The 115,343-nt window shown below is 39.5% G+C and carries 103 protein-coding genes, 3 rRNA genes, 1 pseudogene and 3 riboswitches (2 of these 110 cut by a window edge); of the genes and pseudogenes, 18 read left to right on the top strand and 89 right to left on the bottom strand.

Annotated features, from left to right (window positions below; genetic code table 11):
- From nirB to RCG22_RS13890, 14 genes are all read right to left on the bottom strand, one after another.
- Nucleotides 1-1,384: the 5' portion of a nitrite reductase large subunit NirB gene (gene nirB, locus RCG22_RS13825; protein ID WP_308103459.1), read on the bottom strand. Its footprint begins 1,040 nt before the window's first position; 1,384 of the gene's 2,424 nt are visible here — the first part of the coding sequence; it begins with the start codon at nt 1,382-1,384; its stop codon lies off the left edge, out of view.
- A gap of 282 nt (nt 1,385-1,666) precedes the next feature.
- Entirely contained in the window at nt 1,667-2,941 is a 1,275-nt protein-coding gene (gene ltrA / locus RCG22_RS13830; RefSeq protein ID WP_308103460.1) for a group II intron reverse transcriptase/maturase, read from the bottom strand.
- Nucleotides 2,942-3,467: 526 nt separating this feature from the next.
- Entirely contained in the window at nt 3,468-4,454 is a 987-nt protein-coding gene (locus tag RCG22_RS13835) for a hypothetical protein (protein ID WP_308103462.1), read from the bottom strand.
- A gap of 23 nt (nt 4,455-4,477) precedes the next feature.
- Nucleotides 4,478-4,735 (bottom strand): hypothetical protein, encoded by a 258-nt coding sequence (locus RCG22_RS13840; protein ID WP_141525567.1) that lies wholly within the window; start codon nt 4,733-4,735, stop codon nt 4,478-4,480.
- Nucleotides 4,736-5,220: 485 nt separating this feature from the next.
- Nucleotides 5,221-6,372 carry an SLC13 family permease gene (locus RCG22_RS13845; RefSeq protein ID WP_308107160.1) on the bottom strand — a complete coding sequence of 384 codons (1,152 nt, stop codon included), beginning with the start codon at nt 6,370-6,372 and terminating at the stop codon, nt 5,221-5,223.
- 270 nt (nt 6,373-6,642) lie between these two features.
- Nucleotides 6,643-8,190 (bottom strand): L-glutamate gamma-semialdehyde dehydrogenase, encoded by a 1,548-nt coding sequence (gene pruA, locus RCG22_RS13850; RefSeq protein ID WP_308103463.1) that lies wholly within the window; start codon nt 8,188-8,190, stop codon nt 6,643-6,645.
- 378 nt (nt 8,191-8,568) lie between these two features.
- Nucleotides 8,569-9,741, bottom strand: a complete 1,173-nt coding sequence (locus RCG22_RS13855) for a CamS family sex pheromone protein (RefSeq protein WP_308103464.1) — start codon at nt 9,739-9,741, stop codon at nt 8,569-8,571.
- Nucleotides 9,742-9,753: 12 nt separating this feature from the next.
- The gene (ligA, locus tag RCG22_RS13860; protein WP_308107161.1) at nt 9,754-11,763 is read right to left on the bottom strand and encodes an NAD-dependent DNA ligase LigA; all 2,010 of its coding nucleotides are present in this window, start codon (nt 11,761-11,763) and stop codon (nt 9,754-9,756) included.
- 65 nt (nt 11,764-11,828) lie between these two features.
- On the bottom strand, nt 11,829-14,099 hold the full coding sequence (gene pcrA, locus RCG22_RS13865; RefSeq protein ID WP_308103465.1) for a DNA helicase PcrA: 2,271 nt from the start codon (nt 14,097-14,099) through the stop codon (nt 11,829-11,831).
- Between the two features lie 47 nt (nt 14,100-14,146).
- Entirely contained in the window at nt 14,147-14,851 is a 705-nt protein-coding gene (pcrB, locus tag RCG22_RS13870; protein WP_308103466.1) for a heptaprenylglyceryl phosphate synthase, read from the bottom strand.
- 303 nt (nt 14,852-15,154) lie between these two features.
- Entirely contained in the window at nt 15,155-15,469 is a 315-nt protein-coding gene (locus RCG22_RS13875) for a YerC/YecD family TrpR-related protein (protein ID WP_166255809.1), read from the bottom strand.
- A 22-nt stretch (nt 15,470-15,491) separates the two neighbouring features.
- Entirely contained in the window at nt 15,492-16,541 is a 1,050-nt protein-coding gene (locus RCG22_RS13880; protein WP_489685534.1) for a DUF3048 domain-containing protein, read from the bottom strand.
- A gap of 26 nt (nt 16,542-16,567) precedes the next feature.
- Complete coding sequence (locus RCG22_RS13885; protein WP_308103469.1) at nt 16,568-16,780, bottom strand: hypothetical protein; 213 nt, start codon at nt 16,778-16,780, stop codon at nt 16,568-16,570.
- Nucleotides 16,781-16,806: 26 nt separating this feature from the next.
- Complete coding sequence (locus RCG22_RS13890; RefSeq protein WP_308103470.1) at nt 16,807-18,552, bottom strand: adenine deaminase C-terminal domain-containing protein; 1,746 nt, start codon at nt 18,550-18,552, stop codon at nt 16,807-16,809.
- Nucleotides 18,553-18,722: 170 nt separating this feature from the next.
- Between RCG22_RS13890 and RCG22_RS13895 the strand changes: the two genes are divergently transcribed.
- Nucleotides 18,723-19,028, top strand: coding sequence for a YgaP family membrane protein (locus tag RCG22_RS13895; protein WP_308103471.1), 306 nt, complete (start codon nt 18,723-18,725; stop codon nt 19,026-19,028).
- A gap of 236 nt (nt 19,029-19,264) precedes the next feature.
- Here the strand turns inward: RCG22_RS13895 and purD are convergent, their stop codons facing one another.
- From purD to RCG22_RS14115, 44 genes and pseudogenes are all read right to left on the bottom strand, one after another.
- Nucleotides 19,265-20,536 carry a phosphoribosylamine--glycine ligase gene (gene purD, locus RCG22_RS13900; protein WP_308103472.1) on the bottom strand — a complete coding sequence of 424 codons (1,272 nt, stop codon included), beginning with the start codon at nt 20,534-20,536 and terminating at the stop codon, nt 19,265-19,267.
- A gap of 19 nt (nt 20,537-20,555) precedes the next feature.
- Entirely contained in the window at nt 20,556-22,094 is a 1,539-nt protein-coding gene (gene purH / locus RCG22_RS13905) for a bifunctional phosphoribosylaminoimidazolecarboxamide formyltransferase/IMP cyclohydrolase (RefSeq protein ID WP_098263959.1), read from the bottom strand.
- Nucleotides 22,069-22,671 carry a phosphoribosylglycinamide formyltransferase gene (purN, locus tag RCG22_RS13910; RefSeq protein ID WP_308103473.1) on the bottom strand — a complete coding sequence of 201 codons (603 nt, stop codon included), beginning with the start codon at nt 22,669-22,671 and terminating at the stop codon, nt 22,069-22,071. Before purN ends, purH begins: the two co-directional genes overlap by 26 nt.
- Entirely contained in the window at nt 22,668-23,702 is a 1,035-nt protein-coding gene (gene purM / locus RCG22_RS13915; protein WP_098263961.1) for a phosphoribosylformylglycinamidine cyclo-ligase, read from the bottom strand. The genes purN and purM overlap by 4 nt, the downstream gene beginning before the upstream one ends.
- A gap of 15 nt (nt 23,703-23,717) precedes the next feature.
- Nucleotides 23,718-25,130: an amidophosphoribosyltransferase gene (gene purF, locus RCG22_RS13920; RefSeq protein WP_098263962.1), complete on the bottom strand. Its 1,413-nt coding sequence runs from the start codon at nt 25,128-25,130 to the stop codon at nt 23,718-23,720.
- Nucleotides 25,106-27,331 (bottom strand): phosphoribosylformylglycinamidine synthase subunit PurL, encoded by a 2,226-nt coding sequence (gene purL, locus RCG22_RS13925; RefSeq protein WP_308103475.1) that lies wholly within the window; start codon nt 27,329-27,331, stop codon nt 25,106-25,108. Before purL ends, purF begins: the two co-directional genes overlap by 25 nt.
- The gene (purQ, locus tag RCG22_RS13930; protein ID WP_308103476.1) at nt 27,315-27,998 is read right to left on the bottom strand and encodes a phosphoribosylformylglycinamidine synthase subunit PurQ; all 684 of its coding nucleotides are present in this window, start codon (nt 27,996-27,998) and stop codon (nt 27,315-27,317) included. Before purQ ends, purL begins: the two co-directional genes overlap by 17 nt.
- On the bottom strand, nt 27,995-28,249 hold the full coding sequence (gene purS, locus RCG22_RS13935) for a phosphoribosylformylglycinamidine synthase subunit PurS (RefSeq protein ID WP_098263965.1): 255 nt from the start codon (nt 28,247-28,249) through the stop codon (nt 27,995-27,997). Before purS ends, purQ begins: the two co-directional genes overlap by 4 nt.
- Complete coding sequence (gene purC, locus RCG22_RS13940) at nt 28,242-28,955, bottom strand: phosphoribosylaminoimidazolesuccinocarboxamide synthase (RefSeq protein WP_308103477.1); 714 nt, start codon at nt 28,953-28,955, stop codon at nt 28,242-28,244. Before purC ends, purS begins: the two co-directional genes overlap by 8 nt.
- Before the next feature lie 81 nt (nt 28,956-29,036).
- Nucleotides 29,037-30,335, bottom strand: coding sequence for an adenylosuccinate lyase (gene purB / locus RCG22_RS13945; RefSeq protein ID WP_098263967.1), 1,299 nt, complete (start codon nt 30,333-30,335; stop codon nt 29,037-29,039).
- Nucleotides 30,336-30,338: 3 nt separating this feature from the next.
- A complete protein-coding gene (gene purK / locus RCG22_RS13950; protein ID WP_308103479.1) occupies nt 30,339-31,487 on the bottom strand; it encodes a 5-(carboxyamino)imidazole ribonucleotide synthase in 1,149 nt (382 codons plus the stop codon).
- On the bottom strand, nt 31,480-31,968 hold the full coding sequence (purE, locus tag RCG22_RS13955; protein WP_308103480.1) for a 5-(carboxyamino)imidazole ribonucleotide mutase: 489 nt from the start codon (nt 31,966-31,968) through the stop codon (nt 31,480-31,482). Before purE ends, purK begins: the two co-directional genes overlap by 8 nt.
- 128 nt (nt 31,969-32,096) lie before the next feature.
- Nucleotides 32,097-32,198: riboswitch (purine riboswitch) on the bottom strand.
- 88 nt (nt 32,199-32,286) lie between these two features.
- Nucleotides 32,287-32,484 carry an NETI motif-containing protein gene (locus tag RCG22_RS13960; RefSeq protein WP_308103481.1) on the bottom strand — a complete coding sequence of 66 codons (198 nt, stop codon included), beginning with the start codon at nt 32,482-32,484 and terminating at the stop codon, nt 32,287-32,289.
- A gap of 27 nt (nt 32,485-32,511) precedes the next feature.
- Complete coding sequence (locus tag RCG22_RS13965; RefSeq protein ID WP_308107162.1) at nt 32,512-33,372, bottom strand: mechanosensitive ion channel family protein; 861 nt, start codon at nt 33,370-33,372, stop codon at nt 32,512-32,514.
- 151 nt (nt 33,373-33,523) lie between these two features.
- A 5S ribosomal RNA gene (gene rrf, locus RCG22_RS13970) occupies nt 33,524-33,640 on the bottom strand.
- A 219-nt stretch (nt 33,641-33,859) separates the two neighbouring features.
- Nucleotides 33,860-36,796: ribosomal RNA gene (locus tag RCG22_RS13975) — 23S ribosomal RNA — on the bottom strand.
- A 200-nt stretch (nt 36,797-36,996) separates the two neighbouring features.
- Nucleotides 36,997-38,534: ribosomal RNA gene (locus RCG22_RS13980) — 16S ribosomal RNA — on the bottom strand.
- The 16S, 23S and 5S rRNA genes sit together here, the layout of an rRNA operon.
- A gap of 449 nt (nt 38,535-38,983) precedes the next feature.
- A complete protein-coding gene (gene ptsG / locus RCG22_RS13985) occupies nt 38,984-41,062 on the bottom strand; it encodes a glucose-specific PTS transporter subunit IIBC (protein ID WP_098262551.1) in 2,079 nt (692 codons plus the stop codon).
- Between the two features lie 187 nt (nt 41,063-41,249).
- The gene (gene glcT / locus RCG22_RS13990) at nt 41,250-42,092 is read right to left on the bottom strand and encodes a glucose PTS transporter transcription antiterminator GlcT (RefSeq protein ID WP_308103482.1); all 843 of its coding nucleotides are present in this window, start codon (nt 42,090-42,092) and stop codon (nt 41,250-41,252) included.
- Nucleotides 42,093-42,201: 109 nt separating this feature from the next.
- The gene (locus RCG22_RS13995) at nt 42,202-43,329 is read right to left on the bottom strand and encodes an ABC transporter permease (RefSeq protein ID WP_308103483.1); all 1,128 of its coding nucleotides are present in this window, start codon (nt 43,327-43,329) and stop codon (nt 42,202-42,204) included.
- Nucleotides 43,322-44,521, bottom strand: a complete 1,200-nt coding sequence (locus tag RCG22_RS14000; protein WP_308103484.1) for an ABC transporter permease — start codon at nt 44,519-44,521, stop codon at nt 43,322-43,324. Before RCG22_RS14000 ends, RCG22_RS13995 begins: the two co-directional genes overlap by 8 nt.
- 15 nt (nt 44,522-44,536) lie before the next feature.
- Complete coding sequence (locus RCG22_RS14005; protein ID WP_308107163.1) at nt 44,537-45,475, bottom strand: ABC transporter ATP-binding protein; 939 nt, start codon at nt 45,473-45,475, stop codon at nt 44,537-44,539.
- 149 nt (nt 45,476-45,624) lie between these two features.
- Complete coding sequence (locus RCG22_RS14010) at nt 45,625-46,953, bottom strand: NCS2 family permease (RefSeq protein ID WP_308103485.1); 1,329 nt, start codon at nt 46,951-46,953, stop codon at nt 45,625-45,627.
- A gap of 108 nt (nt 46,954-47,061) precedes the next feature.
- A riboswitch (purine riboswitch) is annotated at nt 47,062-47,163 on the bottom strand.
- A 153-nt stretch (nt 47,164-47,316) separates the two neighbouring features.
- Entirely contained in the window at nt 47,317-48,837 is a 1,521-nt protein-coding gene (gene guaA, locus RCG22_RS14015) for a glutamine-hydrolyzing GMP synthase (protein ID WP_098262618.1), read from the bottom strand.
- A gap of 151 nt (nt 48,838-48,988) precedes the next feature.
- Nucleotides 48,989-49,091: riboswitch (purine riboswitch) on the bottom strand.
- 91 nt (nt 49,092-49,182) lie between these two features.
- Nucleotides 49,183-51,402, bottom strand: coding sequence for a DUF4129 domain-containing transglutaminase family protein (locus tag RCG22_RS14020; protein WP_308103486.1), 2,220 nt, complete (start codon nt 51,400-51,402; stop codon nt 49,183-49,185).
- Nucleotides 51,399-52,589 carry a DUF58 domain-containing protein gene (locus tag RCG22_RS14025; RefSeq protein WP_308103489.1) on the bottom strand — a complete coding sequence of 397 codons (1,191 nt, stop codon included), beginning with the start codon at nt 52,587-52,589 and terminating at the stop codon, nt 51,399-51,401. Before RCG22_RS14025 ends, RCG22_RS14020 begins: the two co-directional genes overlap by 4 nt.
- A gap of 26 nt (nt 52,590-52,615) precedes the next feature.
- The gene (locus tag RCG22_RS14030; RefSeq protein WP_308107164.1) at nt 52,616-53,560 is read right to left on the bottom strand and encodes an AAA family ATPase; all 945 of its coding nucleotides are present in this window, start codon (nt 53,558-53,560) and stop codon (nt 52,616-52,618) included.
- Nucleotides 53,561-53,948: 388 nt separating this feature from the next.
- Nucleotides 53,949-54,608, bottom strand: coding sequence for an SH3 domain-containing protein (locus RCG22_RS14035; RefSeq protein WP_308103490.1), 660 nt, complete (start codon nt 54,606-54,608; stop codon nt 53,949-53,951).
- Nucleotides 54,609-54,739: 131 nt separating this feature from the next.
- A complete protein-coding gene (locus tag RCG22_RS14040) occupies nt 54,740-55,243 on the bottom strand; it encodes a DUF6241 domain-containing protein (protein WP_308103491.1) in 504 nt (167 codons plus the stop codon).
- A gap of 356 nt (nt 55,244-55,599) precedes the next feature.
- A complete protein-coding gene (locus RCG22_RS14045) occupies nt 55,600-56,232 on the bottom strand; it encodes a fumarylacetoacetate hydrolase family protein (RefSeq protein WP_308107165.1) in 633 nt (210 codons plus the stop codon).
- Between the two features lie 1,066 nt (nt 56,233-57,298).
- Complete coding sequence (locus RCG22_RS14050) at nt 57,299-57,442, bottom strand: hypothetical protein (RefSeq protein WP_308103492.1); 144 nt, start codon at nt 57,440-57,442, stop codon at nt 57,299-57,301.
- Nucleotides 57,443-57,476: 34 nt separating this feature from the next.
- Nucleotides 57,477-57,734 carry a hypothetical protein gene (locus RCG22_RS14055; protein ID WP_308103493.1) on the bottom strand — a complete coding sequence of 86 codons (258 nt, stop codon included), beginning with the start codon at nt 57,732-57,734 and terminating at the stop codon, nt 57,477-57,479.
- A 206-nt stretch (nt 57,735-57,940) separates the two neighbouring features.
- Nucleotides 57,941-58,285, bottom strand: coding sequence for a type II toxin-antitoxin system PemK/MazF family toxin (locus RCG22_RS14060; RefSeq protein ID WP_308103495.1), 345 nt, complete (start codon nt 58,283-58,285; stop codon nt 57,941-57,943).
- Entirely contained in the window at nt 58,278-58,475 is a 198-nt protein-coding gene (locus RCG22_RS14065; protein WP_308103496.1) for a DUF2281 domain-containing protein, read from the bottom strand. Before RCG22_RS14065 ends, RCG22_RS14060 begins: the two co-directional genes overlap by 8 nt.
- Nucleotides 58,476-58,682: 207 nt before the next feature.
- Nucleotides 58,683-59,103, bottom strand: a pseudogene (locus RCG22_RS14070) (TCP-1/cpn60 chaperonin family protein); the annotation flags it as partial.
- 47 nt (nt 59,104-59,150) lie between these two features.
- Nucleotides 59,151-60,116 (bottom strand): carbohydrate kinase family protein, encoded by a 966-nt coding sequence (locus tag RCG22_RS14075; protein WP_308103497.1) that lies wholly within the window; start codon nt 60,114-60,116, stop codon nt 59,151-59,153.
- Between the two features lie 28 nt (nt 60,117-60,144).
- Entirely contained in the window at nt 60,145-61,620 is a 1,476-nt protein-coding gene (locus RCG22_RS14080) for a glycoside hydrolase family 32 protein (protein ID WP_308103498.1), read from the bottom strand.
- A 58-nt stretch (nt 61,621-61,678) separates the two neighbouring features.
- Entirely contained in the window at nt 61,679-63,127 is a 1,449-nt protein-coding gene (locus RCG22_RS14085; protein ID WP_308103499.1) for a sucrose-specific PTS transporter subunit IIBC, read from the bottom strand.
- A 188-nt stretch (nt 63,128-63,315) separates the two neighbouring features.
- Entirely contained in the window at nt 63,316-64,311 is a 996-nt protein-coding gene (locus RCG22_RS14090) for a LacI family DNA-binding transcriptional regulator (protein WP_374049361.1), read from the bottom strand.
- Nucleotides 64,312-64,499: 188 nt separating this feature from the next.
- Nucleotides 64,500-65,993, bottom strand: a complete 1,494-nt coding sequence (locus RCG22_RS14095; protein WP_308103500.1) for a family 1 glycosylhydrolase — start codon at nt 65,991-65,993, stop codon at nt 64,500-64,502.
- A gap of 136 nt (nt 65,994-66,129) precedes the next feature.
- On the bottom strand, nt 66,130-66,450 hold the full coding sequence (locus RCG22_RS14100) for a PTS sugar transporter subunit IIA (RefSeq protein ID WP_308103501.1): 321 nt from the start codon (nt 66,448-66,450) through the stop codon (nt 66,130-66,132).
- A gap of 90 nt (nt 66,451-66,540) precedes the next feature.
- Complete coding sequence (gene celB, locus RCG22_RS14105) at nt 66,541-67,881, bottom strand: PTS cellobiose transporter subunit IIC (RefSeq protein ID WP_098262569.1); 1,341 nt, start codon at nt 67,879-67,881, stop codon at nt 66,541-66,543.
- Between the two features lie 17 nt (nt 67,882-67,898).
- The gene (locus RCG22_RS14110) at nt 67,899-68,207 is read right to left on the bottom strand and encodes a PTS sugar transporter subunit IIB (RefSeq protein ID WP_098262570.1); all 309 of its coding nucleotides are present in this window, start codon (nt 68,205-68,207) and stop codon (nt 67,899-67,901) included.
- Nucleotides 68,208-68,495: 288 nt separating this feature from the next.
- Entirely contained in the window at nt 68,496-70,421 is a 1,926-nt protein-coding gene (locus tag RCG22_RS14115; RefSeq protein ID WP_308103502.1) for a BglG family transcription antiterminator, read from the bottom strand.
- Between the two features lie 265 nt (nt 70,422-70,686).
- On the opposite strand from RCG22_RS14115, the gene dsdA reads away from it, so the two are divergent.
- Nucleotides 70,687-72,012: a D-serine ammonia-lyase gene (gene dsdA / locus RCG22_RS14120; protein ID WP_308103503.1), complete on the top strand. Its 1,326-nt coding sequence runs from the start codon at nt 70,687-70,689 to the stop codon at nt 72,010-72,012.
- A gap of 153 nt (nt 72,013-72,165) precedes the next feature.
- Here the strand turns inward: dsdA and uvrC are convergent, their stop codons facing one another.
- A complete protein-coding gene (gene uvrC, locus RCG22_RS14125; protein WP_308103505.1) occupies nt 72,166-73,242 on the bottom strand; it encodes an excinuclease ABC subunit UvrC in 1,077 nt (358 codons plus the stop codon).
- A gap of 258 nt (nt 73,243-73,500) precedes the next feature.
- On the opposite strand from uvrC, the gene RCG22_RS14130 reads away from it, so the two are divergent.
- On the top strand, nt 73,501-74,793 hold the full coding sequence (locus tag RCG22_RS14130; protein ID WP_308103506.1) for a hydroxymethylglutaryl-CoA reductase, degradative: 1,293 nt from the start codon (nt 73,501-73,503) through the stop codon (nt 74,791-74,793).
- 105 nt (nt 74,794-74,898) lie between these two features.
- Here RCG22_RS14130 and RCG22_RS14135 read toward each other — a convergent pair whose 3' ends face one another.
- From RCG22_RS14135 to sdaAB, 4 genes are all read right to left on the bottom strand, one after another.
- Entirely contained in the window at nt 74,899-76,071 is a 1,173-nt protein-coding gene (locus tag RCG22_RS14135; protein ID WP_308103507.1) for a hydroxymethylglutaryl-CoA synthase, read from the bottom strand.
- 444 nt (nt 76,072-76,515) lie between these two features.
- The gene (locus tag RCG22_RS14140) at nt 76,516-77,829 is read right to left on the bottom strand and encodes an aromatic amino acid transport family protein (protein WP_308103508.1); all 1,314 of its coding nucleotides are present in this window, start codon (nt 77,827-77,829) and stop codon (nt 76,516-76,518) included.
- A 98-nt stretch (nt 77,830-77,927) separates the two neighbouring features.
- On the bottom strand, nt 77,928-78,818 hold the full coding sequence (sdaAA, locus tag RCG22_RS14145) for an L-serine ammonia-lyase, iron-sulfur-dependent, subunit alpha (RefSeq protein ID WP_308103509.1): 891 nt from the start codon (nt 78,816-78,818) through the stop codon (nt 77,928-77,930).
- A gap of 19 nt (nt 78,819-78,837) precedes the next feature.
- Nucleotides 78,838-79,539: an L-serine ammonia-lyase, iron-sulfur-dependent subunit beta gene (gene sdaAB, locus RCG22_RS14150; protein ID WP_308103510.1), complete on the bottom strand. Its 702-nt coding sequence runs from the start codon at nt 79,537-79,539 to the stop codon at nt 78,838-78,840.
- A 490-nt stretch (nt 79,540-80,029) separates the two neighbouring features.
- Between sdaAB and RCG22_RS14155 the strand changes: the two genes are divergently transcribed.
- A complete protein-coding gene (locus RCG22_RS14155) occupies nt 80,030-80,704 on the top strand; it encodes a helix-turn-helix transcriptional regulator (protein ID WP_166260547.1) in 675 nt (224 codons plus the stop codon).
- Nucleotides 80,705-81,517: 813 nt separating this feature from the next.
- Here the strand turns inward: RCG22_RS14155 and RCG22_RS14160 are convergent.
- Nucleotides 81,518-81,664 (bottom strand): hypothetical protein, encoded by a 147-nt coding sequence (locus RCG22_RS14160; RefSeq protein WP_308103511.1) that lies wholly within the window; start codon nt 81,662-81,664, stop codon nt 81,518-81,520.
- A gap of 90 nt (nt 81,665-81,754) precedes the next feature.
- A complete protein-coding gene (locus tag RCG22_RS14165; RefSeq protein ID WP_308103512.1) occupies nt 81,755-82,882 on the bottom strand; it encodes a 2-methylaconitate cis-trans isomerase PrpF family protein in 1,128 nt (375 codons plus the stop codon).
- Between the two features lie 154 nt (nt 82,883-83,036).
- Here RCG22_RS14165 and RCG22_RS14170 point away from each other — a divergent pair, with 154 nt between their 5' ends.
- Together RCG22_RS14170 and RCG22_RS14175 are read left to right on the top strand one after the other, a co-directional pair.
- Complete coding sequence (locus tag RCG22_RS14170) at nt 83,037-83,900, top strand: LysR family transcriptional regulator (protein WP_308103513.1); 864 nt, start codon at nt 83,037-83,039, stop codon at nt 83,898-83,900.
- A gap of 248 nt (nt 83,901-84,148) precedes the next feature.
- Complete coding sequence (locus RCG22_RS14175; protein ID WP_308107167.1) at nt 84,149-85,459, top strand: CitMHS family transporter; 1,311 nt, start codon at nt 84,149-84,151, stop codon at nt 85,457-85,459.
- Between the two features lie 110 nt (nt 85,460-85,569).
- Here RCG22_RS14175 and yyaC read toward each other — a convergent pair whose 3' ends face one another.
- Together yyaC and RCG22_RS14185 are read right to left on the bottom strand one after the other, a co-directional pair.
- On the bottom strand, nt 85,570-86,181 hold the full coding sequence (gene yyaC / locus RCG22_RS14180) for a spore protease YyaC (protein WP_308103514.1): 612 nt from the start codon (nt 86,179-86,181) through the stop codon (nt 85,570-85,572).
- Between the two features lie 92 nt (nt 86,182-86,273).
- Nucleotides 86,274-87,410, bottom strand: a complete 1,137-nt coding sequence (locus RCG22_RS14185; protein WP_308103515.1) for an AbrB family transcriptional regulator — start codon at nt 87,408-87,410, stop codon at nt 86,274-86,276.
- A gap of 154 nt (nt 87,411-87,564) precedes the next feature.
- On the opposite strand from RCG22_RS14185, the gene RCG22_RS14190 reads away from it, so the two are divergent.
- Nucleotides 87,565-88,428, top strand: a complete 864-nt coding sequence (locus tag RCG22_RS14190) for a LysR family transcriptional regulator (protein WP_308103516.1) — start codon at nt 87,565-87,567, stop codon at nt 88,426-88,428.
- A 156-nt stretch (nt 88,429-88,584) separates the two neighbouring features.
- Here RCG22_RS14190 and RCG22_RS14195 read toward each other — a convergent pair whose 3' ends face one another.
- From RCG22_RS14195 to RCG22_RS14225, 7 genes are all read right to left on the bottom strand, one after another.
- Complete coding sequence (locus RCG22_RS14195) at nt 88,585-89,649, bottom strand: GTP pyrophosphokinase (RefSeq protein ID WP_308103517.1); 1,065 nt, start codon at nt 89,647-89,649, stop codon at nt 88,585-88,587.
- Nucleotides 89,646-89,705, bottom strand: coding sequence for a hypothetical protein (locus tag RCG22_RS25445; protein WP_374049473.1), 60 nt, complete (start codon nt 89,703-89,705; stop codon nt 89,646-89,648). Before RCG22_RS25445 ends, RCG22_RS14195 begins: the two co-directional genes overlap by 4 nt.
- A 786-nt stretch (nt 89,706-90,491) precedes the next feature.
- Nucleotides 90,492-91,082, bottom strand: a complete 591-nt coding sequence (locus RCG22_RS14205) for a hypothetical protein (RefSeq protein WP_308103518.1) — start codon at nt 91,080-91,082, stop codon at nt 90,492-90,494.
- A 32-nt stretch (nt 91,083-91,114) separates the two neighbouring features.
- On the bottom strand, nt 91,115-91,633 hold the full coding sequence (locus RCG22_RS14210) for a hypothetical protein (protein ID WP_308103519.1): 519 nt from the start codon (nt 91,631-91,633) through the stop codon (nt 91,115-91,117).
- Nucleotides 91,626-92,468: a TIGR04255 family protein gene (locus tag RCG22_RS14215; RefSeq protein ID WP_308103521.1), complete on the bottom strand. Its 843-nt coding sequence runs from the start codon at nt 92,466-92,468 to the stop codon at nt 91,626-91,628. The genes RCG22_RS14210 and RCG22_RS14215 overlap by 8 nt, the downstream gene beginning before the upstream one ends.
- A 253-nt stretch (nt 92,469-92,721) precedes the next feature.
- Nucleotides 92,722-92,949 (bottom strand): hypothetical protein, encoded by a 228-nt coding sequence (locus tag RCG22_RS14220; RefSeq protein ID WP_308103522.1) that lies wholly within the window; start codon nt 92,947-92,949, stop codon nt 92,722-92,724.
- Nucleotides 92,950-93,072: 123 nt separating this feature from the next.
- Nucleotides 93,073-93,207 carry a hypothetical protein gene (locus RCG22_RS14225; RefSeq protein ID WP_308103523.1) on the bottom strand — a complete coding sequence of 45 codons (135 nt, stop codon included), beginning with the start codon at nt 93,205-93,207 and terminating at the stop codon, nt 93,073-93,075.
- An 83-nt stretch (nt 93,208-93,290) separates the two neighbouring features.
- Here RCG22_RS14225 and RCG22_RS14230 point away from each other — a divergent pair, with 83 nt between their 5' ends.
- On the top strand, nt 93,291-93,479 hold the full coding sequence (locus tag RCG22_RS14230; protein ID WP_308103524.1) for a hypothetical protein: 189 nt from the start codon (nt 93,291-93,293) through the stop codon (nt 93,477-93,479).
- Between the two features lie 106 nt (nt 93,480-93,585).
- Here RCG22_RS14230 and RCG22_RS14235 read toward each other — a convergent pair whose 3' ends face one another.
- The 6 genes from RCG22_RS14235 to RCG22_RS14260 all read right to left on the bottom strand — a co-directional run bounded on the left by RCG22_RS14235 (nt 93,586) and on the right by RCG22_RS14260 (nt 96,482).
- Entirely contained in the window at nt 93,586-93,825 is a 240-nt protein-coding gene (locus RCG22_RS14235; RefSeq protein ID WP_308103525.1) for a YolD-like family protein, read from the bottom strand.
- Nucleotides 93,803-93,925 (bottom strand): hypothetical protein, encoded by a 123-nt coding sequence (locus RCG22_RS14240; RefSeq protein WP_308103526.1) that lies wholly within the window; start codon nt 93,923-93,925, stop codon nt 93,803-93,805. Before RCG22_RS14240 ends, RCG22_RS14235 begins: the two co-directional genes overlap by 23 nt.
- A gap of 310 nt (nt 93,926-94,235) precedes the next feature.
- Entirely contained in the window at nt 94,236-94,886 is a 651-nt protein-coding gene (locus RCG22_RS14245; RefSeq protein WP_308103527.1) for a hypothetical protein, read from the bottom strand.
- Between the two features lie 210 nt (nt 94,887-95,096).
- On the bottom strand, nt 95,097-95,510 hold the full coding sequence (locus tag RCG22_RS14250) for a hypothetical protein (protein ID WP_308103528.1): 414 nt from the start codon (nt 95,508-95,510) through the stop codon (nt 95,097-95,099).
- Nucleotides 95,511-95,520: 10 nt separating this feature from the next.
- Nucleotides 95,521-96,078: a hypothetical protein gene (locus tag RCG22_RS14255; protein ID WP_308103529.1), complete on the bottom strand. Its 558-nt coding sequence runs from the start codon at nt 96,076-96,078 to the stop codon at nt 95,521-95,523.
- Nucleotides 96,079-96,239: 161 nt separating this feature from the next.
- Entirely contained in the window at nt 96,240-96,482 is a 243-nt protein-coding gene (locus RCG22_RS14260) for an NUDIX hydrolase (RefSeq protein WP_308103533.1), read from the bottom strand.
- A 186-nt stretch (nt 96,483-96,668) separates the two neighbouring features.
- On the opposite strand from RCG22_RS14260, the gene RCG22_RS14265 reads away from it, so the two are divergent.
- Nucleotides 96,669-97,088: a tyrosine-type recombinase/integrase gene (locus RCG22_RS14265; RefSeq protein ID WP_308103535.1), complete on the top strand. Its 420-nt coding sequence runs from the start codon at nt 96,669-96,671 to the stop codon at nt 97,086-97,088.
- Nucleotides 97,089-97,522: 434 nt separating this feature from the next.
- Here the strand turns inward: RCG22_RS14265 and RCG22_RS14270 are convergent, their stop codons facing one another.
- From RCG22_RS14270 to RCG22_RS14280, 3 genes are read right to left on the bottom strand one after another with little or no spacing between them, the layout of a single operon-like run.
- Entirely contained in the window at nt 97,523-97,684 is a 162-nt protein-coding gene (locus tag RCG22_RS14270; RefSeq protein WP_308103536.1) for a hypothetical protein, read from the bottom strand.
- 9 nt (nt 97,685-97,693) lie between these two features.
- Entirely contained in the window at nt 97,694-98,722 is a 1,029-nt protein-coding gene (locus RCG22_RS14275; RefSeq protein ID WP_308103537.1) for a hypothetical protein, read from the bottom strand.
- Nucleotides 98,723-98,761: 39 nt separating this feature from the next.
- On the bottom strand, nt 98,762-99,208 hold the full coding sequence (locus RCG22_RS14280; RefSeq protein ID WP_308103538.1) for a helix-turn-helix domain-containing protein: 447 nt from the start codon (nt 99,206-99,208) through the stop codon (nt 98,762-98,764).
- 375 nt (nt 99,209-99,583) lie between these two features.
- Here RCG22_RS14280 and RCG22_RS14285 point away from each other — a divergent pair, with 375 nt between their 5' ends.
- Nucleotides 99,584-99,781, top strand: a complete 198-nt coding sequence (locus RCG22_RS14285; RefSeq protein WP_308103539.1) for a hypothetical protein — start codon at nt 99,584-99,586, stop codon at nt 99,779-99,781.
- A 351-nt stretch (nt 99,782-100,132) separates the two neighbouring features.
- Here the strand turns inward: RCG22_RS14285 and RCG22_RS14290 are convergent, their stop codons facing one another.
- Genes RCG22_RS14290 through RCG22_RS14300 form a run of 3 tightly spaced genes read right to left on the bottom strand, consistent with a single transcriptional unit; the run spans nt 100,133 to nt 105,683 of the window.
- Entirely contained in the window at nt 100,133-101,620 is a 1,488-nt protein-coding gene (locus tag RCG22_RS14290) for a type I restriction-modification system subunit M (RefSeq protein WP_308103540.1), read from the bottom strand.
- The gene (locus tag RCG22_RS14295) at nt 101,617-102,891 is read right to left on the bottom strand and encodes a restriction endonuclease subunit S (RefSeq protein WP_308103542.1); all 1,275 of its coding nucleotides are present in this window, start codon (nt 102,889-102,891) and stop codon (nt 101,617-101,619) included. The genes RCG22_RS14290 and RCG22_RS14295 overlap by 4 nt, the downstream gene beginning before the upstream one ends.
- Nucleotides 102,888-105,683, bottom strand: a complete 2,796-nt coding sequence (locus tag RCG22_RS14300) for a type I restriction endonuclease subunit R (protein WP_308103544.1) — start codon at nt 105,681-105,683, stop codon at nt 102,888-102,890. Before RCG22_RS14300 ends, RCG22_RS14295 begins: the two co-directional genes overlap by 4 nt.
- 420 nt (nt 105,684-106,103) lie before the next feature.
- Here RCG22_RS14300 and RCG22_RS14305 point away from each other — a divergent pair, with 420 nt between their 5' ends.
- From RCG22_RS14305 to RCG22_RS14330, 6 genes are all read left to right on the top strand, one after another.
- Entirely contained in the window at nt 106,104-106,241 is a 138-nt protein-coding gene (locus RCG22_RS14305; RefSeq protein WP_308103546.1) for a hypothetical protein, read from the top strand.
- Nucleotides 106,242-106,296: 55 nt separating this feature from the next.
- A complete protein-coding gene (locus tag RCG22_RS14310; protein ID WP_308103547.1) occupies nt 106,297-106,464 on the top strand; it encodes a hypothetical protein in 168 nt (55 codons plus the stop codon).
- Between the two features lies 1 nt (nt 106,465).
- Nucleotides 106,466-107,866 carry a recombinase family protein gene (locus RCG22_RS14315; protein ID WP_308103548.1) on the top strand — a complete coding sequence of 467 codons (1,401 nt, stop codon included), beginning with the start codon at nt 106,466-106,468 and terminating at the stop codon, nt 107,864-107,866.
- Nucleotides 107,863-109,326, top strand: a complete 1,464-nt coding sequence (locus RCG22_RS14320) for a recombinase family protein (RefSeq protein ID WP_308103549.1) — start codon at nt 107,863-107,865, stop codon at nt 109,324-109,326. Before RCG22_RS14315 ends, RCG22_RS14320 begins: the two co-directional genes overlap by 4 nt.
- Nucleotides 109,327-109,557: 231 nt before the next feature.
- Nucleotides 109,558-109,797, top strand: a complete 240-nt coding sequence (locus RCG22_RS14325; RefSeq protein WP_308103550.1) for a helix-turn-helix domain-containing protein — start codon at nt 109,558-109,560, stop codon at nt 109,795-109,797.
- Nucleotides 109,798-109,904: 107 nt separating this feature from the next.
- Entirely contained in the window at nt 109,905-111,113 is a 1,209-nt protein-coding gene (locus RCG22_RS14330; RefSeq protein WP_308103551.1) for a site-specific integrase, read from the top strand.
- An 86-nt stretch (nt 111,114-111,199) separates the two neighbouring features.
- On the opposite strand, the gene groL is transcribed toward RCG22_RS14330, so the two are convergent.
- Together groL and groES are read right to left on the bottom strand one after the other, a co-directional pair.
- On the bottom strand, nt 111,200-112,834 hold the full coding sequence (gene groL / locus RCG22_RS14335) for a chaperonin GroEL (RefSeq protein WP_166260559.1): 1,635 nt from the start codon (nt 112,832-112,834) through the stop codon (nt 111,200-111,202).
- 55 nt (nt 112,835-112,889) lie between these two features.
- Nucleotides 112,890-113,177: a co-chaperone GroES gene (gene groES / locus RCG22_RS14340; protein ID WP_026565252.1), complete on the bottom strand. Its 288-nt coding sequence runs from the start codon at nt 113,175-113,177 to the stop codon at nt 112,890-112,892.
- Nucleotides 113,178-113,648: 471 nt separating this feature from the next.
- Here groES and RCG22_RS14345 point away from each other — a divergent pair, with 471 nt between their 5' ends.
- Together RCG22_RS14345 and RCG22_RS14350 are read left to right on the top strand one after the other, a co-directional pair.
- Nucleotides 113,649-114,371, top strand: a complete 723-nt coding sequence (locus RCG22_RS14345) for a CPBP family intramembrane glutamic endopeptidase (RefSeq protein WP_308103552.1) — start codon at nt 113,649-113,651, stop codon at nt 114,369-114,371.
- A complete protein-coding gene (locus tag RCG22_RS14350) occupies nt 114,368-114,571 on the top strand; it encodes a YdiK family protein (protein WP_098262613.1) in 204 nt (67 codons plus the stop codon). The genes RCG22_RS14345 and RCG22_RS14350 overlap by 4 nt, the downstream gene beginning before the upstream one ends.
- 62 nt (nt 114,572-114,633) lie before the next feature.
- Here the strand turns inward: RCG22_RS14350 and RCG22_RS14355 are convergent, their stop codons facing one another.
- Nucleotides 114,634-115,343, bottom strand: partial view of a cytoplasmic protein gene (locus RCG22_RS14355; protein WP_308103553.1) — the 3' portion only. Its footprint extends 1 nt past the window's final position; 710 of the gene's 711 nt are visible here — the last part of the coding sequence; the start codon is cut by the window's right edge — 2 of its three bases fall inside, at nt 115,342-115,343; it ends in the stop codon at nt 114,634-114,636.

Raw genomic sequence — 115,343 nt, forward strand, 5'->3', positions numbered from 1 at the left:
TACTGCTTACCATCGGCTTACACCGTCCACATGAACGGCCGGCGTTCGTGCAATGGCTCACCTGGTCTAACGTTGTTAACCCTTGCGTTTTGATGGCTTCGACGATAGCACCTTTTGTCACGCCATTACAGCCGCAGACTAATTCATCATTTGCCATTGAAGCGACATCGTCATTTCCGCCTTCTGCGCTGCATTCGGATTGCAGCACTGAAATGCTGGTCATTCCGCTGATATCTTCTTTTTTCGTCAGCATCCGGAATAACTTGGTGCTATCCTTGGTGTCACCATATAGCACAACACCAACAATCATGTTATTTCTTGTTAAGATTTTTTTATAAACACCATCATACTCGTTATAAACCATGATCGATTTGGTTGTACCATCTTCAAAAATCTCACCAGCAGAAAACAGGTCAACACCTGCTACCTTTAATTGTGTTCCCGTAACTGAGCCTTGATATGGTTCGCCAAGATTCCCACAAATACGGTTGGCAAGCACCTTTCCTTGTTCATACAATGGGGCCACCAAGCCATAGACAATCTCGCGGTGCTCTGCACATTCCCCAACAGCATAAATGTGAGGGACGCTTGTTTCCATAAAGTCATTGACCACGATCCCGCGATTTACATAGATTCCGCTGTTTCTTGCAACTTCTATATTAGATTTAATCCCGATTGCCATCACAACCAAGTCGGCTTCCACTTGGGCGCCATCTTTAAAACGAAGACCAGTCACACGTTCGTTGCCTAGAATCTCTACGGTTTCTTTTTCCATGAGGAAATTCATACCTTGCGCTTCTAGCTCTGCTTTAAGTAAAGAGGATGCAACGGGGTCCAGTTGACGCTCCATGAGATGCGGCATTAAATGAACCACGTCGACTTTCATCCCTAAGTTTAATAGTCCTCTTGCCGCTTCGAGTCCGAGGAGTCCGCCACCAATGACGACCGCCCTTTTATACTGCTGCGCTGACTTGATCATCATTTCACAATCATTTATATCACGAAATCCGGTCACACCGATTTTGTCTGCACCTGGAATGGGCAGGATGAAAGAATTCGAGCCTGTGGCAATAATCAATTCATCATACTCGACTTCCCTGCCTAGATTACTTACTACACGCTGTTCCTCAACGTTAATGTTAACAATCGCTTCGCCAGTAAATAATTGAATATTATTTTCTTTATACCAATCTAATGGATTGATAATAATATCTTCGAAGTTTGTATCGCCCTGCAGGATATTGGATAATTTAATCCGGTTATAGTTTGGATATGGTTCTTGGCCAAAAATAGTAATTTCAAATGGTTCAGTTGCTACTTTGAGAATTTCTTCAATCGTTCTTACGCCTGCCATACCATTACCAATCATCACTAATTTTTTCATTTATGATCGCTCCTTATAGGTTACATCATTAATTTTGTACGTTAACAAGGTTTTCTTTATAGCTAAATTGTAAATGCTAGCGATGATAAAAATTGTGAAGTTCGTCACATTCTAACCAATATGTGAAAAATTTCACAAAATAGCCATAAACCAATTCTGATAGTGACTGATAGAAAAACACTATTAATATTATGCAAAAATCGAGTAGAGGGAAAATAACTTAATTTATTTTCGCCCCTCTCACAACACCGTACGTACGGTTCGCGTATACGGCGTTTCAATTTATATTACAGTGTGTACTTTTAGATAGTGCTCTAAGGCAGAGGGTATTCCCCTCTGCTTTAGTCTTTTGTTTGAAATTGCTCTTTGAACAACTTTTGATAATCCTATATACCGATAACCTTTTCGACAGAAGGATAATCCTTTCGCTTCTTCCTTCGGAATACCTAGTTGAATCAGTGATTTGATTTGTTTCCCAGGTACCTTCCATTGCTTCCAGATAATTACCCTAATCCTCGAACGTAGCTTCGAATCTATTCGTTTCGTCGCTTCTTTCATGTTAGCGATTTTGAAGTAATTTACCCATCCGAATATGACTTGTTTTAGTTTCAATATTCGGTAGTCTAGCGGAACACTCCAGTTTCGCTTTGTCAATTTCCGAAGCTTTCTTTGAAATTTCTGTAATGATTTTGGGTGTGGTTTCACTTGGTATCTCTCAGTTTTAAAATCATAGTAAAATCCAAATCCTAAGAATTTCAACTCTTTTGGGAGAGAGATTTTACTCTTTTCTGCATTAACTATTAACCCTAATTTTCCTTCTATAAATCTCACGATTGTCTTCATTACTCTGTTCGCTGCTTTCTCGCTCTTCACAAAGATTAGGGAGTCATCTGCGTATCTAACGAAACGCAATCCTCTACTTTCTAATTCCTTATCTAGTTCGTTTAACATAATATTACTCAATAATGGACTGAGGTTTCCTCCTTGCGGAGTCCCAACGGGAGTCTCTTCATAATTCCCATTTACCATAACTCCACTTACTAAGTATTTTCTGATTAACGAGATGACATTACCATCATCAATTGTGTTGGCAATAATTCGCATGAGTTTATCATGATGAACTGTATCGAAGAATCTTTCTAGGTCAATGTCTACTACCCAATCGTGTCCATCATTCAGAAATTCCAAGCTTTTTATAATAGCCATCTCACAGCTTCTTTTTGGTCTAAAGCCGTAACTGAATTCGCTGAATTGCTTTTCAAATATCGGACTGAGAACTTGATGAATGGCTTGTTGAACTACTCTATCCACTACTGTTGGTATTCCCAACTTGCGCATCTTGCCATTTTCTTTTGGGATTTCCACTCTTAAGGCAGCTTGTGGTTGGTATTTTCTTGTTCTGATGCGCTGGCGAAGCTCATCCTTGTTCTCTTTTAGATATTGTTTTAGTTCACCGACTGTTACTCCATCGACTCCACTCGCACCTTTATTTCTAAAGACACGCAAGTAAGCTTCATTCATATTTTGGTTACTTAGAATCTGTTCTAAAAGTTCCACACTCGTTTCTCCTTTCCTCTCACGTAGTAAGTGATAGCTCCCATTTTGGTTATCCTTTGAGGTACGCTCATACTTTCCCATTAACACATTCGGAGTACGTCACTTACGCATTCGTGGTGTTGAAACACTATAAATTGTTCAGCCCTTCATGATTTTAATTTCACTATTATGGCTTCTGCTGACTTCTTGCGATTAACCGTTTTCGACTGTACTATTGTACATCCGCAAGACCTCCCAGGGTAAGACAACTATCTTTCCTCTTTTACTCGCCTGATTTACTCTATAAAGTTACGCACATCTTTTGGACTTTAACTTGTTATGGAGTCTCGTCCCTTTATAAAGCCTTAGTATCAGATTTCTGTTCGTCGAGCCAAGATTTTATTCCACGCTTCCTCCAGCCCTTACCTCACAGTAAGTACCTTGCGCTTCCTTAGTGGTTGGTCGATGTGTACCCCCACAGTGGACTTTCACCACCTAGATAGTTGCCATGCCTGGCACACATAAAAAAGGGTGTCAGGCACCCTTTTCATGCATGTTGTTTATCTCTTTTACAGAAGGTAAATAATTTTACATATGAATTCACCACTGGGACTAGAATCCCTATAATGGCAACGGGTCCGAGCTCCCATAGGTCCAAAGGCGGTGTAACGAGAATATTCGTTTGATGGATTACAAACAAGGTAAGAAAATAGGCTATACTACCCGTTAAACCAGCAATCCAGTGGACCTTTTTAAACAATAAATACAGTAAGGGAATCAATAATAGCGTAATTGGTACATACGAGGTTGGATAACCCACTGCTGCAAATGTCGCTTTACCAACGAACCTTAACAGGATATACAGGGCTGTTGCCATCACAGGGATGGTATAATCTCGACAATATCGAATGATTAGAATCGTAAAAAGCGCAACCATTAAGATGGAATAAATGGGATATACCCATTCTGGAATCCCTCCAAAGATCTGCGAGGCAGGGTTTGAAATTAAATCTAGAATTTCCTGTGAGGCAATTGATTTTCCTTGAATGTACTGATGGTAAGAAATCGCTCCGTTTTCCTGCTGCATATTTGGAAACATCAAGCATTCGAGGAGAAACATCGCAAACAAAGTATGAAGTGACTTCCATGACGGTGGAATCTCTCTCGTATACAGAAAGTAACCGCGCCAAACCCCAAAAATCATCATTGCGGTACCAATATAATAAATAAAATGGGTAGGACTCCAGGTGGTTAAATCAATTCCATAGGCAATATGGTAGGTAAAATCCAGGGGAATTCCAATTAGGAATATGACGTAGCCGATCGTTATCAAATTTCTAGAAAATCGCTCCATATGATGTGAGCGACGCCACTCTTGTAGTAACAAAACCGCCCCTAAGACAAAACCGAGCGTATTAACAATATGGGGAATTGAGTATTCCTCAAATAAATATTTAAAATGATATGAAGCATCCCAGGCAGACCCAATAAATTTTAATAGAAAGGCAAGGACCCACAAAAGGTAATATTTCAACGATCTCATCTCCCCATTTTGGTTTATCCCAGTAAGTCAAATATATCGCCAAAGATTGCGATAAGGATATAATTGACGGCTAGAGCAATCGCAAAAGTTATTCCCGCTACCCGAACGTTTTTCTGACGGAATAATTTATAGGTAAAAACAATACCGGCGCTGACAACAAAGACGTTGCAGATCAAAAATGTCCAAAGTAAATTTTCACTATGTTCAACTGTTGTAACGTGCATGAAATAAAATGGAATCAACTTTACTCCTCCATACTTATACTTCCTCAATTCCCTTTTCTCTATATTATCATTTTTTTCAAGTTAGATAACTATGTTGATGGCATATAATTCTACTATTGGTTAATTATGGACATATTGAGGGTCATATAAATTTTAAATCGTCCTAAAGTGATCTTATGACTATTTTTTCCGAATAAGTCATTTTATATGATTTGGGGTAATTTCACATGCCCATCAAGCTAAACATTAACGAATGCACAGAATAGAACCGTTTCTAAATTGCAATGTCTATGTTACTGAAAAAAGGCCACATAAAAAAACACATCCTTACCATGATATTACAGAAAGAATAGCGTTTTTGTCGTTTGGGAGATAATGATTTGCCTTAGCTAGATAGGCATGGGATGGTACCCCTATAGGCATATGTTAAGGCAAATCCAATATAAAAAACCCAATTTCTCAGTATTAAAATTTGAGAAATTGGGTTTTTTATATTGGTAGGACCCAAAGTTATTTAAACCTATTACTTTGTATTAAAAGAAATTTTGATATTTCATCGTAAAATAATAAACAAGAGTTAAAAGAGCTAAAATCGAAAAGTTATAAAAGCTAAACCTTATAAGGTACATTTTACTTTTTTGTGGATCTCTCTTAATAAAAAGTTTAAATGAAATTACACTTGCGAGGGAAGCAACAATCGTACCAAGTCCACCTAAATTCACACCTATTAATAAAGGCTGCCAATTCACGGAGAATTTTGATAAAAAGATCGCAGCTGGTACATTGCTTATCAGTTGGCTTAAAATTATGGAACTGAAAAAGATTGATGTGGGACTTTTGAGATTTTCGCTGGCAAATGTGTGTACTACCTTTAATTCCGATATGTTTCCTATAAATATAAAAAAACATATAAAAGTAATAAGCAATAAATAATCAATTTTCTTCAATAATTTTATATCAAGTATACATGCTGTTCCCAATGCGATGATGAACGCAAGTTTGTAGCTTAAAACCCCTAGTATGGATGCAGATATGATGCCAAATAGTATTCCCCATACTGTTGCCTTTTTTTTATTTATTATAGGAATATACGGAAGTTCCATTTCCAATGTTTTACTATTCAATCTTTGATTAAGAAAGAATAACAGAATAATTCCAAGAACCACTAAAAGAAGGATTGTTGAAAAAAATTGTATAGGCCTTATTCCGTAGTTAGTAAATATGAAAAGATTTTGAGGATTTCCCATTGGAGTTAAGCTGCTTCCGATGTTAGCCGCAATTGTCTCTAGTATAATAGTATCTAACATAGAAGTTTGTATAATCTTACTAATTATAAGTGTTAATGGTACAAATGTTATTAATGCCACATCATTCGTTACAAGCATGGAACTAAAAAAGCATAATAAAATTAGGATTGCTGAAACACTTTTACTATTATGACATTTACTCAGTATAGCAATGGCGAACTTATCCAATAGTTTAAGATCTTCCAGAGCCTTCACTACGAGCATAAGATTAAATAAACTGACTAATACTTTAAAATTTATATATTCTAGTTCTGGTGCATGGAATAAACAGCTTACGATTGCTAACAAGAGTGATATGGTAAATACAATGTCTTTTTTTAAAATTCCAAATTTCAATTTCACTTTTTCTTCGTTTTCCACATAAATATATTCTTTCATCAATCCCCCTCCAGTACTATCTATTCTACTACACACCCCTGTTTCTTGCATTTGGAACTTCAATGCACTTAAAAAATACCATCATTTCCATGAAATCACAGAAAAAATTACGTTTTATCGTTATGAGGGTTATGATTAGTCTTGACTTGATGGGCATGGGGGAATTTCAGCATAAGGACAAAGTATTTACAGTCCCTTTTGTGATAAACGTACCCGAATAATAACAAACCCCCTTTCTCGGCTTGAGAAGGGGGTTACTTTCAAAATAAATTAATACATTTCAGACGTAGTTTTTGCCTGCATATGAAGCAGCAAGTAATCAGGACCACCTGCTTTAGAGTCAGTTCCGGACATGTTGAAGCCGCCAAATGGTTGATAGCCAACGATCGCGCCAGTACATGAACGGTTAAAGTATAGGTTACCAACATGGAAGTCTTCACGGGCTTGTTCCATGTGAGCACGGTTATTAGTGATAACTGCACCGGTTAAGCCGTACTCTGTGTTGTTTGCAATTTCAATCGCCTCATCAAAGTTCTTTGCCTTTGTGAATCCAACCACAGGCCCGAAAATTTCTTCCTGCATAATCCGTGCTTTAGGAGCCAGATCTCCAATAACTGTTGGTTTAATGAAGTAACCTTTCGAGTTATCTCCTTCGCCGCCAGCCAATAACTTGCCTTCGTTCTTACCGATTTCAATATAATCCATAATTTTTTTGAAGGCATTATTGTCGTTAACCGGACCCATGAATGTAGCTTGCTCTGTAGGATCGCCGACTGTTAACTGGTTTGTTAATTCAACGACACGATTTAATACTTGGTCGTATACATCCTCAACGATTACTGCGCGTGAACATGCAGAACATTTTTGACCTGAGAATCCGAATGCACCTGCAGTAATTGATTGAGCAGCAAGCTCAAGGTCTGCTTCACTATCAACGACAATGGTATCTTTACCGCCCATTTCTGCAATCAAACGTTTCATCCAAATTTGACCTTCGTTTACTTTAGAAGAACGATCAAAAATACGAAGTCCGACATCGCGTGAACCTGTGAAACTGATAAAGCGTGTATCTTTATGGTCAACTAAATAGTCGCCCACTTCCGAACCGCTTCCTGGTACGAAATTTAGAACACCTTTAGGAAGACCCGCTTCTTCCATGACTTCAACAAACTTCGCTGCAACCACAGGTGTCGTTGATGCTGGCTTTAGAAGCACTGTATTCCCGGAGACAATCGCTGCAACTGTGGTTCCTGCCATGATCGCAAATGGGAAATTCCATGGAGAAATAATGATACCTACGCCAAGCGGTATATAGTCATAACGATTAAATTCATTCGGACGGCTTTGAACGGGTACCCCATTTTTAAGTGCGAGCATTTGGCGCCCATAATATTCAAGGAAGTCAATTCCTTCAGCCGTATCTGCATCGGCTTCTCTCCATGGCTTCCCTGCTTCTTTTGTCATTAGAGCAGAAAATTCGTGTTTGCGGCGGCGAATAATGGCTGCTGCTTTAAATAAAACATCCGCGCGAACTTCTGGTTTTACTTTTTTCCAAGTTTTATAGGCTTCGACAGCCGCTTGCATTGCTTTTTCAGCAAGATCTTGGCTTGCTTTTGAAACGCGGCCAATGACCTCTTCCTTATTAGATGGATTATAGGAAACAATCTTATCCTCGGTTGCAATTCTTTCTCCGCCAATTACGAGGTCATAATCCTGACCTAAATATCCTTCTACTGTTTGTAACGCCTTTAGATAGGCCTGACGGTTTTCTTCAATCGTAAAATCTGTAAATGGTTCGTGTTTGTAAGGTTGTACCATTTGTTAAACCCTCCTATGTAATAAAAACGTTTTCACTCCACTGTTCATTCTAACACGATTCATTTCTATGCCGCAATAATTGTCGATACCCACTAAAAAAGAGGGCTTCTACGCCATGAAAAGTATTGTATACCTCTTTTTTAGTGATTTATACGTTAAATTTTGTTGTTTTTCATTGTATATATCCTTCTATATGCTCTTTAATCGGATAGGAAAACATTCTATCGGCGAATTATTAGGTTCTATCAGCGAATTATGATATTCTATCAGCGAATTTCCGTGTTCTATCAGCGAATCGTAATTAAGACCTAAATTCAAACAAAAATCGGGCTGGAGCTGCTTGGAAATGAAAAAAAGACCCGGCATTGATGCCGGATCTTATTGATATATATGGACAAATGGTTCGGTTTCATTCGCCTTGCGGACGATTAGTGCCTCAGGTCCGTCTACAGACGTAACACTGACCGAAACAGATAAATACTTCGGAAAATGTTCCATGACAAGTCCTGTTACATACTGTGTGAACCCAATTCCTTCTGTTTTTCCGTAGAATTGAATCGGAATGGTAATACTCAAATCCTGAAGCTGATCACCCATATAAAAGGCTCTGCCAATTACACCATTATAGTTAGGAAAATACTCTTCCACATCCTGCTTAAAATTTAAAAACGCAGTGACATCATCACGATGTTCATCCTGTGCGTCCTTGGAAGGGAAAAGATAATACTTTTCATTTACATTTTCCCAACTGTTTAGTGTAGCACTACCTTTATCGACAGTAGAATAGGTAATGAAATTTCCAGGAACGACAGAAGATTTACTTGCCTGTTCAAATAAGGCAATCGTAATAGGAATCTCCTTTAGGGAGTTTATGTTCCTCATCCGCTTGACGACCTCTGCGGCAATTTTCTTGCCTTCCCGTACCATTTCTGATTGAGGAATTTTTTGCTCAAAGGTATCACCATCAGATGTCTTTTTATAATAATAAATAGAATTTAAGGCAAGGCCAATTGTAACTCCGCCGAGCGTTACCTTATCATTCTCATTTTTTATTAAATAGTCATGCTCCAAAATATGCGCTAAATAGATTGGTGAACTCGGCTCACCCTTTTTACCCGTATCAACAGGGTTTAGTCCGATATTCTCCGATTCTTTTAGTTCTTTGTTGTCCCTTTGTAAAGCGTTAAACTGCTCTTTTGTATATTTACGGTTTAACAAAAGTTTGATGGTCTTTCCTTTGATTTCCTGTCCTTCACGGAACAAATATTTCTCCGTATCAAATGAATTTTGGGCAATTCGCATTAAGCCCATTTCAAACTCGTTTAAGTCATACCGTGTATTAATATTATTTACCACCAACCCGCGTGCTTCCCCTGGTTCAAACGGCAAAATCGTCCGATAATAGCTGTCGGAAATATTATACTTTGGAATAATTGCCTTCCCTTTCACTTTCTCCTTCGTTTGTACCACTTCATTTTGCTTCTGAAAATTTGGTGCACAGGCACTTAGCAAAAAGACAAGGGAGAGAGCGAGCAATGAGAACTTTCTCACGTCATACACCTCTTATTTATTTAATTCAACTAGGAGTTTCTCCTCGTCCCATACTTCGATTCCAAGCTCTTGTGCTTTGGTTAATTTTGAACCTGCCTCTTCACCGGCAATGACAAGATGTGTTTTTTTGCTGACACTGCCAGCTACATTACCGCCAAGCGCTTCGATTTTATCCTTTGCTTCATTTCTGGACAACCGTTCTAGCTTACCAGTAAGAACAACGGTTTTTCCAGCAAAAATAGAATCGGATTCTTCTGCGCTAACGGGTCTGGTGCCCTTATATTCCATATTAACGCCGGCTGCGACTAATTCGTTGATTAACTCGACTGCTTCTTCTTTTTCAAAATAAGCAACGATAGATTCCGCCATTTTATCACCGATTTCATTAATCGACAGTAAATCTTCCTTAGAAGCTTGTGTAAGTTTGTCCATTGAACCAAATGCCTGAGCTAATGTTTTTGCAGCTTTGGCACCTACATGACGAATCCCAAGTCCAAATAAAAGCTTTTCTAAAGAATTATCCTTCGAAATCTCGATTGCTTTGATGAGATTGGTTGCAGATTTCTCTCCCATTCTTTCAAGGGCTAAAAGCTGTTCACGTGTCAGCTTATAAATATCGGCTACATCCGCAATTAACTTTTCGGCAAAGAGCTGACTGATGACTTTTTCCCCCAGACCCTCAATGTTCATCGCAACTCTTGATACAAAATGAATCAGACCTTCGCGGAGCTGTGCAGGACATTTTGGGTTAATACAGCGTAAAGCGACTTCTCCTTCCAAACGGACAAGCTCACTTTCACACTCGGGACAATGAGTCGGCATGTGGAATTCCACTTCCTCCCCCGTCCGCTGGTCAGCGAGTACATTGACTACCTCTGGAATAATATCGCCTGCTTTTTTAACAACGACTTTGTCGCCAAGCTTGATATCCTTTTCCCGGATTAGGTCCTCATTATGTAACGATGCTCGCTGTACAGTTGTACCTGCTACTTTGACCGGCTCAAGAATCGCTGTTGGGGTAATCACACCCGTTCTCCCGACACTTAACTCAATATCTAAAAGTGTGGTGACCACTTCTTCGGCAGGGAACTTATAGGCAATCGCCCAGCGCGGACTTTTGGCCGTTGTTCCAAGTGCTGCCTGATGAGCGTAGGAATCTACTTTTATAACGATACCGTCAATCTCATAAGGAAGCTTCGGACGCTTCTCGACCCAACTATTTACATATTCTATTACTTCTTCAATCGATGCACACTTGCTTCGCTCTTGATTCGTTTTAAAACCAAGACGATCTAAATAATCAAGACCTTCGCTATGAGAGTCAATCCCGCTGTTTTCACTGATATTTCCAATGCCATATAAAAAGACATCCAGCCTTCTAGAGGCTGCAATTTTCGGGTCAAGCTGCCTGAGCGATCCAGCCGCAGCATTTCTTGGGTTAGCAAATAGCTCTTCGCCTCGTTCCTCCCTTGTTTGATTCAATGCTTCAAACGAACGTTTTGGCATGTACGCCTCACCACGAACCTCCAAAGAAACAGTTTCACGCAGACGAAGCGGAACGGATTTAATCGTTTTTACATTAGCGGTAATATCTTCCCCAATCGTTCCATCACCACGGGTAGCCCCTTGTGCAAAAAAACCCTCTTCATATCGTAAAGAAACAGCCAGTCCGTCAATTTTCAACTCGCAAACATAAGAAATGTCTTCACCGACAGCCTGACGGATGCGACGATCAAAATCCCTTAAATCTTGTTCGTTAAACGCATTGCCAAGACTCAGCATCGGGGTACGGTGTTCAACCTTTTCAAACAGATCGAGCACGGCACCGCCCACTCTTAGTGACGGAGTATCGGCTGTTTTTAATTGCGGGAATTTTTCTTCAAGCACGAGCAATTCCTGCATTAACTTGTCATATTCGGCATCTGGTACCGTAGGTTTGTCCAATACATAGTATTCATAGCCATAGTGATTTAATCGGCTGCTTATTTCAAGGATTCTTTTTTCTGCACTATGAAGGTCCATATAACCAGTCCTTTCATCAAAATTTTCATGAGCAGCCCCGGAGCCACTCATGAAGACTCCTATATTTAGGCTTTAGTAATCGGAGCAAATTTAGCTAACAAGCGTTTGATTCCAACCGGACTTGGAAAAGCAATATCTAATTCCGTACCTTCCCCTTGACCTTTTACGCTAACAACAGTGCCGATTCCCCATTTCCCATGTTGGGCTTTATCGCCAACCTTCCAACCGGACTCATCACCGGAAGGAGCGGAAACTGGGCGCATAACTGGTTTTCTGGCTGCAGCGGGTGTGCCAAATGATGTTTTCGGCGTTCCGAACGATGCGCTCCGTGCGGAACCAAACGATTTTCCAGTTGAACCAAACGGTGAATTCACTTTTTTCTCAGAAGGTTCAACCCCTTCAATCAGGTCCTCAGGGATTTCTTTTATAAAACGAGAAGGTGGATTCATATTGGTTCGACCATACAATGTTCTCATTTGTGCATTTGTAAGGAATAGCGTTTGTTCTGCTCTTGTGATTCCAACATAGGCAAGACGGCGCTCTTCTTCCATTTCTACTTCTTCCATTAATGATCGGCTGTGAGGGAAGACGCCTTCTTCCATACCAATTAAGAAGACAACCGGGAATTCCAACCCTTTAGCTGAGTGCAAGGTCATGAGCGTAATGGCCTCAGCCTTCTTTTCACCATCATCCTCGAGAGCATCTATATCCGCCACAAGGGCTAAATCGGTTAAAAAGGCAACAAGGCTCTTATCTTCATTGGAATCCTCAAAGCTCTTTGTAACAGATAATAATTCCTCAAGGTTTTCGAGTCGGCTTTGGGCTTCAAGCGATTTTTCCGCTTTGAGCATTTCACGGTACCCGGATTTTTCTAACACTTCTTCCACTAGTTCGGTAACCGACAGAAACTCTTGCATATTGGTATAATTTCCGATTAGATCACGGAATTCCCGAGCTGCTTTAGTAATCTTCGGACTTAATCCTAATAGTTCCACAGACTCAAGTGCTTGGAAAAGGGATAAATCGTGCATGTCGGCAAAATTAGCAATTTTATCGACGGAACTTGACCCAATTCCCCGCTTCGGAACGTTTATGACACGGCGTAAGCTGATATCATCATCAGGATTGGAGATCAGCCGTAAATAAGCTAACATATCCTTAATTTCTTTTCTGTCATAGAACTTGGTTCCGCCGACGATGGAATATTCGATATTCGATTTAAGGAGCACTTCCTCCATCACCCGGGACTGAGCGTTCGTGCGATAAAGAATGGCAATGTCGGTTAATTTTTGCTCACTATTCCGCGTTAATTCTTTAATTTTCCCGGCAACAAATTGCGCTTCACTCTGCTCGCTGTCAGCACGGTAATAAACAAGTTTGTTCCCTTCGGGATTTTCAGTCCAAAGATTCTTCGCTTTACGGTTTTGATTATTCTGAATGACCTTATTCGCCGCTAGGAGAATCCTTTTGGTTGAACGGTAGTTTTGCTCTAGTAAAATAACTGTAGCGTTCGGGTAATCTTTTTCGAACGAAAGGATATTCGCAATATCCGCTCCGCGCCAGCGATAAATCGATTGGTCCGAATCCCCTACCACGCACAGATTCCTAAACCGGCTTGAAAGCAGTTTGACTAACAGATATTGTGCTTTGTTTGTATCCTGATACTCATCGACATGAATATATTGAAACTTGCGTTGATAATATTCGAGCACATCAGGAACCCGATTAAATAATTGAATCGTCAACATAATGAGGTCATCAAAGTCGAGCGCCTGATTCTTTCGTAATCGTTTCTGGAATTCTTCGTATACATTACCTACGACATCTTCGAAATAGCCACCGCCTGTTTTCTTATACTCTTCCGGTTCAATCAACTCATTTTTGCTTGAGCTAATCGCTCCTAGAATAGCACGCGGATCAAATTTCTTGGGATCAATATTTTTATCCTTAAGAATTCCTTTGACCACCGATAGCTGATCGGTCGAATCAAGAATCGTAAAGTTACGATTAAAACCGATACGGTCTATATCTCTGCGCAATATCCTTACACACATCGAGTGAAAGGTAGAAATCCAAATTTCTTCGGCCGCCCCGCCCATCATTTTCCCAATCCGATCTCTCATCTCTCTTGCTGCTTTATTGGTAAACGTAATTGCTAAAATATTGTAAGGATTGACTCGTTTTTCTACAATCAAATAGCCAATTCGATGTGTCAGCACTCTTGTCTTACCACTTCCGGCACCAGCCATTAATAATAGCGGTCCATCGGTTGCTTTTACAGCACTTTGCTGCTCCGGATTCAGTCCGTTTAATAGCTTATCAGTTAAATATTGCATTCCATCCACCACCATAACAAACGTATGTTCTTATTTTTATCATAACTCTATTTTTCTATTTTAGCAATTCGCGGGTCCATCTTTACTGTTTCCAAGGCAAGCTCAAAATTTTCATAAATGGCATTTCCGACGACAATGACATCTGCATACTTGGCCATTTCTTTGGCCTGCTCAATGGTTGATATTCCTCCGCCATAAAAAAGGACAGTCTTTTCAAGCGACCTTTTCACACCCGCAACCAGGTCCACATCACCATATTTACCGCTATATTCAAGATAAAATATCGGAAGCTGAAACATTTTTTCAGCCATTACCGCGCAGGCAATTACCTCGTCGTTCGTAAGGTTTGTATTCGCATTTGTCAGTTTTGCGGCTTTGCAGTCTTCGTTTAAGATGCAATAGCCCTCCATGACAATTTCTTCCCAATCCATGACATCACCAAATTCCTTCACAGCCTCGTGGTGAAGTCCCGTAATCCATTTTGTATCACTGCTATTTAAAATGGTTGGAATAAAATAAAGGTCAAATCCCGGTGTAACGGTGTCAATCGACGATACTTCAAGGACACATGGAACCGAAAAGCGGCGAATTCTTGCCATTAAATCGAGGACCTTTTCTAAGGTGATCCCATCTGTACCGCCAACGATAATGGCATCGGTTCCTGATTCACAGATTGTTTCTAAACGTTCATCAGATAGTTCTTTATTAGGGTCGAGTTTGAACACATGCCGCCACTCGCGAAAATCATACATCAAAAAGATCCTCCCATATCATTAATCCATTACACCATTATAGCACTAGCCGTTTCGATAAAAAAAGAAAACACTAAATCTAAATATAGAAATCATAACCAGTATTTTGATTTGCAAAAAAAAGCGGAGGCGCCCGTTAAGCGGCGTATGGACTGGAGCAGCGCTCCAACTGAGATAAAGGAAACACGAAGAGCGATAGCGATTCGATGTTGACTTATCGTAGGGCGGAGAGCGAAGTCCACTAGCCGTTGGGCGCTGGAGCTGGATTCAAAAAAAAACCGAAGAGCGTTGTCTCCGGTTTGGTTATTCCTGTTCAGTTGCAGTGGTTTCGCTCTTAAGTCGTTCAAGTACCATTTCATACGTGTCGTTACCATAGTTCAAGCAACGTTTTACCCGTGAAATTGTGGCAGTACTCGCTCCGGTTTCCGTTTCAATTTTATGATACGTATTGCCATCGCGAAGCATTCTTGCTACATCAAGACGCTGTGCTAAGGATTGAATTTCATTTATTGTGCACAAATCGTCAAAAAAGCGATAGCATTCTTCAAGATCTTTTAATGAAAGAACGGCTTGAAATAATTGATCCAGTTCTTTACCTCGTAATTTATTTATCTGCATATGCTTTACCCCTTTAAATTATCTATTTAGTTAACGTGACAATCTTCTCAAGACCAGGTTTTGTTGGAACCACATTGACCCATGTTTTTCCCTGGACAAGCGGAACTTCTACGCCATCTTTGACTGGAACAAGTTCACCGCTCTTATTCTTCCATTCCACTTGGTTTACCTTTCCTTTTTGGAGCAAATATGCTTTGCCGCCGGACTCTAAATCGATATCTCTACGCCCATAAGAATCGATAAACTGATGCTTAGCTTCAATAATAAAAATATTATCAAGTAGCACAGGATCCTTTGAATCTAAATCAACCGTTTGCGCATCGCCTGAAAACCGTTTATATTTGCCTGTGGCTGCATCAAATTTAAACATGGAATTAGAAATTCCACCCTTAGAGTAAGTAATCTTGACGGTTCTTGCATCGGCCCCCGTTATATTCTTACTTTCTTCTTCTGTGAAAAACTTAAATGGGGCCGGTCCCTTTTCCATCGAATATTTCTTTTGCTTTGCACCCTTTAAAATGTTTTGATACGTAATATAGGAGTTATGAGGTGCTCTTCGGGTCTTAGAACGTTTAAATAGCGTCCCGTCATAAACCATTCCATTTAAATTATCAATATAGTTACCATTCAGGATTTCCTTTGCTTCCGGACTATAACCATGTGCAATATATAGGGCATTAAGTCCTTTTGCCAAGTAAATATAATAATCCCTTGCACTCCTAACAGGACCTATATTTGCTGGCTTTTCACTTTGAAATATGGCCAAGAAGCGCGTGATATCACCTTCTGCCAGAATCTCATAGACGATGTCAGCTTTAGTCAGACCCGATTGCGGTCTTGCTTTTGGGTGATTATTAACCATCACGGCTACTGCTCTGGTATCCGTGTCTACCTTAGAGCCCACCCCTGTTAATGGATAAAAATATGGGTTGACTTGTTGCTCTTCCGGTTGTTTCGGTTCTGTTTGGGTTACCGGCTTTTCCTTTTTGACGGGTCCCTTAACCTGTTCCTTATCACTACAACCAGAAAGTAGTAACAGGAAAGCTATCATAAAAACAGCCCATTTTTTCATTTTCATGAACACACTCCTATTTACTTTCAATAATGCTGTGTTAACTTAGCTGTTGATTTCCGCTCCAGGCGCTTCGCTTTCCGCGGGCGGTCCGGGGAGCCTCCTCGGCGCTTTGCGCCTGCGGGGTCTCCCCTGCCCCGTCCTCCCGCAGGAGTCTTCGCGCCTTCCGCTCCAATCAACTTGGTAATAAAATCAACAATGACCGTTAATACTGTTTCATTAAAGAAAGACACTTTCATACTTTAGCTCTTTACTCACTAACAGTTTAACGCATTATTGACGGAAAGAGTACTGTTTTATTCATCACATCGTACATTCCTCGTGGCGTAATCCGAATGTGAGGCAAATGTGTTGCCGAGAAAAAGGCCAGACTGTAAATAGGATCTGAGAATGTATAACCTCGTTCTCTTAACTCAATCAGCAGTCTTTTTTCTTGGCTCATTAATTCTTCGATTGGAAGATTGGACATAATTCCATGTAAGGATAATGGCAGTTCACAAACAACCTGGTTATCCTCAACCATTACAATCCCACCGCCTAATTCTCTCATTCTATTAAAAGCATGGAGCATATCTTGTTTGTTTTTTCCTATTAAAATAATATCGCCTGTACTTGAATAAGAACTGGCCAATGCGGATAAGGTAGTGGCAAATCCCTTTAAGAGCGTATTTATCCTCCATTTCCCATTTCGGTCGATTAATGTGAAGAAGCATTCATCGTGATTCATTGGCAGTTCATCTGCGGAAGCATCAATGGAAATGGAATATGGCTTTGTAATCACAGCGTTTTCCATCTTGATCCCAAATGGCATAGAAAATTGCATATCATCTAACGTTAAATCCCAATCCAGCTCCATCGGCTTTAGACCATATTCATCCCAACCAATCGGAGGATACGCACCGGGCACTTGTTGTCCATCCCGTTTTACCCATTTCCCTTTTGCAAGGACAGACACAGGTGTTGGATTTTCAATACTCGATAAGAAGTTAATATTAGCTACCCGGCCAGTTGCTATATTCCCATGAAGATGGTCAATATTGTAATAACGGGCAATATTGACAGTTGCCATATTATACGCATCAATCGCGGGTACTCCTTTTTCAATCGCAATACGAATCATCGCATCGGTCACTCCTTGCTCATAAAAGGTCGAGGATGAGCCGTCAGTATTAAACATTAATCGATCATAAGCATCTATACCTAATCGCTTCATATCATCCAGTATATTTGGCAAATCGGGACGAATGGATGAATACCTTATGCTCACCATATACCCTTGCATTAAGCGGTTATAAACCTCTTCACCGGTCATTGCTTCATGGTCACAATCGGCACCAAGCAGCATCATTTTTGCCAAGGTTTTTTCCGAAGCACCAGGGAAATGACCTTCAATTTGCTTGCGCATCCGTTTTGCCTCTTGAATCCAATGGAGCATCATATCATCGCCATCAAGCAGTTTTGGCCACCCTGTCAATTCTCCGCCCTGAAGAACCGCATCATGTTCAAGCCATGATTTAACATTACTATGTGAAAAAATTTCTTCCTCATTCAATATTTCTGTTTGTGAATCAAAACGGCTCCACCAATACATTGTTGTTGGAATCGACCGAAGATCTTTCAATAATGTAAACGCTTCCCTTTTTTCTAAATGTAAAATCAAGGCCATATTGTCATTAATTAAGGTTGTCGTCCCAAACTGAGATGCATATGCAGCCAGTGTTAGGGGATTATATAATTGAAACGGATGGGCATGTGGTTCAATGTATCCCGGAACAATTATTTCATTGGTACAATCAATGACTTCACAGTTTTCGAGCTGTATTGGTAAGTTCTCACCCACGTAAACAATCCGATCTTCATAAATCCAAATATTTGCTCTTAACCACTTTTTAAACGTCTGATTTAAATACAAGGCGTTTTTCAATAAAATGGTTGGAGACGTTTTTCCATCCAATACGGATACATGCGTACGTAAGTGTTTATTTTTCCAGCGGTAGCGTTGCTCTAGCATACGTCTTCCCTCCCCTTTTTCAAAAAAACTATCTATATAATAATAAGTTGATTTAACAATAAAGAAAGCCCTTACAAAAAATTCTTTAGATACAATATTATCATATTTTATTGTTTAACGCATTAAAGAATTGATAATTATTGTAAACAATTTGTGAAGGAGTGCACAAAATGAATGTTAAACCAAATATTAGTTTGATCAATGCATTAATTCGGATTACGATTGGATTAACGCTTCTTTCCTGGACAACCTCTAAGTTGGTCAAACACCCTTGGAGAGATTCTTATTTGTTTATCGCCATGTGCGCAGCAATGAAGGTGGCTGAGGGCATTGTCCGCTATTGTCCGCTGACCGCTTTATTTGAAAAATGTCAGTGCATGATTGAGGATCACGATCGGGCGATGGATTCAATGGATGGAATGGAAGGACTTGCGAATGGGGATAGTAATGAGCTGGTACCGTATAATCCGACTTGAGGTGGATTTGAAGAGATAGTATTTGTAAAAATTATACAATTATTGTAAAAATAATATAAATTTTGGTTGAAAAATTCGATATTTCGTATAAATAATTAAAATTTTGGTTGAATAATCTAATATTTTGTATAAAAGTTTGAATTTTTATAAATTGAGTCAAATTCCCCCTTTTTTTAGCTAAAAAAAGAGCTGACCCTTAGTGGTCAGCCCTTCAAATGCCGGGATGTGGAAACCCGTTAACGCGTAACAGGTAAGATGGCCTTTGCACCGATATCTTTTCGATAAAATATACCATCACATGTTAGCTTTTCAAGTTCACGATACACTTTTTCCTGCGCTTCCACGATACTACCAGCTTTGGCCCCTACAAGCAGCACCCTGCCGCCAGCCGTGACAAACTCGCCCTCTTCATTTTTAGCAGTTCCAGCATGAAAAGTGAAAACTTCCCGATTAATATCCGTTAAGCCCGTTAATACTGCACCCTTTTCGTATGCTTCAGGGTACCCTTTCGCAGCCACTACGGCACCAATCATAGCCTGTTCATCCCATTCAAGAGCGGGACATCCTCCATTTAAGAGCTCCAACACGACTTGAACGAAATCTGACTTTAACCTCGGCAAGACTACTTGTGTTTCAGGATCGCCAAAGCGGGCATTAAATTCAATTACCTTTGGACCTTCTGTTGTTTTGATCAAACCGGCATATAACACACCGCAGAAGCTTCTTCCTTCTTCGACCATTGCTTTTGCTGCCGGAATAAGGACTGTTTCTACAGCCGTTTGAACGGTATCTTCACCAATTTGCGGAACGGGTGAGTAGGCACCCATTCCTCCTGTATTTGGACCAAGATCGCCATCAAAGGCGCGTTTGTGATCCTGAGCAATTTCAAGCGGCACGACAACCTCACCGTTTACAAACGCCATCAAGGAAAATTCCTCACCTGCTAAAAATTCTTCAATGACAACACGTGAAGACGCTGCCCCGAACTTCGCATCAATGAGCATTTCTTCTATACTTGCAAGTGCCTCGCCTTTCGTAAGCGCAACGGTGACACCTTTTCCTGCCGCTAATCCGTCTGCTTTAATAACAATCGGCGCACCTTTTTCTTCTATATAGTTCCGGGCATCCTCGTAATTCGTGAACACAGCATAGTCAGCCGTAGGAATATTGTATTTTTTCATTAATTCCTTTGCGAAGGACTTGCTTCCTTCAATTTCCGCTGCTGCGGCACGCGGACCGAATACTGCCAAACCAGCCGCTTCAAATTTATCAGCAAGACCTTCCAGCAAAGGAACCTCGGGGCCAATAATGGTTAGGCCCACACCCTTTTCTTTCGCAAACTGAAGCAATTGTTCATGTTCCGATTCCGCTATCGTCACAAGCTCTGCGACATCTGCCATTCCGGGATTGCCCGGTGCAACAAATACCTTTTCTACATTCAAGCTTTCACTTACTTTTCGGCAAATCGCATGTTCTCTACCGCCGCGGCCAATAATCAGTACGTTCATTCGAATGCCCTCCACCCGATTAATGTTTGAAATGTCTTACTCCTGTAAATACCATTGCTATCCCATACTCATCTGCTTTTTTAATTGAATCTACATCACGGATCGAGCCGCCCGGTTGAATAATTGCGGTAATTCCGGCTTTCGCTGCTGCTTCCACGGTGTCATCCATTGGGAAAAAGGCGTCAGATGCAAGGGCTGCCCCCTCTGCTTTTGACCCTGCTTGCTTAAGGGCAATTTCAGCTGCACCTACTCGGTTCATCTGGCCGGCACCAATTCCAATCGTCATATCCTCTGCCGTAACAACAATGGCGTTGGACTTCACATGTTTAACAACCTTCCAGCCTAGCTTCAAAGCTGCCCATTCTTCTTCTGTTGGTTGTCTTTTTGTTGCAATCGTGACAGTGGCATCTTCCAATGTGTAACGATCTTGATCCTGAACAAGCAATCCGCCTTCAATCGTTGTCATTTTTCGCTCAGGTTTTTTTGCCTCATTAAAAGGAATCGTTAACAGGCGCAGATTCTTTTTCCCTGTTAAGATAGCTAACGCCTCTTCTGAATAGGATGGTGCAATAATAATTTCTAAGAAAATTTCATGAAGCTTGCCCGCTGTTTCGGCATCCACTTCACGGTTAAATGCAATAATTCCGCCAAAAATCGAAACGGGATCCGCCGCAAATGCTTTAGTGAATGCCTCATATCCCGTTTTCCCCGTACCCACACCACATGGATTCATATGTTTTACAGCTACAGCCGCAGGTTCGGAAAACTCTTTAACAATCTGAAGGGCTGCATCCGCATCGTTGATATTGTTATAAGATAGTTCTTTGCCATGAAGCTGCACAGCATTAGCAATCGAGAACGTTGAGCCAAGTGGCTTTTTATAAAAAGCTGCCTGTTGATGAGGATTCTCCCCGTAACGAAGGGTTTGCTTTAATTCGTAGGTAACCGTTAATTGCTCAGGGTTCTCTTCTTCTGCCAATTGGGTCATGTATTCCGCAATTAAGGCATCATAGGCTGCCGTGTGACGGAAAACTTTCGCTGCAAGCTTTCTTCTTGTTTCAAACTTGGTTGCACCCTCAGCCTTTAACTCGTCGATAACCGTCTGATAATCCGCCGGATCCACAACCACGGTTACATATTGGTGGTTTTTGGCAGAGGCACGAAGCATGGTTGGACCGCCGATATCTATGTTTTCAATCGCATCGTCAACAGTAACATTTGGTTTCGCAATGGTTTGTTGGAAAGGATACAAGTTAACACAAACCAATTGAATAGCCTGAATTCCATGCTCATCTAACTGTTGTTGATGGGCAGCGTCATCCTGTTTCGCGAGCAAGCCGCCATGGATCAATGGATTTAATGTTTTTACACGGCCTTCTAAAATTTCCGGAAACCCTGTGACATCACTCACGCCAAGAACGGGAATCCCCTGTTCTTGAAGGGCTTTTTTTGTTCCACCTGTAGAAATTAGTTCATATCCGAGGCTGACTAATTGCTTGGCAAATTCAGTAATTCCATTTTTGTCAGAAACACTAATGAGTGCGCGCTTTTGTGTCATTTACTACATCTCCTTGTGTCAATAGCATTTGAAGTACGGACGGATAAAGCTTGTGTTCTCTTTGTTGTATTTTCTGTTGCAGGCTTTCTTTTGTTTCACCTTCGTCAAGTCGGACCCGCTCCTGAATAATAATCGGACCCGTATCCATACCCTCATCAACAAAATGGATGGTGACACCGCTCCATTTGACTTTAGCAGCCAATGCCTGCCCAACCGCATCTTTGCCTGGAAAAGCAGGAAGCAATGAGGGGTGGATATTGACGATTCTTCCTTTAAATTCAGCTAATAATTTCGAACCAATCAAACGCATGTAACCGGCAAGGACAATGAATTCAACCCCAGACTTCTTTAATTGGGTTAAAATTTCTTCTTCGTACTGTTCCTTACCAGGATAGTCCTTTGCGGTAAAGACAAAACTTGGAATCTTCGCAGCTCTTGCTCTTTCAATCGCATAAGCACCTGGTTTATCGCAAACTAGTAGCGAAATCTCCGCATCCAGTTGGCCCGATTGAACTACATCAATAAGAGCTTGGAAATTACTTCCGCTTCCTGATGCAAATACAGCAATCTTCCTCATAGGTGGCCACCTTGCGCATTGATGTGAATTCCTTCATTCCCTGTTACTACACCAATTTCATACGCGGTTTCTCCAGATTGGTTAAAATGCTCTAACAGGTTTGCTGCATTTTCCGGATCGACAGCAATAACCATTCCAATTCCCATGTTAAAAATATTATACATCTCGGAGTAATTAATTTGTCCGTGCGAAGATAGCAGTTTAAAAATAGCTGGGATCTCCCAGTTCTTTTCATACAACTCAGCACCAAGACCCTGTGGCAGCATGCGCGGAATATTTTCAATAAATCCGCCGCCAGTTATATGAGCCATCCCTTTTAATGGGAACTTTTTCAACGCAGACAAAATAGGTTTCACATAAATTTTTGTAGGCTTGAGCAATTCTTCTCCTAATGTACAACCGAGTTCATCAACAAAATCTAGTAACGGCCAGTCATTAAACACTTTTCTAACGAGTGAATAACCATTGCTGTGAATACCGCTCGATGCTAAACCAATCAGCACATCTCCCGCTTGAATCGTTTTGCCCGTGATAAGCTGTGACTTCTCGCAAGCTCCTACTGTAAATCCGGCTAAATCATACTCATCTTCACTATACAATCCTGGCATTTCAGCTGTCTCACCGCCAATAAGTGCACAGCCAGCCTGCTCACAGCCATCGGCAATCCCCTTGACAATTGCCTCAATTTTTTCAGGCTGAGCTTTTCCGCAGGCAATATAATCTAGAAAGAACAAGGGCTCAGCCCCTTGAACAACAATATCATTCACACACATGGCGACCGCATCGATCCCAATCGTATCATGCTGATCCATCCAAAAAGCAATCATTAGCTTCGTGCCCACCCCATCGGTGCCTGACACCAAAACGGGTTCTTTTAACTGGAGTGCCGATAGGTCGAACATGCCGCCAAATCCACCCAAGCTGCCAAGGACGCCAGCCCGGGCTGTTTTTTGAACATGCTTTTTCATTCTTTCTACTGCTTCATATCCTGCTTCGATATTAACGCCTGCTTGCTTATACGCATTTGCCACGCTGCTCGCTCCTTTCTACTTTTGGTAATAATATTGGAGTGTATCCGGGTATATTTCGGTTGGATAATTTCCTGTGAAACAGCCAAGGCAATAGCCACTTGTGCCGTCCCCGTCTTTTCTGCCAATGGCTTCGATCATCCCTTCAACGCTTATAAAGGTGAGTGTATCTGCACCAATTAGCACTCTCATTTCCTCAATTGATTTATCATAGGCAATCAATTCTTCTTTTGTCGATGTATCAATCCCATAGAAGCAAGGATTTTTAATTGGAGGAGACGTAATCACCACATGAACTTCGGTTGCGCCTGCCTCTTTTAGCATCTTCACAATCCGTCTGCTTGTTGTTCCGCGTACAATCGAATCGTCTACCATCACGACCCGCTTGCCTTCGACGACTCCGCGTACAGGGGAAAGCTTCATTTTTACCCCTTGCTCCCGTAATGATTGGGATGGCTGGATGAACGTTCTTCCGACATAGCGGTTTTTAATGAGCCCCATTTCGTAGGGAATGCCCGTTGCTTCCGCATAACCAATTGCAGCAGAAATGCTGGAATCTGGTACCCCTGTGACGACATCCGCTTCAAATGGCGCTTCGACTGCCATTCTTTTCCCAAGGTTTTTACGGGCTGTATGGACGTTGATTCCTTGAATATTACTATCCGGTCTTGAAAAATAAATATATTCCATCGTACAAATCGCTTTGGTTGAACTAACAGCGAATTGTTCTGATACTAATCCCTGATCGTTTATAATTAATAGTTCTCCCGGCCGAATATCACGAATATATTCCGCACCGACCACATCAAAGGCACAGGTCTCCGATGCGACAACATAGGCATCCCCAAGACAACCAAGTGATAAAGGTCGTAAGCCGTGCGGGTCGAGTGCCACCATTAATTCAGTTTCTGTCATAATTAGGTAAGCGTACGCCCCTTTTAACATCGAAAGCGCGTTTTTGGCACGATCCTTTGAATCAGAGTAGCCGCTTCTTTTCATTAAGTGAGCAAGCACCTCGGTATCGGAGCTTGTTTGAAAAATACTCCCTTGTGCCTCCAACTGATGTTTTAATGAATTCACATTCACTAAGTTGCCATTATGGGCCAGTGCAAGGCTGCTGGTTTGAGAATGGAACAAGAGCGGCTGAACGTTTTCGTAACCGCCGCCTCCTGCCGTTGCATAACGAACGTGTCCAATGGCAGATGTACCTGTCAGTTCCTTCATCGCTTCAGTTGTGAAAATCTCAGCAACTAGTCCTTCGCCCTTTACGCCTTTCAACTGTTTGCCATCAGAGACTACGATTCCAGTCCCTTCCTGGCCGCGATGCTGCAGGCTGTGAAGTCCGTAATAAGTCAGTTGCGCCGCATCCACATGTCCCCAAACCCCAAAAATTCCACACTCTTCGTTTAATCCCTTGATTTCAGGTAGCATGGGATTGCCCCTTTCCAAGCAGCTTTTAATTCTTCAATTGACGCTTCAAGTACGGTTGACTCATCATTTGTGATGTTTAGTTTCCCAGAATCATTCACAGTGCCAATTTGGACTGCATCCACTAAACTTTCAAACTCCTGTTGATGCTCTTTTTTGATAGTTAAAAGGAAACGGGATTGTGTTTCACTAAATAATGCTGAAACTTGATTTCCAGTGATGCTTACTTTTGCACCCAGTTGTTTATTTGTGAAAAGACTTTCCGCTAACCCAACAGCTAAACCGCCTTCTGAAAGGTCGTGTGCTGACTCCACCAATCCTGCACGAATCGCAGCAAGGACCTGATTCTGTCTTTCTTTCTCGATGGTTATATTTAATTCTGGGGCTTTACCAAATACCTTGCCATACAGAAGCTTTTGGAGCTCACTGCCGCCAAATTCATCCTTTGTTTCTCCGACTAAATAAATGAGATCGCCACTGTTTTTAAAGTCCTGTGTAGTAATATGGTCAATATCTGTTACTAAACCAACCATTCCGACCACTGGGGTTGGATAGATTGCTGTTCCGCTTGTTTCGTTATATAAAGAGACATTACCGCCGATAACCGGAGTTCCAAGAACGCGGCAGGCTTCACTCATGCCGTCAGCCGCTTTTTCGATTTGCCAGAACACTTCTGGTTTTTCTGGGTTTCCGAAGTTAAGATTATCAGTGATAGCAAGTGGTTCCGCACCAGAACAAACAATGTTGCGGGCTGCTTCAGCGACAGCGATTTTTCCGCCTGTTTCTGGATCTAAGTAGACATAGCGGGAATTACAATCGGTTGTCATCGCTAATGCTTTACGCGTACCGCGAATCCTTACCACTGCAGCGTCCGAACCTGGTGATACGACAGTATTGGTTCGAACCATGTAATCGTACTGCTCATAGACCCATTCCTTACTTGCTACCGTCGGCTGACTTAAAATATTGATTAATGTTTCTTTCAGATCATCCACCTGTGGAATTTCATTATCCATCGCTTGGAATTCTGCAAAATAACTTGGTTCTTTTGATGGCTTGTGGTAAACCGGTGCTTCTTCCGCAAGAGCATCAGCTGGAACTTCCGCCACGATCTCGCCTTTATGGAAAAGCCGCATCTGTTTATCGCTAGTCACCGTTCCAATCGCTACTGCTTCTAAACCGTATTTTTCAAAAAGCTCAACGATTTCTTGTTCTCTTCCCTTTTTAACAACAATCAACATACGCTCTTGAGATTCTGATAACATCATTTCGTAAGCAGTCATCCCTGTTTCACGTTGTGGCACCAAGTCTAAATTCATTTCAATGCCCATTCCAGCTTTACTGGCCATCTCCGCAGATGAACTAATAAGTCCCGCTGCACCCATATCTTGAATCCCAACAAGCGCATCAAAATGAATTAATTCCAGACAAGCTTCAAGCAGTAATTTTTCCATAAAGGGATCGCCTACTTGAACCGCCGGGCGATCTTCATTCGATTGCTCCGTTAGTTCCTCAGATGCAAATGTTGCACCGTGAATCCCGTCACGTCCTGTTTTTGCTCCAACATACATGACGGTATTGCCTTCACCATGGGCTTGCCCCTTTTTGATGTCTTTATGGTCAATTAAGCCAACACACATGGCATTAACAAGCGGATTCCCCTCATAGCATGGATCAAACCCAATTTCTCCGCCAACTGTCGGAATTCCAATACAGTTTCCATAGCCAGCAATCCCAGCAACAACCTCTTTGAATAAGTAGCGAACCCTTGCTGAATCCAGTTCACCAAAACGAAGTGAATTCAACATGGCAATCGGTCTTGCTCCCATTGAGAATACATCACGGATAATCCCGCCGACACCAGTTGCTGCTCCTTGATACGGCTCAATCGCTGATGGATGGTTATGACTCTCGATTTTAAAAACAACCGCCTGTTCATCGCCGATGTCGACAATCCCTGCACCTTCACCGGGCCCTTGCAGGACTCGTTCGCCTGTAATCGGGAATTTCTTTAGAATCGGCTTCGAATTTTTATAGCTGCAGTGTTCTGACCACATAACTGAGAAAAGGCCTGTTTCGGTATAGTTCGGCGTGCGTCCAAGAATGTTTTCAACCATTGCAAATTCTTCGTCGGACAAACCCATTTGCTGATAAATTTTTTCTGCTTTGATCTGATTCGGATTTGGTTCAAGCGTTGACAACATATGCTTCCCTCCAAGCTTTTACAATCGATTGGAACATTTTCAATCCATCGGCGCCGCCTAAAAGTTCATCTACCGCTCTTTCCGGGTGAGGCATCATCCCAAGGACGTTTCCTTTTTCATTGATAATTCCGGCGATATCAGCGAGACTTCCGTTCGGATTCTGGCTATAAGTAAAGACAATTTGATTATTTTCATTCAGTCTTGCGAGGGTTTCCTCGTCACAATAATAGTTTCCTTCACCATGGGCGACAGGGATGACAATCGTTTCCCCGTTGCTGTATTCATTCGTAAACATGGTCTGATTGTTTTCTACCTTTAACTCGACTGGCTTACAAATAAACGATAGGCTCTCATTTCGTCTCATAGCGCCTGGCAGTAACCCTGCTTCAAGGAGAATTTGAAATCCATTACATACGCCAAGAACGGGCTTTCCGGCTTCTGCCGCCTTGATAACTTCCTTCATAACATTACTAAATCTTGCAATAGCTCCAGTCCGCAAATAGTCTCCATAGGAGAAGCCGCCTGGAAGTAGAATTCCATCAAATTCGTCTAAGCTTTCAGAATCATGCCAAACATATTCAACTTGCTCTCCAAGTTCGTCTTGAATGGCATGGAACATATCAACATCACAATTTGATCCTGGGAAGACGATCACTGCAAATTTCACAGAGTAACACACTCCTCTACTTCGTAACGGTAATCTTCAATGACCGGATTTGCTAACAGGTTGGTACAAATTTCATTAACGACTTCATTTATATCCCGTTCTGACTTTTCAATCGTTAACTCCATATATTTACCGATTCGGACATCGGCCACTTGTTGGTAATTTAATGAGTGTAAGGAATGGGTGACTGCTTTCCCCTGTGGGTCTAAAACACTTTCTCTTAATGTGACAAATACCTTTACTTTATACATGCTGATGTCCTCCCAATCTGGTTAAAATATTTTCATAGGCATCTGTTAAGCTTCCTAAATCACGTCGAAATACATCCTTATCGAGCTTTTCATTGGTTTCTGAATCCCACAGCCTGCAAGTGTCAGGAGAAATTTCATCAGCAAGTAAAATATTTCCGTCTGCGTCCTTACCAAACTCCAGTTTAAAATCGATGAGACGTATGCCAAGGTCATTGAAAAAGCTTGATAAAACGGTATTAATTTGGAGTGCCTTTTCTCGTAAAATTGTTGCCTCCTGGGTTGTTGCCACTTTCAGTTCAAGAATGTGATCGATAGTTAGGAGTGGATCTCCTAGTTCATCGTTTTTCAGGTAAAATTCAACAATCGGTTTGGTTAAATCGCTTCCTTCTTCGACTCCCAATCTTTTTGAAAAACTGCCAGCGGCCACATTTCTTACAACTACCTCAAGCGGAATAATCGATACTTTCTTCACCAGCTGTTCCGTTTCGGATATACGTTCGATAAAATGGGACTCTATTCCCTGTTCTTTAAGTTTTAAAAATAACAAACTAGTAATCTCGTTATTTAAACGACCTTTTCCTGTAATGTCAGCCTTCTTTTGTCCGTTATAAGCAGTTGCTGAATCCTTATATTCAACCAAAACAATCTGTTCATCGTCTGTGGCGTAAATTCGTTTTGCTTTTCCTTCGTATAAAGGGTTTTTCATTTGGGAAGCGCCTCCTAATTTGCAATATTGGGAATTTTTAAGCTAAGAGGGGGGCACGAATGACCCCTTCTACGCCCTCTTTTATTCATTCAATCCTAAGCGATCAAAGATAGTATCTACATGTTGCAGATGGTAGCTATAATCAAAACAAGCAGCGATTTCTTCTCCTGATAGCAGCGAAGTAATTTTATCCTCTGCTTCAATTAAACTGCGAAAAGGAACTTGTTTCTCCCATGCCTCCATCGCTTTTGGCTGCACGGTATCATACGATTCTTCACGTGATAATCCTTTATCGATTAAAGCAAGCAGCACACGTTGGGAATAAATTAAGCCAAGCGTCCTGTCCATGTTACGCTTCATATTCTCCGGATAAACCGTCAAGTTTTTCACAATGTTACCGAAACGATTCAGCATATAATTCAAACCAATCGTTGCATCTGGTAAAATGATTCGTTCTGCGGATGAATGAGAAATATCACGCTCATGCCAAAGTGGTACATTTTCATAAGCTGTCAGCATATATCCACGAATCACTCGGGCAATTCCCGTCATATTTTCGGAACCAATCGGATTCCGTTTATGCGGCATTGCTGATGATCCCTTCTGACCTTTTGCAAAAAACTCTTCGACTTCACGTGTTTCACTCTTTTGTAACCCTCGAACCTCCACAGCAAACTTCTCTATCGAAGTAGCAATCAACGCAATCGTTGACATGTAGTGGGCATGACGGTCACGCTGCAAAGTCTGAGTCGAAATTGGCGCACGCCCAAGTCCTAATTTTTCGCACACATACTGTTCCACAAATGGATTAATATTTGCATAGGTCCCAACCGCACCGGAAATCTTTCCAAATTCTATACCCTCGGACGCTTGCTTAAAACGCTCCAGGTTCCGTTTCATTTCTTCATACCAAAGTGCAAGCTTTAAGCCAAATGTCGTTGGCTCCGCATGGACACCGTGTGTCCGTCCCATCATGACGGTCAACTTATGTTCAATGGCTTTATTTTTTAAGATCTCAATAAAGTTTTCCAAGTCTTTTTGTAAAATTGCATTGGCCTGCTTTAAGATATAAGATAGGGCCGTATCGACGACATCCGTTGACGTCAATCCGTAATGAACCCATTTCTTCTCTTCCCCCAGTGTTTCTGATACAGCACGGGTAAATGCAACCACATCGTGCCTGGTTTCTTCCTCAATCTCTTTAATACGGTCAATATTAAAAGAGGCATTTTCGCGAAGCTTCTTGACATCTTCCTTTGGTATATCACCTAGTTCCGCCCATGCCTCACACGCAAGTATTTCCACCTCAAGCCAGGCGTTAAAGCGGTTTTCCTCTGTCCAAATTGCTCCCATTTCCGGTCGTGTATAACGATCAATCATGTTTTATCCCCCGATCTTTTCTTTGGCTCTTTTCCAGATGCTGCTTTCATTCATTTCTGCAAGCGCGATTTCGACATTATCTCGCAAAATCGTCACATGGCCCATTTTCCGTTTTGTTTTCGCCTCTTTCTTTCCATATAAGTGAATCTTCCAGTCGTTCATCGTCGGAATTTCCTTATAAAGATTTTCAAGATGCTCTCCTAATAGGTTGACCATAACAGCCGGTTTTAATAGCCCGGTATTCCCTAACGGCCAATTACAAATGGCACGGATATGCTGTTCAAACTGTGACGTCTCGCAAGCTTCGATTGAGAAATGGCCGGAATTATGCGGCCGTGGTGCCAATTCATTTATATAAATTGCTCCACCACTCGTCAAAAACATTTCGACAGCAAGCGTCCCGACTAATTGTAACGAATCAGCCAGCTTCTTTGCTAGTAGTACAGCTTCATTCTGTAAAACTTCTGAAATTCGTGCAGGAACAATCGTCGTATCTAAAATATTCTCTACATGTCTGTTTTCAGCCACTGGAAGAAATGAAGTCTCCCCATCAAGCTTTCTTGTCACAATTACCGATAGTTCTTTTTCAAAAGGAATCCATTTCTCTAATACACAGGCACCATGTTTTAGAAGGGGTTCACCCTTTGATAAATCCTGCGGTTCCCTAATCACCAGTTGACCCTTTCCGTCATAACCGCCTCTTGCCGTTTTTAAGACTGCTGGGTAACCGATTGTATTTATTTTTAAAAATAAATCCTCTAAGCTGTTAATCACTTCATAGGGTGCTACTTCCACACCTGATTGTTGGATCGCCGCTTTCTCCTTAATCCTGTCCTGCGTGATAGTTAGCAATCTCGGGCCTTGCGGGACATAGGCTTGATTACATAACCACATTAATGTATCTGCATCAATGTTTTCAAATTCATAAGTAATGACATCACTAACTTTTGCTAATTTACCGATGGCTTCACGATCATCATAAGCCCCGATCACTTCAATATCAGCAACTTGTCCGCATGGTGAGTCCTCCGTCGGTTCTAATACTGCGATTCGAAAGCCTTGAGCCTTTGCTGCTAGAGCCATCATTCTGCCAAGCTGGCCGCCGCCAATTATTCCAATCGTCGCACCTGGTAAAATTGTTCTATTAGACAAGTTGATCACTACTTTCTAGTACCGCTTGTTTGGTAGCTTCTCTTTTAGCCTCTAATTTATCAGCTAATTCAGCGTCAACAGTTGCTAAAATTTGTGCGGCAAGCAAGCCTGCATTTAACGCACCGGCTTTCCCTATTGCAACGGTTGCTACGGGTACACCCCCTGGCATTTGGACGATTGACAGCAACGAATCTAACCCTTTTAATGCCTGTGTTTGCACGGGCACTCCGATTACCGGCAAGGTGGTTTTTGCTGCTACCATTCCGGGAAGATGGGCCGCACCGCCGGCTCCGGCAATAATCACCTTCAAGCCTCTTTCCCTGGCTTCCTTCGCATATGTAAACATCAAATCAGGTGTCCGATGAGCCGATACGACCTTTTTTTCATAAGTAATTTCGAATTGGTCAAGTACGTCACAGGCATGTTTCATTGTTTCCCAGTCTGATTTACTCCCCATGATAACTCCAACAAGAACCGTCATCTCAAATCCCCCTTTTATACCCAAAATAAAATGCCCGTAACAAATAGCATCTCTAGAAAGAGAAAGCCATTTGTCCGGGCATCATGATGATAGACAACATAAAGTAAGGGACTGCCCCTTAATTGCCAGACCTATTGACTTTCCCTCATAGTCCAATAATTTACGGTTATTGGGTAGAAACTTATGGGCCATATCCCCATGGATATACGAGGGTAAAGATTAATTGTTTAATTCACTCCTATATCTTACAATCAACTCATGAAGGTGTCAATAAATAAATCGAACGTTATTTTCAAATAGAACTACAATGTTCGTGTTTTACTCAATTAATGCGCCTTCAAAGATAATTTGTCGCGCTACAGGTTCATAAATGGTTTCACTGCCTTTTTTAATTTCTTGAAAAATAGGCTTTTCCGTTCGGCGTACAGGTGTATATCCCAACTTTTTCATTCTATTCAAGCAGTCCTCAATACTTTCACTTTCCTGAACCTCAAATTGCATTTTCTTTTTACCCATTGACAATACTTACCTCCGATTCCACTATTATTTTTCCTCTCTTACTAAGGCATTTTCTAATTGTCTTACTAACATGGTGTCTTCCGCCAGTTTTATTTGATAATCAAAAAGGGTTTGGGCGAGAATCCTTCTTGCACCCTTGGCTGCATCCCAATAATAGGCATCATCAACAAGACCAGTCACCGTGTATTCTATCCCTCGATAGCCCGAATTTATGGTGGTTATTCCATATACTTTAAACGGCTCGATTGGACAATTGGAGTGGTCTAATTTTAAACACGGTTGGTGTACTTCATTTATACTTTCACAAGCAATCTCAAGAATTTCAAACACTCGTTCAGGATTCTCACGATAGCTTACCACTACTCTTTCAATCACCCGCATTTGATCGATATTAAAGTTATGAATCTGCTTTACTTCTCCATTGCTAATCGTTAAAACCTTTCCACTCCATTCTCGAATTTTTACAAACCTTAATCCAATATCCACAACCGTTCCATTAAAGGTATTATTGATGGTTATAAAATCGCCCTTATGCAGTTGCTTTTCATAAATTAAAAAAATACCTGAAAGAATATCTTTGATTAAGCTTTGAGCTCCAAAACCGAGGATTACCCCGAGAATTCCCGCCCCGGCAAGAATTCTTCCAAAATTACTTACATATTGGGAGATGGCAAAAAAGGTAAAACTAATGGTTACTGTGTATTTTGTTAACGAACGAATCATGCTTTCGATCGTTTGCTCTTTACGTTCCTCAATGAAATGGGTCTTTAGAAAGAAGTTATGAACCGTTTTATTTATGATAATAACAATTACTCTTGCAATAATAGCTGCTAATAGGATGCTTATCAATTTATAGTGATGCAGAAATTCCATCCAATCCATCATATCACCTACTTGTTTTCCAATCATGCTTAGTGTTTGCAATGTTTGATGTTAAAAACAAATAGAGGGAAAATAATTTATTACGGTAGACATTTTGTCCTTCAGAACTCCCATATAACAAAAAAACAACCATTTCTGGTTGTTCTTTAAATGTGCCTGGCAACGTCCTACTCTCACAGGGACGCGTGTCCCAACTACCATCGGCGCTGAGAAGCTTAACTTCCGTGTTCGGTATGGGAACGGGTGTGACCTTCTCGCCATTGCTGCCAGACTATAAAATTAGAGGAATCGTTCCCTCAAAACTAGATAATGCAGAAGAAGTTGTAAAAACGAGTTATCATTGTCCAGCTCCAGCGTCCAACGACTAGTGTCCTTCGGTCTTTTCCCTACGATAAGTCAACATCGAATCGCTACGCTCTTCGTGTTTCCTTTATCTCAGTCAAAGCCCTCCAGGCCATACGTCGCTAAGCGGACGCTTCCGCTTTTCGTTTTGGTTAAGTCCTCGAACGATTAGTATCAGTCAGCTCCACATGTTACCACGCTTCCACCTCTGACCTATCAACCTGATCATCTTTCAGGGTTCTTACTAGCTTGCGCTATGGGAAATCTCATCTTGAGGGGGGCTTCATGCTTAGATGCTTTCAGCACTTATCCCGTCCGCACATAGCTACCCAGCGATGCCCTTGGCAGAACAACTGGTACACCAGCGGTGCGTCCATCCCGGTCCTCTCGTACTAAGGACAGCTCCTCTCAAATTTCCTGCGCCCACGACGGATAGGGACCGAACTGTCTCACGACGTTCTGAACCCAGCTCGCGTACCGCTTTAATGGGCGAACAGCCCAACCCTTGGGACCGACTACAGCCCCAGGATGCGATGAGCCGACATCGAGGTGCCAAACCTCCCCGTCGATGTGGACTCTTGGGGGAGATAAGCCTGTTATCCCCGGGGTAGCTTTTATCCGTTGAGCGATGGCCCTTCCATGCGGAACCACCGGATCACTAAGCCCGACTTTCGTCCCTGCTCGACTTGTAGGTCTCGCAGTCAAGCTCCCTTGTGCCTTTACACTCTGCGAATGATTTCCAACCATTCTGAGGGAACCTTTGGGCGCCTCCGTTACTCTTTAGGAGGCGACCGCCCCAGTCAAACTGCCCACCTGACACTGTCTCCCACCCCGATAAGGGGTGCGGGTTAGAATTTCAATACAGCCAGGGTAGTATCCCACCAACGCCTCCACCGAAGCTAGCGCTCCGGCTTCTCAGGCTCCTACCTATCCTGTACAAGCTGTACCAAAATTCAATATCAGGCTACAGTAAAGCTCCACGGGGTCTTTCCGTCCTGTCGCGGGTAACCTGCATCTTCACAGGTACTATAATTTCACCGAGTCTCTCGTTGAGACAGTGCCCAGATCGTTACGCCTTTCGTGCGGGTCGGAACTTACCCGACAAGGAATTTCGCTACCTTAGGACCGTTATAGTTACGGCCGCCGTTTACTGGGGCTTCGATTCAGAGCTTCGCTTAGCAGCTAACCCCTCCTCTTAACCTTCCAGCACCGGGCAGGCGTCAGCCCCTATACTTCGCCTTGCGGCTTCGCAGAGACCTGTGTTTTTGCTAAACAGTCGCCTGGGCCTATTCACTGCGGCTCTTCGAGGCTATTCACCTCAAAAAGCACCCCTTCTCCCGAAGTTACGGGGTCATTTTGCCGAGTTCCTTAACGAGAGTTCTCTCGCTCACCTTAGGATTCTCTCCTCGCCTACCTGTGTCGGTTTGCGGTACGGGCACCATTTATCTCGCTAGAGGCTTTTCTTGGCAGTGTGGAATCAGGAACTTCGGTACTAAATTTCCCTCGCTATCACAGCTCAGCCTTAGTGAGAAGCGGATTTGCCTACTTCTCAGCCTAACTGCTTAGACGCGCATATCCAACAGCGCGCTTACCCTATCCTCCTGCGTCCCCCCATTGCTCAAACGATAAAGAGGTGGTACAGGAATATCAACCTGTTGTCCATCGCCTACGCCTTTCGGCCTCGGCTTAGGTCCCGACTAACCCTGAGCGGACGAGCCTTCCTCAGGAAACCTTAGGCATTCGGTGGATGAGATTCTCACTCATCTTTCGCTACTCATACCGGCATTCTCACTTCTAAGCGCTCCACCAGTCCTTACGGTCTAGCTTCAACGCCCTTAGAACGCTCTCCTACCACTGACATCTAAGATGTCAATCCACAGCTTCGGTGATACGTTTAGCCCCGGTACATTTTCGGCGCAGAGTCATTCGACCAGTGAGCTATTACGCACTCTTTAAATGGTGGCTGCTTCTAAGCCAACATCCTGGTTGTCTAAACAACTCCACATCCTTTTCCACTTAACGTATACTTTGGGACCTTAGCTGGTGGTCTGGGCTGTTTCCCTTTTGACTACGGATCTTATCACTCGCAGTCTGACTCCCACGGATAAGTCTTTGGCATTCGGAGTTTGTCTGAATTCGGTAACCCGATGAGGGCCCCTAGTCCAAACAGTGCTCTACCTCCAAGACTCTTACTACGTGAGGCTAGCCCTAAAGCTATTTCGGAGAGAACCAGCTATCTCCAAGTTCGATTGGAATTTCTCCGCTACCCACACCTCATCCCCGCACTTTTCAACGTGCGTGGGTTCGGGCCTCCATCCAGTGTTACCTGGACTTCACCCTGGACATGGGTAGATCACCTGGTTTCGGGTCTACGACCACATACTCATACGCCCTATTCAGACTCGCTTTCGCTGCGGCTCCGTCTTTTCAACTTAACCTTGCATGGGATCGTAACTCGCCGGTTCATTCTACAAAAGGCACGCTATTACCCATTAACGGGCTCTAACTACTTGTAGGCACACGGTTTCAGGAACTATTTCACTCCCCTTCCGGGGTGCTTTTCACCTTTCCCTCACGGTACTGGTTCACTATCGGTCACTAGGGAGTATTTAGCCTTGGGAGATGGTCCTCCCTGCTTCCGACCGGATTTCTCGTGTCCGGCCGTACTCAGGATCCACTCAGGAGGGAACGAAGTTTCGACTACAGGGTTTTTACCTTCTATGACGGACCTTTCCAGGTCGCTTCATCTACCCCGTTCCTTTGTAACTCCATGTTGAGTGTCCTACAACCCCAAGAGGCAAGCCTCTTGGTTTGGGCTATGTCCCGTTTCGCTCGCCGCTACTCAGGGAATCGCGTTTGCTTTCTCTTCCTCCGGGTACTTAGATGTTTCAGTTCCCCGGGTATGCCTTCCATACCCTATGTATTCAGGTAAAGATACTGTTCCATTACGAACAGTGGGTTCCCCCATTCGGAAGTCTCCGGATCAAAGCTTACTTACAGCTCCCCGAAGCATATCGGTGTTAGTCCCGTCCTTCATCGGCTCCTAGTGCCAAGGCATTCACCGTGCGCCCTTTCTAACTTAACCTAAAAGGTTTATAACTCTTACTTACATAAGAGAGAAAATCTAAAATGGCGATTACTCGATGTTTACTTTGCTTCTTCTTACGATTATCTAGTTTTCAAAGAACGATTAAAAAAAGCTTTGAGAGATTGTACTCTCAAAACTAAACAAACAAAGATCGCGTTACTATTTTGTCTGGCTCACAAGTCCAGCTTTATCCTTAGAAAGGAGGTGATCCAGCCGCACCTTCCGATACGGCTACCTTGTTACGACTTCACCCCAATCATCTGTCCCACCTTAGGCGGCTGGCTCCTTACGGTTACCCCACCGACTTCGGGTGTTACAAACTCTCGTGGTGTGACGGGCGGTGTGTACAAGGCCCGGGAACGTATTCACCGCGGCATGCTGATCCGCGATTACTAGCGATTCCGGCTTCATGCAGGCGAGTTGCAGCCTGCAATCCGAACTGAGAATGGTTTTATGGGATTGGCTAAACCTCGCGGTCTTGCAGCCCTTTGTACCATCCATTGTAGCACGTGTGTAGCCCAGGTCATAAGGGGCATGATGATTTGACGTCATCCCCACCTTCCTCCGGTTTGTCACCGGCAGTCACCTTAGAGTGCCCAACTAAATGCTGGCAACTAAGATCAAGGGTTGCGCTCGTTGCGGGACTTAACCCAACATCTCACGACACGAGCTGACGACAACCATGCACCACCTGTCACTCTGTCCCCCGAAGGGGAACGTCCTATCTCTAGGAGTGTCAGAGGATGTCAAGACCTGGTAAGGTTCTTCGCGTTGCTTCGAATTAAACCACATGCTCCACCGCTTGTGCGGGCCCCCGTCAATTCCTTTGAGTTTCAGCCTTGCGGCCGTACTCCCCAGGCGGAGTGCTTAATGCGTTAGCTGCAGCACTAAGGGGCGGAAACCCCCTAACACTTAGCACTCATCGTTTACGGCGTGGACTACCAGGGTATCTAATCCTGTTTGCTCCCCACGCTTTCGCGCCTCAGCGTCAGTTACAGACCAGAAAGCCGCCTTCGCCACTGGTGTTCCTCCACATCTCTACGCATTTCACCGCTACACGTGGAATTCCGCTTTCCTCTTCTGCACTCAAGTCCCCCAGTTTCCAATGACCCTCCACGGTTGAGCCGTGGGCTTTCACATCAGACTTAAAGGACCGCCTGCGCGCGCTTTACGCCCAATAATTCCGGACAACGCTTGCCACCTACGTATTACCGCGGCTGCTGGCACGTAGTTAGCCGTGGCTTTCTGGTTAGGTACCGTCAAGGTACCGGCAGTTACTCCGGTACTTGTTCTTCCCTAACAACAGAGCTTTACGACCCGAAGGCCTTCATCGCTCACGCGGCGTTGCTCCATCAGACTTTCGTCCATTGTGGAAGATTCCCTACTGCTGCCTCCCGTAGGAGTCTGGGCCGTGTCTCAGTCCCAGTGTGGCCGATCACCCTCTCAGGTCGGCTACGCATCGTCGCCTTGGTGAGCCGTTACCTCACCAACTAGCTAATGCGCCGCGGGCCCATCTGTAAGTGTCAGCCGAAACCGACTTTCAGCTTTTCCTCATGAGAGGAAATGGATTATCCGGTATTAGCACCGGTTTCCCGGTGTTATCCCAGTCTTACAGGCAGGTTGCCCACGTGTTACTCACCCGTCCGCCGCTAACCACCGAAGTGATTCGCTCGACTTGCATGTATTAGGCACGCCGCCAGCGTTCGTCCTGAGCCAGGATCAAACTCTCCAATAAGATGAGACTTCCATCACGGGATGCTTTACCCCGTGATGGTTAGTCGAATCAATCGGGTATTTACGAGCAGTTTATCCGATAGGATATTACTGCTCGTTAATACGCGGAAAAGTTGATTAGCTCATTTGTTACGTTGGCTTAGTTTCATTGTTGAAACTAATAATTTTTGTTTGTTTTGCACGATTTTGTTTGTTTAGTTTTCAAAGAACAAGTTCGCCACTTCTTTTGAAGCAACTTTATAACTATATCATTTCAGCAATTCGTTGTCAACACCCTTTTTGATGTTTTTCAACATTGTTGAGTTATTAACTCGTCAATAACGACTGCTTAAATATATTACCACTTAGGCTAGTTTACGTCAATGAAAATTTCAAATGAATTTCCCCATATCGACTTTCTTCTATTAATAAAATATGAAAGCCGGTCCAACTGTTGGACCGGCTTCAATCTTACTTAGTTATCTTAATGATACCCTCTTGTTTTAACTCAACTTGGCCTTGTTTATTAATTACAACTTTTTCACCTTCAGCTAAGTTCGTGAAAACAATTGGCGTGATTGTAGATGTTGCATGTTCTTTAATGTAATTTAAATCAACTTTTAATAAAGGCTGACCTTGTTCAATGATGTCATCTTCTGAAACTAATGTCTCAAAACCTTGACCTTTTAAATTAACCGTATCAATACCCACATGAATGAGGATTTCTCGGCCCGTATCAGATAAAATGCCAATCGCGTGTTTTGTAGGGAATAGGTTTACGATCTTTCCATTAACAGGTGATACAATCATTCCTTCAGCTGGTACAATTGCAAAACCATCGCCCATCATTTTTCCGGCAAACACTTGATCCGGCACTTCGGTAATTGGCTTTATTTCTCCTTTAAGCGGCGCTACAAATACTTCATTTTCACGTGCTTTTTGAAGGGCATCTGAATTAACTGCCCCATTCTGTTGCCCCGCATCTTTTTCCACCGTATCAACAGAAGTTGCACGCGGTCTCTTCCCGGACATGATATCTTTCATTTGTCCTTTAATGGTTTCTGAACGCGGTCCAAAAATCGCTTGAATGTTGTTACCTACTTCAAGGACACCTGCAGCACCAAGTCTCTTCAACTGGGCTTTATCAACATTTTTACTATCATTGACCGATACACGAAGACGTGTAATACAAGCATCTAAATGAGCAATATTTTCCTTACCACCCATTGCATCTAAAATATTAGAAGCTAAATCCGTTTGGCCAGCTTTTCCTGTCGGAGCTTGGCTTTGATCATCTTCCTCTTCTAATTCACGACCCGGTGTTTTTAAGTTAAACTTGCGAATGGCAAATCGGAATCCGAAGTAATAAATCAATGCAAAGACTAAACCTACAGGAATAACGATCCAAGCATTTGTTTGCGGGTTAATTAAACCAAATAGAATATAGTCAATTAATCCACCTGAGAATGTCATCCCGATTTTTACATTTAATAAATGCATGGTCATAAACGATAATCCTGCAAAAATTGCGTGGATTCCAAATAACACTGGAGCAACAAACAAGAACGAGAATTCGATTGGTTCAGTAATACCTGTTAAGAAAGAAGTTAAGGCTGCAGAAGCCATTAAGCCTCCGACAAACACTTTCTTTTCTGGACGAGCTTCATGGTAAATTGCTAGTGCAGCAGCAGGAAGTCCAAACATCATGAACGGATATTTACCTGTTGTAAATGTACCTGCAGTTAAATGTTGAACATTATCTTTAATTTGTTCCATGAAAATACGTTGGTCACCACGGACAAGATCGCCAGCGGCATTGGTATAACTACCAAATTCATACCAGAATGGAGCATAGAAAATATGATGTAATCCAAATGGAATTAACGATCGTTCAATGACTCCAAAAATAAACGCAGCTAATGTTCTGTTTGCATCAACCATGTTGGTAGAAAATAAGTTTAAGCCTGTTTGAATTGGCGGCCAAATAAGAATCATTAGCAATCCTAAAAGAACTGTACTTGCAGCTGTTACAATTGGAACAAATCGCTTACCAGCGAAGAATCCTAGATACGATGGTAATTCAATTTCAAAGAATTTGTTGTACATGTACGCCGCAATCAGACCGACGATAATACCACCAAAAACACCAGTTTGCAGTGTCGGAATACCTAATACTGATGCATAGCTTTGAGGATGCTTAGCAAGTGCATCTGCATCAATTCCTAAAGCGGTTCCCATTGTTGCATTCATAATTAGGAAACCTACTATGGCAGCAAGTCCCGCTACACCTTCTCCTCCAGCTAGCCCAATCGCAACCCCAACAGCAAATAATAACGCCAGGTTACCGAATATTACACTACCTGCCTGTTCCATAATCTTCGCAACCATAGCAATGCCGCTATTATCTAAGAACGGAGCGAGGTCAATTAAAGTTGGGTTTTGAAGCGCATTACCAACCGCTAATAATATCCCTGCTGCAGGCAAAATTGCTACTGGCAACATTAGTGCTTTACCTACTTTTTGTAAAACACCAAAAGCATTTTTAAACATAAAATATACCTCCTAATTTTTCGTTTAGCTCATAAAGCGGTTACATTCCCTAGAAAAATCCAACAAAAAAGGCATGAGTAAAAATCTAACTGAATGAATCTATGGGTATAGATTACCCCATAAATTTCATTTCAATTAAACTTTTTACTCATGCCTGATCGAATCAGTAACACGTAAAAAATAATTGCTATTTAAATTTTTTTTGAAGTCGCTGCAAATGCATTGTCAGATAAACTGCTTCTGCATCAAAGACTTTCAATTTTAATGATTGTTGCATCACTTTAATGAGCTTCCATGAAAGATTATAACACACAGGATATTCATCTTTCAAGAGGGCAGAAATTTTTTCTGGTTCATCGACTTTCTCCCCCTTAATCACTCTCTCAATAGCAAAGCGAAGGTGACGAACCAGCCTCATATAATCGATTCCTTCTTTATCTATCTCTATTTCAAGTTGTTCTTCCACCATGTCAACCAATCTGCTGACTAGCTGTGAATGTTGGTTCACATCAGAAAGATTTTTATTAGTAAGGGCACTGTGAATATGCAAGGCGATAAATCCAACCTCACCAATCGGAAGGTTTATCCCTGTCTTATCGTTGATTAGCTCGACGACATCCTTCGCCACTTCATATTCATGTCGATAGAGCGCTTTCGTCTCGATTAAAAATGGATTTTTCATTTCCAGCCCCTGCGTGACTCTCGTTAAAGCAAACATGAGATGGTCTGTTAAGGCTACATGGATATGTTCATTTAACATCGCATTCGTTCGTTGCTTAATTAGTTCGATAGCGGCGATAATCACCTCTAAATATTCATTATCTATAAAAGGCAGCAATTTAATATAATTTTCTTGTTCTTTTTCATTTTTTAAGACAAAGATTTTTTCCACTGAATCTGTTTCAATCGTGTCTCCATGCTTGCGATTAAAACCCATTCCTTTGCCAATCAAAACAACTTCTCCATAGGAAGGGTGTTCAGCAATCAAAACATTATTATTTAAAACCTTTTCAATTTTCAGCTGTGCCATACCCTTTTCCCCATTTCTTCCTTTTAACTCTCGTAATTAAAGGATAAAAGAGAGAAAACACGAAGTCAATGACAAAGTTCGACAACATCATGTCATGTCCCTTGGAAAATTATTCAAATTTTATTCCTCTTAAGCCAATAAAGAAGAATAAGCATGAGAATCCAAGCAATGCCAAAGTGTCCTTCAGCAATGTTTCAGCATGCAAGCTTCCACTAATTATTTCTTTAAAACCTGACATCGCCCAGCTTTGCGGAACAGCTAAAGCTAATTTCTGCATCAACTCTGGCACAAAATCAATCGGCCAATAAACACCGCCAAGCATACAGGTACTGACTATTAATACCGCACTTATTGCCGAGGCCTGCTGTTTTGTTTTGACAAGGCCAGCAATCATGAGACCAAAACCTACAACCGTTAAAATTACAAGCGAGGCAAATGGAATCAGGTTGGCTAAATTTCCCCAGGTAGTGTCAAACAAGATATTCATCATAACCATTAACACCGCAAGTTGAATCCATCCCATAAAAAAGTAAGACAACAAATATCCTAAACTTATTTGGAGCTTACTGGCCGGAGAAACCATCAACCTCCCCCATGTCCCACCGATTCGTTCATCCAAAATCGTTGATGCTGCACCGGATAAACCAAACATCATGAACATGATGGCAAAACCAACAATCATTAAATTTACCGACGTTTGGGTACTATCATCCGCTTGGAGCAGTTGTTGCTCGACCTTAATCCCTTGGTTCGAGGCCACCGCTTCCAATAATTTCGGTAACATTTCTTCTCCTTGTATTCCAACTGCTTGATAGGAGGCAGCAATTAACTCTGCTGTTCCTTGTAAATGAGGATACAACGCTAGATAGTCATCGGTTTTCCTTTGAACAATAATATCAAACAAAGGGCTCTTATCAATCATTCGTTGCTGGATTTTAGGTGGGATCACAACTGCTGCAACTGCATCCTGTGCTGCCACATTCTTTTTTGCTTGTGAAAACGGGACCTTTTTCCATTCAAAATGGTTATTCTTCTTTAAAAGTTCAACAATTCTTGTGCTATTCTCGTCTTGTTTAGCAACAATGTTGACCAGTGGTTTATTCTCTTCTGAATTTGCCACCATTCCCCCAAATATCAAACTAAATAGGACAGGCATGACAAACATGAGCACAATCGCACCGGGGGATTTAAAAAAACCTTTTAGCTGCAGTGATATAATCGTCCAGATTTTACGCATATCTCCCTCTCCTCTCTAATGAAAGGCGAAATAAACCAAACACAAAAAACAACAGTCCTAAACCGAGCGACCCGGCAACGGCTGGCAGGATTTCAGAAACGGTTGCCCCCGACATAAGGTCTAAATAGGTCTGCAACGCAAGACCATTGGGCAAAAACTTCGTAATGGAAATAACCCAATCAGGGAAAAGATACAACGGCACCATACTTCCTCCAACGGCGGCCATAATTTGTGTAGCAAACATACCTGCGACGCTAAATGCCTTTTCTGTTTTGATGAAGGAACCTGCTAAGATACCAAGGCCACAGGCGTTAAAGACAAAACCCACTGTCATCAGTACAATACCAGAAAGCGAGGGACCCCAGTCTACTCCAAATAAAAATTTGGTTCCAAGAATAATCAAAAAAGCTTGGGCAAGCGAAATGATAATTAATCCGAGCATTTTTCCAGTAAGGTATTGGGTGAAGGTTAGTTTGGTTAGTAGCAATCGATTATAAACAGCTTGTTCTTTTTCAAGAATCATTGTAGTAACGCCCTGGACCACAGTCATTAATAAAAACATCACACCCATTGCTGCGGCATAATATTGGAAAGATTCCACGGGTTTTGTTTTTGCGTTGATGGTAGTTTCATCGAGAAGAGGCTGTGTGATTTTATCAGAAGGAGGTTTTGGTTGAACGATACTAGTTCGATTCCCCGCATTGACCGGTTGAGCTAGTTGTGATGTGAATACCTCAATCGATATAGAGTTAGAAAATTGCTCAATGACAGTTTGAACGATCGTTGCCTTGATGCCGGGGTCCGGTACCGTTAGTAGTTTCACCTTGGTATCACTACCTGACATCAGCGCTGAAGTGAAATTTGGCGGAATGATCATGCCAACCGATAGTTTATGATCTTTAATTTTGTCACGTAATCTATTCTCATCATAGGATTTCACTTTAATTTGTTCGGATAAAGCCTTTGTAAAAACCTCATCTGTTAAAACAGTACTAAGCTCCCCTTTATCTAAATTCGCAATACCTAGTGTGAATTTCTCTATGGTCACATCTTCATCTTTCTTCATCACATCCCCAAAGGCTGCTCCTAAAATGGCGATTAACAATAGCGGCATCATAATCAGCGTAAGAAAGGCCTTCTTATCACGAACGACGATCAGTAAATCTTTTATAGCGAGCCACCAGAAAGTCACGATTATCCCTCCTAATCAATCTCTCAAACTCCGTCCGGTTAAATGCAAAAAGACACTTTCCAGGTTGGGTTCAATTATATCCACAGAGGTTACCTTGGTCCCTGTACTCGTTACCGACTGAATTAAATCACTTAATATGAACTGAGGGTCTTTATGAAAAATAATTAATTGGTTGCCATTCAAATGGATATCTTTTTCCGAAAATTGTCCTGTTAATGAGTGAGGGATGATTTCATGATTCGATGGCTTGTTATCTAAACTTAAAACAATTTTTGAATGATCACCGATGGTTTCCCTTAATTCATGTAATGTACCTAGAGCAATTAATTCGCCGTGATCAATGATTCCAATTCGTTCACAAAGGTATTCGACTTCCTCCATGTAATGACTGGTATAAATAATCGTCATCCCTTCGCTGTTTAATCGTTTCACCGTCTCAAGGATATGATTTCGAGACTGCGGATCGATCCCGACTGTCGGCTCATCCATGATCAATAATTCTGGCCGGTGTAAGATGGCCGCACCGATATTTACACGCCGCTTCATCCCGCCTGAAAACGTCTCTACCTTATCCTTCGCCCGCTCTGTTAAGCCAATAATCTCAAGTACCTCATCAACACTCTTCTCAAGAGTACTACCCGATAAATCGTACATCCTTCCCCAAAATTTTAAATTTTCCCTTGCGGACATGCTCTGATACAAGGCAATCTCCTGTGGGACGACGCCAATCAATTTTTGTGCTTGCTTTGTATTTTTGATTACATCGATGTCCTTCATATGTACAGCACCTGAGGTCGGCGGAAATAACCCGGTAATCATATTAATAATGGTTGATTTCCCGGCTCCATTCGGACCTAAAAGTCCAAACGATTCCCCTTTTCCCACCACAAAAGACACACCCTTGACTGCAGCAATCTCACCAAAGCTCTTTCGTAAATCACTAACGGTTAACATGTTCACCGCTAACCACTCCTTTCACTCCCCATCATACCTAAGTGATTTGGAGAAATTTGTAACTTCCTGCTCGAAATTAAGAAAACTTTGTGAATATTTTCCTATACAAAAAAGGAACTGTGGCAGCCCACAGTTCCCTCATTTAATCATTATTTTAAGAAAATAAAATATAGAACAAAGATAACAAAGAAGAAGTACATGATTGGATTAATTTCTTTTGTCCGGCCCTTCACCATCATTGTGATTGGGTAAAAGATAAATCCAACTGCAATACCTGTTGCAATGCTATATGACAGTGGCATCGCGATCATCGTTAAGAACGACGGAACGGCAATTTCGAACTTTTTCCAGTCAATTTTTCCTAATGAAGATACCATTAACACCCCAACAATAATTAACGCAGGTGCTGTTACCGGTGCTGTTACGACCGATAATAACGGGAAGAAGAATAGTGATAAGATAAAAAGTCCAGCTGTTACTAAGGCTGCAAATCCTGTTCTAGCTCCGGCAGCAACCCCGGCCGATGATTCAATGTAAGAAGTTGTTGTTGATGTACCAAGTACTGCACCGACAGTTGTGGCAATTGAGTCAGAAATTAACGCGCGTCCGGCACGAGGAAGCTTATTATCTTTCATGATTCCTGCTTGGTTCGCTACGGCAACAAGTGTACCTGCATTGTCAAAGAAATCAACAAACAAGAAGGTAAGAATAATCCCTAGCATAGAAGTGCTGTAAAAAGAACTATCACCGAACGAAGAGAAGGCTGCACCAAAGGTCGGTGCTACACTCGGAACGGAATCAACTACTTTATGCGGCATATCAATTAAGTTAAAGATGATTCCAACGATTACGGTAATCACCATACCGTAAAATACCGCTCCATTAATGCCCCTTGTCATCATAATCACGGTTACGACGATTCCAAAAATAGCAAGTAAGGTGGGTCCCGCTGTTAAATCACCCAAACCAACAAGTGTTGCATCATTATTGACAATAATTTTTGCGTTTTGCAATCCGACAAATGTAATAAACAAGCCAATCCCAGCTCCAACTGCGTGCTTTAAATCAATTGGAATCGCGTTAATTATTTTTTCACGAAGGCCGGTTAGTGTTAGTAAGAAGAAAAAGACACCTGAGATCAGTACGGCACCAAGGGCATGCTGCCAAGGAATCCCGCTACCCAATACAACCGTGTAAGCAAAGAATGCATTCAATCCCATTCCCGGTGCTAGAGCAAGTGGATACTTCCCGAGCAGTCCCATGACAATCGATCCAATTGCGGCTGCAAGTGCTGTTGCCACAAAAACGGCACCGTAATCCATTCTTAGCGCATCCGGATAGTCCTTTATCGATGCTAGCGATAAGGTTAATGGGTTAACAACTAATATATAAGCCATTGCTAAGAAGGTAGTTAGTCCTCCAATAAACTCACGGCGATAGTTCGTACCATGTTTCTCAAACTCAAAATATTTTCGCATTATGTCTTCCCCCTATAAATCTTTCTTTTTTTACACAAAAAACGCTCTGGCATTTTTCTACCGGAGCGTGACTTTAGGCATGTGCAAAACAGAGGAAGACATACCTCGTTTTTAACAGCACTGCCTCGTAGTCAAGCCATTTACGGTGGCTCGGTAGAAACTTTTGGGCCATATTCCCAACATTATACGATGCAATTAATATTCTCTTAATTCGTTTTTTATTGTAGCAGGAAAAAGACAGCTTGTAAATAAAAAATACGAACGATTTTATAAAATAAAATAAAATCGTTCGTAAATTAGTAAAGCTTGGTAATCCTGTCTAGCTAGAGTCCATATGCCGCTAAACAGGCGCGTCCACTTTTCTTATTCCCACTCGATAGTAGCAGGCGGCTTTGAGGTAATGTCGTACACTACCCGGTTGACGTGGGCTACTTCGTTCACGATGCGTGTCGAAATGACTTCTAACACATCCCACGGAATGCGAGCCCAATCAGATGTCATCCCGTCAATGGATGTTACGGCACGGATACCGATGGTGTAATCGTACGTTCGTGCATCCCCCATGACCCCGACACTGCGGATGTCCGGAAGTACGGTAAAATACTGCCAAATTTCTCGGTCAAGTCCTGCTTTTTTAATCTCCTCACGAAGGATCCAATCCGAATCACGAACAATTTCCAATTTGTCTTCGGAAATTGCCCCTAACACACGAATCCCAAGACCCGGGCCGGGAAAAGGCTGTCTCCAAACGATATCATCGGGAATGCCTAGCTCCGTTCCAAGCGCACGAACCTCATCTTTAAACAAGGTGCTTAACGGTTCAATTAATGTAAACTGCATATCTTCTGGAAGACCGCCGACATTGTGATGTGATTTTATTGTCTGAGCCGTAGCTGTACCACTTTCAATGATATCGGTATACAGTGTTCCTTGAGCTAAAAAGTCGATCCCTTCAAGTTTCGTCGCTTCGTCATCGAAAACATAAATAAACTCATTGCCGATGATTTTCCGTTTTTTCTCAGGGTCAGAAACACCTTCCAATTTCGACATGAACCGTTCTTTGGCATCAACCTTGATGACATTCATGTGGAAGCCTTCTGAAAAAGTTTTCATAACACTTTCAGCTTCATTTTTACGAAGAAGGCCATGATCTACAAAAATACAGGTTAACTGGTCACCAATCGCTTTATGAATCAATACGGCAACAACAGACGAGTCGACTCCGCCGCTAAGGGCACAAAGCACCTTTTTATCACCAACCTGCTCGCGAATCTTCGCCATTTCGATTTCAACGAAATTGCCCATTGACCAATCGCCCGTGCTTTTACAAACGTTAAACACAAAATTTCGCAGCAATTCATTCCCGTAGACTGAATGACGGACTTCCGGATGAAACTGAACAGCATAAAGCTTTCGTTCTTCATTACTCATCGCTGCAATCGGGCAAGTTGGGTTCGTCCCATCCACAGTAAATCCTTCAGGGGCTTCCACTACAAGATCGCCGTGGCTCATCCACACGGTTTGCTCCTTAGGCAGGCCGCTAAATAACGATGATTCATGCTGCAGCGTCATGGTTGCCTTTCCGTATTCACGTTGGTTTGCTTTTTCAACTTTTCCATTGAAATGGACGGTCATTAATTGCATCCCATAACAAATTCCAAGGATTGGCAGACCCATTTCAAAAATCGCTTCATCACAACGGAAGGAATTTTCATCGTACACACTATTTGGTCCGCCAGAGAAAATAATCCCTGTTGGGTTCAATTGACGAATTTCTTCTGCTGTAATGGTATGCGGATGAAGTTCACTGTATACCCCAAATTCACGAATCCTGCGGGTAATTAACTGGTTATATTGACTTCCAAAATCTAATACAATAATCATTTCATGCTTTCCTGACAAAGCATCCACCCCTATTTTCTAAAGATATAATTATTATTAACCTTAACAACAAATCATATAAAAAAAAACTAGAATTCTCCCCTCCATAATCTCAGGAAGGCAGAATTCTAGTTTTCTCGTAAAAATTACTCACAGAAAAAAATTCTGCCTTCATAGTCAGGTCATTTAACGGTGACCCGGTAGAGACTCTCGATCCATATCATCGAGGATATATGAAGGAAACGTACTTATTTTGAAAAGCGCACACAACTTTATTAGCGAAGTCTGCTAGTTGCTAACGCTAGACAATTGAATAGTACATATTGTAACAATAGGTCGTTTTTCCGGTCAAGCAATTGTTTTTTTGATTAAATTTTCCCATAATTCATGCGATTCTTCCCAGGTTCCCTTTGGAAGGGTTTGATGATACAAATAATTCTCATAAATCACGGTCAACCGGGTCATCTCTCTCGTCGAAAAAAAGGAGTCAATATAGCTGGCATAGTTTCTTAACGTTTGATTTTCCTTCCGCCTTAAGCCGAAGCGATCGAATTGTTGTAATAAGGCTGTGTAGGCAGCCCCTAAGTTGTCGTCCTTTTTCTTGAATCGATAAACTATTAACAAGAAGTATGGAATCCACTTCCCGCGAACGCGGTAAAAAGTCGCTGCCACTCCGGCAAAGAGGAGCAATAGTAGAATCATCCGCAGCCAATTATTTTTCAAAAACAATTTTGTATCTGCCCAGATTCTTTTCATATCCAAGAATGGGTTCGAATCATTTGGGGTCTTGGTATTATCCATTTCCTCCTGCTGCGGCTTTTTCACCGGTGGTGTGCTCGTTTGCTGATGATTAGATGAGTTCCCTGTTGATTCATAATTGATGGTGATCTCATTCGAAAAACCCTTCGTTGGCTCAAATGGGACCCAGCCTTGATTTGGAAAGAAAACTTCCACCCAGGAGTGGGCATTATTATTGGTTACTTCATAAACCTGGACCCCTGATGCCTCATCACTATATTGGAGGAAATCCCCGCCTGTAAAGCCCTTAACCCAACGTGTAGGAATTCCCAACGTTCGCAGCATAACAGCCATCGACGATGAAAAATTATCACAGTAACCCCGTTTGGTATCAAATAAAAATTGATCAACATAATCCTCGTTGGTGTCAGGCACCGCTACATTTTTTTGGTCGTAGGTGTACTCCGATTTCCCGAAATAACTTTCCACTGCTTTTGCCTTATCAAACCAGTTTGTTTTGGAGGCGGTAATTTGTTCTGCTAGCTCTTTTACCTTTGACGGCAGCTTCTCGGGCAGTCGGGTATATTTTTCATAAAATTCAGTGTTCATGCTTGTCGGCTCAAAACGAGTGGTTTGTATTAAGTCTTTCGCTTTATACTTTGGTATTTCATATTCAACTGCAAAAGCCCGAGGGACTACAGGAGCTTTTTCATGATTGTAGAAGCTGATTCTCTCATTGGTGGTATCAACTTGAAAATCATTTCCCTCTGGATCAAGCGGCTCTGTTTTTAAGACTTTGTTAATTCCGGCAGGATACATAAAATAGTTGTAATAATAATTTACATGGGTAAACACACGGGCAGATTCCTTAATGGTCTCTACAGTTTTGGGCAATGAATAAACTGGGACCAGGTCTTCCTGACGAAAGGAAATCGGTGTAGTCCCGGATGTAAGCCAGCCTTTGCCGGTATACACATCCTTTGTTTCCATTTTCCAATAGGTTTTTCCATTTGCTTCATATTTAAAAACCGGGTTTTTATCCCCTATAAATGGGCCTCCTAAAGCGGAATCATTCGTTCCGTAACCAATACGATGCACATCACGGGCAGCCAACTCAGAAGCCTTATCGTTATTCGCAGTGAGATACGGGACAGGATCCGGCCATATCGGGGCTGCTTTTGGTGCTGCTATTCCCGCTAGAACACTTATTGCAATCATGACAGTCAGCGGGACCATCCACCTTCTTAGATAAGTGGATTCAGTGCTGACATTTTCCTTTTGAATCATGCGGTAAAGTGTTAGCATTCCCATCACAGCAAATCCAGCAACTACTGTCCTAACAATAGCAGCCTTCGCTACATAGGGGGTAAATGTATCCAAAACCGTAATATATACTATAGTCATAAAGAAAAATATAAAGATCCGCTTTCGGTTTAAGACCCAATAGCTGATTAAGTAGACCATGAGCCAAAGCAGGATAAAAAATAATAATGACCTGAACTCACTGGACAAATCATTCCAGTTTCTAGCTACAAGCAATCCAAGGTTTTCAGTTATATCTTTAAAGAAGTCCTTCATCCATGTTGAATGGAAGAGTCCTTCATCATAATGAAGTTTGTTAATGGAAAGTAAAATATAGATAATTTTTATACAGTATTTCCACACCCATTTCACATTAAAAAAGGATAAAGCAAATGAAATAACGATAAAGATAATAAACATCTCAATACTATCTGTATCTGTTAATTGTTCAATGGGCCGAAGCCATTCCCATAAGAGAAAAAAACTTAAGGTATATAAAAAGAATGATGAAAGGTCCCTCTTAATCACCGGGCATTCACCTCCGAAAAAGCTGCCATGTATTCGCCTTCATGAACCATAACAACCCTCACACCGCGTGCATTGGAAATGGTGACAAGTGATCGTTCATTTTCCGACGGAGATTCCTTTTCCCCTTTGATTAGAAAAAGAGTAATCGTTCCTCCTTTTCGCTGTCCAAGAAAACTTGCTTTCTCAACCAAGGGCTTCGTAAGCTGTGCGGTAACAAGCATAAACGAAACCGTTTGTTGAATAAGAAGGCCATCGGTATCTAACATCTTGGAAAAGGGGGTGATACATTTTGCCTCTATTTTTGCTAAATGATAAAACAGCTGCTGAAGATGCTGTTCCCCGCCACGAATGGGAAACGATGCCCGTTCGTTGCTCATGGTTAAAAGACCTGTCTGGGCCCCTTTTTTCAAAATAGCCCGCAGTAGTGAAGCGGTAAAGGATACAACAGGCTCAAAGTTCTTATCCGGTGCACAGTCCATGACCACAAACACATCATGTGATTGCCTCTGCTCGAATTCCTTTGTCATTAACACGTTTCGTTTCGCTGACGCTTTCCAGTTAATCCATGAGAAGCGGTCACCCGGCTGGTAATCTCTTACCCCAGTCGCCATCGATGTATCCCGCTGCACTCGTTCTCTCGAAGCGGTCAGCCCTTGATCGTATTGGTTTTCAAATGTCCGATACAAAAGCTCAGAATAAGCTGGATAGACAATGATTTTATCCTCCACCGTAAACCGTTTTTCTTTTTCAAATAATCCAAGCGGGTCACCAATTCTAAGCGTAAAGGATTCAAAAAGATGTTCCCCGCGCGGGAGCTCGTCAATGACATATTCATAAGAAAATTCCTTTTTCAACCCAGGTAACAGAAGTGCCTTTGTTTTCTTTTGCTGGCTGGCCAATTTCAAGGCTTCACTTAAATGGTCTTCCATCAGTAAATAAAAGAGCGGGAAGGATTTTGCCCTTTTCACTGAAACCGCCACCTTTAAAGGTTCCCCTGCTTTATAATCTGATTTCTGCAGTACTCTTGTGACTTCCAGCTCGTTCAAGGAATAGAACGATAGGGCGGCACAATAAATCGCAAAGGGTAAAAAGCTATAAAATAAAAACCAGCTGACAAATCCCCCTTGGAACATCGCATAGGAAAAGGTTAATACAATCAAAAAAAGCAGCAAGATGACCTTCCACACTTTTCTTACTAGTTTCGGGAGCCTTTTCATTTATTCACTAACCTTTGGATTGGAACAGGGACTTTAGCAACCACCTGATTAACCAATTCTTCGGCTGAAATCCCTTCGAATTTGGCCTCTGACTTTAAGATAATTCGGTGCGATAGGACAAACTTAGCTAAATATTGAATGTCATCAGGCAGGACATAATCGCGGCCGAACATATACGCATAGGCCTGCGCTGCTTTCATCAAGGCGATGGAACCCCTCGGACTGGCCCCAAGATAGACACTGCCGTGGCCCCTCGTGCGGTTGACGATGTCGACAATATAACGCTTGATCGTGTCATCGACGAACACATCTTTGATTTCCTTTTGTAAGGTTAAAAGACCTTCTAGATCAATGACAGGATATAGCTCCTCAATCGGCGGAATCCTTTGTGCTCGGTTTAACACTTCCATTTCCTCCTGTACGTCCGGGTAACCCATTTTCATTTTTAATAAAAACCGGTCAAGCTGTGCCTCAGGAAGCGGATATGTACCTTCGTATTCGATCGGGTTTTGCGTGGCCATAACGAAGAAAGGCTTGTTCAGTTGATGGGTTACCCCATCAATTGTTACACTCGCTTCCTCCATCCCTTCTAAGAGCGCCGACTGCGTCTTCGGAGATGTCCGGTTAATTTCATCGGCGAGAATGATGTTCCCCATTAAAGGACCGGGTCGAAATTGAAATTCCATTTCCTTTGGATTATATATAGACACTCCAGTAACATCGGACGGAAGTAAATCGGGTGTGAATTGAATTCTACGGAAGTTAGCATTCACAGACTTGGCCAACGCACGGACCATCATCGTCTTCCCAACCCCTGGTACATCTTCTAAGAGAACGTGACCGCCGGCTAAAAGGGCAACCAAGCTAAGTTCAGCCACGTCCCTTTTTCCAATCATAACCTTTTCAATGTTTACTAATATTTTTTCGATCATCGGATTCATTTGTTCATGGGACAAGGTAACTCCTCCTCGGATGGGTTATTCATATTTGGGCATTATATGTATGTATTCGAGGTTTTCCTGAAAATCCCTTTTATGAATGGCACACAATATTCAAAATTAGATCAATTGGAATCCTTAACATCTGGATAAGTTCTAAAAACTGCTCTATCTTTTTTGTACGTATACTATAAGATTGAGTAATTTTGTCGAAATCCACTTGAATTTGTAGATATTTCCCGGGAATTTGTTGAAATTTGAAATAAAGTAGATCCGGAAGATTGGAACAAGGGAATTTCTGCTGTTCACTTGGTTATCAACCTTCGAACGAGTAATTTAAACCTATATCGCCTAGCGATACGAAACAAAAAAAGAGCCTCTATAAGGCACTTCACTTTCGAAATATGGAGAATAGCCTCTCCCATTTTTCTTTTGGCTTTTGTATCGCTTCTTCTAACCGTTTATTAAAATCATTTTGTGAACGCCATTCTTTTTCCAGTTCGTCCCGCATCTTTTGTATTTCTATTTGTAAAAATTCACTTTTTTGCATTTCTTGTTGCAGCAAGGTTTCGTAATGATTATTTTGTTGTTCCGTTAATTTTTCAATTTTAGCATGAGTTTTTTGAGCTGAATTAGCAATATTTGAACTAATAACATGGTGATCTTGCTGGAGCCGGGAAACCGTTAGTTTAAGCTGAGACATATCGTTTGTCAGTTGGACATTTATTTCACGAGTGGCAGCAAGTTCATTGACCAAAACCTTTAAAATCTCTTTTAATTGATTAGGGTCCTGGGGCAAATTTTCATATGTATCGGGTAACGCAATTTCCGTTTCATTCAACTCTACTAATCTATCCTTTTGTTGATACGCAAGGTCTTTAGCTGTATCGTCAAGGGGCTTGTCCGTATCGCGTAACGCTATAAGCGCTGCGATGTCAGATTGAACAAAAATACGCCGATCGCCATCTTTGAAAAACTCATATCCATTCCGTTCCAAGATTTGGCCATACTTTCGAACAGTAGGGGTTGCAATTCCCACTTCTTCTCCCACTTCTTTAGAAGAGAAAGCTTGCTCATTTAGTTGTATATCGCGTCGCATATCAGACCTCCTTTTCTATTAAATATGAAGGTTATTTGATATATTTGCAAGTTATATCGCACAGCGATACACAACATATTTCACTACTTAACATCAAAATTCTCCTGTATAAATTTTATTTCCTCTTTAGGCGAAGCTGCTCCAACAGCTTTTCCAACCGTGCCGCCCTGCAGTGACCAAATGGCATTGTGATTGATTACCACATAATCAAAATTCCCCATATTCCAGGATCTTAAAATTTTTAAATATAAATCAGCATTTTCATACTTTTTCTCATTTGCTTCGACCACTTTAAGTAGTCTTTTAACTCGTTCAGCTGTTAAAGGCAATGCACCCCATTTTTTATTTGCTACAACCTTTTGATGTGACATATTATGGATGGCTTGTTGTACCGAGTTTTCACTCATGCTAAATGGAAATTCACTTTCAACCTTTTGCTGTTGTTCATGTACTTGAACCATTTTTTCGCCAGTCGAAGCAGTTTCTACTCTAACGGTTACATTTTCCTTATCAAAATATAAATAGCCCCCAAATAATACTCCCACAAGTACGATTGGTATCCATAATTTTTTAGGTATTTTTTTCATACTTTCTCCTGCTCCTCTTACTAGGAAGGTTTGGAACATTGCTCCGTCCCTTCAGGATTGGCTCAAAGTTAATAATTCCACATTTCCCCTTTACTTTCCTTTATCACCATGTAAAAAGTCTTAATAATTTGAATTATATGAACCAAAAAACCACCCCCTAAATATGATTAGGAAGTGGCTTTACCCTTAATCAAACGGGCTGCTTCACAGTTTGGGGATAAGAATTGCCTGAACTATTTTTCAAGATATAGGGCTTAAAAGCCCTACATCATGCCGCCCATATGGTGAGAGTGTGTAATATCTTTAACGATTTTACTTCATCGCGTTAGCAAAATGTTAGCATTTTGCCTACTTTTTTATTTATTTTCCAAAGAAACGGAAAACTCTCCAAGTGTATTTTCTCCCCATTTGAGAGAAAATTGATCACCTTCTGCAGTCGGCCCAACTCCCTCAGGCGTTCCTGTAAAAATGATATCCCCTTTCCCAAGGCCAAAATGTAACGCACAGAAATCTACTATGGTCTGTATATCGAAAATCATATTTTGAATATTGCCTCGCTGTACTTGCTCACCATTTTTAAAAAGAGAAAAATCTAATTGCTTGCATTTTTCTATACTCGGAAACTCAATAAATCGGGTTAATATTGCAGAGTTTGGAAAGCCTTTTGCAAGCAGCCAAGGATATCCCTTTTTCTTCAACTCGCTTTGCACATCTCTTAGTGTAAAATCGATCCCAAGTGCCATACGATCAACCAGTTCCTCAACTTTCATTCCCTTTTCATAAGACTTAGCGATATGTACAACCCATTCCACTTCATAATGAATAGCCCCACGATCACCCGGCAAATTAATCTCTTGTCCACTTGCCTCCACCAAAGCGTGCGTCGGCTTAGAGAACAAAAAAGGCGAGGTTGGAATATCATTTTTCAGCTCCTTTGCATGTGATACATAATTCCTGCCTACACAGTAGATATTACGAATAGTTTCCATTAGTAAACTCCTTCCACTAAAACAGTTAAATTTATACATGACTAATTTCCCATTTACATTAATGGTTTATTTTATTCCAGCGGCTTCTGCCAAGTATTCAATAAGGTGAAGTGCTTTTACTGAACCAAACAGACTTTCCCGCTCCACTCCCACCTGTATAAATATGATTTTTTACTAGATCTTCTTCTCGACAAAATTCTTTCTACTACGGAGGATTAAACACAGGTTTGGCAGGATTAAAGGCTTTTCTAATCAAACGTTTGATTAAAACTAAATCAACTAATTAAACGTTTGATTGAAAGTGCAGTAAACCCTTCTAAATAAGGATTTTTCCTATTAACTAGAAAAATATATTGTCGAGGAAAACTCCTGTATTTCTACTATAATTGAAACGAATATGGAATAAATCAATAATACAAAAAATGTTCAAGGAATGAAAGTGCCTGTATATTCCCCTGCAGTTATATCAAGTTCAAACCCACGAGGGATATCCCGCCCACTGGATGTATTCTGGACTAAATCACTAATCTTTGGCGGATTCTAAGCTGCCAAAAGTGACGGTACTCAATTAAAAGGTTGTTTACCAAAAGAGTCCAGTACATTTGAACAATTGCTTACAGATTTGAACACTTTCTCCTTTTAAGACATGAAAGAGAGGCCTCTCAAGAGTTTATTCAACTTTTGAGAAGCCTTTAATAATAAATTTTCCACCTACATTCAACCCCTAATATATCAAGGGATTGACAACGATATTACATCATGCCGCCCATGTGGTTATATGCTGTAATATGTTTAACTACAATTGAGGAAAACTGCGTAGAATCAACGTTTTGCAAGCAGGACGTGTAATATATTTAACCCGAATTTACCGCGCTTTATTGGAGTCCGTTAGCAAAATGTTTGCAGTCAATAGCCTGTGATTGACTTGACGGCTCTTATAACAGGTTACACAATCCACATGTGTAAAGTGTATGTAGCAACACATAGTAGGTTGGCGCGCCTTATAAATAGGAGACAATTATTGATGTTACAAGTGCAAAAAAGCATATTATTTAAGGGGAAAATCCTAGTTCCAAATAATTCTCATGAATTTTGGATATGCTTCATCTGCAGCTCTTAACAAAGCCACTAAGCATTCAAATGCGTCTTCTGGTGAAAAAGCCCCACCATTGAAATTGGTAGTTTGAAGATAAACTGTGTTATCCGCCAAAATAAACTTTACAAATCTAAACCCTTCATTCAATTCATTTATCAGCTCTAAAATTCTTTCTTAAAAGTTTGGTATTGATTGTACCCGCCTTATTGCCCCGCTCTTGGCATTCTATAAGATATTGACATACATTGTGACTATAAGTAATGTCCTCGACTCTTACAACCTCTTTCTCAAAGCAATAATCAACAAATCCCCCAAGTAGTTTTTCATAATTTCTTATGTTTACCTTTGTTGTATTCTTAAAACGTCTGTCATCCAAAAAGTCTTGATATCCAAATTTAAACAACATAAAAAGACCACCTCCTTGTTTTTAGGAAGTAGTCTATTCTTTAGAAGTAAATCATTTACGTGACCAGTTCTCAAAATGGGCGAAAAATAAGTTTAATACTTTTCAAATGTATGGCTCAGGAAGCCTTACATCTTGCCGCCCATGTCAGGCATTCCCATGCCGCCACCTGCTAATTTAGCTAAGCGCTCTTCCCAATCATAAAAATATCACACTCTATTAGACAGTAGATCGTTTATTTTCACACGAACAGCTTCTATCATATTTGAGTTTACTTGTCCAAATTTCTTTAATACTATCTTTTTTGAAAGTGTGTAAACCTTATCTGCTCTAATAGAAGATGTTACCTTCAGTTCACCCTCGTTTAAATCTTTTGCTTCAATCACAACCGAATAATCAAGATCCTTTAATTGTGATGTAATCGCAGCAACAACAATATCTTCAGTTATTTCATTGTATTGATTATTTGAAATTATTAATACTGGACGTTGCTTTTTATTTGTTAGATCACTAAAAGGAACAGGAATTAATACAATGTCCCCTTGTTTATGCATTATTCCAAACCTCATCATCAATATCATTATTCCAAAAATCCAAACTACTTTCACTAGCCTTAGTTAAATCCTCAGATAAACTTTTTTCTTTTTTTTCTTTTAGAAATTCAGCAAAATCTAAAATTTTAATGACTTCATTTTCCGGGATTTCATCAATTATTTTAAGTAATCGGTCTTTAGCTGTATTCATGTTGTCATTCACCTCTTCCATGAATATTTAAGGTTATTATATCACTTTGTCTCCCGTGACACTATATACCTAATGTCTTTAAAGAAACGAAAAAAAGCTTCTCACAAGTTTATTCAACTTATGAGAAGCCTCTGTTAAATCCTTTATGTTAGCATTCCACTCTAACTTAATCAAAAACCCTTATCTATCAAGGGGTTGAGGGGCAGATTACATCATACCGCCCATGTCAGGCATACCCATACCAGAACCCGCAGGCTCAGGTTTGTCAGCAACAACTGCTTCCGTTGTTAAAGAACATAGCCGCTACAGATGCAGCATTTTGTAATGCGTAACGAGTAACTTTAGTTGGGTCAACGATACCAGCTTGGATCATGTTTACCCATTCGCCAGTTGCAGCGTTGAAACAAGTACCGATTTCTTCGCGCTTTAAGCGGTCAACGATAACAGATCCTTCAAGATCAGCATTGTGAGCTATTGTGCGTACAGGCTCTTCCATTGCACGTAATACGATGTTGATACCAGTTGCTACGTCACCTTCAGCTACGATTGCAGATACTTTGCTGTATACGTTAAGAAAGGCTACACCACCACCGGATACGATACCTTCTTCAAATGCAGCACGAGTTGACCTATTTTTCATCGCCCCATCGCCCCTTGCGGATTACATACGAATCACTACCCTATAAGCACTTCAACTTCCCCCTTAGTCGGAAGAGCAGAGATTGCTCCTTTTCCTGTTGTGGTGAGAGCACCACTTGCATTGGCAAATTGCAATATTTCTGTTTGATTATCCCGTAGTACTTCCTCGAGGTTAGCTGGGTTTGCTTTCAATTCTAGCAATTGATATAAAAATCCGCCCATGAACGCATCACCCGCTCCGGTTGTGTCCACAGGTTTAACTGGGTATCCTCTCGATTCAATCTTTTCATCCTTTAAAAACAGATCCGCACCTGCGGCTCCCTTTGTGTAAACAACTGCCTTCACGTTTCCAACGAACAACGATTGTATCGCATTTGCCTCCTCTTTTATTCCCGTAATAAAATTTAGCTCTTCATCTGAAACCTTTACGATATCAGCCGTCGGTAAAAATTCGAGAATCGCCTTACGACAGTCCTCTGGATCTTCCCAAAGAGGAAGCCTTACGTTTGGGTCAAAGCTGACCAAGCCATCCGTAGCTGATACAGCCGCGATCGCTTTTTTATGCGCCTGTTTCATTGGGCTTTCCACAAGATCAACCGAGCAAAAGTGGAGAATATCTCCCGCTTGGAACCATGCTGGCTCGATTTCCTCCGCACTTAACAGCAAATCAGCCGAAGGATTGCGGTAAAATGAAAAATCACGTTCACCGTTTTCTTTTAACGAGACAAATGCCAAAGCCGTATTCGCTTCCCCAGTCCGATATACTTTGTCCATCTCTACACCAGCCTCGACAAGCTGCTCGACTAAAAAGTCGCCAAACGCATCGTTACCTAATTTAGAAATCATCGCTGCTTTCTGCCCATATTTGGCAACGGCCGCAGCCACATTTGCGGGTGCCCCGCCAGGTGCTCTTTCAAAAGAAAAAACATCCTTTAAGGCCACCCCTTTTTGTAGTGGAATAAAATCAATTAACACTTCACCAATCGAAAAAAGCTTTCCCATTCTGTCACCTCAAGTAAGTCCAAAAAGTTTATTTGATATCCCATTTAACAGCCTTTACCTTCGTTTGGCCACCACGAGCAAACACACGGATTCCATTACTATTTTTACCAGGAAAAATCCGTCCCGTAAATACTTCTTCCCCATTATTTACAAACACTTCGACAGAGGAGACATCAACAAAGATTCGGAACGAAATCTTTTCAGCGTCCAACATACATTTCCGAACCGTACCAAACTCTTCAGCAAAGGATTCGCCCGACCCAGTCCGATCAAATACAATCTTTTTCGCAACCGCATCATATTTAATCACGGTTTTCTCTATTTCTCCGACCCGAAGCTCCAAACCAAACTCCTCAGCCGTACTATCAGAGAATTCCGCAAGAAGCTCATACACGTCTCCCTCAAAGTGATCTAAACTAACATTTTCATGATCAACTGTTTGACTGATTTCCACCTTTTCCCCGCGAAGCAATTCTACCTCATGTACTGGCTGCTGAACCAGCTTTCCATCTTTAACCGTTAGCTCCCGAGGGAGTGTTAAACAGTGGGCCCACCCATTTTTATCAGTTGGATAGTCAATCTCCGGTAATCCCATCCAGCCGACTAAAATACGTCTTCCCTGATGATCCACCGTCGATTGTGGTGCGTAAAAATCAAACCCGCGATCCAACTCATGAAATGCACCATGCTTTAATTCGATATTCTCTAAATCTATTGGACTTCCAATTACATACCCTGATTGATAAATGTTTTGATAGTGGTCGCCTTCCGCTTTTAACCCTTGTGGGGAGAAAAGGAACACACCTTGCTCGTCCAGCTCAAAATAATCCGGACATTCCCACATATAACCGAAGTCTTCACCTAAACCAGTCTTCACTTCACCCGCAAACTGCCAATCTTTTAGATCGTATGAGCTATATAAAACGACACTTCCTGTCTCATTTTTCCTTTGAGCACCAATTACCGCGTAGAAGTGATCCCCATGTTGCCAAACCTTTGGATCGCGAAAATGATCGGTATAGCCACTTGGAATATCACTAATCACCGGTGCATCCATTTTCACAAGGCTTCCATCCGGATTCAGTACAGCCAAACATTGATACGGGTGTCGATTCCAATTTTCATCGCGTGTATTGCCAGTGTAAATTAAATATAATTTCCCGTCATGCTCAATTCCACTTCCGGAATACGCCCCATGGCTATCAAATTCATTCGACGGCTCAATGCCCATTCCAACATTTTCCCAATGAACAAGGTCTTTAGACTTCGTGTGATACCAATGCTTCAATCCATGAACGGGTCCAAGCGGAAACCATTGATAGAATAAATGATATTCCCCGTTAAAATAACTAAAGCCATTCGGGTCATTTAACAATCCTGTCAGCGGCTGAATATGAAAAGACTGCCGCCATGGACATTGATTCACAAGTTTAGCTAAGGCTTGAATTTCCTCTTCGGTCACGTCGTCCATGCTTCTGTATCGTTGTTCAGTTGTCCATTCCATGCTGATTCACTCCTAATACAGAAAGGAGAATCACTGGATTCCCCTTTTCAGTCTTTTATTATGCTGCTTGATCAGTTGATTTTTTAACGGCTATTTTTTCGTCTCTTTTCGCTAAAACAATCGTACTGATAAATGCTACGGCAAACGCAATGGCCATACCGATCACATAAGAAATAATTGTATCTGGGCGAATCGAGATAATTCCTGGTATACCCGCTGCCCCTAATGCAGTCGCTTTAACCTTGAACACCGTAACAAATCCCGACCCAACAGCAGATCCAATGATGGCACCGATAAAGGGATAGCGTAATTTCAAGTTAACCCCAAACATCGCTGGTTCCGTAATCCCTAATAAGGCTGAGATCCCAGCTGCAGAAGCGGTTCCTTTGATCTTGGCATTTTTCGTTGTTTTTAGCACGGCAAGTGTCGCTGCACCTTGCGCAATGTTTGACATCGCCGCAATGACAAAGATAAACGATCCACCTGTTTTCACAACATCAGCAAGCAATTGCGTTTCTACCGCAATAAAGCTATGATGCATACCTGTAATAACAATTGGTGCATAAAGTAAACCGAAGATGATTCCGCCAATGACACCTGTTGAGTCATATAACCAGACAATTCCATCTGTTAATAGATTACCAGCTGAGCGTGTCAGCGGTCCTACCAAGGTGAACGTTAAAACTCCGGTAATAAAGATAGACAATAATGGTGTTAATAGATTATCTAAAGCAGAGGGAACAACCTTCCGTAAAGATGTTTCGATTTTTGCTAGAATAAAAGACGCGGCAAGAACAGGAAGTACGGTTCCCTGATAACCTACCTTTTCAATTTCTAATCCAAAAAGATTCCAAACCGGGACTTCATTTTTCAGTAACGCGGCACCGTAACCGTATCCATTTAATAGGTCCGGATGAACCATTAGCATCCCAAGCGTGGCCCCAAGGAAAGGATTTCCTCCAAACCGTTTCGTTGCTGAAAAACCAATTAAAATTGGTAAAAAGACAAAGGCTGCATTTGCAAATGTATTGATGAGTGCCGCTAAATCGGCCATTTCTGGATTAGCATCCACCAAGGATTTTCCTTCAATAAACAAGTCTGGAGCCGTTAGGATATTGTTGATTCCCATTAGTAAACCACCAGCTACGATCGCTGGGATTATCGGAACAAAAATGTCTGACAGCATTTTGACGAATCGCTGAATCGGATTCAGTTTCTTTGCCGCAACGTCTTTCACATCACTCGTTGACATTTCCGTTTGACCGGACATCTCCGCAAAGTGCTTATAGACCTCGTTCACCGTTCCAGATCCTAAGATAATTTGAAACTGACCTCCCGTTGAAAAGGTCCCTTTCACAACATCCATGTTATCCAACGCTGCTTGATTAATAATTGATTCATCATGTAAAACTAGACGTAAGCGTGTGGCGCAATGCGCTGCAGCTGATACGTTTTCCTGACCACCAATGGCATTGAGAACTTCCCGTGCAATTTTTTTATGATCCATCTTAATCCCTCTCTTTTCATTTGATTTGGTTTGGGAACCGGTTCCAATGTTAAGTAAAAAATTAAACCCCTCGCTTGCGGAACCGGTTCCAAATTATACTAAAAAAAATAAATGATTAAAGAGAAACCGAATTCGATTGTTACCAAGTGAAAAGGTTCTCTTGGTTGGAACCGGTTTCGCTGTTTTCATTATAGTGGACGATTAAAGAAATTGTCAACGCTTTCTCGCTCAATAATTTCAAATTTAGAAATGGTTACTTTTTCGACAGGGCGTTCATTGACTAACTCGACAATATGTTTTGCAGCTGTTTCCCCCGCTTCTTTGTAAAAAAACTTTGCCGTTGTTAAGCCCGGATGCATGATTTCTGTCACATCATATCCACCAAAACCCGTTAATGCTATATCTTTTGGAATCGTTAGCCCCTCTGAATACGCCGCCTTCATCACCCCAAGGGCAATATTATCGGTCGCACAAACAATGATAGAAGGTTGAAAATCATGGATGATTTCCATTGCACTAGCTTGCGCAGCTGGAATCTTGAACAGTGTCTCATAGAAGCGAACCTCACAATCCTCTACTTCTTGTATCGCCTTTTTAAAGCCCTGCTTTCGCTTCACCCCAACTGAAATATCCCGTTCCGTTACGCCTAGATAAGCAATTTTCCGATATCCTTTTTCAAGAACGTACCGCCCCATTTCATAACCAGCGCAAAAATCATCATGAATCAGACTATAAAAATCCTCATGCTCTTGTCCTATTAGCAGAACAGGAACTTTAACGTTTTCAAATGCCTCAATATGCTGATCCGTGATTTCGGTAGCAAGCAAAATAATCCCCGCCATCTTTTGATTGGCAAAGCTATAAATGCTTTCAATCTCTCGCTCCAAATTTTGACTCGTATTGGAGATCAGCATTTGATAATTCATCTGCTTTAATTGCTCATCAATACCAATTAACGTTTGCGAAGAAGCGTAGGAATCAAGCCGCGGGACAATCGTGCCAATAATATTCGTTTTCTTGGCTTTCAAGCTCTGCGCAAATGGATTCGGAGTATATCCAGTTTCCTTGATTACTTGTTCAATTTTCTTCTTCGTCGTTTCCCCAACAGAGCCACCATTTAAAAACCGGGAAACCGTACTCTTCGCCACACCCGCAAGCCTGGCAATATCTAAAATTGTACTCATGATCCTCAACCTCATTATATTTCAAATTCATATACCATTATAGTATCATGAATAGTCATCCACTTAGTATTACCTGCTTTCGTTCCTTACATAATTTAATTTTCCGTAACAAGAAAAAAGGCTTCCCAAAAGTTCAAAGAACTCATGGAAAACCAATGATGATATGTGATGATTAATATTTATTTTACCTAAAAACTAAGATCTTCTCCGTTAGTTGCAATCACTTTCTTATACCAATCAAATGACTTTTTCTTTGTTCTCTTTAATGTTCCATTTCCTTCGTCATCCATATCTACATAAATAAAACCATATCGTTTTTTCATCTCTCCAGTTCCTGCTGAAACTAAATCAATGCAACCCCATGGTGTATAGCCCATTAAGTCAACACCGTCTATAGTAACCGCCTTTTTCATTTCTGCAATATGATCACGGAAATATTGGATCCGATAATCGTCTTCCACATATCCATTTTCATCTAGTTTATCAATAGTTCCCATTCCGTTTTCAACAATAAAGAGAGGTTTTTGATACCGATCATAAAGTTCAGATAAGGTATATCTAAGCCCAATAGGGTCAATAGCCCAACCCCACTCCGTTTTTTCTACGAAAGGATTTACATCCCCCATTTGTCCGCCGGTATCCGTATTCTGAACGATTTCCGTATGGTATACACTGCTACGGTAATAACTAAAAGATAAAAAATCCGAGGGATACGCCTTGATTATTTCGTCATCCCCTGGTTCTTTTTTTATGGTTACCCCTATCTCCTCAAAAAAGTGGTCGGAGTAAGATGGATAATATCCCCTCATCATGATATCAGAATAAATCAAAGCTCCTCTTCGATAATCCAAAGCTCCAAATATATTTTCCGGCTTACAATCTTTCGGGTAAATGCAGCTTAATGCCACCATACAGCCAATCTTTGCATCTGGAATGATCTCGTGACAAAGCTTATTAGCTAGGGAACTCGCAACAAACATATGATGCTTTGCTTGATAACGTACCTGTGCAGTAGCTTCCTTGGTTCCCATAAAGGCATAACCATTTAATACATTAATTTCATTAATGGTGATCCAATACTTAACCAAATCTTTATATCTTGTAAAGACTTCTTTGCACATTCTTAAAAAACAATCAATCGTCTCACGTCCGCCCCAACCATTAAAATGTTCAGCCAAATAAGCAGGGGTTTCAAAATGATAAAGAGTGACTAATGGTTCGATATTATATTTTTTGCACTCTTTAAAAACATCTTCGTAGAATTTTAGCCCTTCTTCATCTGGTTGTTCCCCGTCAATTCCGCCATTTGGAAAAATACGAGACCAACTAAGAGATAGCCTAAAACACCTAAAACCCATTTCTCCAAAAAGGGCAATATCTTCTTTGTAATGGTGATAAAAGTCAACTGCTTTATGGCTAGGATAATAAACATTTTCATCAATATAGCCTGATGCACCTTCTGGAATGGTATCAACTTTCGGGTCCCCGGTAGGTCGTCGGTTTACCATTGTTTTTGTGCCATCTTTTAACTGGATTGTAATTTTTCTTGGACGGTCTGCAGAACCATTTGTAATGAAGTCGCTTGTTGCAAGCCCTCTTCCGTCTTCATTGTACCCACCTTCATATTGGTTTGCAGCTGTAGCTCCACCCCATAGAAAATTTTCCGGGAATGTTTTTTTCATTTAATTTCATTTCCTTTCTTTAGAAAGACTATGGATTCAAATACAAATTTCTCCCCTTAATATCATTGAAAAAGTTAGTATTCAAATTGAATAAAAAAAGCCCACAATATGATGGGCATTTAAAATTTCATTTGTTTTAAGACCTTTTGATAAGTTTATGCAATTCAATGATTTCTCTCGCTAAATCTTTTAGGATCAGTGAGTTCATTAAATGATCTTGTGCATGAATCATAATAAGAGGAAGATTGAACTCATCTCCGCCTGCTTCCTTTTGGATGAGATCAGTTTGAACATGATGTGCTTCATTGAATGCAAAATCTGCTTCGGTTAGTTTTGCTTCCGCTTCATCGAAATTGCCTTCTCTAGCTGCATACATCGCTTCCATTGCTAGGCTTTTTGCATTTCCTGCATGAAGGATTAATTGAAATGCATGATGGTAAAGTTCGTCTTTATTCATGATTAACAGCCTTTCATATGATTTACTAGGAAAGGAACATTCTCCTCTCCTGTCAATTTAGGATCCCAAAACGAATGCCCAGTAATTTTCTTATGCGATAATTTCCTTTGCTTCACCTTTGTTCATCGCATCTTCTTCTCTCTTCTTCGCTTTATCATAAATTCTGAAGAATGGAAGATAAATTACGAATGAAATAATAATGTTAACTAAATTCATGATGGCACCTGAAATATGTCCTCCGGAAGCAAGATATCCTGAGATAATTGGCGGCATTGTCCAAGGTACCGCAACACCTGAAGGTTTTGCGACCAATCCCATATCCATTCCAAGGAATGTTACAATAACGGTAACTATTGAAGTAAGGACGAATGGAATGATCATGATTGGGTTTAACACGATTGGCATACCAAAGATCAATGGCTCGTTAATATTAAAGATACTAGGACCAAATGCCAAACGACCAAGACTTTTCATTTGTTGAGATTTAGCGAACATGACCATTGACAGAACCAAACCAAATGTTACGCCCGTTCCACCGATGTGGACGAAGTTATCCCAGAATTGTTGTGTAACAATGTGTGGTAGAGGTTGACCAGCTTGATAGGCTGTCATATTGTCCCCCATCGCACCAAACCAAATTGGTTCCATTACACTTTTAACGATGTTTGTCCCGTGTAATCCAGTAGACCATAATATCGTTACGAATAATTCTGCAACAATCGATCCTCCTAGAGTAAGACCTACCATTTTTAGCGGGTCACCTAAAAGGGTTGTAACTAAGCCGTTGATACTTACATAAGGAGTCAATTCAACAAGTAAACGGATTACCCAAACCACAAGAAGAACAATAAATCCTGGAATTAAAGCTGCAAATGATTTACCAACACTAGGCGGTACACCCGCTGGCATTTTAATAACAATATCTTTTTTGACGACCCAACGATAAATTTCTGTTGAAATAATTGCAAAAAGTAACGCAACGAACAAACCTTTACTGCTCAAGAAAGCTTTTGAAATTGCACCAGTTACCATAACGCCTTCTTCAGCTCCAGCTGGAGTGAATAAGAAACTAAATGGTGTTGTCAATAAGAAAGCAGCAACTGAAATAGCACCCGCACTCATCGCGTCAAGCTTATAACCTTCTGCTAATCGATAGGCCACCGCGAATGCTGCAATAATTGACATGATATTGAAAGTTGCATCTACTGGATAACTGAATTTAGCAGCCCATGTTGGACCAAAAATAGAAGTCATCCAATCAGCATAACCTGGAATTGGCAAGTTAGCTAGGATCAAGAAAAATGAACCAATGACAATGAATGGCATGGTCGCAATAAGACCATCACGAAGAGCCAATAAATGTCTTTGCGCACCAATTTTCCCTGCAACAGGCATGACTTTCTCTTCTAGAAAACTGTTGAATTTACTCATTTTCTATTCTCCTCTTATTATTTATTATTGGCTAGATTTATAGCTGTCTTTAAAACTTCTGCTCCATTACATGTACCATAGTGGAGTGGATTGATGGCATCTACTGGAATGCCCTTTTCTTCACCTAACTTTTTCATATTTGAAAGAAGGTATCTAACTTGAGGTCCTAAAAGCAGGACATCCGCATTGTCAATATGATGGTTGACTGAATTAGCTGCAACTGCCCAGATTTTCCCTTCCAAACCTTGTTCTTGGGCTGCCTTTTCCATCTTGGTTACCAGCAAACTTGTACTCATTCCTGCTGCACAACATAATAAAATATTCATCGATTTATTCCTCCTATTATCCATAAAAGTTATTTTTGTAGAAAAACCACTAATTAATCTAAACAACTAATTAGCAATTGTTTTACGAGTGCTTTAATCTCTTTATGTTTATAGTTTATGTTGAAAGCGTTTAATTTTACAGAAAGGATTTTTCCGTTACGTAACGGAAATGAAATGAAAAGTTAAAATGAAGTGTTGTCATGTAAATAAATTATCCCTCGATTAAAGCCCCAAACTAAAAAAGGGAATTCCTTTTGGAATACCCTCATTCTTTTCCTATGGCATAAGTTAAGATTCATTTAATATCTTTATAATTTCTTCAGCTGATTCACTCTTTATAACCTTTTGGACCGTTGTACTGTCTTCAACTAGAGCAATGAGCCTTTTATACATCCTTTCCAGATCATCCTCAGGTACTTTTCTTATGTTCAACAAGCAAATAAATTGAACCCTATGTTTGTCTGTCCATTCGATCGGCCTCTTTAATGTGCAAATGGTCCAAAATGTTTCTTCTGTTTCCGGCGTAAGTGGATGAGGGATGGCCACAAGATTCCCAAAGCTGGTTGGAGCGACCGCTTCCCTTTCCAACACCAAATTCACATAATCTTTGGAAACGAGTTTTTGTTTGTATAATTCATCACACATAAAACGGATAACGCTTTCTTTATCCTCAAAGTCTTTATGAATAAAAACTTTGGATTTATCTAAATAGCTCTGACCCTCACAGTCTTTAACAGACGAAACTCCCTTCCGAATATTGGCTATATCTCCTTCCCCTAAAAAGGTATTTACGACTAGTACTGGGATACCTATTTCCTCTTTTATTGGGATGGTACTAATAATAAAATCAATTGACGATAGATCGTATTCTTTTAATTGATAATAATTGGTTGTAGCCACAATATCGATTTCATCATTAAATTCATTTCGTAAGCGATAAAACAAAAGCCTTGCACTCCCCACACCGGATGCACATACCACAAGTACCCGTTTTGCCTTTTTCCGCCTTGTCTTCATTCTTTCTAATGCCACGCCAATATGTAAGGCAATATAAGCAATTTCGTGTTCTCCTACCTCTATCCCCAAATATTCGTCGATGCATCTGCTCGCAATGGCAGCCCCTTCAAAGGCACTAGGGTATTTTCGTTTAATTTCATTTAATAATGGATTCCGAATGTTCATGTTATAGCGCAGCCTGTTCATTGCAGGCCGAATGTGCAAAGTAAGCGCTTGAATGAATTCGGCATCGTCTTGAAAATCCCAATTTAATTCGATTTTCAATCTTTCCAGCATGCAATGAATGATGGTGCCTAGTTCATCAAATTTACTAAATTCATTCAACGTATTCTTATGAATTAATTTTGTCCCCAACAAATGGACAATAATATAATCAATCTCAGGTTTTGGAAATTCCAAACCCGTAAAATCCTCTACCTCTTTCACAATTTCATTGGCCACTATTTTTTCAAATGGATATTTTCCTATTACATCTTGTTCAAGGTTTTCAATGACAAATCCTTTTTCAATTCTATTGCAGCCGATTGTGATATGGGTTGCCAAATTTTCAAGTGCAATATCTGATACCTCAATTTTATATTCATTCACTTTCTTAATGATCGTTTCCTTTATCTTTTCAAACAGATTTTGATCCAAAAGGTGAAAAGAATTACTATCAATGTTTAAGTTGCTATTTCGCCGTAATATATAATTTGAAAAACATAGCCGCTTCATATATTCATTGCCTTCTGCCTGCGTACCATGATGCGGTCTAGAAACTAACTTTAAATGATAACTTTCCAATAATTCACGGACGATTTTTAAGTCACTTTGAAGCTTAGGCTTGGTAACAAATAGCTCTTCTTCAAGACTTTCTAATTTTATTGGTTCCTTTTCTAATAAAAATCGTTTTAACATATACAAAACCCGATTTTCCTTCTCGGAAAAATCAGATTGGTTTTCATTTATTGCATCATTCGCATTTGAATTAAACTCCTGTTCAAATACTTCATAATCCTTAATATCTAATAGATATCCTTTTCCTCGAACCGATTCAATAATGATTCCTAGCGAAGTGGATTGTGATTGAAGTTCCTTAATCTCGGTACGAATGGTTCTATCACTCACACCAAGTTCTTTTGCCATCCATTCAGCTGTAACTGGTTCTTTCTCCTTCATTAAAGACAACACGATGTCCCTTTGTCGTTTCGAAACCATTTATCTACTCACCTTTCTTAATGAGTTGATCATCATACAATTAACTGCTTCCCATCTTCTAAGGTATAACATACAAATTAAATAATAAAAACAGTTTATCCTATTAATTTCTCAGCTATTTCATCATGCCGCCCCTGGTACAGCCATGAACCTTTTCTGATATTACTATCAAGTAAAGCATTGATTTTGGTCAAGGTTTTTAGCAATTTATTTTGATAGTATTCAGTTGAGGATGATAATCACTTTCAAAAAGGGGTGTTTTTAGTTGGTACTTTCATCAAATGAACTTAAATATTGGAAAGAGGAATTTCCATTATTAAAGAAAATAACAAAACTCCAACCTGTTTTATGGTTAAATACAAATTTAAAGCCTATGATAGATTTGCCGGAATTTCCTGTAACCATTGATGATATGATTGAGGCTGAACAGTTATGGGAGCGCTTTATTCCATTTTTTATAAAGGAATTCCCTGAGACAAAAGAATTGAATGGTATCATTGAATCACCTTTAAAAAAAATAGACCGAATGAAAACTGCATTATCCGGAACTTTTAATGGTGATCTTTATTTAAAGTGTGATAATGAATTACCGATTGCTGGTTCTATTAAATCAAGGGGTGGAGTTTACGAGGTTCTTCATCATGCCGAACAATTAGCATTAAAGAGTGGACTTGTAAGTAAGAACGATAATTATGAGATTTTTTCTGAAGAAAAGCTAAAGAATTTCTTCAGCCAATATAAAATTGGGGTAGGTTCCACTGGAAATCTCGGTTTAAGCATCGGGATTATAAGTGCAAAACTCGGATTTAATGTATCCGTTTACATGTCAGCCGATGCTAAGCAATGGAAAAAGGATTTGCTTCGTGAAAAAGGGGCAACTGTGTACGAGTTTTCCGGTGATTTCGGGGAAGCAATAAGTGCCGGAAGACAAAAGACATTGACAGATCCTCAAGCCTATTTTATCGACGATGAAAAATCAAAGCATTTATTCTTAGGGTACAGTGTTGCAGCTTTCCGTTTACAAAAGCAATTGCAGGAAAAAAATATTAAAGTCGACAAGGACCACCCGCTTTTTGTTTATCTTCCGTGCGGAGTAGGCGGTTCTCCAGGAGGAATAACCTTTGGGTTAAAGCAAATTTTTGGTGATCATGTCCATTGTTTCTTTGTAGAACCAACTCATTCCCCCTCTGTATTAATTGGTCTGTTAACAGGGGAAAAAGAAAAAGTTTGTGTGCAGGACTTTGGTATCGATAATCGGACGGAAGCTGACGGCTTGGCAGTAGGCCGCCCCTCTAGTTTTGCAACTTCTATTAGTGAGCATCTCATCAGCGGTATTTATACTGTTGAAGATGATGAATTATACAGATTACTTGCTTTATTGGCAGACAATGAAGGAATTTTCATTGAGCCATCTTCAACATCCGGCCTTTTGGGACCTGGAATAGTGGCAGATTCAGGATATTTAACATATGAAGGAAAAGGAACACATGTTGTTTGGGCAACTGGTGGATCACTTGTCCCACAGGTAGACATGGAGCGCTTTTACAAAAAAGGGAGAGAACTAATTCACCAGGTTTGTCTTGTTCATTAGAAAATGAAAAATGGGAGTCGGCCTCTACTTAAGTTTCCTTGGACCGACTCCCTTTTCTTCACAATTACATAATGTTATATTGAGTGAAAAAATTTCAAAACAATAAGTCGATCTATCGTCGACTTATTGTTTTTTTTAAAGCATGATATATTACTATATGTTTTTCTGTAAGCAGAACCTTTCTGTTAGAGCAGTATGAGCATTTTCAGTGGCGAATTTCAGCAATTCCTTTTTTTGCCCGCGTTTTGGCATAATTACTTTTATCTTCGGAAAATACTTTGCTAACTCTTTATTGACCGGAATTGGAAGTATAACTTCTTTTGGGATGACGATACCATCATGTAAATAAAATTGTTTTAGGAAGGTACACAAAGCTTTTTCAGACCTTCCAGAAAACTCGAATATCGACACTTCTCGTCCTGTTACTTTTCCTTTCCGGACAAAAAATACTTGTACACACATCCAACCTTCTCTGACATCCATACCGACCACATCTCTATCGATAAAATCTTTTGTGAGCATTATATTCTTTTCCATTACCACTTTAATCTGGTCAATTTTATTCTGAAGCTCCCTTGCTTTCTCAAAGTTTAACCTTGCTGCCGCAGACTGCCTTTCCCTCTTTAATTGTTTTTTTATGTCTTTGTAACCATTGTTAAAAAAACGGAGAATTCCATCAATGGATTCCTTATATTCTGCTGTGCTTACTTCTCTTGCACACGGTCCAATGCATCGACCTAAATGATAATATAAGCAAGCGCGCTTGCACGAAAGCGAACACCTTCGCAGCGGATAAAGATATTCCAGTAATTTTTTCGTTTCGTTTGCTGCTTGGACATTAGGGTATGGTCCAAAGTACTTTCCACTATCATTTTTCACTTCCCGAGTAATGATAAGGCGCGGATGCCGCTCATTGGTAATTTTTATATATGGATAGCTTTTATCATCTTTTAGTAAAATGTTATACTTTGGAAGGTTTTCTTTAATTAAATTCATTTCAAGAATAAGTGCTTCCGTATTGCTGGAGGTAACAATATAATCAAAGTCTTTTATTTCTTTTATAAGGCTTTGAGTTTTTTCATCATGTGAACCAACAAAATAGGAATAGACACGATTTTTTAACACCTTTGCCTTTCCCACATAAATAATCCTGCCGCAACTATTTTTCATTAAATAGCATCCTGGCTTTTCAGGGAGAATCTTTAATTTACTTTTAATTGTTTGGTTCATTTCAATCACCTGCCTCCATTGAAATTCGCGCCCACTATTTTTTATTCACGTCTCATACACAAGACTTAAATGTACATACTGACCTCCAACTTTACTTGGATTCACAATAAAACCTTTAATAAAATGATATACCTTTCCTTTAAATCATTTAATTGATGGACATCAAGTATAGATAATTTTGAAAGTGTTATTCTCGAATTGTACTTCTAGTAAGTTCAGACTTTATGTCTATTACATTAATGATAGGGAATGAGAGATATGGAGAAAGAATTTTTGAATAAACTTTATATGAAGAGTCGGGCTGACAGAATTAAAGGGTTAGCGCTATCAAATGTTATATCTACGGAAGATGCAATACTCTTGAAAGACGATCTGCATTTGCCAGCCGAAGTTGCAGACCATATGATTGAAAACCAAATTGCCACATATGAATTGCCGCTGGGTGTAGCTGTCAACTTTTTAATTGATCAAAAGGAATATGTTGTACCAATGGCTGTAGAAGAACCTTCAGTCATTGCAGCAGCCAGCTCCGCAGCCAAAATGATAAATTTAGCGGGCGGCTTTCAAACAACCATCCAAAATCGCACAATGATTGGACAGGTAGTCTTAAAGGATATTCCAGATATGATATTTGCTCGAGATATGGTAATAAAACACCAAAAAGACATATTACAAAAAGCAAATGAAGCCCATCCCTCCATTGTGAAACGAGGGGGAGGAGCAAAAGAAATTATTATTCGACCCATTGCGGCTGATAAAACTTTTCAGACACCTTCCTTTCTTGTCATCCATCTTCACATTGAAACTTTGGAAGCAATGGGAGCGAACATCGTCGATACCATGGTCGAAGCCATTAAACCTTACTTAGAGAAATTAACAAATGGGACAGCCCTGATGGCGATCCTCTCCAACTATGCAACGGAATGTCTGGCCACAGCAAACTGTCGTATCCCTGTTTGGTCTTTGGGAAAAGGAGAATATACAGGTGAAGAAGTGCGAAATCGTATCATTGAGGCTTGTCAACTTGCTATTGCTGATCCGTACAGAGCTGTTACCCATAACAAAGGAATTATGAATGGGATTGACTCTGTTGTGTTGGCAACTGGAAACGATTGGAGGGCAATTGAAGCAGGGGTTCATGCGTTTGCAGCGCGTTCTGGACAATACCGCTCTCTTTCATCTTGGAGTAAAGCGGAAAACGGGGATTTATTGGGGAGTCTGACTGTTCCCTTACCAATCGGCGCTGTTGGCGGCTCCATAAACTTCCACCCTGCTGCCCAATTGAGTAAACGAATATTAGGTTACCAAAGCGCAAAAGAATTAGAATCAATTATTGTTTCTGTTGGGCTAGCTCAAAACCTTTCAGCCCTTAAAGCACTTGTTACAGAAGGAATCCAAAAAGGACATATGGGTCTTCAGGCAAAATCTCTTGCTATTAGTGCAGGAGCCATAGGAAAAGAAGTCAAGTATGTAGCAGACCATTTAAAACAAAGAAAAAATATGAACTTAGCCGCAGCAAAAGAAATTTTAAGGCAATTAAAAGAGAAATAACTCCCTGCAATAGTGCGGACGTCTAAACCGGAAAATGGATGAAAGATTGTTTCCATGTGAAAAAGATGTCTTTAGGTTCATCCAATGAACTAAAGACATCTTTTTTTAATTTACCTTATTTACATACTCACGTTTATGCTCATTAACCCCAGCCAAACAAATGGCTGCAGGATCTTTTTCAATCGGGAACCTTGCACTTGAAACTTCAGCAAGTGAAGTTGCTTGAAATATTTCTTCGTATTCAGAAATACTGATTTCTCTACGTTCTGATAATAATTTTGCATGTTGAGCTTTGTATAAAGCTTCCCGATATTGAGGCTGAACGATGCAGGAAAAAAATTCTCCAACTGCTCCCGATCCATAACTGAACAGACCAATCCTTGATCCTGGTTCGATGTCGGTATTTAATTCTAGTAAGGATAACAAACTCAGGTACAATGACCCTGTATAAATATTGCCAACGACCTTGTTATATCTTCTGCTGATTTCAAAGTTTGCCAACAGCCTTGTCTGAACCTCATCCATACCTTCATCAATAACTGTCCTTAATGCTTTCAAGCCTAACTTCGTATATGGCAAATGGAAACAAAGGGCCTCAAAATCTTTTAGTTCCAATCCAGTCCTGTCCTTATATTGCTTCCAAACATTTTGGAAAAAGGCAATGTATAGTTCAACAGAATACTTTCCTTGGACAAAAGCCGTATCAGAGTATAGTGGGCGCCAAAAATCCATAACATCTTCTGTATGATAAACACTTGGACCTTCAATAGTCAAAATCCTTGGATTAATACTCATGACAATCGCCACCGCGCCGGCTCCTTGGGTGGCTTCTCCAGGTGAATTCAAGCCATATCTTGATATATCCGATCCAAGAACTAAGACCTTACTTTCAGGATTTAATGCGATATGCCCTTTTGCTATTTGGACAGCAGCTGTAGCACCATAGCAGGCTTCTTTTACCTCAATAGAGCGTGCATTGGGGTTTAATCCTAATAAATGATGAACATAAATTGCGGCTGCCTTAGAAAAATCAATTCCCGATTCTGTAGCAAATATGACAAAATCAATTTTTCCCTTGTCGTCTTCATCTAAAATTTCTAATGCAGCGTTAGCCGCCAAAGTAACAGTATCCTGTGTAATCGGAGGAACAGCCATCTTCTCCTGACCAATCCCAATGGTGAGCTTTTCTGGTTTTACATTTCTTGCAAGAGCCAGTTTATTCATATCGATATACAGATGTGGCGTATAAAAACCAATCTTGTCAATTCCTATTTTCACAATGATTCACACCTTTTTTTATGTCATTTTTAAAGGGCATAGGACCTTTTTCTGATTTCTCCATTTGATTGGTAGAGCCTTTTAAAGAGAAAACTCTGTTAAACTTGGATGTTGATTTAAGCTTCGGGCGCTCACTTTTTGCGGGGAGGTCCTGGATCCTCCTCGGCGCTTAGAGATAAGCGGGGTTCATCTCGTTTCCCTCCTTCTCATTCATGCTCTTATCTTAATACTGATCTCTTTTTCAAAAATTGATGACAATCAAAATTCATCTCTTATTAAAAAATTTCTTCGATTCACTGAGTTATTTTCATAGTTTAGTTCAAATTTATTAAACTCTTTGGTTGTGTTCTTTAAACGTCCGTCATCTAAAAAGTCTTGATACGCAAATTTTGGCAACAAAAAACCACTCCCCGTTGATAGGAAGTGGTTTTACCTTTGTTATTATTAGAAGAATGATTTAATACTTGCTAAAATTGTAAGAATACCGATGATAATAACAAAGATATTGCTGAATTTGCCTCTGTACTTAGCTAATACAGGAACTTTACGGATAGCATACATTGGTAATACACAAAGGATTGCTGCAACTAGCGGACCGCTCAAGCTATCAATTAGTCCAAGGATACTTGGGTTTGCATACGCAACATACCAGCATGATAATACTACAAAGATAAGAATTGATGTCTTAACTGTCTTTTCTTTGATGTTCTTTCCACGTGCTCTGCCGGCCTCAAGAATCATGTCACGCATAACCTCATACGCTCCAACATAGTGTCCAAGGAAAGACTTTGTTATTGCTACAAATGCGATGATAGGAGCTGCAATTGTAATTAGCTGTGAGTTTTGCACATTCGCAAGATATGACAGAATAGATAGATTTTGTTCTTTTGCCATAACTAAATCTTTTGGAGTTAAGCTCAAGACACTGCTCCAAACGAAGAACATAACTACTGCGAAGGTCATAATATAAGTAACCTTCTGGATTTGCGCGCTCTTTGCGTCAACAGCTTCGATACCATAAGTTGCTCTCTGTTTGATAACAAATTGCGAAATGATAGGAGAATGATTAAATGAGAATACGATAATTGGTAGAACCATCAATATCGTTCCTAAAATTCCAGTTCCAGTTGATACAGTTGAAACACTTGAGAAACTAAGCATCGACGTATTCCACTGTGGAATTAACGATACTGCAATAAAAAGTAGAGAAACGATAAACGGATATACAAGCATACTCATAAATTTCACCGTAATATCTTGTCCAAAATTTAAAATCGCGATTAGACCAAGTATTAACACAAGTGATAAGATCGCCCTTGGAGGCTCTGCCATGCCCAATTGATGCACCATAAAACTACTAGCTGTATTGGTAAGAGCTACTGAATACATCAACACAATCGTATAGATGGAAACAAAAAATACGATATTAAAAGTGATACTTGCCTTTTTCCCGAAATAATCTCTTATCGTACCTGTAATCCCATCTTCAGCGGAGTTAGAAGCATAGATCATTTTAGCAAGTGCTCGATGTGAGTAGTACATGATTGGTAATGAAAGTAAAGTAATTAATAGTAATGAAAGTAAACCGCCTGCCCCGGCATTAATCGGTAAAAAGAGTACCCCTGCTCCAATTGCTGTTGCAAAAAGGCTCAAAGCCCATGTGGTATCTTGTTTATGCCATTTTTTCGGATCTGGATACTGTTTTTGTTCAGGTTGTTGATATTCATAATCTAATTGTCTAGCGGTATTCCCATGCATAATATAGTCCTCCTCGTAATATCTTATATTTTTTATTTTAAAAATAACTTACTACCCTTTAAAAATTTGCTCAACATTTCACAAATTGTCCACAAACGTTACCTCGGTATATGTTTGTCGCCGAAGATTCTACTTTTAATCGCAATTCCTGTCGGTGTTGCAGCAACTCCACCAAGACCTGTTTCTCTTAATTCACGAGGCATTTGCCTTCCAACTCTATACATCGCTTCAATGACTTCATCGGCATTGATTACATTTGTTACATCTGCTAATGCAATATCCGCTGCGACTAAAGCATTGGCTGTTCCGATGGCATTTCTTTTTACACAAGGTATTTCGACTAAACCAGCAACAGGGTCACAAACAAGACCTAGTAAATTTTGCAATGCTGTTGAGAATGCTTCAGAAGATTGCTGCGGTGTTCCTCCTGCCGCTTCTACCGCTGCAGCTGCTGCCATAGCTGACGCACTTCCTACTTCAGCCTGACATCCACCGAAAGCTCCGGCTATACAAGCATTATTTGCAACAACCATCCCAAACAAAGCGGATGTGAAAAGAAAATGAATCATATCTTCACGACTTAGGTTGAGTGTATCTTTAATACCAAATAGTACGCCCGGAATCGTCCCGCTTGCACCTGCTGTTGGAGTCGCACAAATTGCCCCTAACGAAGCATTCACTTCATTCACCCCAATGGAGCTTTGGACTCCGTATACCATCAAATCCCCAGAAAGTGTTTTCCCTTTTGATCGATAGTTCATTATCTTTACTGCATCTCCACCAGTTAAACCAGTTGGTGAAAATACACCGTCGCCTTCAATGCTTCTATTAATGGAGTTTTCCATTGTCGTTAAATTCTTTTCCATTTTGCTCCAAACCTCTTCGTAAGAAGCTTTGGTTATTCCCATTTCCTGTTCAATCATTAATTCATAAAGGGGCATTTGTCTCTTATTTGCTGCTTCGACAATTTCCTTTATTGATGTGTACATATCTTATTCACCCCTGTTATTAATAGAGAATCATAATATTTGCTAGGTTGTTTAAGCTTTCTAGTTCTTTCTGGATATTTTTTGACAATAACATTTCTAAAGCAAACGCATGTAAATACTTCTTACTTCCTTCTAAATGATAATAGTTGTTTACTTCTACTTCATATTTTTTAAGAATTCTGCGTAACATGAATTCAATATCCGTATCTTCAGAAATGGCGATAACAATTGGCAGTGGCCCATTTAGTTTTAATTGAAAACCATCTACCTCAATCTCTTTCACTTCAATTAATCCGCCGCCGATCGAAATTCCGAGTGTTCGAATACTTCGACTATCATCTTCCAAATAAACATCTGCTGTATTTGGGTGACCTGCTGGACTTTCCCCTGGAATTTCAATAAAAGTAATATCCATGCCTTTGGCTTCTGCTATATGAATCGCATCTGGTACCCTACTGTCATCTGGAGCAAACCCTAATATTCCCCCAATAATGGCAAAGTCTGTTCCATGTCCTTTATGAGTTTCCGCGAAGGACTCGTAGTACTTGACGACAACCTTCTTCGGGAAACCTTGAAATATCTTATTTGCTACAGCCCCAATTGCTAAAGCTCCTGCTGTATGTGAACTGGAAGGACCAATCATAACCGGACCCATCACATCAAAGCAACTTTTGTACTTAACTGCCTTTTTTTCTTTAATAGGCGCCAACCCAATACTCATAAAAGTACCTCCTTAAATTTGGCCCAAATGGAGTTTCATACAGTGCTTTTAGCCATTCGGACTCTAGCAGACATTAGAATGAAGATGTTAGAAAACGCTTCCAGATTACTGCAAAAAAATTTATTTTTATATAAAACTATTGCCTTGTTAATAGAAATAATTTATTACAGTAATTATTTTTTATTACCACATGCAAAAATATATCATGCCTTCAAACCTATGTCAATATAATAATAATAATAATCTATTATTATAAAAAAAAAATATTATATAACCTTGGAATATTTCAAAAGTTTGATATAATCTAATTGAACTTAAAAAAAATAGGGATAATTATACGAATTTTCCTCCACTATCCATTATCTTGTTAATAATCTGAATCAAGCTTCACTAAGAGAACAGTATAATTAAAACGCTTTCAATTAAAATTTATATAATAGCAAAAGAACTCTTGTTTATTGGAAAAGGACTATCTAAGGAGGGGTATTAATTGGAGAAAGAGTTATTTCGGCACTATCAAAATATCATGAATTACTTCGGAGCAATTTTAGGATCTAATTATGAATTTGTTTTACATGTCTTAATACCTGAGGGTGGTTCTCAGATTGGTCACATCGTCAATGGAGAATTAAGCGGCAGGACATTGAATGGGTCGTTAACAGATTACGCCAAAAAGCTAATCAGTGAAAAAGTCTATTTAGAGAAGGATTTCGTTACAGATTATGTTGGAGAAGGACCACGAGGAAAAAAGTTTCGTTCTTCTACTCTGTTTATAAAAGATTCTAAAGGTGTATTACAGGGTCTGTTATGTATAAATTTCGATGCAGACGTCTACCGCAAAGTCGCAAAAGACGTGTTAAAGTTAGTTAATCTAAGCCTTGATATTGAACATATCGAGATGAAAACCGAACAAGAGCAGCCAGTTGAACGACTTCACGATAATGTTAGTAATATCATTTATACTGTAATCGATAAAGATATCCTAGAATCTGGTGCCCAATTATCACCAGATCAAAAGAAACTGGCGATAGCCAAATTAAAAGAATATGGGGTATTTGATATTAAAGGTACCATAAATGAAGTTTCTGATATAATGGGAATGTCTGAATCAAGTGTTTATCGTTACCTTCAGATGGTATCACGAGATTATTCAATGCAAAAATAACCAAAGTATAATATTTCAGTTCGAGTGATATTAGATACAGGTTTTATAAGGAATATAGTTTAACAACGTAAAAACCACTCCCTAAATTTTATAGGAAGTGGTTTTTGCTATTGAAATAATTTTTTTACATCACTACCGATGTTCGGACACGATTCCCTTTAAAACTATGATAGCTGTCCGAAGTCGACCAATGTTCGGACATGATTCCCTTTGAAACTACGTTAGCTGTCCGAAGTCGACCGATGTTCGGACACGATTCCCTTTAAAACTATGATAGCTGTCCGAAGTCGATCGATGTTCGGGCACGATTGCCTTTGAAACTATGAAAGCTTTCCGAAGATGACCGATGTTCGGACACGATTCCCTTTGAAACTATGAAAGCTTTCCGAAGTCGACTGATGTTCGGACACGATTCCCTTTGAAACTACGAAAGCTGTCCAAAGATGACCGATGTTCGGACATGATTGCCTTTGAAATCACGATAGCTGTCCGAAGATGACCGATGTTCGGACATGATTGCCTTTGAAACTACGATAGCTGGCCGAAGTCGACCAATATTCGGACACGATTCCCTTTGAATCTACGAAAGCAGTCCGAAGTCGACCAATATTCGGACACGATTGCCTTTGAATCTACGATAGCTGTCCAAAGATGACCGATGTTCGGACACGTTTCCCTTTGAATCTACGAAAGCTTTCCGAATAGGCCACGAATCGAACACAGCAACAAAGTTTACGAACAGAGCATATTTTTTTCAAAAAGTAAGTTTCCTATAACATCTCACACTTTGCGCCATACACATACAATTAGGGTTTAAACATAACAAGGGTCATTAAAATAAACAATCTCAGATAGAATCTTATGGCCTTTTATCTTTCTAAAAGTCTCCCTTGCCTCTTTTTCAGTATTAAATTCGTACATCTTTATATCTTCATTAGAAAAGATAGTAATTACCCACACGAATAGTTCCTCCAGTTACAAGCTGAATTTTATTATAATTAAGAAAATAATTTAAATGATAGCCAGTTTCTTTTTACAAAATTATATTATTTAAGCAGGTTTAGAGGTAAACTCATAATTTTTCTTGGTATATGCATAACCTTCCAAAATGATACGTGCTGTACGTACTACCTTGATTGCACGAATACTTCCAGCTATTAACTCAACCTTGGTTTCCATGATCCCAGCAGGATGTCCTAATCTGACAACTTCTTGATTTACTTTTATAATATCGGATAAGATTGAATCTTTTAAAAATGCTCCTGCGGTTGTACAGATGGCACCCGTTATAGCAAGTGCTTGATGTGGTTTTTGCATAGACATCATTCTTATTGTGCAGTCCATATCTGTAGCTTTTCTTTCCACCCCCGTTACATCAATATAATCCATAGGAGGAGCAATAATTGTCATTTTTGGGACAGCTGGTGATTTTTTTGTTGCATCTTCTTTTGAAGAAAATTGGCACATTTCGGCTGCAATTGATCTAATTTCCTCTAGTTCTGTTAGCTTTTTTTGTGTAATTTCATGAGGTAGTTCAGTACCCGTAAGACCAACGTCTTTGGCATTAACAAAAACTAATGGATTAGCAACATCGATAATTGAAACATTTATAGGGCCTTTAGATGATTGAATGACATCAGTAGAGTTTCCAGTTGGAAATAGTTTTCCTGTTACTGCACCTTCAGCATTAGTGAATGAAAGATAGATAGGAGAACCCGTTCCTGGAACTCCAGGGATTGAACACATACCCTCAGTTTTTACTTGGCCATTTTCAACTTCTACCTCAGCAATAATGACCTTTTGAGTATTTGTATTAAATATTCTAACTGTTGTAATAGGCTCAATGGCTGGTACTAGGCCTTGTTCAATTGCATAGGGACCTACCGCAGAAGAAATATTTCCGCAGTTTCCTTTGAAGTCAACTAATTGATTTTCAATACTTATTTGGGAAAATGTGTACTCTATATCAATCTCTTCTAAATCTGACTTTTTGATAATTGCAGCTTTACTAGTTAATGAATTTGCCCCACCCAGGCCGTCAATTTGTCTATGGTCTGGACTTCCCATAATATCCAATAAAAATTCATCCCAAAGCAAACGATCAGTCGGCATATCTTCAAAATTAAAAAACACACCTTTACTAGTTCCTCCGCGCATAACAACAACAGGTACTCTCATCCAAATTACCACCTTTTCTTATTCACTTTTCACTTTTTAAAAAGTACCGGTGCTTTTAAAATTATAGTATGATATGTACTATCATAAGTAAAATAGATATTTTATTAAAAAAATACAAAAATAAACTTATAATCGATGGGTGGAGATGAACATTATGGATGAAAAGGATTGGAATGCGATCCGAATTTTATATCAAGAGAAAAATATTAGTCGTGCATCAGAACGTTTATATATTTCACAACCTGCATTAACTTACAGACTTAAAAATTTAGAAACGGAGTTTGGGACTAAATTATTTTTTAAAATAAAAGGGGGCATTGAGTTTACTTCTGAAGGCATGCATTTAGTAGAGTATTCCGAAGAAATGATAAATAAGTTACAAAAGACGAAAGACTTTATGATTAATATGCAAAGTGAGGTAAAAGGAACATTAAGATTGGGAGTTTCAAGTAACTTTGCTCAATATAAGCTGCCCAAGATATTAAAGAAATTTTCAACTAAATTCCCCAATGTACAATTTAATATAAATACAGGGTGGAGTACTGATATTATTAACCTTCTTAATTCTGCTACTGTTCAATTAGGAATTTTACGTGGAAATTATGAATGGTATGGAAAAAAGGCATTATTATATCGAGAAAAACTTTGTTTGATTTCTAAAAAGGAAATTGACATGGAAAAATTACGTGAACTGCCATTTATAAACTACAAAACAGATAGTTCTTTAAAAGCTCTAATTACCGGATGGTGGCATGACAGATTTTCCGAACCGCCATTTGTTATGATGGAAACAGACAGACTAGAAACATGTAAAGAAATGGTCAAAAATGATTTAGGTATTGCCATTGTACCTGAAATTTGTCTTCAACCTTCAGATGACCTTCAAATACATGAATTATTCTATAACAATGGAGAACCAGTATTTAGACATACATGGTTAATGTATAATCAAGATTCATTAAAGCTATCGATTGTAAAAAATTTCATAGACTTTTTAAATGAAAACCCAAATATTTAAATAAAAAATCACATTATTTAAAGAGGTATTTTTAAGTATTCCCCTTATCTATTATCTTGATTATAAGTATTTTTTTAGAAAAACCTTAAAAAATATATATTTTACTTATTAATTTACGTATTATATTCTAAAAAAGCGAAATATTCTTAAATTAAAATCTATGGATGTAGAAATCAAAACTCTATATCTAGAATATTTCCAATATATTTTGTAAGCGATTTCTTTATTTATTTTAGGAGGGGATTAATATTCTTACTTTTTTAGGGATTTCAATGGTTGTCGTTTTTACTTATTTGATCATGGCAAAAAAATTATCTCCTGTTACCGCTCTTGTTTTTGTGCCAATAATATTTGCAGTTTTTGGTGGGTTTGGCTTAGAGCTCGGGGGCATGATGCTAGCAGGATTAAAAGAAGTTGCTCCTTCAGCTGCCTTATTATTGTTTGCTATTTTATTTTTTGGTATTTTAATCGATGCAGGCTTATTTGACCCACTAATCAATAAAATGATGAAATTTGTAAAAGGAGATCCAGTTAAAATAGCTATTGGAACTTCAATAATTGCCATGACCGTAGCATTAGATGGCGATGGAACAACAACCCATATGATTACTATTTCTGCTATGTTGGCACTTTATCTTCGAATTGGGATGAACCCACTTGTTCTTGCAACAATTTCTTTACTTTCTGTCAGCATATTGAGTGGTATGACTCCTTGGGGAGGACCAGCTACAAGAGCCATTGCCTCTTTAGGTCTTGATGCGAATGAGTTTTTCCTCCCACTTATACCAACAATGTTATCAGGAATGGGATGTATTCTTTTTATAGCTTTTCTTCTTGGAAAAAAGGAGAGAGCAAGAATTGGTGTTATCAATGTCGAGGAAATTCCACGTCAATCCATACAATTGAGCGAGGCTGCTGCCACTTTTTCCTTGCAAGATGATATTAAACGCCCAAAATTAAGATGGGTAAACTTCATTTTAACAGTAACGATTATGGTGGTTTTAGTTCTGGGGTTAATTTCAGCTCCAATCCTATTTCTAATTGGATTTGTACTCGCTGCTATGATTAACTATCCAAATTTAGAAAAGCAAAAGGAACGTATTTTATCACATTCGGGAAATGCTTTAACTGTTGTCATATTAGTATTTGCCGCTGGTATCTTCTCAGGAATTTTTTCCGGAACAAAAATGGTAGACGCCATTTCAAATGCATTAGTATCAATCATTCCAGAATCTGTAGGTTCCTTCTTCCCTCTTGTCGTCGCAATAACTAGCATGCCATTTACTTTCGTTTTATCCAACGACGCTTATTACTTTGGAGTTTTGCCAATTCTAGCTGAAGCAGGAGCAGCTTATGGGGTAAGTCCTTTAGAAATTGCAAGAGCTTCCGTATTAGGGCAGCCTGTACATTTTCTAAGCCCTCTTGTTGCATCTACCCTTTTACTAGTAGGAATGGTTAAAACAGATATCGGGGAATTTCAGCGCTTTGCATTTAAATGGACCCTTCTATGTTCGATCGTCATTATTGCTGTTGCTTTTGTTACAAGTTCTATCAGATAACCTTTATTCTTTTGTGACCTTTTTATCTACATTCCGATAATAAAACTGAGTCATCCAAATTCAGGTACGAACCTGATTTTGGATGGCTCTTTTTTGATGATTATGATAGTCTAACTCTCTTTTTCCTCTGAGATATTATCATATACCTTTATTTTAGTAATCACTTTCACAATCGTTTTAGCAAGATTCATTACAGTAAACAATCTTGTATCATTTAAAAATTGTGAAGTTGGCAAAGGGTCAATATAATTTACAACTCCCACGAAGTGGTAATCTCCTACTTCTGGGAGCATCTTTTCAAGTGCTTTTCCAGGAGTTAAAGGTCCTTCTTTAAACATCACATAGCCCACTTGATTTTTCTCACCAATGGATGCATCAATACTAAAAATAAGAGGCTTTTTAAATTGTTTATTGATCTCCTTTAGTATCAATTTTAAGTTAAATGCATGTACAGGCTCTTCTAATGTTCCATAAACACAAAAGGGAACTTGACTTTCTTTAAGCATCGTTCCTACTAACGGACCTAATGAATCACCAACATATCGATCAGAACCTATACATAAAAAGACAATATCTTTATCCTCTCGAGATGATTTTTGAATAATTTCTTTCATTTTAAGTGCTAATACTTCAATATCTTTTTCTTCTGTACTTCCATTGGATTTCAAATTATATGAATACTTTTCTAAATTATTTTGTTCTTTTTTATAATAATAAGACACACTAATATCACCCTTAATTTTATATTCCCGTAACCTATAAATAAAAATATTAGAATAATTATAACGTTTAATAAAAAAATAAAACAATTTAACTACGCAGATAGATCAGAATGAGATTTCCTCTTGACCTCCCAATATATTAAAAATCTAAAAAGAGGTGGAAGAGTAATACAGACAGTGATGACCCTGAGTACTTGTACTGCTACGACAAATGTAGCATCACCATTAAGAACAAGAGCTGTTGTTGTCATCTCTGCAATTCCACCTGGTGCAAAAGCTAAACCTGCAGTCAGAAATGTTATATCCGTTATAACCGATACAAAATAAGCACATATAAAAACAGAAACAATTAATCCTATTGTACTCAAAAATGAAACAATTAATGTCCTTTTTAACCCTTTAAACATATTTTTATGAAAACGTGAGCCGATGCTTACACCAATAAAAATTTGTGATACGATCATTAAACTTTGCGGCCACCAAGCTACAACTTCATATCCAAAAAGTTCTGAGCTAAAAGATTTGACAATAGCAACACTAACTATACTACCAATTAGCCATGGAGCTGGAAACTTCAAAAATTTCCCTATATGATATCCAATCCACGCTATACACACAAACAAAATGGTAAAAGCAAACTGTTCAATTCCGAATTTTGTTAGTTCTGTTGGGATAGTATAATTGTTTGCATTACCCTCAGAATGACTATTCAAGAAAGATATAATGAGAGGAAACGTTAGGATAACTAAAAATACCCGCATAGCCTGAACAATACTGATAACTCCAGTGTTAGCACCAGCCTCTTCTGCAATGCCAGGGATAGAGGAAATGCCTCCAGGTGCAGTAGCAAAAAAACTTGTTAACATATCCACATTACTGTACTTCCATAAAACAAGACCTGAAAGTAGAGAAAAAAAGATAGATAAAAGGAGCATTATGGTAATAGTTGACCAATTTTCATGAAAAATGTATAGAACAGAACCATTTACTTTCTGTCCTAATTCAATTCCTAGGATACACTGTCCAATAAATAACCAATATTTTGGAATACCCTTTTGATTACGAGGTAATCGTAATAAAGTCGGATACAGAATAGATAGAAAAGTTGCCATGAGGAGTTTCCCGATCATCCATCCAATAGGGAGACCAGTTAAAGAGAGAAATAATCCGCCTACTCCGCTTACTATTACAAACAAAAAAAATTGAATAAAATTCCTATTTTTTTGCATCCCGAATCCTTCTTTCGATAGTTTCCTTAGGTGAAGTTATTTTGTAACCTTTTCTTGTTAAATCATTTATAGTATACTTTTAGAAATAATTAAAATATTCGTTTATTATAATTATCCATAAATAATCTTGATAGTAGAAATGGAGGTTATTCGTTTGGATGAACGAGATTGGATGGTTTTGCAAACTCTCTATAAAGAAAAAAATATTACAAAGGCTGCTCAACTTTTGTATATTTCTCAACCAGCTTTGACAAACCGATTACACCAATTAGAAAAGGAATTTGGCGTAATAATCGTAAATAGAGGAAGGCGTGGAGTTCAATTTACTCCACAAGGAGAGTATTTAGCCAAAAGTGCACAAGAAATGTTATTAACCTTACAAAAAATTAAAGAAAATGTCCTTAATATGGAGGATAGTGTAGTAGGTACACTAAGATTGGGTGTTTCTAACTTTTTTACTGATTACATGCTTCCCAACCTATTAAAGCTATTCAAAGAACAGTATCCTACTATTGAATTTAAGGTAACGACAAACTTTAGCAGTCACATTGCTCAGTTAATTTACAATCAAGATGTCCATATTGGAATTGTTAAAGGAGACTTTAATTGGAAAGATCGTAAACATTTATTATTTGAAGAATCCATTTGCATAGCTTCTAAAGAAAAAATAGACATACATGACCTTCCTAACTTGCCAAGAATTGATTATCATACTGACACGTCATTAAAGAATTCCATAGATAAATGGTGGTCTGAACATTTCACCCAACCCCCGCTTGTCAGCATAGAAGTAGATAAAGTAGATACTTGTAAAAAAATGGTTATCAATGGATTAGGCTATGCTATTTTACCTAGTTTGATCTTAAAGGATGTCAATAATATACATATAGCTGATATTAAATCTATTGGCGGGAAACCAATTGTTCGTAAGACATGGATGATTTATCATGAGGATTCATTAAAATTAAACATCGTTAAGGCATTTGTTGATTTTATTGAAAATGAATTTAAATTGTAGTAATTAGTCGTAACAGATTGAACTCATATGACCACTAATATGGAAGAAAAGGCCTCCCACTAGTTTAGCAAACTGATGAAAGACCTTCCCCTGTAGTTTTTTATGGAATTGCGTTAGCAAAATATTACCGTATTAGTTTGTTTATACAATTAAAGTTCATACAATTTTATTATAAAGATCAAATAACAACTTGGGTAATTCTGGGTTTTTTGAAAGCTTTCCGAAATTGAAATATTCTTGGACATACTGTAAATCTTCTTTTTCACAAGCTAATACAAAACATAAATAAAAAATTGAAATTCCACTCGTGACCGATTCCCATCGTTTCTCATGCATTGACAACCACTTTTCTCCAAGAGTTTTAATCATTTCTTTTCTTGATTCTAAGGATTCCTTCAATTTTTCGATCGTATCAATTCCAAAGAAACTTAGTTGATTAATTCTTTTGGCAATATATCTTTCATCTGTATATTCAACGGAAATTGCCTTCGTTATCATCATAAAATGTTGCTCGATTTCATAAACTATTTTATCTTCCTGCAGAAATTCCTTTAATGAAATATTATCTATAAATAAATTTAAATTTTGGGATTTAATTTGTTCTTTCACTTCAATTGTATACTTTTTTATTTCTTCTTTTATTCTTATGAATTCGCTATCTGCTAATTCCAATAAACCTGCTATCCTGGAGAACTTCCTTCTCATATCAACAGGAATTTCAATAGCACTCTTATATCCAATATCATGTTCAATTTCCGCCCATGCATGTTGCAAAATAGATCTTATTTGAATTTCAAAATTAATCTCTTTAAATCTTGAATACTCAGGTAGGGATGCTCTTGGCTCTGTTAATTTAATAATATAATGGAGTGATGAGTACCCAAAAGAGTCGAAATTTTTATTCCTTTTATCACATGAGTTATTTTCGTCTACATGAAACTGTGTTTTAACAATATTAGCAATGGTATCAACATCATCTTCAAAATATGTTATAACTCTTAGACCCAGAATATCAGTAATTTTATCTAAGCCGGTATATTTATCTTCTTTACTATCAATTTTCTTAGATAAACTATTCCTGTCTTTTACCCTTGATTCAATACCATGAATAGTAATCCCGTTTTCCTTAATCAAGGAAAATAATAAATCTCTCAATTTTTTCTCGTATTCCAAGTATATTATTTTCTTTTGGTCATATTCATTTAAAATTACTTCTTTCAAAACTCTACCCCCTCATCGAACTTAACCCTTTTCACTTTACCTTGGTGCGTAACAATCTTTGTCTCTCCGTGAACAGGTAGTTCGGTGAGTCTGGCATTCCGTTACACACAACAACAGAGGATCTTCCATTTTGCACCATTATATCAATCTCTAGCTTCATTATGCTATGATTATTATCTACTTTTATTAACCTTATTGGAACTCCCCAAATGCTCCTTCCATTTATTTTTATAGATTATTCATTACCTCAATTCTGATTGTTCGGTGTTGTTGGTCCCATCAAAAAGTTTAGTGTTGAGGATATCGAGAATAAAATCCTTTATAAAAAGTGTCTAGGACGGGATGAAATAGCCAAATTCTTAGCTCCTGTACCCGCTATGGGCTTTTACATGACTTAGAAAGGTTTTACCTTCTTGTCTTCTCTGGAATACGCTCTAGCGAATTTAAGTCTTGATACGCTAATTTTAACAACACAAAAAACCACTCCCTAAATTTTATAGGAAGTGGTTATTGCTATTGATATAAATTATTTACATGACTACTTCTCAAAATGGGGGAAAAATAGCTATAACTATTTCTCAAATGTATGGCTTAAAAGCCTTACATCATGCCGCCCATTCAATTTTGACTTAAATAGAAGTAAATAGTCACTAAAAGGCCAATAAAAATGAGGTTCCATAATTTAATTATTAAATCTTTTTAATTAGTATCCAAAAATTATGCGGACAAACTTGCGGACAATTAATCCTTAAAGAGCGTATTTATTACGCTCTTTTATTTTTAAAGTCAAATGCAAAGAAAAAACGAATTAAAGTATCTGTTTAAAAAACCTGATTAAATGGTTACGAATCCCCAAGATCAAAAAAGGGAGGAATGTCTCCAGGTAACCCAATTCTCATAAAAAATCTTGCATAGGCTTGTCCTAAATGCTCTTTATAAGGAGAAAGCATACGCCGTCGTCTTTCTCCCTGATTAGCAAACTCTTTTACATATTTAAATGGGAGCGAATATACCTCTCGAAGATCAAGTATTGAAATATCTAAACGAAGTGGCTCTAAATTACATTGATTTATCATGTGATACTTAGGCATATTCCCACGTCTAATATTTTCCAAGTGCTTATTTATTTGTTCCTCACTTTGCTCCTGACTAGCATACTGTTTTTTAAAAACTTCAATACTTCTAACAGGTGTTACATACACCCATGGCGTTTTTGCATTAGCAAGATCACACGTTTGAGTGAGTATAATAACGTTAGTAGCCTTCATTCCGACTCTTTTCGATTTTCCAATATAAAACTCCGGACTCGGCATTGCAATACTAATATTTTCGAGAACGTCACCCTGTTCCAAACTATTATCATCAATCAATTTATACCAATGATTTTCTTCACTCTCTTGTTCGGTTTCTAATGCATCTATTGCGTCAGACATATAACGACAACTCCTGATTTGCCTAATCTCAATTAAAAGAAAAATTTATCCTCATCGTCAAAAGCAAACAATATCTCATCTTGATCATCAAGGACTTCTATCTCCGCATCTACCCCATATATCCCATCTTCATCTTCAATTACATCCATATTAGCTAAAAAGTGCAAAGAATCAATAAAAGCCTCGGATTCCCTTATATCTTCAATTGTCACAAATGGTAACTGGGATATATAATCCTCTTCAAAAGATTGTGCTCCCATACTTAAATCAGGATAAGAATATCCAAATAAATTATCTCCAACATGATCAATCACATTATATTGATACAGGTTCCTGTCTGGAAAAGGAGCCTTATTGGCGACACCGGAATCAACGAAAGCATGTGATACAAAAATTCCCGCCACCGTTGCTGGTACCCCGATATACTTTGCCAAATAGCTAGCAGAACTTTTCTGTTCTCTACTTAAATTAGTTTGTGTTGGGGCAACACTAGTGTCGTTTAAAAGTTCTAATGAACGTTCAATTTCTGGATCTGCAGTAGCACTATTCACCTTGGAACCTCCTTTCCAGATCACCTGAAATTAATGTAAAAAACCACTCTTCATTTAGTTTATGCGCCTTATCTAACCAGGTTTCAAATGATTCATTTATATTTGGTGGGTTTTCACTTGAAACTACACTTGTTTCCCAAATTAAAGATGGTTTTCCATTAGTTGAACCGGTTCCTAATTGTATTGATATGTGTCCTTCTGGATCACTGGACCTAAATGATGATTGAAACAAGAAGTTCCTCGGGTCTTTATCACATTTACCATTTGAAAAGAAATCGGCTGGTAAAGTTACATTTACCCCCATCTTTGTGTTTAAAAACTCATTGATGTCTTGTGAAACGTAATCGAATTCTATAGCATTTATATACTTTAAGACTAAGTTGTTGACTTCTACATCACTTGGTTTTATATAGGAGGCCTTCAATTTATCTAAACTTGAAAGAATTCTACTCCTAAAGTCATCCCACTTGTACCCACTTGTGTCATTAACAGTCATTATACCCGGTCCAATTTGCAATAACGGCCATTGATCCTGGGCCACTCTAAACCTATGTTGTACCACATGTGTTGACATCTCTAACGGCATAGCCGCGGTAGGTAATGGTTCATGGTAAGGATATTCACCCATTTCTCCTGATACCTTATCATAAAAACGACCAAAAAGAATGTTATAATTTGGGTCAATTCCACCTTGATTCACGTTTTGTGAATTCTGCATTGTTAATCGAAGGCCAGGTATATTAGCCTGGATAAATTGGGGAGCAGAAGCCGAGCTCCACCTAAATTCAAAAATAGCTTCGACTAAAGGTTTGTTTTTCAAATCCTCTATAGCCATATCTCTCATCCTCCACGAGACAGTCATAAAATTTCTCGTTCTTCATCTTAATTTGCAGCACGAATTATCATCTATATTATCATTATACATCAAAAGAATGTACCATAATCAGTATTTAAGCCTAAATTACAGTATATTCCTTGAAAAGACACTATACTATTTTTTAACCTAGCAAGCAATATGCATATAATTGATGTAAGAAGTGATAAAAAAGCGCCTTCCCCACATGGAAAGACGACGCCACTATTCTAAATTAACGTAAATCGACATACCGCTTACATTTCGTGCACTGGTAAAGATTAGCTTGCACTTCTTGATACTTCTTTAATTTCCGGCATGTTTGACAGGAAAGAGTGACAAAACGGCTAGAAAGGTCATTTACTACCACCCCTGAATCCTTATCTACTCCAATTTCTTCTTGTTCCTCTTCAAACACGCGGCTGAATAATGCATAAGTCACCATTACAGTAATAATCCCCAAAAAAAGCTCACCCAATTCATTTAACCTTCCTCCCTACCGTTTAATAAGTAAACTAGCTCTCCTCCACCATTATTAACTAGGACCACTCTATAAGAAGTTTGTGTGCAGAACTCTTGCTGCAGCTTATCCACTAGTTCTACATTGTTCAAGCATAAGTCGATTAACATCCTCGCCAGAGCCGTCGGCTTCATGTTGCAGGCCGTGGCTAGGCGGTTCAGCTTGAAAGATTGCTTGTTCGTTAGCGAAACATTCACCCAATAAATTTTCTTTCCACCTAATCCCTTCCCGATTAAGCGAAGGGCCATGCACTTGTATAGTCAATACAAACTGGAGGCGGTAACTTGAACGACTTACTAGAAGCAAAACTAACAATAGCACGCATTAAAGTAAATCTTCTTGATTTAGCTGGCGAACTGATTGCCGATGACATATCCGATAAAGAGTATGCGATTAAGAGAATAATGAAGGTAGTGGAATATATTGATGAGTCTGACGTAAAGATTAAAGATATAGATTTATCCTGCCCTTAGCTTTGGTATGACCGCTTGCCATATGGAATTAGGGATATTACCCAAGATAATTCAGTTTCCAACGTTAGTTTTCTATAAATCGAGCATTCAGTTAGCACTATACTGTTTAATCTAATACAACCACTCTGACTACATCCTCAAATGTCACCGGTTCGAATACGCCTGGCTTCACCTCGACCTTGAGCTGATGAGTTATCGGATCAACGTTAATAATTTGACCAGTCATATCCTTTGTAAATCCATCCTCACATACCTTTAGTTTCACAACCAAGTTATATTCCATTGCATAAGCGATATTTAGGTCAAATTCCACCGTTTGATAATCATCTAATACCGGCTTTGCCAATCGCTCCTGGTCCTTGAAGCATCTCACGGTGCATCTCGAATGCTAATGGCATGAATGAGGCTGGCTGCCATTTTAATTTACCTCGATCTCGTATTGTCATTTCTGTCACCCCCCATCACCTTTATTATATACGAACAAATGTTCTTTATTTAGTGAAAATAAAACGCCTGAATTAGGCGTCAAAAAAAGCTCTTAATCAACAAAGGCACCCGTTAGCTTAAGTACATTTTTCCACAAACTTATAACAGGAATGCTGCCCACTTGCCCAAAAATACCTCTGAGCGAAAGGGTATTTACTATTCCCTATTCAAGTTGGTTCCAAGTTTTATATTTACACTATTTATGTCTACTTCTCCAAATCATGCTTTATAGAGTAAAAGAAAAACCTCTATCTAGGATAGAGGTTTCCATTAAAATCGATTGGATTTTTCATACATGGTCATGTCGTTGTGTTCCACACGACATGGAATACAAACCCGAAGATTCGTTGGCTTTAAACAATACTTACATGTTCCAATGACTTCCTCTTTCTTCTGAGGAGGAGGCAAGGGAATATTCTTCGCCCATAACAACTTCCTCCCTAAATCAGCCAATAGAATTCTTCCATCTTCAATCGTCACTAACGTTAAGACTTCAAGTTGTTGCAAAATGATTTCTGGACCTATGAACGTATGTTGTATATATTCATTTTCCACCTTTGAAAAACAGTTGAACTTCATAATATCCACTACATAACTAGGTTCTGAACCTTTAATTATGTTTAAAATATTTATATGGTCTATTAATATACGTGCACGAGGATTATATTGATAGCCTTTTTGAAGTAGATCTTCAACCGAAAAAGATAATTTGTCCATTAAATGGTGAGTAATATAATGATTGATGATTCCCTCATAATTGACATGATTCCATACTTCTGTATAAGCGTTATATTCTTTTGGATCATAGACAATTTTATCGTAGTTACTATGTGGCGAAGGGTACCTTAAAAATTCAGCCTCCACTTGGTTAATTAATATTTTTTCACGGTTTCCTCCACCTGGTTTAATTGCTATGATCATGTATTTCTCCCCACCTATATGTTAGTAATCAATATTTATAGTATCTGCCCTACTAAATTCCAAGAAATATTTCTACCTTTAAAATAGAAAGAGTGTTCTCCCCGTTTAATAAAAATATAAAAGGATGGAATCATTGATCCAGTCCTAAAGAACTCTTTTACTGTTATTTCCATTCCACAAATCGACTGCTACGATAAATCCCTAATATTATTAAACCCCTGGTTTGTGCATCTCCTCATTTCTACCCCACTTAAGGCCTGCTTGTGAAAAAATATACAACATAACAAGTACACCTGGAGCAAAACTGATAAAAACTAAAAAAGATTCCGAGAGACCGGTGGAATATTCACCTGTAAAGCTATGAACTCTATGGTCAAGATAATAGGAGTGAGCTAAAAACAAAGGTGTGACAAGACTAGATAGCATTACTTTGTATTGTTTTTTAGTTACAAGCTTAATGTTATGTTGTTTTTCTAATTTATCTAAAGAATCTAATGAAAAGAAGCCAATGATACAGGCAACAAAGGAAACAACGGCTAATATTGTTATGATATTTTTGATTAGAAATACAATAACCGTAACAAGTGCAATGCCGATAATTAAAATAAATAATAAATTTTTCATATAAACTCCCTTAAGCGTTTAGATTGTTTGAAGGATTTCCATCAGGGTTACTCCTCCCATAACCTCCGCTTTCTTCTTTGGATAACTTAGTGGAAGCTTCACCATCGCCATCACGATAGTACCCTTCAACAACGGTTCCATCTTGTTTTGTATAGCCACTTACTTCATGAGGATTTACAAAGTGAGTACCAGTTTCAGGAACATCTGTAGGAATGTCCATAACTGTACCCGCAAACTCTCCTAGAATTGAATCGCTTAATAAAGCATCGAGCAATAACGTAAACGGGATGATTACGATAACGTAACGGATAACTAATATAGGCACGTATCTTATTGTTCGAAACCAAATGACTAGATTAATCCACAAAACAGTCCAAATGGTCAAGAACCAACCATCGTATAATTGCATCGCTAAAAAAAGTGTAAACAAATGAAAAGCTATACTTAATATCATCGCACCTGGCTGATTCCTACAGATGGTAACGAGATCTTCTGTTATTTTGATGAAACGATAGCCTTTGAACACTAATCCTAATACAACAAGGATGGGTAAACCGAAAAATAGCATGATTTTATCTCCTAGTGTTTATGTATTTGAGTTGTTTTCTCAAAGAATTTACCTATAATTATATCGACCAAGAATGATGAAGTGTTTAGTTGTTTTAAATAAGAAAAAGCCGTCTGGAACCGCAGAGGGGATCTTAAAGTAATGACCTGATAGTTCAAAACTTATAATATTTTTAATGCCTCATTTACTGCCCAACTTTGATGTTCGTGGAACAAATTTTCTACTGCTTGAGTCGGTTCAATCCATATAAGGAAGTTATCCTCTTCTGTTGGTTTACTTAGCTGCTTACCCGTTTCGCATAAATAAAAATAACCTTCGCTAAGGTAATACTTGTATTCATTGGTGGAATAAAAATATCTTAGGGCACATCCTAAAAATCGACCAATTTCAAAATCTATTCCCATTTCTTCTATGCTTGCTACACGCCAATGGAAAAAGCCTTATTCGAATTTATGTTTTCAACTGGTTGTCGTATTGGAGAAATTGTTTCCTTAGAGAAAAACAGCATTAATTAGTCAAATCGATCAACTATTGTCTGTAAGGAGATAAAGAAAGGGGAGTTTACTTTAATATAGAAATATCAGTTACTAATGCCCAAAACAAAAGGTTCAGTCCGTACAATTCGTATTGATGATATGTTGGTCAATATGTTAAAGAAGCATCGGGTCAAACAAAATGAGGTCAAATTAAAAAAACGGATCATCTACCAGGACAACAATTTTATTTTTGCTCGTGAGGATGGTCACCCTCAATTAAGAAAAGTGGTGGAGACACGGCTTAAACGATTACTGAAAAAAGCTGGAATTACGAAAAATATCACACCGCACAAATTTCAGCACACGCATACTTCCTTATTGATTGAAGCCGGGGTAGGGATTAAAGAAATTCAACAAAGGTTGGGACATACCGATATTAATACCACAATGAATATTTATGCTCATATGACCGCTAATATGGAAGAAAAGGCCTCCCAGCAGTTTAGTAAACTGATGAAAGACCTTCTCCAATAGATCGGTTATTCTTTTTTCAACTTTATGCGGACAAGGTTTCCTGAAAACCTCTTCAAGCATTGATACGAAAAGGGTTTTGGACCCTAATTACATCATGCCGCCCATATAGTTTTAAGCTGTAACATTTTTAACGACGGTAGAAGAAAGGCCCGTCGAATCAGCATTCTGCAGGCATCGAGTGTAATATCTTTAACCCTAATTTACTTCGTTTTATTGGACTTCGTTAGCAAAATGTTAGCAAGTTGTTATACGTCAATGATTTATAATTGATAATTGACTTGATGTTTCTTATAACGGTAGCGGCGCAAATTCTGTTTGCGTCGCTTTTAAACCGCAGTTACATGATCCGCATGTGCGGAATGTATGAGGCAACACATGAGATGTTAGATGAGTTTAACTTTCAAGTTAATGGTATTGTTCAGTTATGGTCGCCTCTATTTTCTAAATTTTTTCCCTGCAACCGCCAAAAAAGCAACCATTCCACCATACTTACCAATAGCCTTGGCAATTTGCCCTGTCTTTGCTCCTCCTTTTGCTAAACAATGCCTACATATCATTCCCTCACCTGACTTTTTGCAAAAAATGCAGTTTTTCATTGTTACACCTCATCCTATTAATTGGCTTCCTTCGAATTCTATAGTTATTACATCCGCATTTTTCAGGAATGTTTGTTGTTGATAATTATTAAATGTTTCTAATATTAGATCTGGAGTTCTGTACCACATTAAATCTTCTTCACCTTCCCCTGAAACAGCTATAGTTGAAAGTGCGAGTATTTTAGATGAGGAAACTTGGACTAATGATTTAACAGACTCAAACGCTTTTAACATAGCCTTTTCATCTTTTATCTCATTATATGCCATAGAGAGATAAACACATGCTTCAAAATATGCCTTAAAAGCCTCTTGGAAAGAATTGTAGCTTTCATTACATTTATCAAAAAATCCATTATTAAAAACAGATTTAAAGAATATTTTAATTTTACTTGAGGGTACATCGCTAATAAATTTTAATTCATCTTTTAGATACAACTCCAATTGATTTCTTCCCAATAATAGCATTCTTATGGCATGTTGAATTTCAGAGTATCTTTCTTTTGAAGGCTCATTCAAAGCACTTTCAAGAAGGTCTTTACCTGTATTAACCGTTGCAATTCTATCAGTAACCTGCCCCCGCTTTATTGATGTAGCAATCTTTTTCACTTCAGACAATTCTTCCAAAACCTGAGCAAGCTGTTGTTGAACAGCTAAACTAGCAATATTATTTGAAATGTCCTGTACCTTACCTAGTACATTAGAGTCAAGCTCGGTTAATCTTACATTATGAATAATGTTTTTTTTAGGATGAGTTTTATCAATTATCATAGAAATTATTTCGCCAGATTTTGAATGCATTAAATCATACTGTCCCGCTTGCATTTTCTCAACTATGTCTTTTGGAAATTGGGCAACATATATTTTTTGTGGATAAATAATATCCCTTAAATGTTCCGCTGTTGGTAGCAAGCCGGCGATATTAGTTAATATCCTGTTTGTTTTTGACTCAAATGTTTTTAGGAAGCTATCCTTTATCGTTTGGGAATTATATACGTTTTCAGAAATAAAATGCCTTTTATCTAATTTTAATTCATTCATCAAATTACCTTCTCCCAAGAGGTTTTTTAATAAGAGATTTTATGTTTCTGACTTTTTTAATTGGTTTTGAAGTTTCTGATATACTGAGATTTCTTCTTCAATCTCCAAAAGTTCCATTTGGTGTTCCAGTTCTATCTTTTTCTTTTTTAATTTTAATTCCTCTATACGGTAAGTTATATCTTGAAGTGAAATATCTCCTTTTCTATTTTTATCTAGAGCGTCTAGGTTCTTCTTAGTTAGCATTTTGAAAATTGTTTCTCCAGCTATAGCTCCTACCCCTCCTATCAAAGGAATTAACGTTGCCATCTTGCCTATTGAGGAATTCGTTGCTGTGGACTTCTCTTGAACTAATTTCATTAAATCTTTCTTCTCAACCAGGTAACCTTTTCCTTCTTGAATCGCCTTTAGGTCCCCTGTACGAATCCATCTACGGACAGTCTCCTCGGATACCTTTAACATTTCACTAATTTCTTTTGTTGTTAACATTATTATCACTTCCATTCGATACCAATACACACATTATACACACGTGTGTGTGTTGATGTCAACTATTACCAATATTTTTAAAACTTCTTCATTGTGATAGCTCAGATATATATTGAACCTGCTTTTCTATGTATTAAGGTAAATAAGCTGAAATGAAAAAGAGATGAAATTTATTGAAGTAAAGCTTGATTTCCTTTTCTGAAAAGGTTTTATTATAGTCACAATTAATGAGATAAATCCCTGAAAGGGTCAGAGCAGCTACCTCTGCCAAAACGCTGTAGTTTGCCGGTGCCTACAGGAGCGAACCGGAAAAAAGAATAACCGTGGGAAATGCCCTTAAGTCACGCTAAAAAAGAGGTCAGGTGAGCTGAGCCAATGCGACAAAGAAAATCAGCACTAGCAATCATTAGTCAAGGTCTTTCTGCTGTTTGGAACGGATTGCTGGAGAGGGAGCGGGAACGGCTCCTTGCAAGTAACGGTTCGGTGGAGTTTCGATTGGTTACGGCCAATGGTTCTTGTCACTATATATGCGGGCGAAACTGCGTATGCTTTAAAGGGCAAATGACAAGTTGAAGAAATTCAGGTATTAAACAGCAGCATCATCGGGTTCCCAGCTTTGCACTAAAGTATATACCCCATGATAAATACTACTTCCTCTGTCCCTAGAATCAAGAATATCTTGTTTTCTGGGGACAGGGGTGGGGTATTTTCATAGTCAGTAACCCGCATAACCTAAAAGTATATATCCTCCCAACCTGTTTTCGAAGGTTATTACTTTAAATGAAAATACGAATGATAAACAAAAAGCACTCCTACAATGAAGAGTGCGTAAAGTAAATCATCTACCATTACATATTTGCCGCTTGTATCTTGGCCTGTTCTATTACATCTTTAATGGTCTTAATTTCGTTTTTAGAGATATTATCACTCTGAATCACCATTTAACGTAAGCATTATTTCTTTGAAGCTTTCCAATCCGGCTTCAATGTTTTCAATAATCTCATTTGCCAGAAGATCTGGATCAGGGAGATTATCCAAATCTGTCAAACTCTTATCTTTAATCCAAAAGATATCAAGATTTGTTTTATCTCTCTCCAAAATCTCCTCGTAAGTAAACTTTCTCCATCTACCATCCGGATTATTTTCTGACCAAGTCTCAGTACGATCATTACGATTAGCTGGATTGTAACACTGAATGAAATCCTCTAAATCATTCATTGTCATTGGCTTTTTCTTTAAAGTATGGTGAACGTTTGTTCTGTAATCATAAATCCAAATTTCCTTCGTCCATGGATCTTTTGCACCTGGTCTATTATCAAAGAAGAGAACGTTCGCCTTTACTCCTGGTCTATAAAATATTCCCGTAGGTAAACGCAAAATAGTATGGAGCTCAGTAGTTTGAAGTAGTTGTTCTCTAACGATTTCCCCTGCCCCACCTTCAAAAAGGACATTATCAGGTAGAACTACAGCTGCTTGACCGGTTTCTTTTAAAAGTGTTCTGATATGTTGCAAAAAGTTTAACTGTTTGTTTGAAGTTGTCACCCAAAAGTCCTGTCGGTTATAAACCAAATCTTCTTTTTCCTGTTCTCCTTCCTCGTTGGTAATGGTCATACTTGATTTTTTTCCAAAAGGAGGATTTGCCAGTACATAATCATATCTTTTTCCTTCATCCGCTACTAAAGCATCCGCGGAAGAAATAAAAGTCTCGCCGTCAATTTCTCCAATGTTGTGGAGGAACATATTCATTAAGCACAATCGTCTTGTATTAGCAACTATCTCATTACCGTAAAAAGTTTTATTTTTTAAAAACTCTTTTTGTTCTCTATTTAACTCATCATGTTTTGTAATGTAATCATAGGATGCTAGGAAAAATCCACCTGTTCCACAAGCGGGGTCTATAATAGTTTTCATTGGTTCTGGCTGTACACAAGCAACCATTGCCTTGATAAGTGCTCTAGGAGTAAAGTATTGTCCAGCCCCACTTTTTGTATCCTCTGCATTTTTTTCCAAAAGACCCTCATATATCTTTCCTTTAAGGTCGGCCCCCATCATACTCCATTTTTCTTTGTCTACCATATCGATGATTTTATGAAGCTTAGCAGGGTCTTGAATCTTATTTTGCGATTTGGTAAAAATTTGACCTAATATTCCTTTATTTTTAGAAAGTTCTTTTAATACTTTATTATAATGTGTTTCTAACTCCGCACCTCTTTTACTTTTTAAAGTTTCCCAATCACAACCTTCTGGAACATTAATATTACGAAAATATGGAGGCTTGGCAAATTCATCCACCATCTTAAGGAATAGTAAATAAGTAAGCTGCTCCAAATAGTCACCATAACTTACTCCGTCATCCCTGAGAACATTGGCAAAACTCCATACTTTTGATATTATGTTAGCTTCGTTACTCATATTTCAACTTCCTCATTTCTCTTAATTCTTTCTAAAAACTTCTTGGCAGGTTCCCAATCCGGTTCATTATGGCAGGCTTCTAATACATCTTCACTTAGCAAAGTACCTTCAAATGCTTTTTTTAGAATACTTTGACGTAGTGCTTCTACTTTTTCAAGCCCTGCATCTATATTAGCTGAAATATGATCACAAATTGATAGGCGGGTTTCAATTTCTTTTACAATTTGTTCTTGTTCTTGATTTGTCGGAAATGGTATCCTTGTTTCTTTGACTTTTGTAAGATTTAGATTTGGTTGAACTCCACCACTGGAAAGCATTCTTATATCATTATAATTTTTAATAAAGAACCACTTCAAATACTTCTTCGATTTTTGATATTCGTTTTTAATTAGTACTGCTGCAATTGCTTGATTTGTTGCTGCATCGATCGCTAATTCAGAACATTTTCCTCGTGTTTTTCCTTCCCCATACATAGCTATTAAAAGAGTTCCCTTAGGAAATACTTTGCAGTTTGTTTCTTTTAATGCTTTTTCGGTAATGAAATCAGACGCTTCCTTTACAAATGTATTATTCAAAGCACCACTAGTGACCCAAGCAATATCTCCTTCGTTCCAATAAGAGGAATTTGACTTTTTGGGTGTTGCCCCAGTTGCAACATCAGCTAGTTCTCTCAAATAAACATACGAAATATCGCTAGAAACGTCATTTTGCTTCTCTCGCCATTCTTTGGTCAATTCCCCTTCAAAGGCCTTTTTTAACACAGCTTGGCGGTAAATTTCTAATTTCTCTTTAGCCTTTATAAGATTTGTAATACCATTATCTAACCCACTAAAAAGCTGCTCTATTTTGGCTACAATAGCTCTCTGTTCAGGGAGAGGAGCAATCTTAATAGGTAACTTAGAGAATATAGAAATCCAGTATCTTTTATGAGTATCCGTATTGTACCTAATAGTTTGCATATAATAGAAGACGTATTTAATATTCACTAATTTCGAAGTGCGTACTAGTATCTTCATTGCTGAGGATTTTACTTTAAATTTAAAATTCACAAATTGAGTTGCTGTTGTAAAATCATCAAATATTATTACGGGCGTATCTTTAAAAACGTTATGCTCCTCATTAGTATAGCCGAGAATAAACGACTTTCCAGCAGTTAGAACTGGAATCTTATAATTCTCACTATATTTTGTAGATTCAACAATGTAATTAGTTGGTTGTATATAATCTAGCATATCCTCTAGTTTTGCTTCTGCCCAATCTTCTCTTATCATGCTGTTAATACCTCATTTAGTTCATTAATTATTTCAAACATTTTGTCTCCAAATATTTGATACATTTTACCTCTTCCGCCTTGGGCATCAAAAGGTGTATAGTCTAAGTCATCCATTTCAAGATGAAAGCTTGTTGCTATATGGTCTTTAAGCATTCTTAACCAGTTCATCTGTTCTTCATTAAACTTTAGCGCTCCCGCTTGTTTCCCAAACACCCATTTCTGAAAGTTCTTATCGACTATTTTGTTATATGGGGTAAGCTGTTGGTCAACACCAGTAACTCTACGAATCAGTGATACTAATGCGATCAATTCATTTTTAGGTTTATCACCTTTTACCTTTTCCAGTTGGGAATACGCATCCCATACATAGAGTGGAGCAAGCAATGGTTTTTCCACTTTCAGTTTTTCCATTAGTTCCTTTATCATCTTAAAAGTAATTTCTCTTCTCCGATAAGGCTGGTCGTAAAAAATACTCAATGCGACGATTTCATCTTTGTTACCTTCTATATATTCTTTAAAATTTTTTACCATTTCCTCGGCCTTTTCTTTGGTGAAATTATCCCATTCCGCCCGCAAAACCTTATCTTGATTTACCAAATCAATTATCTGCTCATGAACCTTTCGAACATTTTCTATATATTCATTTAGTTCTCCTGTAAAAGTTCTAGCTGCATTCGTAGCCAATTCGTGTTGAACCTGTTTTTTACACTCTTCCTCTTTAGCAGGTGAACGATCATTTTCAGGAATTTCATTGATAATTGCTTGTGTTTTTTGTTCGATTATATCCGGGTCATAAGCATTGAGTAGATCTTTTACAACTGTATTTATTTTCTTCCCACAGCTAAGCTCTTGAAATTTAATTTTTTCCTCATCTGTAAGTATTTTTTCCAACCTAGTCAATCGGTTAGCTAAGGACGTAAACAAATCTTCATCCTGCACACCCATAGCTACTGCACCCAGTAGATCTTTTAGTGGTGTACTTGGTTTTCTTTCTAGCGGCCTGCTATCTGTTTTTTTGGATTTAGTAGCACCAATTGCATCAACAATCACGAAATGGGTTTTAGTGTGTTTTGCTGTACGGGTTACACGTTTCAGGTCATCGAATCCAATTGTTCTAGTTCCACGGCCTTTCATTTGTTCAAAGTAATTTATACTTTTTACATCCCTCATAAAGAGTAGTACTTCCAAAGGTTTCACATCGGTACCAGTTGCAATCATATCCACCGTAACAGCAATCCTTGGGGCCCATGAGTTTCTAAAACGGTTCAACACCGATTTAGGATCCTCATCAGCCTTATAAGTAACTTTTTTACAAAAATCGTTACTTTCATTAAATTCTTCTCTAATAATCTGAATAATATCGTCCGCATGACTATCATTTTTGGCAAAAACCAAAGTTTTGGGCGCCTCAAATTCACCATTTTCATCGAAGCGGTCAGTAAAAATCTTTGGAAGCGCCTCTTTGAAGGCTCTTATGATCTGCCTGATTTGACTAGGATTTACAACATCTTTATCAAGCTTATTAGAGGTATAATCGTAATCTTCGTCCAAACGGTCCCATCTTTTTTTACGAGACAGTTTTTCTCTTTTATCAACATACTCTTTTGCCTTAATTTTTGCCCCGGCATTTGTTATTTCTGTTTCGATAATAAACACATCATGGGGAACATTTACACCATCTACGACAGATTCTTCGAAGGTATATTCACTTACTACATTTTCGTTAAAAAATCCAAATGTTCGTTTATCGGGTGTGGCCGTTAGACCAATTAAAAAAGCATCAAAATAATCAAGTACTTGTTTCCATAAGTTGTAGATAGATCGATGGCATTCGTCAATTATTATAAAATCAAATTGCTCAATAGGGTTTTTCGCTGAATACTCTATCGGCAGGGGCTCTTTCTTTTGCCATTGCCAGCTCTTTTCATTAGGATTTTCCTCTTCAGTTGATTCATTTAACTCTTCGCCTTTTAAAATGGAATAGAGCCTTTGAATCGTTGAAATACAAACCTGACTGTCAGAAGCAATATAACTAGAATTTAACCGCTGAACATTATATAATTCGGTGAATTTTCTATTATCATCAGTTGGTTGGTATTTTAAAAATTCTTGTTCCGCTTGTTCTCCTAAGTTTTTAGTATCAACAAGAAATAGAATCCGTTTGGCATTCGCATATTTTAACAACCGATATACAAAATTACATGCTGTAAATGTTTTACCTGCGCCAGTAGCCATCTGAATGAGTGCTTTTGGCCGGTTATTTTTAAAAGAAATTTCAAGATTTTCAATAGCTTTAATTTGTGCTGGACGAAGCCCCTCTTTATTTAATTCTGGAATATCATGCAAACGACTTCGAAGAGTTTTATTCTGACCAAACCACTCCAACAGTGTTGAAGGTTGATGAAAATGAAATACAGTCCTTGAACGGGGTTTTGGATCCCTATAATCAGTAAATCTAGTTAATACTCCGGTACTTTCGTAAACAAATGGCAAAGGTTCTTTATTTAGATTGTATTTTAATGTTGACATTGCATAACCTGAAGACTGTTCTTCAACTACGGTTATCCTTTGTCCTTCTTCTTCCTCTTTGGCTTCTATAACACCTACAGGCTTTCTGTCAACAAACAGCACATAATCAACCCGACCTACGTCTGTTTTTAATTCTCGGACTGCAACACCAATACCAGCAGATAAGTTTATCTTATTCTTGGATTGAACTATCCATCCTGCTTGCTCTAACATTAAATCAATTTTATCTCTTGCTTTTTGTTCTGGATTCTGATTAACCAATTTTTCACCCCATTTCACATACTCCGAAACCTACTTCATATCTTGTCTAGTTCCATTATACCAAGAAAAGTTCTCATATTTTCAAGTATCTATAGGAAATCCTCTGGGTTTTTTCCATTATTTTCAGATTGATTATATCTTTGTAATGGTTATGTTTCTTCCTGTCGGTGGATGAACTACCGAACAAATTATTAAAACAGGAGGAAATACAGCATGAAAATCACAATCAAAACCCCTTCACATAAAATCCGTAACAATACAGAAAAGGCGATCAATCGTCTAAGAGAAAGAGGGCTAGCATCATGAGCACAAAGCAACCTCAGTGCATTGAGAAGCTCCGACAAACCGTTCATACGGGAACTTTATCACACTTTATTTTCAATAGCTTCCTAGAATACCAGAAACAAAGGAGGGAACTTAATGAACAGAAACGACATTAAGACTGCCTTCCCCGGCGCCAAAAAGGGAATTATACGAGTGTTCATTAAGCGAACCGCACGAGAAGATTCTGCACAGTTGCACTTCCACTTCCCAATTGAGGAGCCAGAACAGGACTAAATAGTATAAAACACACCTTTGCCCGTCAAAGCTGATAGGACGGAGGTGAGATGGAATGAAGAAACGTGTGAGATTACAGACTGCTCCACAAATCAATACGGCAACGAACCTTTGGCTTCAGCATTTAATCAGCCGCGTGGTTGTGGAGCAGCTACAGCTGCCGCCCCGCTTAAAAGCGAAGCTGCTGTACGAAACGTTATCAAAACAAGAACGGAGTGAATGAAATGGAACAGAGAAAGCTCCATGTATTCTTCCGGCGTGTAAGCACTGTTAATCAGGATTTAGAAATGCAGATCACAGCAGATGCGCCATTTCGAGAAAAGCTGCTGCCGGAAGAAATACATGTGATTGATGAATTTGCAGTATCAGCAAACAAAAAAAGCACAGAAGAAAGACCTGAGATGTTAAAACTTATCTCGTTAATTAAACAAGACAAGGTGAGCACAGTCTATGCATTTGACCGAACGCGTCTATTCCGAAACTACTACGACGGCATGGAGTTCCAGGACGTCTGCAGAAAGCATGACGTCAGCCATGTGTATACCTCAAGCGGGCAAGGACATTTACAAGCCACGGACAGCACATTTCTAGAAGGAGTGCTTTTAATGTTTAGCAACATTGAAGGTCAGAACATTGCCCGCAGGACGAATGAAGTGCAAAGAAGATGTCCACCTAAAAAGCTTGGTTACACAAAGGTTTCGGAAACAAAGCAATATGTGAAAAGCCTGGACAATAGAGAGTCAGTACATTCGTACTTCGATGCGCTTCAAAATGTCCTTACAGTTGAGGACCTATCTCATACCTTAAAGATATTTCGAAAGAAATTCAGCCGTACCGATGAACAGCTCCTTAAAGTGTCCCAGGACCCGTTCTATGCTAGCTATGATCTACACCAAGGAGAAGTTCATCTTCCCTATGTGGAGTCATATCTCACCCTGGAGGAATTTAAGAATCTGCAGTCTAAGCTAGAGCCTTTGCGTAACGAATATGTAGAGCAGATTCAGCAGTTAAAAAAACAAAATGTAATAGAACCTTTGTGCGGTTACTGTCAGCAGCCTATGCGCTACCGTATCAATAAGCTAAATGGCACTGCATACTATTCCTGTTCTCGAAAACATCCAAAAGTATGTATCTCAATTGCAGATATGCAGGGTTCCATTAAAACTGCCCTTACCGAAATCATCAACAAATTAGACGGTAAACTGATGCTTAAACAGTCACAGCAGCAAATCAAACAAATTCGTCAAACTGTTGAGAAAGAACTGCAATCTATGGAAAGGGAAATCGAAGGAATTAGACGTGAACTGCTCTATCAAGAAGATTATCAAAGCAATTGGAATCAGCATCCGAAGTACAAAAAAATAACTCAGCTACAAGAAGAGAAGAACAAACTTTTACAAGATTTGCATGAACGTGAGCAGTCATTACAAGAGAACAAACAGATCGCAATGCAGCTCAACAAGTATTTATCAGAATATCTTGAGGAGAACAGTAGTTTATTAGCCCTTATGTTTATAGAACATATTTTTGTTTACAGAGATATCGTTGATTTTGAGGTAGCGAAATTTGATTATCTGCAGGACATTAACGAAGAACTAACTTATTTGGGAGGAGAGGCAATTTGAGAACAGCATTTGGCTATATTAGACGATCGTCATATAAACAGCTGGAGAACAACAGCGTAGAGCTTCAGAAAACACGCATCAGGGAGTTTGCGAATAGAAAAGGGCTGATTGTTCCTGACGAATTCCTCTTCATTGAAGATGCCACAAGTGCCTTTTCTAAAAGGGCCAGCCAACGAAAGGAACTGATGCGGCTAAAACACAGAATGATAGAAAGCAATGTTTCGTGCGTCATTTTTAGTGAAATCTCGCGAATGGATCGTACCGCATACACCTTTGTTCAAGACTTCTATCTGCCACTATCAAGACATATGACGGATTTAGAGGTTTTTACCACAGATGCAGACGACTCTTGGGATCCAAATAACCCACAGGTGCAGCTGGCACTCCTGTTATTCCGTCAGGAGTCTGAAATTAAGTCAGAACGCGCGCTAGGATGTCTCATGAGCGTTCTGGAAAACGAAACAGTCAAACGTCCCGGCTCCTCCGTTCCCTATGGGTATGACCAGAAGAATAAACAACTGGTGCCTAATAACGAGGCTGATGTTGTAACATTCATCTTCTTTCTCCATAGCTGGGGAATCTCTATGAACAAGATTGCCTCCACATTAAATGAAGCATCTATTCCTTCACCTAACGGCGGCATTTGGAGAACCAGCACAATTGAGAATATACTCAAAAATCCAGCCTATACTGGACAAATTGTGTGGGAGATTCGGAAAGGCAAGAAAAAGGACACATACACCTTTGACCATTCGCATGAAGCATTGGTGGACCGCTTTCTGCTGCACCTTATTAACACAAATCTGAAGCTGCAGAAGGAGTATGGACGCTTAGAGACACCGTTCCTGTTTTTGAATAAGCTGATTTGCCAGCAGTGCCATAGTACCTTAGAAACGCAGAATGGATCTACAAAACGGAACGGAAAGAAGTACCTGTATCAAGATTATGTCTGCAAGTGCTGCGGCTACAAACTGGATATGAATGAAGTCCATTCATCCCTCTTCCCACGAGTACTGCGGCATGTACAAGACATTACTGCGAGCGAACAAGTAAAAGAAAGAACGGTGCACTATCTCTCAGCTATTGAGCAAGTTCTAGAAGAATCTATTTCCAATTGCGAAAGCGACCTTGACAAATTGAATCGTAAAGGTTGTATTGCAAGAGAACAAAATGACCGTGAGTTTGAGTTTCTTGTGATGGACGAGCAAAGACAAGTCCTCCGCTTGAAGAACTCCTACGAGCATAGTCAGGATGTTCTCGCTGACCTGCATGAAGCCATCCAGTCAGAGATGTTCTTCACACGCTTCGACCACCTGCTTGAAAGCCAACTGGACAATGCAGAGATGCGCTTAATCATTTTGTATTTCGTAGATGAAGTTCAGGTTGCGCCGCAACGACCAGCCCGAATTATTTTTCAGGAGAATCCACTCGATCACCTTGTGTCTTCTCCCAATGGATAGATTCCAGAACAATTTGTACCAGCCTTCGGATGAACTGCCGAACAAAACTTGCAGCCTCACCGCTAATGAGGATACTGCTTAAATGAATCCCTTGTTATCAAGGGATTTTCAAAGAAGCTGTTCGGTAGTTTATCCGTAATGGTATACCAATCCGGACAAAGTACAGAAAAACATTACTAGTATAGACAAAGAACCGAAATATATACAAACAACTACTTGGAGGGGTTTACTTTGAATACAACAAAACAATTTACAACTTGGGATTCTTTACCCGATACACTAACGGCAACGCACATCGCGCAATTCCTTGGCATCTCCAGAAAAACAGTCTATGAACTATTCAAACTGGATGTAGAGCATGGTGGCATCCCAAACTTTGAAATCGGCACTTCCAAACGTGTGGAGAAATCGGACTTAGAGACGTGGATTGCTGACCAAAAGCAGAAAAAAAGTTCGAGCCGTGCAGTTTGATCGTAGAAGAGGCTAGTAAATAGACCAAACGTATCCACTCAGCAAGCAGTGGAAATAATAGATAACCATTGCAAATATAATTCACCAAGAAAAGAGGTCTAAGGAACATGAAAGGACATTTTTACCGAAGAGGCTGCACCTGCAACAAGAAGCGTTGCACCTGCGGATCTACTTGGAGCTTCGTAATCGACATCGGTAGAGACCCCTCTACCGGCAGGAGAAAACAAAAAACGAAAGGAGGGTTTCGCACTAAGCAAGAAGCGGAAACAGCCGCTACCGATCTTATATACGAACTCAATCAAGGCACTTATGTGCAAGAACAGAATGTAGTATTTAAAGATTTTGCAAGCGAGTGGCTACTTATGTACAGCGAGAAGAATAACGTAAAGCCTGGCACCATTCGTATCCGGCAACATGAGATCAACAAGTTACTGCCGTACTTCTCTCTTTTAAAGCTGAAGGACATTACATCTAAACGGTATCAGGATGCTTTAAATGATCTCAAGGAGAAAGGATATGCCGATAACACGCTGGACGGTGTTCATCGTACGGGCAGAATGATTTTCAAGAAAGCTATTGAAATGAGGCTGATTAAAAATGACCCAACAGAATTTGCGTACCTGAAAAAAGACAGAAAAACTATTGAGGAATTAGAAGAGCAAGAAATCCCCAAGTATATGGAAAAGGAGGAGCTAGCTTTACTATTGCAAACAGCTGCTCAAAAAGGTTTAGATATGGATTATCCAATCTTCCTTACCCTTTCCTATACAGGAATGCGTGCAGGTGAATTAGTAGCCCTCAAGTGGAAGGACATTGACTTTGAGGAACATACCATTAGCATTACAAAAACGTACTATAACCCAACAAACAATACGCTGGAATATCAATTGGTGCCGCCTAAGACGCGGAAGTCCAGACGAACCATCGTGGTGGATGAAGAGGTGATTGCCGCCCTTAAGAAGCATATGCTTGCGCAACAGAAAGTGCAGAAGTACTTTGGTGAAGCTTATCTTGACGAAGAATTTATTTTCGCCAAGAGCGAGAAACAACCTGGCTATCCTATTTTCATCAAGACCGTGGAAAACAGAATGGCGCGGCTGCTGAAGCTGGCCAACTTAAGCCCAGAGCTCACGCCTCACTCTCTGCGCCACACACATACATCATTGTTAGCAGAAGCAAAAGTAGGCTTAGAAGAGATTATGGATCGCTTAGGTCACTGCGACGACGAGACAACTAAAAACGTCTATCTGCACGTAACGAAAGAAATGAAAAAAGAGGCTTCCCACAAGTTTGCACAACTCATGAGAAACCTCTAATTTTAGGAGAGAAATGTTAGCAAGATGTTAGCATTACGCTCCCCTCTTACATAAAACCCTCATATATCAAGGGGTTTGGGCTATGATTACATCATGCCGCCCATTCCACCCATACCGCCCATGTCAGGCATACCCATGCCTGAGCCAGCTGGTTCTGGTTTGTCAGCAACAACTGCTTCAGTTGTTAAGAACATAGCCGCTACAGATGCAGCGTTTTGTAATGCATAACGAGTAACCTTAGTTGGGTCAACGATACCCGCTTGGATCATGTTTACCCATTCGCCAGTTGCAGCGTTGAAACCAGTACCGATTTCTTCGCGCTTTAAGCGGTCAACGATTACAGATCCTTCAAGGCCAGCGTTGTGAGCGATTGTACGTACAGGCTCTTCCATCGCACGTAATACGATGTTGATACCTGTTGCTACGTCGCCTTCAGCTACGATTTCAGCTACTTTGCTGTATACGTTAAGAAGGGCTACACCACCACCGGATACGATACCTTCTTCAACTGCAGCACGAGTTGAGTTTAAAGCGTCTTCGATACGAAGCTTGCGCTCCTTTAATTCAGTTTCAGTTGCAGCACCTACTTTGATTACTGCTACACCGCCAGCTAATTTAGCTAAGCGCTCTTGTAATTTTTCACGATCAAATTCAGAAGTTGTTTCTTCTAATTGAACACGGATTTGGTTGACACGAGCTGCGATCTCAGCAGAATCTCCTGCACCTTCAACGATTGTTGTATTTTCTTTAGTAACTACCACTTTAGCCGCACGGCCTAAAGAGTTGATCGTTGTAGTTTTAAGTTCACGGCCTAACTCTTCAGTGATAACTTCCCCGCCAGTTAGAGCAGCAATATCTTCAAGCATTGCTTTACGACGGTCACCAAAGCCTGGAGCTTTAACAGCAACAGCATTGAATGTTCCGCGTAGTTTGTTCACTACTAGAGTAGAAAGTGCTTCACCTTCAACATCTTCAGCAACTAATAATAGCGGCTTGCCTTGTTGAACGACTTGCTCAAGAACTGGAAGGATTTCTTGAATGCTAGAAATCTTCTTGTCTGTAATTAAGATATATGGATTTTCTAAAACAGCTTCCATTTTATCTGTGTTTGTTACCATGTAAGCAGAAGTGTATCCACGGTCGAACTGCATACCTTCTACTACATCCAATTCAGTTGTGAAACCTTTTGATTCTTCAATCGTGATAACGCCGTCGTTGCCAACGCGCTCCATTGCTTCAGCAATCAATTGGCCCACTTCTTCGTCAGCTGCAGAGATCGAAGCAACCTGTGCGATAGAAGCTTTGTTTTCGATTGGTTTAGAAATGGCTTTTAATTCTTCAACCGCTGCTACAACTGCTTTTTCGATTCCTTTACGGATACCCATTGGGTTTGCACCTGCAGTTACGTTCTTTAGGCCTTCGCGAATCATCGCTTGAGCTAGAACTGTTGCAGTTGTTGTACCGTCACCGGCAACATCGTTTGTTTTGCTTGCTACTTCAGCAACAAGTTTCGCACCCATGTTTTCGAATGCATCTTCTAATTCGATTTCTTTTGCGATGGTTACACCATCATTAGTGATAAGTGGTGAACCAAATTTTTTCTCAAGAACCACGTTGCGTCCTTTAGGTCCAAGAGTAACTTTTACTGCATTTGCTAGAGCATCAACACCACGAAGCATTGCGCGGCGTGCATCTTCACTAAACATAATCTCTTTAGCCATTGTTTAAAAACCTCCTCATATCTATTAAGTTCTTTGTATTTTTTAAGTGAAAATCTTATGCGCCTACAACAGCAAGAATATCAGATTCGCGTAAGATTAAATATTCTGTTCCTTGGTATTTCACTTCTGTACCGCCGTATTTTGAGAAGATAATACGATCACCTACAGAAACTTCAAGTGCTACGCGTTCACCGCTTTCAAGTACGCGGCCAGTACCAACGGCAACAACTTTTCCTTCTTGAGGCTTTTCTTTCGCTGAATCCGGTAATACGATCCCGCTTGCAGTTTTTTCTTCTGATTCAACAAGCTCAATGATAATACGATCACCTAATGGTCTTAACAAATCAAACAACCTCCTCAAAAATGTATGTAATTCTGACTTATTAGCACTCTCGATTAATGAGTGCTAACACAATTATTATAATAATGAATCTGAAATTTTTTTGCAAGTGTGAAGCATAAATTTTTACAAAAAAAAATCAAAAAGCGGAAGCGCCTTGGTCAGAGGCGTGAGTCTAGACGAGCCGGCGAGAAGGTTGCTCTTTAACCTTCTTGACGGTTTGGCTTATGACCCGAGCCCCTAGGCGCTGGAGCTAGACAATTATCGGTTTAGACAACCTTATAAAGTATGTATAAAACATTATTTTCTATACCTATTTTTTTAAAAAGTATTTCTAAATTGAAACCACGCCCATTTTATGAGTAAATGAAGAATAGCATATATGAAAGGCTAGGCAATTTGGCACTTTGTAAATGGTTATTAATTATCAATTCGTCAAAAATATAAAAAGACATCTAAAGGAGACTAGATTATTTGAAACGAGATTATTGGATCATCCTTATTGTTTATATCGTGATGCAGTTTTCAAGTCTAATCGGTATACCCTTATTTTTATATGGCTTTAACTATTTTGGAATAAGTAAAAGCCTAGCTGTTCCTTCCTGGCTGCTAACTAGTTTCACGCTTGCCCTATTGATTATTATTTTTATCTTACGGAAGGAAATGAACAACCGTAGCTTTAGGAAGCGGGGCGGCTCTGTCTCTGAATCGGTGATATGGGCTATTGTCGGCATCTTCCTTGCGCTATTTGCCCAGTACGCTGCCGCCATCATTGAGAATCTATTAGGGGTGGAAATGGGGTCTGAAAACACAAAGGAAATTCTGACCATCATTGAGGCCTTCCCTTTAGCGATTATTGTCACGAGCATTATTGGACCGATCTTAGAAGAAATTGTTTTTCGAAAAATTATTTTTGGATCTCTTCATAATCGCTATAATTTCTTCATATCAGCCCTTATCAGTTCCGTCATTTTTGCCGCAGCACATATGGAGTTCCAGCATATTCTGCTTTATTCGGCCATGGGCTTTACGTTTGCCTTTCTTTATGTAAAAACAAAATCTATTTTCGTACCAATATTTGCCCATGTCGCAATGAACACTTTGGTGGTCTTGGTTCAGTCAGTTTACAAAGACGATATTGAGAGACTACAGCGTAATGCCAAAGCCGTTCAAAACTTTATCGGAGGATTTTTATGAGACGTTCACCTTTGTTTTCTGGATTGATATACTTTTTTCTAGGCGGGTTATTTACTTACTTTGCCATCGATGATGTTACAAAAAACGGCTGGGGGTTTTTCAGTTACCTCCTCGTTTTATTAGCAACCTTTGATTTTGGTTCCAGCCTAAAAATGATCATTTTTCACTTTAAATACAAAGATAAACTAAAGAAAAAATAAAACTGGTGTCAGACACCATGTGAATTTTTCACATGGTGCCTGACACCTTTTCCATCTCTCTTTTATATCTTTGTCGTCGTCTTTACTGTTGCCTTTGGATCGTGTGTGAAATCGTCCCTATATTCTACCACACCGATAAGGCAGCCTGGGCCGATTTTCACTTTATTGCCTCGAACCATATCAGCCGTGGTATTTTCAAGATAGATGTCATCCCCTTCAATAACCTTCGCAACCAGTGAACCTACCTCTTTCCCAAAGGGAAGTAGCGTGTTACTCCTTTTTTTCACGGTTATTTTCCCGCCGCCGATTTCCTCCGCTGAGCTTTGCCCAAATCGCAGCCCCACTTTAATTGTGTCTGCCGTCAGTAAACCCTTAATTTCAAAGCCGCCACTAGAGTCGAACGTCTCATACTCTACGTCGCCATTCACGGCAATACTCCCTTTAATATTCGCTTCATCACCCGATAACCGTTCGCCGACTTCCAGCAATCCTAGAATTTTCATTTTTTTTAAAAGAGCATTACCACCAATCATCATAGAGCCCATGACAAGAGTATCTTTGGCCTCCATATTCATTTTGACCTCTGCCTCACCATATATTTTTACCGAGCCTGTTTTGAGATTTTCAACTGCTTCACTTGTACCATATACATGGAAAGTCAAGCTCTCCACATCGTTAACAATTGTCCCTTCGCCGCGGATACTGACTTTATCGTATCGGCCGCCGGGATAACTTCCCGAGCCATTGATAATAAGATTTTCGCTTCGTTTCA

The organism is Neobacillus nitrireducens (assembly GCF_030915405.1).
GTDB lineage: Bacteria > Bacillota > Bacilli > Bacillales > Cytobacillaceae > Neobacillus.

Bases quoted from the DNA above. Each gene is read 5' to 3' on its own strand.
- purC (WP_308103477.1), bottom strand. From the start codon at position 28,955: ATGAAAAACCCTTTATACGAAGGAAAAGCAAAACGAATTTACGCCACA.
- RCG22_RS14075 (WP_308103497.1), bottom strand. From the start codon at position 60,116: ATGGGAAAGCTTTTTTCGATTGGTGAAGTGTTAATTGATTTTATTCCA.
- RCG22_RS14060 (WP_308103495.1), bottom strand. From the start codon at position 58,285: ATGCATAAACAAGGGGACATTGTATTAATTCCTGTTCCTTTTAGTGAT.
- uvrC (WP_308103505.1), bottom strand. From the start codon at position 73,242: ATGAACCAAACAATTAAAAGTAAATTAAAGATTCTCCCTGAAAAGCCA.
- RCG22_RS14065 (WP_308103496.1), bottom strand. From the start codon at position 58,475: ATGAATACAGCTAAAGACCGATTACTTAAAATAATTGATGAAATCCCG.
- groL (WP_166260559.1), bottom strand. From the start codon at position 112,834: ATGGCTAAAGAGATTATGTTTAGTGAAGATGCACGCCGCGCAATGCTT.
- RCG22_RS14185 (WP_308103515.1), bottom strand. From the start codon at position 87,410: ATGCAAAAAAATAGGAATTTTATTCAATTTTTTTTGTTTGTAATAGTA.
- RCG22_RS14205 (WP_308103518.1), bottom strand. From the start codon at position 91,082: ATGTCTGACGCAATAGATGCATTAGAAACCGAACAAGAGAGTGAAGAA.
- pcrA (WP_308103465.1), bottom strand. From the start codon at position 14,099: ATGCAATATTTAACTGATAAGCTATTAAACGGACTGAATCCGGAGCAG.
- RCG22_RS14080 (WP_308103498.1), bottom strand. From the start codon at position 61,620: ATGGAATGGACAACTGAACAACGATACAGAAGCATGGACGACGTGACC.
- purH (WP_098263959.1), bottom strand. From the start codon at position 22,094: ATGACACAAAAGCGCGCACTCATTAGTGTTTCTGACAAAAATGGAATT.
- RCG22_RS13965 (WP_308107162.1), bottom strand. From the start codon at position 33,372: ATGATGGATTGGATGGAATTTCTGCATCACTATAAATTGATAAGCATC.
- RCG22_RS14170 (WP_308103513.1), top strand. From the start codon at position 83,037: ATGGATGAAAAGGATTGGAATGCGATCCGAATTTTATATCAAGAGAAA.
- RCG22_RS14295 (WP_308103542.1), bottom strand. From the start codon at position 102,891: ATGATAAGAGAAGATTGGGCAGAAGCAAAACTAGAGGATATGCTAGAT.
- RCG22_RS14010 (WP_308103485.1), bottom strand. From the start codon at position 46,953: ATGCGAAAATATTTTGAGTTTGAGAAACATGGTACGAACTATCGCCGT.
- RCG22_RS14245 (WP_308103527.1), bottom strand. From the start codon at position 94,886: ATGATCATAGCAATTAAACCAGGTGGAGGAAACCGTGAAAAAATATTA.
- RCG22_RS14240 (WP_308103526.1), bottom strand. From the start codon at position 93,925: ATGACAATACGAGATCGAGGTAAATTAAAATGGCAGCCAGCCTCATTC.
- RCG22_RS14095 (WP_308103500.1), bottom strand. From the start codon at position 65,993: ATGAAAAAAACATTCCCGGAAAATTTTCTATGGGGTGGAGCTACAGCT.
- RCG22_RS14040 (WP_308103491.1), bottom strand. From the start codon at position 55,243: ATGAAAAAAATACCTAAAAAATTATGGATACCAATCGTACTTGTGGGA.
- RCG22_RS14030 (WP_308107164.1), bottom strand. From the start codon at position 53,560: ATGAATCCGATGATCGAAAAAATATTAGTAAACATTGAAAAGGTTATG.
- purL (WP_308103475.1), bottom strand. From the start codon at position 27,331: ATGTTGTCAACGCTTGAACCAAATCCGAATCAGATCAAAGCAGAAAAA.
- RCG22_RS14250 (WP_308103528.1), bottom strand. From the start codon at position 95,510: ATGAAAAATTTATTATTTATTTTAATTATCGGCATTGCACTTGTTACG.
- RCG22_RS13880 (WP_489685534.1), bottom strand. From the start codon at position 16,541: ATGAAAAAATGGGCTGTTTTTATGATAGCTTTCCTGTTACTACTTTCT.
- celB (WP_098262569.1), bottom strand. From the start codon at position 67,881: ATGAGTAAATTCAACAGTTTTCTAGAAGAGAAAGTCATGCCTGTTGCA.
- pcrB (WP_308103466.1), bottom strand. From the start codon at position 14,851: ATGTATGATTTTCGCGAGTGGCGGCATGTGTTCAAACTCGACCCTAAT.
- RCG22_RS14280 (WP_308103538.1), bottom strand. From the start codon at position 99,208: ATGTTAACAACAAAAGAAATTAGTGAAATGTTAAAGGTATCCGAGGAG.
- RCG22_RS13995 (WP_308103483.1), bottom strand. From the start codon at position 43,329: ATGCGTAAAATCTGGACGATTATATCACTGCAGCTAAAAGGTTTTTTT.
- glcT (WP_308103482.1), bottom strand. From the start codon at position 42,092: ATGGCACAGCTGAAAATTGAAAAGGTTTTAAATAATAATGTTTTGATT.
- ligA (WP_308107161.1), bottom strand. From the start codon at position 11,763: ATGGACCTTCATAGTGCAGAAAAAAGAATCCTTGAAATAAGCAGCCGA.
- RCG22_RS13845 (WP_308107160.1), bottom strand. From the start codon at position 6,372: ATGAAAGAATATATTTATGTGGAAAACGAAGAAAAAGTGAAATTGAAA.
- RCG22_RS14350 (WP_098262613.1), top strand. From the start codon at position 114,368: ATGAGACGTTCACCTTTGTTTTCTGGATTGATATACTTTTTTCTAGGC.
- RCG22_RS14215 (WP_308103521.1), bottom strand. From the start codon at position 92,468: ATGGCTATAGAGGATTTGAAAAACAAACCTTTAGTCGAAGCTATTTTT.
- RCG22_RS14005 (WP_308107163.1), bottom strand. From the start codon at position 45,475: ATGTTAACCGTTAGTGATTTACGAAAGAGCTTTGGTGAGATTGCTGCA.
- RCG22_RS14140 (WP_308103508.1), bottom strand. From the start codon at position 77,829: ATGCATGGGAATACCGCTAGACAATTAGATTATGAATATCAACAACCT.
- ptsG (WP_098262551.1), bottom strand. From the start codon at position 41,062: ATGTTTAAAAATGCTTTTGGTGTTTTACAAAAAGTAGGTAAAGCACTA.
- purS (WP_098263965.1), bottom strand. From the start codon at position 28,249: ATGTATAAAGTAAAGGTATTTGTCACATTAAGAGAAAGTGTTTTAGAC.
- purE (WP_308103480.1), bottom strand. From the start codon at position 31,968: ATGACGGTTCTTGTTGGAGTTATCATGGGGAGTAAATCAGACTGGGAA.
- RCG22_RS14110 (WP_098262570.1), bottom strand. From the start codon at position 68,207: ATGAATATTTTATTATGTTGTGCAGCAGGAATGAGTACAAGTTTGCTG.
- RCG22_RS13875 (WP_166255809.1), bottom strand. From the start codon at position 15,469: ATGCAGATAAATAAATTACGAGGTAAAGAACTGGATCAATTATTTCAA.
- RCG22_RS14305 (WP_308103546.1), top strand. From the start codon at position 106,104: ATGAACAGAAACGACATTAAGACTGCCTTCCCCGGCGCCAAAAAGGGA.
- RCG22_RS14290 (WP_308103540.1), bottom strand. From the start codon at position 101,620: ATGAGTAACGAAGCTAACATAATATCAAAAGTATGGAGTTTTGCCAAT.
- RCG22_RS14055 (WP_308103493.1), bottom strand. From the start codon at position 57,734: ATGTTGTTTAAATTTGGATATCAAGACTTTTTGGATGACAGACGTTTT.
- guaA (WP_098262618.1), bottom strand. From the start codon at position 48,837: ATGATTATTGTATTAGATTTTGGAAGTCAATATAACCAGTTAATTACC.
- RCG22_RS14310 (WP_308103547.1), top strand. From the start codon at position 106,297: ATGAAGAAACGTGTGAGATTACAGACTGCTCCACAAATCAATACGGCA.
- RCG22_RS14090 (WP_374049361.1), bottom strand. From the start codon at position 64,311: ATGAGTACAATTTTAGATATTGCCAGGCTTGCGGGTGTGGCGAAGAGT.
- RCG22_RS14260 (WP_308103533.1), bottom strand. From the start codon at position 96,482: ATGGGAATAGATTTTGAAATTGGTCGATTTTTAGGATGTGCCCTAAGA.
- RCG22_RS14130 (WP_308103506.1), top strand. From the start codon at position 73,501: ATGGAGAAAGAATTTTTGAATAAACTTTATATGAAGAGTCGGGCTGAC.
- RCG22_RS13960 (WP_308103481.1), bottom strand. From the start codon at position 32,484: ATGGGTAAAAAGAAAATGCAATTTGAGGTTCAGGAAAGTGAAAGTATT.
- RCG22_RS14285 (WP_308103539.1), top strand. From the start codon at position 99,584: ATGCGACAAAGAAAATCAGCACTAGCAATCATTAGTCAAGGTCTTTCT.
- RCG22_RS14275 (WP_308103537.1), bottom strand. From the start codon at position 98,722: ATGAATGAATTAAAATTAGATAAAAGGCATTTTATTTCTGAAAACGTA.
- RCG22_RS14315 (WP_308103548.1), top strand. From the start codon at position 106,466: ATGGAACAGAGAAAGCTCCATGTATTCTTCCGGCGTGTAAGCACTGTT.
- purB (WP_098263967.1), bottom strand. From the start codon at position 30,335: ATGATTGATCGTTATACACGACCGGAAATGGGAGCAATTTGGACAGAG.
- RCG22_RS13885 (WP_308103469.1), bottom strand. From the start codon at position 16,780: ATGAAAGTGTCTTTCTTTAATGAAACAGTATTAACGGTCATTGTTGAT.
- sdaAA (WP_308103509.1), bottom strand. From the start codon at position 78,818: ATGTACACATCAATAAAGGAAATTGTCGAAGCAGCAAATAAGAGACAA.
- RCG22_RS13890 (WP_308103470.1), bottom strand. From the start codon at position 18,552: ATGCTAGAGCAACGCTACCGCTGGAAAAATAAACACTTACGTACGCAT.
- purD (WP_308103472.1), bottom strand. From the start codon at position 20,536: ATGAACGTACTGATTATTGGCCGCGGCGGTAGAGAACATGCGATTTGC.
- purF (WP_098263962.1), bottom strand. From the start codon at position 25,130: ATGCTACCTGAAATCAAGGGATTAAACGAAGAGTGTGGAATTTTTGGG.
- RCG22_RS14045 (WP_308107165.1), bottom strand. From the start codon at position 56,232: ATGGAAACTATTCGTAATATCTACTGTGTAGGCAGGAATTATGTATCA.
- purN (WP_308103473.1), bottom strand. From the start codon at position 22,671: ATGAGGAAGATTGCTGTATTTGCATCAGGAAGCGGAAGTAATTTCCAA.
- sdaAB (WP_308103510.1), bottom strand. From the start codon at position 79,539: ATGAGTATTGGGTTGGCGCCTATTAAAGAAAAAAAGGCAGTTAAGTAC.
- RCG22_RS14100 (WP_308103501.1), bottom strand. From the start codon at position 66,450: ATGAATAAAGACGAACTTTACCATCATGCATTTCAATTAATCCTTCAT.
- RCG22_RS14115 (WP_308103502.1), bottom strand. From the start codon at position 70,421: ATGGTTTCGAAACGACAAAGGGACATCGTGTTGTCTTTAATGAAGGAG.
- RCG22_RS14270 (WP_308103536.1), bottom strand. From the start codon at position 97,684: ATGAAAAACTGCATTTTTTGCAAAAAGTCAGGTGAGGGAATGATATGT.
- RCG22_RS14265 (WP_308103535.1), top strand. From the start codon at position 96,669: ATGCCCAAAACAAAAGGTTCAGTCCGTACAATTCGTATTGATGATATG.
- RCG22_RS14165 (WP_308103512.1), bottom strand. From the start codon at position 82,882: ATGAGAGTACCTGTTGTTGTTATGCGCGGAGGAACTAGTAAAGGTGTG.
- RCG22_RS14255 (WP_308103529.1), bottom strand. From the start codon at position 96,078: ATGCTATTTTTCGGTTTACCCATCCTTGTTGTATTAGGATTAGTGTTC.
- RCG22_RS14085 (WP_308103499.1), bottom strand. From the start codon at position 63,127: ATGGATCATAAAAAAATTGCACGGGAAGTTCTCAATGCCATTGGTGGT.
- pruA (WP_308103463.1), bottom strand. From the start codon at position 8,190: ATGGTACAACCTTACAAACACGAACCATTTACAGATTTTACGATTGAA.
- RCG22_RS14330 (WP_308103551.1), top strand. From the start codon at position 109,905: ATGAAAGGACATTTTTACCGAAGAGGCTGCACCTGCAACAAGAAGCGT.
- RCG22_RS13895 (WP_308103471.1), top strand. From the start codon at position 18,723: ATGAATGTTAAACCAAATATTAGTTTGATCAATGCATTAATTCGGATT.